General features: G+C 42.3%; 102 protein-coding genes, 2 tRNA genes and 1 riboswitch (1 of these 105 only partly in view). Of the genes, 49 read left to right on the top strand and 55 right to left on the bottom strand.

Going from position 1 to position 115,343, the window contains the following annotated elements:
* Positions 1 to 129 precede the first annotated feature (129 nt).
* A complete protein-coding gene (guaA, locus tag ACS8FC_RS06050) occupies positions 130 to 1,743 on the top strand; it encodes a glutamine-hydrolyzing GMP synthase (protein WP_439296165.1) in 1,614 nt (537 codons plus the stop codon).
* Positions 1,744 to 1,803: 60 nt separating this feature from the next.
* Here guaA and ACS8FC_RS06045 read toward each other — a convergent pair whose 3' ends face one another.
* From ACS8FC_RS06045 to ACS8FC_RS06020, 6 genes are all read right to left on the bottom strand, one after another.
* On the bottom strand, positions 1,804 to 2,610 hold the full coding sequence (locus tag ACS8FC_RS06045; RefSeq protein WP_439296164.1) for a hypothetical protein: 807 nt from the start codon (positions 2,608 to 2,610) through the stop codon (positions 1,804 to 1,806).
* A gap of 8 nt (positions 2,611 to 2,618) precedes the next feature.
* Positions 2,619 to 3,149 carry a hypothetical protein gene (locus tag ACS8FC_RS06040; RefSeq protein ID WP_439296163.1) on the bottom strand — a complete coding sequence of 177 codons (531 nt, stop codon included), beginning with the start codon at positions 3,147 to 3,149 and terminating at the stop codon, positions 2,619 to 2,621.
* A complete protein-coding gene (locus ACS8FC_RS06035; protein ID WP_439296162.1) occupies positions 3,146 to 3,937 on the bottom strand; it encodes a TIGR04255 family protein in 792 nt (263 codons plus the stop codon). The genes ACS8FC_RS06040 and ACS8FC_RS06035 overlap by 4 nt, the downstream gene beginning before the upstream one ends.
* 233 nt (positions 3,938 to 4,170) lie before the next feature.
* Entirely contained in the window at positions 4,171 to 5,190 is a 1,020-nt protein-coding gene (locus ACS8FC_RS06030; RefSeq protein WP_439296161.1) for an oxidoreductase, read from the bottom strand.
* Between the two features lie 53 nt (positions 5,191 to 5,243).
* Complete coding sequence (locus tag ACS8FC_RS06025; RefSeq protein ID WP_439296160.1) at positions 5,244 to 6,224, bottom strand: zinc-binding dehydrogenase; 981 nt, start codon at positions 6,222 to 6,224, stop codon at positions 5,244 to 5,246.
* 396 nt (positions 6,225 to 6,620) lie between these two features.
* Positions 6,621 to 7,598 (bottom strand): zinc-binding dehydrogenase, encoded by a 978-nt coding sequence (locus tag ACS8FC_RS06020; RefSeq protein ID WP_439296159.1) that lies wholly within the window; start codon positions 7,596 to 7,598, stop codon positions 6,621 to 6,623.
* Positions 7,599 to 8,209: 611 nt separating this feature from the next.
* On the opposite strand from ACS8FC_RS06020, the gene ACS8FC_RS06015 reads away from it, so the two are divergent.
* The 5 genes from ACS8FC_RS06015 (at position 8,210) to oppF (ending at position 14,160) form a co-directional block, all read left to right on the top strand.
* Positions 8,210 to 9,883 carry an ABC transporter substrate-binding protein gene (locus ACS8FC_RS06015; RefSeq protein WP_439296158.1) on the top strand — a complete coding sequence of 558 codons (1,674 nt, stop codon included), beginning with the start codon at positions 8,210 to 8,212 and terminating at the stop codon, positions 9,881 to 9,883.
* Positions 9,884 to 10,036: 153 nt separating this feature from the next.
* On the top strand, positions 10,037 to 10,957 hold the full coding sequence (oppB, locus tag ACS8FC_RS06010; protein WP_299185808.1) for an oligopeptide ABC transporter permease OppB: 921 nt from the start codon (positions 10,037 to 10,039) through the stop codon (positions 10,955 to 10,957).
* Positions 10,958 to 11,035: 78 nt separating this feature from the next.
* The gene (oppC, locus tag ACS8FC_RS06005; RefSeq protein WP_299185809.1) at positions 11,036 to 11,941 is read left to right on the top strand and encodes an oligopeptide ABC transporter permease OppC; all 906 of its coding nucleotides are present in this window, start codon (positions 11,036 to 11,038) and stop codon (positions 11,939 to 11,941) included.
* Between the two features lie 12 nt (positions 11,942 to 11,953).
* Positions 11,954 to 13,102 carry an oligopeptide ABC transporter ATP-binding protein OppD gene (gene oppD, locus ACS8FC_RS06000; protein WP_439262588.1) on the top strand — a complete coding sequence of 383 codons (1,149 nt, stop codon included), beginning with the start codon at positions 11,954 to 11,956 and terminating at the stop codon, positions 13,100 to 13,102.
* Positions 13,103 to 13,104: 2 nt separating this feature from the next.
* On the top strand, positions 13,105 to 14,160 hold the full coding sequence (gene oppF / locus ACS8FC_RS05995; RefSeq protein WP_439296157.1) for a murein tripeptide/oligopeptide ABC transporter ATP binding protein OppF: 1,056 nt from the start codon (positions 13,105 to 13,107) through the stop codon (positions 14,158 to 14,160).
* Here the strand turns inward: oppF and ACS8FC_RS05990 are convergent.
* The 8 genes from ACS8FC_RS05990 to ACS8FC_RS05955 form a co-directional block, all read right to left on the bottom strand.
* Positions 14,154 to 14,405, bottom strand: a complete 252-nt coding sequence (locus ACS8FC_RS05990; protein ID WP_439262586.1) for a DUF2798 domain-containing protein — start codon at positions 14,403 to 14,405, stop codon at positions 14,154 to 14,156. The genes oppF and ACS8FC_RS05990 overlap by 7 nt on opposite strands.
* Positions 14,406 to 14,524: 119 nt before the next feature.
* Positions 14,525 to 16,039, bottom strand: coding sequence for an MATE family efflux transporter (locus tag ACS8FC_RS05985; RefSeq protein WP_439262584.1), 1,515 nt, complete (start codon positions 16,037 to 16,039; stop codon positions 14,525 to 14,527).
* Between the two features lie 372 nt (positions 16,040 to 16,411).
* Positions 16,412 to 17,455, bottom strand: a complete 1,044-nt coding sequence (locus ACS8FC_RS05980; protein WP_439296156.1) for an NAD(P)H-dependent flavin oxidoreductase — start codon at positions 17,453 to 17,455, stop codon at positions 16,412 to 16,414.
* 251 nt (positions 17,456 to 17,706) lie between these two features.
* The gene (locus ACS8FC_RS05975) at positions 17,707 to 18,084 is read right to left on the bottom strand and encodes a DsrE family protein (RefSeq protein ID WP_439262580.1); all 378 of its coding nucleotides are present in this window, start codon (positions 18,082 to 18,084) and stop codon (positions 17,707 to 17,709) included.
* A 153-nt stretch (positions 18,085 to 18,237) separates the two neighbouring features.
* Positions 18,238 to 18,780 (bottom strand): acyl-CoA thioesterase, encoded by a 543-nt coding sequence (locus ACS8FC_RS05970; RefSeq protein ID WP_439296155.1) that lies wholly within the window; start codon positions 18,778 to 18,780, stop codon positions 18,238 to 18,240.
* A 48-nt stretch (positions 18,781 to 18,828) separates the two neighbouring features.
* Positions 18,829 to 19,989, bottom strand: coding sequence for a YheT family hydrolase (locus ACS8FC_RS05965; RefSeq protein WP_439296154.1), 1,161 nt, complete (start codon positions 19,987 to 19,989; stop codon positions 18,829 to 18,831).
* A 197-nt stretch (positions 19,990 to 20,186) separates the two neighbouring features.
* On the bottom strand, positions 20,187 to 21,218 hold the full coding sequence (locus tag ACS8FC_RS05960; protein WP_439296153.1) for a YheT family hydrolase: 1,032 nt from the start codon (positions 21,216 to 21,218) through the stop codon (positions 20,187 to 20,189).
* A gap of 60 nt (positions 21,219 to 21,278) precedes the next feature.
* On the bottom strand, positions 21,279 to 21,875 hold the full coding sequence (locus ACS8FC_RS05955) for a YigZ family protein (RefSeq protein ID WP_439296152.1): 597 nt from the start codon (positions 21,873 to 21,875) through the stop codon (positions 21,279 to 21,281).
* A gap of 223 nt (positions 21,876 to 22,098) precedes the next feature.
* On the opposite strand from ACS8FC_RS05955, the gene ACS8FC_RS05950 reads away from it, so the two are divergent.
* Both ACS8FC_RS05950 and ACS8FC_RS05945 read left to right on the top strand, forming a co-directional pair.
* Entirely contained in the window at positions 22,099 to 22,803 is a 705-nt protein-coding gene (locus tag ACS8FC_RS05950; protein WP_439296151.1) for a pseudouridine synthase, read from the top strand.
* 399 nt (positions 22,804 to 23,202) lie between these two features.
* Entirely contained in the window at positions 23,203 to 24,279 is a 1,077-nt protein-coding gene (locus tag ACS8FC_RS05945; protein ID WP_439296150.1) for a disulfide isomerase DsbC N-terminal domain-containing protein, read from the top strand.
* A 115-nt stretch (positions 24,280 to 24,394) separates the two neighbouring features.
* On the opposite strand, the gene ACS8FC_RS05940 is transcribed toward ACS8FC_RS05945, so the two are convergent.
* Positions 24,395 to 25,054, bottom strand: a complete 660-nt coding sequence (locus ACS8FC_RS05940; RefSeq protein ID WP_439262569.1) for a DUF2939 domain-containing protein — start codon at positions 25,052 to 25,054, stop codon at positions 24,395 to 24,397.
* Positions 25,055 to 25,441: 387 nt separating this feature from the next.
* Here ACS8FC_RS05940 and dnaJ point away from each other — a divergent pair, with 387 nt between their 5' ends.
* A complete protein-coding gene (dnaJ, locus tag ACS8FC_RS05935; RefSeq protein WP_439262567.1) occupies positions 25,442 to 26,578 on the top strand; it encodes a molecular chaperone DnaJ in 1,137 nt (378 codons plus the stop codon).
* 328 nt (positions 26,579 to 26,906) lie between these two features.
* Entirely contained in the window at positions 26,907 to 27,737 is an 831-nt protein-coding gene (dapB, locus tag ACS8FC_RS05930) for a 4-hydroxy-tetrahydrodipicolinate reductase (RefSeq protein ID WP_439262565.1), read from the top strand.
* A gap of 194 nt (positions 27,738 to 27,931) precedes the next feature.
* On the opposite strand, the gene ACS8FC_RS05925 is transcribed toward dapB, so the two are convergent.
* The 8 genes from ACS8FC_RS05925 to erpA all read right to left on the bottom strand — a co-directional run bounded on the left by ACS8FC_RS05925 (position 27,932) and on the right by erpA (position 36,518).
* Complete coding sequence (locus tag ACS8FC_RS05925; protein ID WP_439262628.1) at positions 27,932 to 29,107, bottom strand: type III PLP-dependent enzyme; 1,176 nt, start codon at positions 29,105 to 29,107, stop codon at positions 27,932 to 27,934.
* Between the two features lie 140 nt (positions 29,108 to 29,247).
* The gene (gene def, locus ACS8FC_RS05920; RefSeq protein WP_439262563.1) at positions 29,248 to 29,802 is read right to left on the bottom strand and encodes a peptide deformylase; all 555 of its coding nucleotides are present in this window, start codon (positions 29,800 to 29,802) and stop codon (positions 29,248 to 29,250) included.
* A gap of 228 nt (positions 29,803 to 30,030) precedes the next feature.
* The gene (locus tag ACS8FC_RS05915; RefSeq protein WP_439262561.1) at positions 30,031 to 30,285 is read right to left on the bottom strand and encodes a GlsB/YeaQ/YmgE family stress response membrane protein; all 255 of its coding nucleotides are present in this window, start codon (positions 30,283 to 30,285) and stop codon (positions 30,031 to 30,033) included.
* Between the two features lie 386 nt (positions 30,286 to 30,671).
* Complete coding sequence (gene mpl / locus ACS8FC_RS05910) at positions 30,672 to 32,213, bottom strand: UDP-N-acetylmuramate:L-alanyl-gamma-D-glutamyl-meso-diaminopimelate ligase (protein ID WP_439296149.1); 1,542 nt, start codon at positions 32,211 to 32,213, stop codon at positions 30,672 to 30,674.
* 263 nt (positions 32,214 to 32,476) lie between these two features.
* A complete protein-coding gene (locus ACS8FC_RS05905) occupies positions 32,477 to 33,139 on the bottom strand; it encodes a copper resistance protein NlpE (RefSeq protein WP_439296148.1) in 663 nt (220 codons plus the stop codon).
* 433 nt (positions 33,140 to 33,572) lie between these two features.
* Positions 33,573 to 34,094 (bottom strand): disulfide bond formation protein B, encoded by a 522-nt coding sequence (locus tag ACS8FC_RS05900; protein ID WP_439296147.1) that lies wholly within the window; start codon positions 34,092 to 34,094, stop codon positions 33,573 to 33,575.
* Between the two features lie 66 nt (positions 34,095 to 34,160).
* Positions 34,161 to 35,735, bottom strand: coding sequence for a glutamate--cysteine ligase (gene gshA, locus ACS8FC_RS05895; RefSeq protein WP_439262554.1), 1,575 nt, complete (start codon positions 35,733 to 35,735; stop codon positions 34,161 to 34,163).
* A gap of 402 nt (positions 35,736 to 36,137) precedes the next feature.
* Positions 36,138 to 36,518, bottom strand: a complete 381-nt coding sequence (erpA, locus tag ACS8FC_RS05890) for an iron-sulfur cluster insertion protein ErpA (protein WP_299218789.1) — start codon at positions 36,516 to 36,518, stop codon at positions 36,138 to 36,140.
* A 543-nt stretch (positions 36,519 to 37,061) separates the two neighbouring features.
* Between erpA and ACS8FC_RS05885 the strand changes: the two genes are divergently transcribed.
* Positions 37,062 to 39,083: an ATP-binding cassette domain-containing protein gene (locus ACS8FC_RS05885; protein ID WP_439296146.1), complete on the top strand. Its 2,022-nt coding sequence runs from the start codon at positions 37,062 to 37,064 to the stop codon at positions 39,081 to 39,083.
* A gap of 112 nt (positions 39,084 to 39,195) precedes the next feature.
* On the opposite strand, the gene ACS8FC_RS05880 is transcribed toward ACS8FC_RS05885, so the two are convergent.
* Positions 39,196 to 39,558: a septal ring lytic transglycosylase RlpA family protein gene (locus tag ACS8FC_RS05880; protein ID WP_439262550.1), complete on the bottom strand. Its 363-nt coding sequence runs from the start codon at positions 39,556 to 39,558 to the stop codon at positions 39,196 to 39,198.
* A 337-nt stretch (positions 39,559 to 39,895) separates the two neighbouring features.
* Between ACS8FC_RS05880 and ACS8FC_RS05875 the strand changes: the two genes are divergently transcribed.
* The gene (locus ACS8FC_RS05875) at positions 39,896 to 40,927 is read left to right on the top strand and encodes a DnaJ C-terminal domain-containing protein (protein ID WP_439296145.1); all 1,032 of its coding nucleotides are present in this window, start codon (positions 39,896 to 39,898) and stop codon (positions 40,925 to 40,927) included.
* 104 nt (positions 40,928 to 41,031) lie between these two features.
* Positions 41,032 to 41,355 (top strand): chaperone modulator CbpM, encoded by a 324-nt coding sequence (locus ACS8FC_RS05870; protein WP_439262546.1) that lies wholly within the window; start codon positions 41,032 to 41,034, stop codon positions 41,353 to 41,355.
* Positions 41,356 to 41,447: 92 nt separating this feature from the next.
* Here the strand turns inward: ACS8FC_RS05870 and sstT are convergent, their stop codons facing one another.
* From sstT to ACS8FC_RS05850, 4 genes are all read right to left on the bottom strand, one after another.
* A complete protein-coding gene (gene sstT, locus ACS8FC_RS05865) occupies positions 41,448 to 42,650 on the bottom strand; it encodes a serine/threonine transporter SstT (protein WP_299218779.1) in 1,203 nt (400 codons plus the stop codon).
* Between the two features lie 282 nt (positions 42,651 to 42,932).
* Entirely contained in the window at positions 42,933 to 43,403 is a 471-nt protein-coding gene (locus ACS8FC_RS05860) for a DNA polymerase III subunit chi (protein WP_439296144.1), read from the bottom strand.
* 21 nt (positions 43,404 to 43,424) lie between these two features.
* Positions 43,425 to 45,095 (bottom strand): leucyl aminopeptidase, encoded by a 1,671-nt coding sequence (locus ACS8FC_RS05855; RefSeq protein WP_439296143.1) that lies wholly within the window; start codon positions 45,093 to 45,095, stop codon positions 43,425 to 43,427.
* Between the two features lie 316 nt (positions 45,096 to 45,411).
* Positions 45,412 to 46,017: a cysteine hydrolase family protein gene (locus ACS8FC_RS05850; RefSeq protein WP_439296142.1), complete on the bottom strand. Its 606-nt coding sequence runs from the start codon at positions 46,015 to 46,017 to the stop codon at positions 45,412 to 45,414.
* A 518-nt stretch (positions 46,018 to 46,535) separates the two neighbouring features.
* Between ACS8FC_RS05850 and lptF the strand changes: the two genes are divergently transcribed.
* Both lptF and lptG read left to right on the top strand, forming a co-directional pair.
* Positions 46,536 to 47,738, top strand: a complete 1,203-nt coding sequence (gene lptF / locus ACS8FC_RS05845; RefSeq protein ID WP_439296141.1) for an LPS export ABC transporter permease LptF — start codon at positions 46,536 to 46,538, stop codon at positions 47,736 to 47,738.
* The gene (gene lptG / locus ACS8FC_RS05840) at positions 47,738 to 48,946 is read left to right on the top strand and encodes an LPS export ABC transporter permease LptG (RefSeq protein WP_439262537.1); all 1,209 of its coding nucleotides are present in this window, start codon (positions 47,738 to 47,740) and stop codon (positions 48,944 to 48,946) included. The genes lptF and lptG overlap by 1 nt, the downstream gene beginning before the upstream one ends.
* 77 nt (positions 48,947 to 49,023) lie before the next feature.
* On the opposite strand, the gene ACS8FC_RS05835 is transcribed toward lptG, so the two are convergent.
* The 8 genes from ACS8FC_RS05835 to recN all read right to left on the bottom strand — a co-directional run bounded on the left by ACS8FC_RS05835 (position 49,024) and on the right by recN (position 55,344).
* Complete coding sequence (locus tag ACS8FC_RS05835; protein WP_439296140.1) at positions 49,024 to 49,632, bottom strand: class I SAM-dependent methyltransferase; 609 nt, start codon at positions 49,630 to 49,632, stop codon at positions 49,024 to 49,026.
* Between the two features lie 321 nt (positions 49,633 to 49,953).
* Positions 49,954 to 50,292 carry a DUF3817 domain-containing protein gene (locus ACS8FC_RS05830; protein WP_439296139.1) on the bottom strand — a complete coding sequence of 113 codons (339 nt, stop codon included), beginning with the start codon at positions 50,290 to 50,292 and terminating at the stop codon, positions 49,954 to 49,956.
* 29 nt (positions 50,293 to 50,321) lie between these two features.
* The gene (gene xerD / locus ACS8FC_RS05825) at positions 50,322 to 51,260 is read right to left on the bottom strand and encodes a site-specific tyrosine recombinase XerD (protein ID WP_439296138.1); all 939 of its coding nucleotides are present in this window, start codon (positions 51,258 to 51,260) and stop codon (positions 50,322 to 50,324) included.
* A gap of 66 nt (positions 51,261 to 51,326) precedes the next feature.
* Complete coding sequence (gene tusA, locus ACS8FC_RS05820; RefSeq protein WP_439262525.1) at positions 51,327 to 51,653, bottom strand: sulfurtransferase TusA; 327 nt, start codon at positions 51,651 to 51,653, stop codon at positions 51,327 to 51,329.
* A 29-nt stretch (positions 51,654 to 51,682) separates the two neighbouring features.
* Positions 51,683 to 52,213: a hypothetical protein gene (locus ACS8FC_RS05815; RefSeq protein ID WP_439296137.1), complete on the bottom strand. Its 531-nt coding sequence runs from the start codon at positions 52,211 to 52,213 to the stop codon at positions 51,683 to 51,685.
* 129 nt (positions 52,214 to 52,342) lie between these two features.
* Positions 52,343 to 52,864 (bottom strand): Holliday junction resolvase RuvX, encoded by a 522-nt coding sequence (gene ruvX, locus ACS8FC_RS05810; protein WP_439296136.1) that lies wholly within the window; start codon positions 52,862 to 52,864, stop codon positions 52,343 to 52,345.
* Positions 52,865 to 52,932: 68 nt separating this feature from the next.
* On the bottom strand, positions 52,933 to 53,496 hold the full coding sequence (locus tag ACS8FC_RS05805) for a YqgE/AlgH family protein (protein ID WP_439296135.1): 564 nt from the start codon (positions 53,494 to 53,496) through the stop codon (positions 52,933 to 52,935).
* 168 nt (positions 53,497 to 53,664) lie between these two features.
* Positions 53,665 to 55,344 carry a DNA repair protein RecN gene (gene recN / locus ACS8FC_RS05800; protein WP_439262519.1) on the bottom strand — a complete coding sequence of 560 codons (1,680 nt, stop codon included), beginning with the start codon at positions 55,342 to 55,344 and terminating at the stop codon, positions 53,665 to 53,667.
* A gap of 510 nt (positions 55,345 to 55,854) precedes the next feature.
* On the opposite strand from recN, the gene ppnP reads away from it, so the two are divergent.
* Both ppnP and rlmB read left to right on the top strand, forming a co-directional pair.
* Positions 55,855 to 56,190 (top strand): pyrimidine/purine nucleoside phosphorylase, encoded by a 336-nt coding sequence (ppnP, locus tag ACS8FC_RS05795; RefSeq protein ID WP_299218752.1) that lies wholly within the window; start codon positions 55,855 to 55,857, stop codon positions 56,188 to 56,190.
* Between the two features lie 124 nt (positions 56,191 to 56,314).
* Entirely contained in the window at positions 56,315 to 57,085 is a 771-nt protein-coding gene (rlmB, locus tag ACS8FC_RS05790; protein ID WP_439296134.1) for a 23S rRNA (guanosine(2251)-2'-O)-methyltransferase RlmB, read from the top strand.
* On the opposite strand, the gene coaE is transcribed toward rlmB, so the two are convergent.
* From coaE to pilB, 4 genes are all read right to left on the bottom strand, one after another.
* Positions 57,048 to 57,731, bottom strand: a complete 684-nt coding sequence (gene coaE / locus ACS8FC_RS05785) for a dephospho-CoA kinase (RefSeq protein ID WP_439296133.1) — start codon at positions 57,729 to 57,731, stop codon at positions 57,048 to 57,050. The two genes, rlmB and coaE, sit on opposite strands and share 38 nt — an antisense overlap.
* Positions 57,732 to 57,891: 160 nt before the next feature.
* Positions 57,892 to 58,791 (bottom strand): prepilin peptidase, encoded by a 900-nt coding sequence (locus tag ACS8FC_RS05780; RefSeq protein WP_439296132.1) that lies wholly within the window; start codon positions 58,789 to 58,791, stop codon positions 57,892 to 57,894.
* Between the two features lie 7 nt (positions 58,792 to 58,798).
* A complete protein-coding gene (locus ACS8FC_RS05775; protein ID WP_439296131.1) occupies positions 58,799 to 60,022 on the bottom strand; it encodes a type II secretion system F family protein in 1,224 nt (407 codons plus the stop codon).
* Between the two features lie 120 nt (positions 60,023 to 60,142).
* Positions 60,143 to 61,846: a type IV-A pilus assembly ATPase PilB gene (pilB, locus tag ACS8FC_RS05770; protein WP_439262511.1), complete on the bottom strand. Its 1,704-nt coding sequence runs from the start codon at positions 61,844 to 61,846 to the stop codon at positions 60,143 to 60,145.
* Between the two features lie 319 nt (positions 61,847 to 62,165).
* Here pilB and tpiA point away from each other — a divergent pair, with 319 nt between their 5' ends.
* The 15 genes from tpiA (at position 62,166) to ACS8FC_RS05695 (ending at position 77,802) form a co-directional block, all read left to right on the top strand.
* On the top strand, positions 62,166 to 62,981 hold the full coding sequence (gene tpiA / locus ACS8FC_RS05765) for a triose-phosphate isomerase (protein ID WP_439296130.1): 816 nt from the start codon (positions 62,166 to 62,168) through the stop codon (positions 62,979 to 62,981).
* Positions 62,982 to 63,188: 207 nt separating this feature from the next.
* Positions 63,189 to 63,497, top strand: coding sequence for a preprotein translocase subunit SecG (gene secG / locus ACS8FC_RS05760; RefSeq protein WP_299218738.1), 309 nt, complete (start codon positions 63,189 to 63,191; stop codon positions 63,495 to 63,497).
* 208 nt (positions 63,498 to 63,705) lie between these two features.
* Positions 63,706 to 63,790, top strand: a tRNA-Leu gene (locus tag ACS8FC_RS05755).
* Between the two features lie 122 nt (positions 63,791 to 63,912).
* Positions 63,913 to 63,989 (top strand) — tRNA-Met (locus ACS8FC_RS05750).
* A gap of 443 nt (positions 63,990 to 64,432) precedes the next feature.
* Positions 64,433 to 64,933 carry a ribosome maturation factor RimP gene (gene rimP / locus ACS8FC_RS05745; RefSeq protein ID WP_439296129.1) on the top strand — a complete coding sequence of 167 codons (501 nt, stop codon included), beginning with the start codon at positions 64,433 to 64,435 and terminating at the stop codon, positions 64,931 to 64,933.
* 93 nt (positions 64,934 to 65,026) lie between these two features.
* Complete coding sequence (gene nusA / locus ACS8FC_RS05740) at positions 65,027 to 66,511, top strand: transcription termination factor NusA (protein ID WP_299218735.1); 1,485 nt, start codon at positions 65,027 to 65,029, stop codon at positions 66,509 to 66,511.
* 190 nt (positions 66,512 to 66,701) lie between these two features.
* The gene (infB, locus tag ACS8FC_RS05735) at positions 66,702 to 69,434 is read left to right on the top strand and encodes a translation initiation factor IF-2 (RefSeq protein ID WP_439296128.1); all 2,733 of its coding nucleotides are present in this window, start codon (positions 66,702 to 66,704) and stop codon (positions 69,432 to 69,434) included.
* A 149-nt stretch (positions 69,435 to 69,583) separates the two neighbouring features.
* A complete protein-coding gene (locus ACS8FC_RS05730) occupies positions 69,584 to 69,973 on the top strand; it encodes a ribosome-binding factor A (RefSeq protein ID WP_058367855.1) in 390 nt (129 codons plus the stop codon).
* A 9-nt stretch (positions 69,974 to 69,982) separates the two neighbouring features.
* On the top strand, positions 69,983 to 71,053 hold the full coding sequence (gene truB / locus ACS8FC_RS05725) for a tRNA pseudouridine(55) synthase TruB (protein WP_439262504.1): 1,071 nt from the start codon (positions 69,983 to 69,985) through the stop codon (positions 71,051 to 71,053).
* A 411-nt stretch (positions 71,054 to 71,464) separates the two neighbouring features.
* Positions 71,465 to 71,989: a type 1 glutamine amidotransferase domain-containing protein gene (locus ACS8FC_RS05720; protein WP_439296127.1), complete on the top strand. Its 525-nt coding sequence runs from the start codon at positions 71,465 to 71,467 to the stop codon at positions 71,987 to 71,989.
* Between the two features lie 93 nt (positions 71,990 to 72,082).
* Positions 72,083 to 72,247 carry a hypothetical protein gene (locus ACS8FC_RS05715; protein ID WP_439296126.1) on the top strand — a complete coding sequence of 55 codons (165 nt, stop codon included), beginning with the start codon at positions 72,083 to 72,085 and terminating at the stop codon, positions 72,245 to 72,247.
* 103 nt (positions 72,248 to 72,350) lie between these two features.
* Positions 72,351 to 72,527, top strand: coding sequence for a hypothetical protein (locus ACS8FC_RS05710; protein ID WP_439296125.1), 177 nt, complete (start codon positions 72,351 to 72,353; stop codon positions 72,525 to 72,527).
* Positions 72,528 to 72,897: 370 nt separating this feature from the next.
* Positions 72,898 to 73,164: a 30S ribosomal protein S15 gene (gene rpsO, locus ACS8FC_RS05705; protein ID WP_299218723.1), complete on the top strand. Its 267-nt coding sequence runs from the start codon at positions 72,898 to 72,900 to the stop codon at positions 73,162 to 73,164.
* Between the two features lie 641 nt (positions 73,165 to 73,805).
* Entirely contained in the window at positions 73,806 to 75,920 is a 2,115-nt protein-coding gene (gene pnp / locus ACS8FC_RS05700; RefSeq protein WP_439262624.1) for a polyribonucleotide nucleotidyltransferase, read from the top strand.
* Between the two features lie 856 nt (positions 75,921 to 76,776).
* Positions 76,777 to 77,802, top strand: a complete 1,026-nt coding sequence (locus ACS8FC_RS05695; RefSeq protein ID WP_439262497.1) for an ATP-grasp domain-containing protein — start codon at positions 76,777 to 76,779, stop codon at positions 77,800 to 77,802.
* A gap of 859 nt (positions 77,803 to 78,661) precedes the next feature.
* Here ACS8FC_RS05695 and ACS8FC_RS05690 read toward each other — a convergent pair.
* Entirely contained in the window at positions 78,662 to 79,540 is an 879-nt protein-coding gene (locus tag ACS8FC_RS05690; RefSeq protein WP_439296124.1) for a LysR family transcriptional regulator, read from the bottom strand.
* 90 nt (positions 79,541 to 79,630) lie between these two features.
* On the opposite strand from ACS8FC_RS05690, the gene ACS8FC_RS05685 reads away from it, so the two are divergent.
* Positions 79,631 to 80,077, top strand: a complete 447-nt coding sequence (locus ACS8FC_RS05685) for a PACE efflux transporter (protein WP_439296123.1) — start codon at positions 79,631 to 79,633, stop codon at positions 80,075 to 80,077.
* Between the two features lie 344 nt (positions 80,078 to 80,421).
* Complete coding sequence (locus ACS8FC_RS05680) at positions 80,422 to 81,342, top strand: glutaminase (protein WP_439296122.1); 921 nt, start codon at positions 80,422 to 80,424, stop codon at positions 81,340 to 81,342.
* Positions 81,343 to 81,491: 149 nt separating this feature from the next.
* Here the strand turns inward: ACS8FC_RS05680 and ACS8FC_RS05675 are convergent, their stop codons facing one another.
* The 5 genes from ACS8FC_RS05675 to ACS8FC_RS05655 all read right to left on the bottom strand — a co-directional run bounded on the left by ACS8FC_RS05675 (position 81,492) and on the right by ACS8FC_RS05655 (position 86,095).
* Positions 81,492 to 82,343 carry a hypothetical protein gene (locus ACS8FC_RS05675; protein ID WP_439262491.1) on the bottom strand — a complete coding sequence of 284 codons (852 nt, stop codon included), beginning with the start codon at positions 82,341 to 82,343 and terminating at the stop codon, positions 81,492 to 81,494.
* Between the two features lie 160 nt (positions 82,344 to 82,503).
* Positions 82,504 to 82,824, bottom strand: coding sequence for a hypothetical protein (locus ACS8FC_RS05670; protein WP_439262489.1), 321 nt, complete (start codon positions 82,822 to 82,824; stop codon positions 82,504 to 82,506).
* A gap of 118 nt (positions 82,825 to 82,942) precedes the next feature.
* A complete protein-coding gene (locus ACS8FC_RS05665; protein ID WP_439296121.1) occupies positions 82,943 to 83,464 on the bottom strand; it encodes a hypothetical protein in 522 nt (173 codons plus the stop codon).
* Between the two features lie 157 nt (positions 83,465 to 83,621).
* Complete coding sequence (locus ACS8FC_RS05660) at positions 83,622 to 83,879, bottom strand: YheV family putative zinc ribbon protein (RefSeq protein WP_439262485.1); 258 nt, start codon at positions 83,877 to 83,879, stop codon at positions 83,622 to 83,624.
* Complete coding sequence (locus ACS8FC_RS05655) at positions 83,879 to 86,095, bottom strand: M3 family metallopeptidase (protein WP_439296120.1); 2,217 nt, start codon at positions 86,093 to 86,095, stop codon at positions 83,879 to 83,881. Before ACS8FC_RS05655 ends, ACS8FC_RS05660 begins: the two co-directional genes overlap by 1 nt.
* A 554-nt stretch (positions 86,096 to 86,649) precedes the next feature.
* On the opposite strand from ACS8FC_RS05655, the gene ACS8FC_RS05650 reads away from it, so the two are divergent.
* The 3 genes from ACS8FC_RS05650 (at position 86,650) to ACS8FC_RS05640 (ending at position 90,769) form a co-directional block, all read left to right on the top strand.
* The gene (locus tag ACS8FC_RS05650; RefSeq protein ID WP_439296119.1) at positions 86,650 to 87,762 is read left to right on the top strand and encodes an AOC03_06830 family ribosome hibernation factor; all 1,113 of its coding nucleotides are present in this window, start codon (positions 86,650 to 86,652) and stop codon (positions 87,760 to 87,762) included.
* A 255-nt stretch (positions 87,763 to 88,017) separates the two neighbouring features.
* Positions 88,018 to 88,773: an endonuclease/exonuclease/phosphatase family protein gene (locus tag ACS8FC_RS05645; RefSeq protein ID WP_439262622.1), complete on the top strand. Its 756-nt coding sequence runs from the start codon at positions 88,018 to 88,020 to the stop codon at positions 88,771 to 88,773.
* 70 nt (positions 88,774 to 88,843) lie between these two features.
* Positions 88,844 to 90,769, top strand: a complete 1,926-nt coding sequence (locus ACS8FC_RS05640) for an EcsC family protein (RefSeq protein WP_439296118.1) — start codon at positions 88,844 to 88,846, stop codon at positions 90,767 to 90,769.
* A gap of 12 nt (positions 90,770 to 90,781) precedes the next feature.
* Here the strand turns inward: ACS8FC_RS05640 and ACS8FC_RS05635 are convergent, their stop codons facing one another.
* The 3 genes from ACS8FC_RS05635 to ACS8FC_RS05625 are packed head-to-tail and all read right to left on the bottom strand — an operon-like array spanning position 90,782 to position 94,242.
* A complete protein-coding gene (locus tag ACS8FC_RS05635) occupies positions 90,782 to 91,399 on the bottom strand; it encodes an alpha-ketoglutarate-dependent dioxygenase AlkB family protein (RefSeq protein WP_439296117.1) in 618 nt (205 codons plus the stop codon).
* 8 nt (positions 91,400 to 91,407) lie between these two features.
* Positions 91,408 to 92,298, bottom strand: coding sequence for an alpha/beta fold hydrolase (locus tag ACS8FC_RS05630; protein WP_439296116.1), 891 nt, complete (start codon positions 92,296 to 92,298; stop codon positions 91,408 to 91,410).
* Positions 92,299 to 92,334: 36 nt separating this feature from the next.
* Entirely contained in the window at positions 92,335 to 94,242 is a 1,908-nt protein-coding gene (locus tag ACS8FC_RS05625) for an ABC transporter ATP-binding protein (protein ID WP_439296215.1), read from the bottom strand.
* A gap of 336 nt (positions 94,243 to 94,578) precedes the next feature.
* Between ACS8FC_RS05625 and ACS8FC_RS05620 the strand changes: the two genes are divergently transcribed.
* Complete coding sequence (locus ACS8FC_RS05620; RefSeq protein ID WP_439296115.1) at positions 94,579 to 95,469, top strand: EamA/RhaT family transporter; 891 nt, start codon at positions 94,579 to 94,581, stop codon at positions 95,467 to 95,469.
* Positions 95,470 to 95,791: 322 nt separating this feature from the next.
* The gene (locus tag ACS8FC_RS05615) at positions 95,792 to 96,682 is read left to right on the top strand and encodes a fructose bisphosphate aldolase (protein ID WP_439296114.1); all 891 of its coding nucleotides are present in this window, start codon (positions 95,792 to 95,794) and stop codon (positions 96,680 to 96,682) included.
* An 87-nt stretch (positions 96,683 to 96,769) separates the two neighbouring features.
* Here the strand turns inward: ACS8FC_RS05615 and thiC are convergent, their stop codons facing one another.
* From thiC to argH, 3 genes are all read right to left on the bottom strand, one after another.
* Entirely contained in the window at positions 96,770 to 98,755 is a 1,986-nt protein-coding gene (gene thiC / locus ACS8FC_RS05610; RefSeq protein WP_439296113.1) for a phosphomethylpyrimidine synthase ThiC, read from the bottom strand.
* 232 nt (positions 98,756 to 98,987) lie between these two features.
* A riboswitch (TPP riboswitch) is annotated at positions 98,988 to 99,104 on the bottom strand.
* Between the two features lie 90 nt (positions 99,105 to 99,194).
* Positions 99,195 to 99,485: an oxidative damage protection protein gene (locus tag ACS8FC_RS05605; protein WP_439262469.1), complete on the bottom strand. Its 291-nt coding sequence runs from the start codon at positions 99,483 to 99,485 to the stop codon at positions 99,195 to 99,197.
* 234 nt (positions 99,486 to 99,719) lie between these two features.
* Positions 99,720 to 101,093 carry an argininosuccinate lyase gene (gene argH / locus ACS8FC_RS05600; protein ID WP_439296214.1) on the bottom strand — a complete coding sequence of 458 codons (1,374 nt, stop codon included), beginning with the start codon at positions 101,091 to 101,093 and terminating at the stop codon, positions 99,720 to 99,722.
* A 227-nt stretch (positions 101,094 to 101,320) separates the two neighbouring features.
* Here argH and ACS8FC_RS05595 point away from each other — a divergent pair, with 227 nt between their 5' ends.
* From ACS8FC_RS05595 to ACS8FC_RS05570, 6 genes are all read left to right on the top strand, one after another.
* Positions 101,321 to 102,367 carry a sensor histidine kinase gene (locus tag ACS8FC_RS05595; RefSeq protein WP_439296112.1) on the top strand — a complete coding sequence of 349 codons (1,047 nt, stop codon included), beginning with the start codon at positions 101,321 to 101,323 and terminating at the stop codon, positions 102,365 to 102,367.
* A gap of 458 nt (positions 102,368 to 102,825) precedes the next feature.
* Complete coding sequence (locus tag ACS8FC_RS05590) at positions 102,826 to 103,563, top strand: LytR/AlgR family response regulator transcription factor (RefSeq protein ID WP_299218690.1); 738 nt, start codon at positions 102,826 to 102,828, stop codon at positions 103,561 to 103,563.
* A gap of 264 nt (positions 103,564 to 103,827) precedes the next feature.
* Positions 103,828 to 104,853, top strand: a complete 1,026-nt coding sequence (gene hemC / locus ACS8FC_RS05585; RefSeq protein ID WP_439296111.1) for a hydroxymethylbilane synthase — start codon at positions 103,828 to 103,830, stop codon at positions 104,851 to 104,853.
* 173 nt (positions 104,854 to 105,026) lie between these two features.
* The gene (locus ACS8FC_RS05580; RefSeq protein ID WP_439296110.1) at positions 105,027 to 105,980 is read left to right on the top strand and encodes a uroporphyrinogen-III synthase; all 954 of its coding nucleotides are present in this window, start codon (positions 105,027 to 105,029) and stop codon (positions 105,978 to 105,980) included.
* A 77-nt stretch (positions 105,981 to 106,057) separates the two neighbouring features.
* On the top strand, positions 106,058 to 107,002 hold the full coding sequence (locus ACS8FC_RS05575) for a hypothetical protein (protein ID WP_439296109.1): 945 nt from the start codon (positions 106,058 to 106,060) through the stop codon (positions 107,000 to 107,002).
* A gap of 154 nt (positions 107,003 to 107,156) precedes the next feature.
* Positions 107,157 to 107,648, top strand: coding sequence for an acyl-CoA thioesterase (locus ACS8FC_RS05570; protein ID WP_439262458.1), 492 nt, complete (start codon positions 107,157 to 107,159; stop codon positions 107,646 to 107,648).
* 144 nt (positions 107,649 to 107,792) lie between these two features.
* On the opposite strand, the gene ribBA is transcribed toward ACS8FC_RS05570, so the two are convergent.
* Both ribBA and ACS8FC_RS05560 read right to left on the bottom strand, forming a co-directional pair.
* A complete protein-coding gene (gene ribBA, locus ACS8FC_RS05565) occupies positions 107,793 to 108,923 on the bottom strand; it encodes a bifunctional 3,4-dihydroxy-2-butanone-4-phosphate synthase/GTP cyclohydrolase II (protein WP_439296108.1) in 1,131 nt (376 codons plus the stop codon).
* Positions 108,924 to 109,015: 92 nt separating this feature from the next.
* Positions 109,016 to 110,305 (bottom strand): replication-associated recombination protein A, encoded by a 1,290-nt coding sequence (locus ACS8FC_RS05560; RefSeq protein WP_439296107.1) that lies wholly within the window; start codon positions 110,303 to 110,305, stop codon positions 109,016 to 109,018.
* A 312-nt stretch (positions 110,306 to 110,617) separates the two neighbouring features.
* Here ACS8FC_RS05560 and ACS8FC_RS05555 point away from each other — a divergent pair, with 312 nt between their 5' ends.
* Together ACS8FC_RS05555 and ACS8FC_RS05550 are read left to right on the top strand one after the other, a co-directional pair.
* Positions 110,618 to 111,142, top strand: a complete 525-nt coding sequence (locus tag ACS8FC_RS05555) for a type IV secretion protein Rhs (protein WP_439296106.1) — start codon at positions 110,618 to 110,620, stop codon at positions 111,140 to 111,142.
* Positions 111,143 to 111,266: 124 nt separating this feature from the next.
* Complete coding sequence (locus ACS8FC_RS05550; protein WP_439296105.1) at positions 111,267 to 112,217, top strand: hypothetical protein; 951 nt, start codon at positions 111,267 to 111,269, stop codon at positions 112,215 to 112,217.
* A gap of 94 nt (positions 112,218 to 112,311) precedes the next feature.
* Here ACS8FC_RS05550 and gltA read toward each other — a convergent pair whose 3' ends face one another.
* Positions 112,312 to 113,607, bottom strand: coding sequence for a citrate synthase (gltA, locus tag ACS8FC_RS05545; RefSeq protein WP_439262449.1), 1,296 nt, complete (start codon positions 113,605 to 113,607; stop codon positions 112,312 to 112,314).
* Positions 113,608 to 114,764: 1,157 nt separating this feature from the next.
* Here gltA and sdhC point away from each other — a divergent pair.
* Together sdhC and sdhD are read left to right on the top strand one after the other, a co-directional pair.
* Entirely contained in the window at positions 114,765 to 115,151 is a 387-nt protein-coding gene (sdhC, locus tag ACS8FC_RS05540) for a succinate dehydrogenase, cytochrome b556 subunit (protein WP_075103328.1), read from the top strand.
* Between the two features lie 20 nt (positions 115,152 to 115,171).
* On the top strand, positions 115,172 to 115,343 hold the start of the coding sequence (gene sdhD, locus ACS8FC_RS05535; protein ID WP_439262617.1) for a succinate dehydrogenase, hydrophobic membrane anchor protein. 215 nt of this gene lie beyond the right edge of the window; the window shows 172 of its 387 coding nt (coding positions 1-172); it begins with the start codon at positions 115,172 to 115,174; its stop codon lies beyond the right edge, outside the window.

The following is a 115,343-nucleotide window of genomic DNA, read 5'->3' as shown; positions in this document are numbered from 1 at the left end:
TAACTACGAATAAATGGCAAAACGGCTAATAATCGTCAATAACTGCGAATAATTCATCATCTAATAGCCATTAATGGGCGCAAACTTGTTAAAATAGGCCACTAATTTTTTCTTGATGGACATTGATTTATGACCACTGCCACTCCTGCATTACCTACTATCAAAGAAGACCGCATCCTCATTCTCGATTTTGGCTCACAGTACAGCCAGCTTATCGCTCGCCGTGTGCGCGACTCTGGGGTATTTTGTGAGATGTTCCCTTATGATATCGACGCTCAGCGTATCCATGACTTTGGTGCAAAAGGTGTCATCCTATCGGGCGGCCCTGAGAGCGTACATGCTGAGGACAGTCCGCGTATCAATGATGCGGTATTTGAGCTTGGTGTGCCAGTACTCGGCATTTGCTACGGTATGCAGGCGATGGCAGATCGTTTTGGCGGACAGGTTCACGCTAGTGATATCCATGAATTTGGCGCGGCGACGATTGACGTTAACGGACACTCGCAGCTAACTGAAGGCATCGAAGACAGCAGCACGGAAGGCAAGTCAGCCAAGCTGAATGTATGGATGAGTCATGGCGACAAGGTCATCGAAGCGCCACAAGGTTTTGATATCATTGCCAGCACACCAAGCTGTCCGATTGCGATTATGGCTGATGATGACAAGCAGTACTATGGTCTTCAGTTCCATCCTGAGGTGACGCACACCTTACAAGGTCAAGCGCTCCTCGGCCGATTTGTGCATCAGATTTGCGACTGTGCTGGTGAGTGGACGCCAGACAATATCGTCGATATGCGTGTGGCACAGCTCAAAGAGCAAATCGGTGATAAGCAAGTATTGCTTGGTTTATCAGGCGGCGTCGATAGCTCTGTGGTCGCTGCGCTATTGCATAAAGCCATTGGCGATCAGCTCACGTGTGTGTTTGTCGATAACGGTCTGCTTCGTCTACATGAAGGCGATCAGGTCATGCAAATCTTCGCGGAAAACATGGGCGTCAAAGTCATCCGTGTCGATGCCGAAGATTTATTCTTAGATGCATTAGCAGGCGAGTCTGATCCTGAAGCCAAGCGTAAAATCATCGGTAAAACTTTCATTGATGTATTCGCTAATAGCGCGCGTGAAGTGAGCGAGCAAAGCGATGGCAAAACCATTGAGTTCTTAGCACAGGGTACGATTTATCCTGACGTGATTGAATCAGCCAAATCGCATCAAGGCAAAGCGCACGTCATTAAGAGCCATCATAATGTGGGCGGTCTACCCGATGACTTGGCGTTTGAGTTGGTCGAGCCATTACGTGATCTATTTAAAGATGAAGTTCGTAAGCTTGGTATCACTCTTGGATTACCAGAGAAAATGATCTATCGTCATCCATTCCCAGGTCCAGGTCTTGGCGTGCGCATCTTGGGTGAGGTGAAAAAAGAATATGCTGATATCCTGCGTCTTGCCGATGCTATCTTTATGCAGGAGCTGGAGCGCTCAGGCTGGTATGACAAGACCGCACAAGCCTTTGCGGTATTCCAACCGATCAAGTCTGTTGGCGTGGTCGGTGATGGTCGCCGCTATGCGTGGGTGATTGCGCTACGTGCGGTTGAAACTGTCGACTTTATGACCGCGCGCTTTGCCCATCTGCCGTATGATTTGATTGAGACGGTAAGTAATCGCATCATGAATGAAATCGCTGACGTCTCACGCGTGACGTATGATGTGTCGAGCAAGCCACCGGCTACTATTGAGTGGGAATAATCTCTACTTAGTCTTTAGCTGACATAAAAAAACACTCAACTTGGTTGGGTGTTTTTTGTTTTAAATTTCTGTGTCAGGTGGTAAAGGGTTATTTTCTTCGTACGAAAGATAGTCAAAATTGATACGTTGATATTGACGTAGGGTTCCTACAGAAACTTGAAATTCAGTAACTACTTTAGGAACAGAAACGTCCATTCCAGCATCTTCCAATATATCAGCATAGTCATTAAGTGCATCAGTAGCAGAAGTAATAGACTGATCATTAGAAGCTATACCTAACAAATTCACTGAATAAGTTTCATCATCATTGATATCTCGATTTGGATAAATCTCAACATATATACCAGTTAGATAATCATTAGCTCGCTTAGCAATCTTTTTTCTCTTACCTTTCTTATCAGAAGACGCGATTAACTGATCAAATTTCGTAGGTAATGCAGGTCTCTTATAACGACCTGCTAACCAATCCACATACAGATTTAGATTATCTTCTAAAAAGTTAATTGAGTTATCAGGAGTGTGTTCTTCAAGAAGTTGTTTTTCTATTTGTATTTTTTCATGAGCTTTTAGCTCTAAAATAATCTTCTCATCAGAGCTGCTTGAGTTTGCTTCTATATGCAACATTCTAGGGTGGCGGTTGTGGCTATACTGTTTTTTAAACGCTTCAGCTGATAAAAGCCGGACAATAGAGAGCTCGATGTATTCTTCTTGCGAGGAGGCAACGTCGCATGATTGTGAGGCAACAACCAACAAGTTGTTAGCAGATATAGTGAACGTACTATCTATATCACCTATGAGCTTTGCAACTGATTCAGGTTTGACAAAGCTGCCTTGTCGCCATCCTAATGCTTCGAGTATACGCTGCATTTAAACCTCTAAATCAAACCTACTTCAGGCGCCAATGATTGATGAGCAAGACGTCGACCTGCAAAAATTATTTTTTCTCTATCAAGCTTTTTATCTGTCAACATTTGCATCACGCTAGTAGAACCTAGGATAGGGGTAAACAGCTTTTCTTTATCAGTAGGAAGCTTGTTATAACTCCAGTCTTCTGCGATAACGCTTAACTCAAACACTCTTTGTCTATCTTTTTCTTTACTAATCCCTTGCTTCTCCCAGTTGTACAGTGTTTTTCTTGAGACACCAACAAGGTTAGCAAGCTCTTCATCACTCAAATCAAAATACTCTTTTATTGTCGAAAGCTGAGACTGGCGAGTATTGTACTTAACATTAATACTTGATCCGCTTGCTTGGCTCATTTTGTCAATTATATAACGACTGTTATCGTAACTGGTTGATTTCTTAAAAGCATAGGCTGGAGTAGTGGCAAGAATAGAAGCGCCTATAAGAGCGGTAGTAATATTCTTATTTATCCAGCTATTTGCTCCATAACTATTTTGTCTCATTTCCATGCCTCCTTGGCTTGTTCTGTTGTTACATTCCAAAATGCTTTTCGACTGATCTTATGCATGTTTGATAGCTTATTAAGTATTAATCCTTTATCAAAATCTAGTGGACCATACTCTTCTTCCTGCGCATTCCATACATGATCAATATCCAATAGTAGTCTTTTAACAGGCTTATCAGAAGATTTTTGTATTGCAATAGGCAGGTTCTCTGCATCAGGCCAAACTAAAACTTTATCCTCACCATATATCGAACGGATAAAAATAGCCCCTTCTGTCGTTCTCCATAAGGTTTCATTAGTCTGTCTTAGTAAGCTCCCTGACAGTTTTAAATCATCGTTGTTGTATAGTCTAGACTGAACAAAGTCTTCTATTGAGCCTTTGCCTTCAATGTTAAAAATGGTATCGCTATAACGTAAACCAACACCTAAACAGAGGCTTGGGTTAATAATATCTATGATAGTTTGTAATAAGAAATCACAGTTTCCTTCAAATCCATTAAATCGTTCATATTCACTAGTCATAAACAACAGACGATTCTGGTTAATAGAAGCTGCGGTATGACTGTTTTTAGAGATAAACTCCCAGTTGGCTTGAGCCTCTAAGCTTATACCGTTAGGCGACACCGTAATTTCCTGGGTCTCAGTGTTTCTTAGAATTGGTAGCTTATTTCTCAAAGCGTCTTGAATCTTAGGTATATATTCCTTCATATCTAGTATAGGAGAAAATCTAAATTCTGCTAATACAAAGACTAAAGGCTGATTCGATAACTTTTTGTAGTCACACATAACGAACTCTCAGTAAGCTGATAAGTCTATTTAAATTTATTATATAATACACATTATGTGTAATTAGTTGTGTAATTTTTGGAAATTAATTAAGGAGTGAAAGAACTAATTACCAAGTAACATATTAGTATTACTTAGTTTGTATGATTTTAAGAGCTATTCAAGTCAAAAAAAAGACAGCACCTCAAAAGAGATGCTGCCATCATATAAAAACCTATTTTTTAAACCAAAACCTAACCCTGCACATTCACCACATAACGTCCTACCGTTTTACTCGCCATAAAGCGATCTAAGTACTCAGGCGTTTGCTCTAAGGTAATCTCTTCAGCATAACTCTCAAGATCAGGCAGTTTCATATCGGTTGAAACACGTTGCCAAATCGCTTTTTTATCAGCCAATGGAATATAGACCGAATCGATACCGAGTAGGGACACCGCACGAGTGATAAACGGTATGACCGTCATCGAAAATTCAGCACCGCCCGCTAGACCACAAGAAGTGACTGCGCCGCCCGCTTTGGTTTGCTTAAGTAAGTTGGCTAGGTAGTCGCCACCGATGGTATCAATAGCGTTGGCCCATAGCTCGCGCCCGACAGGTTTATTGCCGATCTCATTGATAGTATCGCGATGACGGACTTCGCTTGCGCCAAGATCTTTTAGATAATCGCTTTGTTCAGGCTTACCTGAGAAGGCGATAACCTCGTAGCCCAATTGACTCAAAATCGCGATACTGATACTACCGACACCGCCCGTTGCGCCCGTGACGGCGACTGGACCATCTTCAGGTTTTGCGCCCATTTTTTCCAGCTTTTGCACACTTAAGGCTGCGGTTAGACCGCCAGTACCATATATCATGGCTTCTTTTAGCGATAAAGATTCTGGACAGGCTACCGCCCAATCGGCAGGGATAGAAATCATTTGACTTAAGCCACCATCCGTATCCATGCCCAAATCATAGCCAAAGACTACGACTTCTTGACCCTCGGAAAACGTGCCAGACTTGTCACTGACTACGATACCAGCGGCATCGATACCAGGGGTATGCGGGTAGTTTCTAGTGATTCTCTTATTGCCCGATGCTGACATGGCATCTTTGAAATTTAATGATGAATAATGAACTTCGATCAATAAATCGTTCTCAGGCAAATCACTGACGTTGCGCTGCTCAATACTTTTTGTAAATTCACCGTCGTTCGTTTCTTCGACAACTAAGGCTTTAAAGGTTTTATTATCAGCGTTCGTTTGATTGGACATAATATTATTCCTTTTTTATTACTTTTGGATTAAATAGGTTTTAAACACATATATTAAGGCTTAATCAATATCTTACCTTTTTTGTCTGACTGTACTTTTTCAGAGACCGCTGTTTGAATATCATCTAAAGGATAAATGCCGCCAGTAGGGAGTTTTAATTGACCGCTTGCCGCGCGCTCAATCAGCTCACGGGTTAGGCGCTGCATATCATCGCTACTAATCTCTTGCATCATATCGCTCGCCCAAAAGCCTTTTACCTGCGCCAAATTAAAAATCAGGTCACTAGGGTTGAGTGTGAGCGGTTTGCCAGACATAGCACCTAAAGATGCTAGCACACCGTGTTTACCTAGTAGAGATACCAGCTCGCCACCAGACTTGCCGCCGACCGCATCGACAGCGCCACTAATTTTGTCGTCACCAACGATATTTTTGACTTGCTCTTTCCAGTCATCATTATCGGTGACAACGTTGTTTTCGGTAATACCTAAATCGATGAGTTCTTGCTCTGACTCTTTGCTGCGTACTAAATTAATGGTGTTGATATTACGCTCGGGAGCGAGCATTGCCATGGATTCACCGACCGCACCGTTAGCCGCGTTTTGGATGATCCACTGACCGGGTTCAATATTTAAGAATTCAATGAGTAGCAACGCGCTCATAGGCATAGCAATTAATTGAGATGCCATTTCATCGTCGATAGCATCTGGTATCGGGATTAAGCTTTGAGCAGGAGCGATAAAATACTCCGCCCACGTACCTTGTACGCCTGAGACTACCACGCGCTGACCTTTTTCAAAGCCTGTGACCGCGCTACCTAAAGCATCGATTTCTCCTACCGCCTCACTACCGCCCGTCGCAGGCAATTCAGGTTTATTACCGTACTCGCCTTTGATGGTAACCAAATCATGGTTATGGATAGAAGATAAGATGGTTTTGATACGGACTTGGTTATTATTAGGTTCTGGAGTAGGGCTTTCGGTTACACTAAGCACTTCTGAGGGTTTGCCAAATTCGTTGTAAGTTGCAGTGCGCATAGAAATATCCTTTTTATTATTTATAAGTTTGAGTACTTAAAGAGATATAAGCTTGATAACATAGTCAAATCACTTTAAAACCGATACAGTGCTGCTGGAATGGATTTTGCGAAGCCTCTGGAGTGCGAAGCACACAGCAAGCGAGGAAAATTTATACCAGTAGCACGTAGCTAATAATGTATTGATTTTATTTAGTACTGACTATAATTTGCTACTTATAGACGATAACAACTCAGACTAAGCGTTCTCAACTTGATTTTGGTTACCTAACGTTGTTACTTGCTTATCATTGTAAATTCGATGAATGGGTTACTATTGTTAAATAAAAACATAAAAAAATGGCAGCATTCTAAGAAGAACACTGCCATCACTGATAGTTTTAGTATTGACTAAAAACTAAGGCTTCAAAAGCACTTTGCCTGTTTTTTCAGACTGCAATTTACCATCGACTGCTTTGATGATATCCGCCAGATCAAAAGTTGCTTCAACGGGCAGCTTTAACTTGCCATCAACGGCGCGCTCGATCAGCTCATCAACCAAACGCTGCTTGTTTTCGACACTCATTTCTTGACTGATTTTGCTGCCCCAAAAGCCTTTTAACGTTGCTTGCTTAAATATCATATCAGTAGGATTGAGCGCCATTGGCTTGCCTGACATTGCGCCAAAGACAGCAAACGTACCATAGTGACCTAGCAATGACAGTAAATCACCACTGGCCTCACCGCCGACCGAGTCTACTGCGGCGCTGATGCTGTCATCGCTTATGATGTTACGGACTTGATCTTTCCAGTCGTCATCTGAGTTATTGATATTGTTTTTGATACCAAGCGCTTCTAACTCTTGTAATGCATCGCTACTGCGTACCACATTAATGGTATTCACCCCGCGCGCCGCAGCCAACATCGCAAGCGACTTACCGACTGCGCCATTGGCGGCATTATGAATAATCCATTGCCCACTCTCTACTTCTAAGAACTCAAGTAGCATAAGAGCGCTGAGCGGCATAGCGATCAATTGTGCCGCCATCTCGTCTTCTAAGCTGTCCGGTATAGGGAATATCATACTGGCAGGTGCGGTAAAGTATTCAGCCCACGTTGCTTGGACGCTTGCTGCCGCAATACGCTGACCGACTTTTAGGTCTTTGACGTCACTACCGACAGCATCGATGATCCCCAAGGCTTCAGAACCACCGATCGCTGGCAGTTCAGGTTTAAAGCCGTATTTGCCACGAATGGTAAGCAGATCATGGTTGTGAATCGAGGCGAGTACGGTTTTGACTCGCACCTCGGTAGCCTTTGGCTCTGGAATAGGGCTGTCACCAAGGCTCAATACCTCAGTCGGTTTGCCAAAAGTCTCATAAGTTGCGCTACGCATAATAAATCCTTTTTTGTTTTTGATTGGTGAAAAACTACCAGCCACAGTAGCAAGTCGCGCGTGTCTATCGCAACATCAGTTTGGTTAATGAACGTTGTCATCGACTTACAATCACAAGGTAACATCACTTCTATTAAGATTCAGACCAAACAGTCAAATAAACCCCTACTGAGCATTGTAGGCTATTGAAAAATTTTGACTACAATTCATAACAGAAGAGCAGTCTTTTGATGAAAGGTCGGTTTTAAGCGATAAAAGCGATAAATCTTGTGCAAAAATTCATAAACTGACAGGGTTTTTCATCATTTTGACCCAATAGCATCATCGTCTTAAGAGACTCTTTCTACCTCATATCCTCTCCAAATTCTTAAAAGCTGTTGACATTCATAACTTTTTTTATTATTAATGTTACCAATAGTTTTCTAATTTGTGTTATCAATAGGTAATAGTAACTGCTCATTTAGACCTAAAAGGGTTTGGTTGAAGCGTTGTAATTACAAGGTGAAAGGTCTAAATATGACCTTTAATGACATAAGTAAGAGATACTAAACTTAAATGGATTTACTAAAAGATTGGGCAAGCTGCTTGCCATCTGCCCGATAGGATATCATATGACTTTCAACCCTACCTCCCTGCGTACTACCGTCTTTTTACCCACTTCTCTTGTACTTGCTATGTTTATGACGGGCTGTAGCGACAATACTGCCAACACCAGCAATGCCGATGCTGCAGCTGACATTGACCCTAATGTCTTGGCTGAAACGCAAGAGCTGACCATCAACAACGGCACCGAGCCTGAGTCGCTAGATCCGCATAAAGTATCGGGCGTACCCGAATCTAATATTGGTCGTCAAATACTTGAGGGCCTGACCAATACCGATGCTGATGGCAAAACTATCCCAGCAATGGCAACCAGCTGGGAGAGCGACGATAACAAGGTATGGACGTTTAAACTGCGTGATGCCAACTGGTCAAATGGTGATCCGGTTACCGCAGAGGATTTCGCTTATAGTATGCGTCGTTTGGTCGATCCAAATACAGCGTCCCCTTATTCAAGCTATTTGGTCGATGCCAAAGTGAAAGGCGCCGATCAAATCGTTGAGGGCGCCGCCGGTACTGAGACGCTAGGCGTAGAAGCCATCGACGATAAGACGCTGCAGGTGACACTAACAGAACCAGTACCGTACTTCCCCGATATGCTGATTCATAATTCAGTTAAACCAGTACATCAAAAGACTGTCGAAGAATTTGGCGATAAGTGGACAGACCCTGCTAATATCGTAGTCAATGGCCCCTATACCGTCAGTAAATGGCAGATCAACGACGAGCTGGTGCTATCGCGCAACTCTGAGTATTACGATGACGCCAATACTACGCTTGATACGATTACCATGTTACCGATTCCTTCTAGCGTGACTGATGTATCGCGCTATCAGGCAGGTGAGGTTGATGTAACCTATAATGAGATTCCAACCGAGCAATTTAACTCTTTGCAAACAGATTATGGAAAAGAGCTGAGAGTATCGCCTTACCTTTGTACTTACTATTATGAATTTAATACCGTAAAACCGCCTTTTGATGATCCTAAAGTACGCCGCGCTTTGGCGCTAGCCTTAGATCGTGACACTATCGTTGATAAGGTAATCGGTCAAGGCCAAACGGCCGCTTATCAGCTGACGCCTACTGTGACCAATGGTGATGTGGCAAACACACCAGAGTGGTCCAGTTGGGATCAAGACAAGCGTATCGCTGAGGCCAAAAAACTACTCAATGAAGCAGGGTATGATGAGAATAACCCGCTTAGCTTTGAGCTACTCTACAATACCAATGACAATCATAAAAAGGTCGCGGTTGCTGCCACTTCATTATGGAAGCAAGCACTTGGGTTTGTCGATGTTAATTTAGTCAATAAAGAATGGAAAACCTACCTTGATACGCGCCGTAACGGTAATTATGAAATTGCGCGTGCTGGCTGGTGTGCGGATTACAATGAGCCTTCAGCCTTTTTAAATATCACAAAATCCGACAATAGCGGCAACTACGGTAAATACAATAGCCCCAAATTTGACAGTCTGATGGCGCAAACCCTAAAACCTGGGGTCACCGATGCGCAACGTGCAGATTTGTATCAGCAAGCAGAGGCTCAGTTGGATGACGATATGGGGCTGTTAAACATCTATCACTACGTCAGTCCGCGAATGGTTAAGCCTTATGTTATCGGATTTTCGGAGAATGATCCTTTGGGCAATTGGCAGGGCAAAAATATCTCTATTGCCAAACACTAGTCATTAAATCACATTTATGAGTGAGCGCTATAAAAAATATTTGTTCTGATTTATAGCGCTTGTCTGTTTGGACTTATAAATCTTGAAGGTCATTGTTTCAAGAAAAATTTTAGAGATAGGAACCTTTATACAAGGGTTCTATAAAGAGGTTCTATGCTAAAGCTCATCTTTCGGCGTATCTTAGAAGCCATTCCGACCATGTTCGTTTTGATTACCGTGTCCTTTTTTATGATGCGCCTAGCGCCTGGTAGTCCTTTTACAACAGAGCGCAACTTATCACCTGCGGTATTGGCAAATATTGAAGCCAAATATAATCTTAACGACCCAATGTGGCTACAATATGTCAACTACTTAAAGCAGTTGGCAGTAGGCGACTTTGGGCCGTCTTTTAAGTACAAAGACTATACGGTCAATGAGCTGTTGTCCCAGTCTCTACCCGTCTCGTTAGAGCTTGGATTTTATGCCTTTGTAGTAGCAGTGGTACTGGGTTTGGCACTTGGTATTATCGCTGCACTCAAGCAAAACTCATGGCTTGATTACGTGCTCATGGCTTTTGCGATGACCGGCGTTGTGATTCCAAGCTTTGTCAAAGCGCCGTTACTCGTGCTTATTTTTGCCATCATTTTGCAGTGGTTACCGGCAGGCGGCTGGAACGATGGCGCAGTGCAAAACCTTATCCTGCCCGTGACTGCGTTAGCGCTGGCTTATGTGGCAAGTATCGCGCGGATCATGCGTGGCTCGATGATCGAGGTGATGAACAGCCAATATATACGCACCGCCAAATCTAAAGGGTTACCGATGCGTCAGATTGTGTTAAAGCATGCTTTGCGTCCAGCGTCGCTACCTGTTATTTCTTATCTAGGCCCTGCTTTTGTGGGTATTATCACAGGCTCTATTGTTATTGAAACCATCTTTGGTCTACCGGGTATCGGTCAGTTATTTGTCAATGGAGCGCTTAATCGCGATTATGGTGTGGTGCTGAGTCTGACCATTTTGGTTGGCGTATTGACCATTGCTTTTAACGCTATTGTCGATATTTTATACGCCGTTATTGATCCCAAAGTTCAGTATTGATTGTGATCAAAAACGAGCCGTTATCTAGAGCGCACTGCCGCTTAACACTTTAAATGACAGATTATTAAAAGGACGACTATGAGCCTTATCGCAGACCAACCTACTGGCATGGCTGATTTGCCTACCAAAGAGATTAAAGGCCGTAGCCTTTGGCAAGATGCGTGGCGACGCTTTTATCAAAACAAAGCCGCAGTGGCCAGCTTTTTTATTTTATTGCTGGTCGGTGCTTTTGTGATATTTGTACCGATGCTAGCGCCTTATGGGTATGCTGAGACCGATTGGAGCTTTATGCAAGCGGCGCCATCGATTGAAAACCAGCATTATTTTGGTACCGACTCGCTCGGTCGCGACTTGCTCGTACGTACTGCAATGGGCGGACGGATATCTTTATTAGTCGGTATCGCAGGCGCAACGGTGGCGGTATTGGTTGGTACCGTGTATGGCGCAACGTCAGGCTATCTTGGTGGTAAAGTCGATATGATCATGATGCGCTTCTTGGAGATTTTAAGCGCCTTTCCATTTATGTTCTTTGTGATTTTGCTAGTGACTATATTTGGTCGTAATCTTATTTTAATTTTCGTCGCTATAGGCTTGGTTTCTTGGCTTGATGTGGCGCGTATTGTGCGTGGTCAGACGCTGAGTCTTAAAAGTAAAGAGTTTATCGAAGCGGCGCACGTCGGTGGGGTGTCAGGGTTTAATATTATCCTGCGTCATATCGTGCCAAACGTGCTCGGCGTGGTGGTGGTTTATGCTTCCTTACTGGTACCGACGATGATTTTATTTGAGTCGTTCTTAAGTTTCTTAGGACTGGGTGTACAAGAGCCGATGACCAGTTGGGGCGCGCTGCTACAAGAAGGCTCGCAGACTATGCAAGTAGCACCATGGCAGATTTTGATTCCGTCTGCATTTTTGGTCATTACTCTATTTTGCTTTAACTTTATCGGCGATGGTCTGCGTGATGCGTTTGATCCCAAAGATCGCTAGGAGGTCGACACTATGACAACTCAAAATATCAATACCGCCGCTCAAAACCATGCTAAAAATGATACTAAAAACAGTCCTCCTAAAAAAATAGTTTCGACCATTCGTGATGACAGTAGGGACGCGCCTGTAGATAGCCGCTCTGAGAAAAACAGCTTACTGACCGTCAAAGATTTATCTGTACAGTTTACGACAGAAGACGGTCTGGTGACCGCGGTAAATGGTCTAAATTTTAACCTCAATGAAGGGGAGACTTTAGGCATCGTTGGTGAATCCGGCTCTGGTAAATCGCAAACCGCCTTTGCCATTATGGGGCTGTTGGCTAAAAATGGCCGCACTCAAGGTTCGGTACGTTTTGAAGGTCAGGAGCTGCTAGGACTACCGCAAAAGGCATTGAATAAAATCCGCGCTGAGCAAGTCGCGATGATCTTTCAAGATCCGATGACCTCCCTGAACCCTTATATGAAAATAGGCGATCAGCTTGCCGAGGTTTTGATTTTACATAAAGGCATGAGTAAAAAGGCGGCTTGGGCTGAATCGATAAAAATGCTCGACGCAGTTAAGATTCCAGAAGCCAAAAAACGTATCGGTATGTATCCACATGAGTTCTCAGGTGGTATGCGTCAGCGCGTGATGATCGCTATGGCGCTCTTATGTCGCCCTAAACTCTTGATTGCTGATGAGCCAACGACAGCGCTTGATGTCACTGTACAAGCGCAGATTATGGTGCTACTCAACGAGCTTAAGCGCGACTTTGGTACGACCATTGTGATGATTACTCATGATTTGGGCGTGGTCGCGGGTATCTGCGATCGGGTATTGGTCATGTATGCAGGGCGAACCATGGCGTATGGCGAGACCGAGGAGATATTTTATACGCCGACGCATCCGTATACGATTGGCCTGCTCAAAGCCATTCCGCGTCTTGACGATAAAGGTGGTAAGCTTGCGACCATTCCAGGCAGTCCGCCGAACTTGCTAAACTTGCCGACTGGCTGTCCGTTTCATGAGCGTTGTCCGCACGCGATGGATATCTGTCGCGATGTGCCACCGCCGCTTGAGTTCTTACCGCATGAGCGTCAGCGCGCCTGTTATTGGCAGCCTGAGATGCAAGTGGATACGTCAGCAAAGAGCAATACCAATCTATTGAATTTGGAGGGTTAGGCATGACCACAGCGAATGTAGAGACCATTAACACGACCAGTCAAGCGCCTGATCTAACGCTGAACCAAACCCCACTATTACAAGTGCAAGATGTGCGCACAAGCTTCGCTATCAAGCGCAAAGGCTCGTACTTTTGGCAAAAGCCCGATACCTTAAAAGCAGTTGATGGCGTATCTTTTGAGTTGTTTGCCGGCGAGACCTTAGGCGTGGTTGGGGAGTCAGGCTGCGGTAAATCCACACTTGCTCGAACGATCATCGGACTGGTACGTGCCAATTCGGGTAGCATTAAGTTCAATGATGCTGAGATCGTGGGCGCCTCCAAAAAGACTATGAGAATAAAGCGCAAAGACATTCAGATGATCTTCCAAGACCCGCTGGCTTCCTTGAATCCGCGCATGACCGTCGGCGATATCATCGCTGAGCCATTGCGTACTTATTATCCAAAGATGAAAAAGGCGGAAGTGCAAGACGAAGTACGCGCCATTATGAAAAAGGTGGGCCTACTCTCCAATCAAATCAACCGCTATCCGCACGAGTTCTCAGGCGGTCAGTGTCAGCGTATTGGTATCGCGCGTGCACTGATATTGAAGCCCAAAATCATTATCTGCGATGAACCTGTCTCCGCCCTTGATGTCTCTATTCAAGCGCAGGTTATTAACTTATTGCAAGATATTCAAGAAGAGATGGGGCTGGCGCTCATTTTTATTGCTCATGATCTATCGGTGGTCAAACATATTGCCGATCGAGTGCTGGTGATGTATTTGGGTCACGCGGTTGAGCTTGGGGTGGACAAAGCAGTCTACGGCAATCCAACCCATCCTTATACTCAAGCGCTGATGTCAGCGGTGCCATTACCTGACCCTATCGCTGAGCGTAACAAAACCATTCAGCTGTTAGAAGGTGACTTGCCCAGTCCTATTCATCCGCCATCTGGCTGTGTGTTTCGCACCCGTTGTCCGCTCGCTGACGCAGAGTGCGCGCAGATCGAGCCAGTACTGGAGGGAACGATCAATCATAGGGTAGCTTGTTTAAAAAACAAGGTTGAGACTACTCAATAAAATTCAATCCGACTAAGTATATGCTCCTGCACCAGATACGCGCAAACATAAGCACTTGGCCAAGCGAATATAAATGCCAGCCCCCATGACCCCAGTAGATCAGCGAAGAAATGATCACTATAGCCTGTTTTGACCAGTATCAACGCAGTCGAGATAATAAGCGACATCATCAGTGCCATGAGTCCTGTAAAGACTAGGCGGTAGTACTTGCGACGCATGCGTATTCTAAGGGTGGGAAGAGCCATGATAATTTTAGTCCTTAATTTTTCATCATTTAATGAAAATTTTTGATGATACACTAGCGCAATTTTGGCTTAGTAAATACGTTACACCGGTAATCACAATTACCTGATTAACCTTGTAATCATGAACGCTGAGCAACCGCTCTTTTATCTTCAGATTGCTCCCATGACGTCGTCGGTGTCACATCACGGCACGCCGAACAAGTGCCTGCATGGGCGCGATAACCCTCGGTTGTTTGTGCCGCTTCCTCTTCAGGTAACAGCTTACCTTTACGCCAGCCGCCATACAGATACAATCCTGCTCCCATAAGCGCGGTCGCTACCATTCCCGCTGGAAACGATAGCCAAAGCGCGTCACTACCAAGGGTTGAATAAAATCCAAACGCGAAGCCAAGCCGCACAGGATACATTGAAATTACCATCACAATCAGTGGCCAGATTACATAGCCATTGGCACGCATGGTACCAAAAAATACCTGCGCTATGCCAAAAAACACAAAGCCCCATGTTGCCATCAGTTGAATATGACGCCCAATCGGTACCGCTGGACTATCACTACCGAGGAAAAGGCTTAAGACAGCTTCATCAAATATTGTCAGCGCTACGATGACAGCGCCTGTCAACACCACATTAAAGACAAGCCCCCAGTGAGTTATTTTTGCCACCCTATTCCATTGTCCTGCCCCGATGTTTTGCGCCACCATGGCGCTTGCTGCTGCACTGAGCGCCATTGCAGGCATCTGTACATAGGTCCAAAGCTGCTGCGTGGCACTATAAGCGGCTGTCGTCTGCACTCCCTCGCGGTTGATCAAAGAAAGCATCGTCAGTGCCGCTGACGAGATGACGATCATCTGAAGACCCATCGGCAGCCCTTTTGAAAACATTGATTTTAGAATTTCTCTATCTGCACGCAAAAACCGCAGCTCAGGCTTACTAAGCGCCAGCACAGAACCACGAAAATACATAGTGGTAAGAATGCCAATCAGCGCCAATGTATTGGCAACGGCAGTAGCAAATGCTGAACCAAAGATACCCCATTCAGGGAAGGGTCCGAGGCCCAAAATAAGCGTAGGGGTCAACACCAAATCAATAGCGACCGACATCGATATGAACCAAAGCGGCGTCGTAGAATCACCCGTACCACGTAACGCCATCATGATCAGCGTAAAGGTTAGGGTAACCGGCATAGCAACGAATATCATGCGCAGATAACTCAGAGCCAGATCCACAGCACTTGGCGGCGTCCCTAATAAATCAAGCAGCAGTGGCGCAAATATCCATCCTACAGCCGCGACCAACACACTTATTGGAATAATACTACCAAGCGCTGTACCCATGGTGCGTTTGACCACATCCTCATTGCGCTGACCCATGGCTTGACCGATTAAGATCGTTGACGCCATACCAAAGCCAAACACAAAGGATATCAGGATAAACATCAAGATATTGCCGTTTGCCGTCGCCGCCAGCGCTTCTTCACCCAAAAACCGTCCTACCCAAATAGCATTGATTGAGCCATTTAAGGATTGCAGCGCCGATGAGCCAAGCGTTGGCAAGGCAAACAGGAGCATCGTTTTGGCAATCGACCCTTGGGTAAGGTCACGTTGTTTACTGGAAGATATGTCTGTATTACTCAATGTTTATCCTTTGGCGCTATCTGGGGCTGACTAAACGAAACGCTTATCATAGACGAGAAAGCTTATGCCGTCTTTATTAGAGCTGTAAACCCGCGGCATGCTTTATGATCATTTGACTGTCATTTTTTATGAGATGGTCATACAGTTTACAGAGGAAGGTAAAAGTCAGTTATATGCCGATGAGCGAAGCGGTAAAAGAAACGCTGAAGAATTATAATTCGTTTCGGGAGGGGCCAAAGAGGTAGTTAAATAGTTATTTAAGTATAGATGGTAGGCTGGGTTTTTAACCCAGCATTTTCCTTGCAAAGCTAAAATTACAGTACAATTTTTTAACGCTTCTCAGGGTTAAAAACTGGGCCTACGCTAATTAAATTACAACTCTTTTACCAGTCGCTCTAGCAATTCAATCGTGCCTTCTTGTCTGACCAAAGCGACTCCTTGTCCTGCCCATAAAGACTGATGTTCTGCATCAAGAGTCTTTTTTGCATGGGCACGCAAGTCTTTGGTCATGGCATTTAATTGTGGGTAAGGCGGTAGCTCATGCGCGTTTTCAAATTGCGCAAAATCACGTAAATAATCATTTAATAAGCCGCGTGCCTGCTTACCTGAAAACAGCCGCGTTAAGCGTGTTTCGCTACTGCGATTATCTTGACTGGCATCGAGTAGCGCCTGTTTATAGGTAGCATTGATACCGCACTTATCTGTGGTCAAAAATGCCGTACCGATTTGTGCCAGCTCAGCCCCTGCTGTTTGAATTGCTTTGATGGCTTGCCCAGTCATAATCCCACCCGCAGCGATTAACGGAATATCGGTGCAAGCCCGCGTTTGACTAATCAGCGTCAATAATCCCATTGGATCGTTTGCGCTTTGTGGCAACCAACCACCGCGATGTCCACCAGCTTCTACCCCCTGCACGCATACTGCGTCAGCGCCAATCTCTGCCCATGCTTTTGCTTCCAATGGATGATTGGCGGTACCGATGACGCGTGTGCCTAGACTCTGTAAATGCTGCACTTGCTCGGCGCTGATAATACCAAAGGTAAAGCTGGCTACAGGGACGGGATTGTCATAGAGCACTTGTAGTTGATCTGCAAAGCTTAGCGCTGGTCGTTCAGGTAACGCCATTTCTATATTTTTTTCTTGATAGAAATTACTTAGCCAAGCAGGAATCTCGCTATCTAACGTACTGGAGTCATGCTCAGACAACACCATCAGATTGATCATAAAAGGGCGGTCGGTGAGCGATTTAATAGTGTCAATTTGCTTATCCAAAACATCTGGCGCCGTCGTGCTAGACCCCAATGATCCCAATCCGCCAAAGTTACTGACTGTCGCCGCCAGCTCGGGCGTGGTTGCTCCTGCCATCGGTGCTTGAATGATAGGGCAGGCTAAATTAAGAGTATTCATTAAGGTCATGATGGGCTTCCTTGTTATCTTATTATGAGATTTGCATGACTTACTTTAACAAAGCCAGACAGCTTGCATGTTAGATAATGTGTATTTAGTTGTTCAATAAAAGGAGCAAATTTTGGCTACAAGATTGTAGTTAAAATAGTTGACTACGGTTTTGTAGTTAAGTGATACGTCAAAAAATAAGCCAGTTCCCCAAACCATCAAAAAGACAGTTAAGAAAACCAGCCCATTTTCACAACTTCAATTCTTAAGTTTTAGTTCAACTGCAAAGACCCCTTCGCATTCATCAATAGCTCAACCACATCATCGCCGCTGATGACGGTAAAGCGCTTATCGATGTCTGACTCTTCCACACCGCCGTGTTTCATACAGGCACCGCAGACTAAGACGTTACCACCTTTCTCTACAAACGCTTCTAGCAAATCCTTAGCAGGGTCGAACGGATCGCCAATATCGACGTTATCCAAAGCGTTCGGCAATGCTAGGTGTACCGCGTCTACCATCAGTATCACTGATGCAGAGTGACCTTTTTTAAGCGCGACACCTGCCATCGTAAAGGCTAAAGTAATTTTGCCTGGGTTTGACTCACTATTATCAAATAGCGTTCCAACGTAATCCGTATTATTAACCATTTTATTTTCCTTATTAGACTATATTTAATGGAATGTTCTACTCACTAATATCCTAACAATTATTATACGTATTTGTATAATGTAATGTTGTGGAATAGTAGTCTTAAGGTTAACTGGCTGCGAAAGATTATCAAAAATAAATTTACAGTTAGCCTAACCTAAAGGCGGCCATGGACGGTCATCATCACTCTCAATCCATTCTGCTACATAGCCAGTCGGCGGCATACCCCAATCAGACTTACCCATCGCATCCAGCACTTCTTGAGTTTCAATCACGCGCCCTTTGCTAGTGACGCCTGTCCGTAGTAGGGCAGACGAGCAGGGCTTGCCTTTCACCCACATTGATTGTTCCACGTAAATCCAGCGCTCATCAATAGCAGCGACGTGCGTCTTAATCGTGACCTTATCAAAAGCGCGAATGCGTTTGCGATATTGTACGGTGCTGCCAGCTACGACCAGCCCCCAACGTTTATGTAGTAATTGTTTACCAAGGCCAGTACGAATGGCAAAGTCAGTACGTCCCAAATCGAACAACGTCAGCACGCGACCATTATTCATCTCTAAAAAATTATCAATGTCTGTCAAGCTACAGTGAATCTCAATCTCGCTGGTATCTGCTAAGTCTAGTTGATCGGCTTTTTTATTAGCGATGACAGCCCTAGTGATAGATTTAGCATAACGGAAAAATGGATACATGACAGACTCTCAATAGTTTAGGGCTTAGGGTTAAGGCTCATTAGATGGTTATTCATGGGATGAAGTGTTTTCAGATGAAACATTATCAAGTGAAATATCGTTAGACGGAATGCCAATTGAGTGAAAAAAAGCGCTAACGGTTTCAGGTATCCAATTGATATCGAATTTTGAGGTCTTGGTTTTTTTACCATTCTTTTTCGATTGCTTAGAGCTGGATTTCACCTTGTCGGCCTGTTTGCTAGCTGAGCGATAACGCAGGTAACCAATATGTCCACCATGCTCGGTATCAAGGATAGTGACGCTATCAGAGACATCGCCTTGAGTGGCGGTAAAGCCAATAAAGGGATCATCTTTGGCACTAATCAGCAGTAGCGGATGGGTAACATTTATTAAGTAGGGTAGAGCTGATGAGGAGTGGTAATAGTCGTTTTTGGAGCGATAGCCATGACGCGGCGCGGTAAAGATATTATCAAAGTCACTGATACGATTGACCGACTTGATAGAGGCAATTTCCTCTACGGTGATATCATTTGCCAGTGCTTTCTTGATAATTGGATTGAGTAAATACGGCGTATAAATACGATGACTCAAGAAACTATGCATACTTAGAGCAGCTGACGACATATCGACAGGAGCGGAGATGACCACGGCACCCTCGCATAGCGCTTCATCACCATATTCACCCATGTATTTTGCCAGCGCATTACCGCCTAGCGAGACGCCTACCGCATAGATATGGGCATATTGCTCACGTAAATTCTGCAGCATGTGATGCACCTCTTCAGTGTCTCCAGCATTATAAAAGACGCGCCCGTTGGCCGGAATACCGCCACAACTGCGAAAGTGTGCCACTACAAAGTGCCAGCCATCGTTATGCATTTGATAGGCCAATGCGCGCGCATAATGGCTATCGCTACTACCTTCCATTCCGTGAAATAGCACGACTAAAGGTGTTTGCTCAAGTGTACCGTCGTTCGCTGCTTCTATTGGATGCGCATCGTAGAAGTCATAAGCAATGTCAGTCTCACACAACGAGTCTTGCTTGACTGCCCGCCGATACTTTGGCACTTCTGGCGCAAAAAACTTGGGCAAGATACTTTGCAGATGAGGATTAGTCAGCCAAAATGGTGGCTTAAAAGGAGCAGGAGCGAATGGCTTTGCGGTATTTGAAGGTTTTGAAGTTTGCTTTGAAGGTTTTGAAGTTTGCATAGGTCAGTCTTATATAAGTTGTTATCAAAAACAGTGACTTATCATACCGACTGACAGGGTTAAAACCAATGGTTTTCAGTGAACGCTTGGTTACTTAAAGATGGTTACTAAAATGGTATTAACTAGTCTAATATTTATGACATGGTTAAGGTCTGAGTAAAATTAATAGGAAGAGGATTGCCGCAAAGGGCAGTTATTTAAGCAGACGCAGCAGCGTTAAAAAACTGTAGCGCTATTTCTGGCACCCAATTGGTATCTAACCCTTTGTCTTTCCAACGTACAAAGCCAATGTGGCCACCATGCACCGGCTCGTACAATATCACGCTGTTTGAGACATCACCTGCCGTAGCATTAATACCCAAAAAAGGGTCGTCTTTAGCCGTGATAATCAGGGTTGGTTTGCTAATTTTATGCAGGTGCGGCATCGCCGAGGCTTGGCGATAATAGTCATAAGGCGAGCGGTAACCTAGGCGCGGCGCGGTAAAGGCCTCGTCAAACTCCTGAATGCGCTCGCTGGCGGTAATTTTATTGAGCTCTGTAACATCTAACTGCTGACTCAAAACCTTGGTCAGCATAGGGTTTAGTAAATAGGGTGTATATAGCCTGCGACCTATGAGGTTTTCCATCGCCGTTGTGGCTGATGCCAAATCAAGGGGCGCTGATACCACTGCTGCGGCTGCACAAATGGCATCATCACCATAATCTGCCATATAACGTGCCAATAAGTTTCCCCCTAGTGAGACTCCCAAAGCATAAATAGTTTCGTAGCGCTCGGCCAATACTCCCAGCGTATGATGGGTCTCTTCGCTATCACCAGCATGGTAGACCACCTTATCGGACATTGGCACGCCGCCGCAGCCACGAAAATGTCCCACTACAAAGTGCCAGCCTTGCTGCTTGACATAAGTGGCTAACGTCCGAGCATAATGACTGGCACTACTGCCCTCCATCCCATGAAATAATACTATCAATGGCGTTTTGTAACGTTGATTGTGTTCTGGTTGTGGCTCACTATTATCGATGAAATCATAAGCCACTTCACTGATTTGATGAGAGTCTAGTATTAGCTCGCGACGATAGGCAGGATTATGTTTGACAAGGACAGTAGGCAGGATGGTTTGTAAGTGGGCATTGCTGAGCCAAAAAGGCGGCTCAAAGGGCTCAAAGTTAAAAGTATTACCATTGATAATAGGCGGGGTTTTCAATTCTGCTAGGTTAAGTACTGGCATGGCAACTCTCTTGGTTTGACTGATTATTTTATTGCTATTTATTTTGAAGACTAGCGGTGATTACTCATCCTCTAGCACCCGTCCATCCATTGCCAGACGCTCTTTTAAAGTCTCAATATCAGCTTCAGCAATAGTCACGGTTAACGTAACCTGCTTACTATAATTTACGTCATCAATACTGCCATTTAAGCTTTCTACTACGTAGCGACATTGCGCTTCAGTAGCGAACTCTGCCAGTATTTGTACTTGAGCCATTGGTACATAAGGGCGCAATATCATCTCATCCACTGCCGCTTGCGCAGAGCCTGAATAAGCACGAGTCAGGCCGCCAGCACCCAGTTTAATACCACCAAAATAACGCACGACGATAATAATAACGTTACCGATAGACTTGTGCTGTAGGACGTTTAAAATAGGCCGACCTGCTGTACCGTTGGGTTCGCCATCATCATCAAAGCCTGCGCTCGTTGTATTGTCAGGGTCACCAATGATATAAGCCCAGCACCAATGACGTGCATCAGCATATTGTTCACGTAGCTGTTCCACGTGAAACATGGCTTGTTCTCGCGTGGTGACCGGATAAGCGTAAGTAATGAATTCAGATTTCTTGATTTCAAGACGAGCAGTGATGGCTTTTTGCAGGGTGTGATAACTCATATAATTAATCCAATCTGAAATTAGACATAGTGCCACTAGAAATAAATTTTGCGTAGCCTCTGTCTGCGTAGGCACAGCACGCAAGAAAAAATATTTTCAGTAGCACGTTAGCCCATATCGCAGTTTTGTTTTTAGCGTCTATATTGTTTTGATGATACACCTAGGTTTAGATGGGATATGTTAAACTTGCCTCACTATAACAAAACTAATGGTAGCAAATAGCATGCGTTTAGATAAATTTATTAGTAAAGCCACGGAACTGTCGCGCAAAGAATCCAAAAAAATTCTGCACGCAGGCGAAGTCACCGTCAACGACGAAGTTATCAAAGATCCTGGTGTACATGTCGATATCATTAACGATGATGTCATGTGGGTAGGCGAACCACTGTCAGTGGCGACAGGCAATCGTTATATTCTATTGCATAAGCCAGAAGGCTTTGAATGTACGTTAAAGGCTAAAGAATACCCTGTCGTTACCGAGCTGATCGCAGTACCAGAATTAGGCAGTTTGCGTATCGCCGGACGCCTCGATGTGGATACTACTGGGGCGTTACTGATGAGTGATGATGGCGGTTGGCTACATCGGGTGACCAGTCCTAAACACGAGCACGCAAAAGTCTACGAGTTGACCTTAGCAGATCCGATGGACAGCGAGGCGCAAGAAAAAGCTATCAAAAAGGTCGCTGAAGGTATTTTGCTAGAAGGGGATTACGAGCCGACTAAACCTGCGACACTCGAGTTCATTGATGAGATTCATGCTCGTCTGACGTTAGAGCAAGGCAAGTATCATCAGGTCAAACGTATGATGGGTTATTTCGGTAATAAGGTCGTTGAACTACACCGCGCCAGTATTGGTCATATTACATTAGAAGGTTTGGATAAAGGGGATAGCCGCTTTTTGACAGAAGAAGAAGTCGCGAAATTCTAGACTTTATGTAGCAGAAAAGTTGCCTCATACTCTTTCCAACATCCACTCGTAAAAAGCCAGTTACCCAAAACAACTATCAGCAGCAGGCACCGTATCGGTCGTCTGTTTGTTGATGTTGCCTGTCTCTTAAAGCTGGGTAGCAGTTTTGCAAAATAAAGCACTCAGCGCTTATCAAGTGCTTATAAAAATCTGCCAATGTGCTACAGTCTCAGCAGCTTAATTAATCTACTTTTTTACATAGTGTTGCTGTTTTCAATATAATCTTCTAAATATAGTTTCTTGTTTTAAAATTAAGAAATAAAGAACATGAATTAAAGTTCTTAATTAAAAGACCTTAATTGAAGAAAATTTAGAAGTTTTGATTCAGTAATCTACTACGAACTTGATAGGACAACGCTTGTGAAACGACCTGTATTAAAATTTGCTAGTCTTATTAGTACCATGTTATTAGTGACGACTGCCTGCGCTGAGCCAACCGTTAAGAACTCCATAAGTAAAAGTACGAGTCAAAACACTAGCCAAAACGCAAAGAATACAACAGCAACTGGCGAAGTTAGTGCTGCTATCGATAGTCAGCTACGCCAAGTGCTGACCCAAGCTGGTATTAAGACGCAAATTACTTCTATTTCGCCATCTAATTTACCTAACATGTATCAAGTTGATCTTGCTGGTCAAACGCCATTACATATTACTGCTGATGGCAAATACGTTATCCAAGGCGAGCTACAAAAGAACCCAAGCAAGCGTGTCGTGACCAAAACCCCAGCGCGTAGCAATAGTGCGCAAATAGGTATGCCAGTAAGCGCTGCGGTCAAATCTGCGGTACTTGCTAATATGAATGAGCTCAAAAACATGAGCGCTAAAACACCGTTCTTTTATACCGCGGTACCGGGCGTGCTTTGGGGCGCGACTTTAGAGGGTGTACCATTTTTATTATCCGATGACGCGCAATATATTACAGATGGTGAAATATCCGTCATTGAGAATGGTCAGTTTACCGGACTGGATGAAGAGTTTGAAAAGCGTAAAAACCAGTCGGTGTTTAAAACCTTAGATGACAAACAACTAATAACCTATCCAGCGACTAGCGCTGAGAGAGCCGTTATCTATGTAGCCGACGATGTGAATTGTCCTTATTGCCGCAGATTGCATCAACAACTACCGATGCTGAATGCAAAGGGCGTAACCGTAAAAGTCATCGGCTATCCAATATATGAGCAGTCACCGGCGCAAATGCGTGGTATTTGGTGTCAGGCAGATGATAGCAGTCGTCGCAAGGCATTTGATAAAGCCATGCTAACGGGTGCGATGACACCTGCATCAGCTAGCTGTAGCGCAGATTATGTGACACCGAACCGTGAAAAGGCAGCTGGACTGGCCGTTATAGCCACGCCTGCAATCTACCGTGAAGATGGGGTGCTCTATCAAGCCAGTTTTGAGAGTCCTGAGTTCTTAGAGTTCTTGGGAGTCAAGTAGATACCTCTGTCATTCTTCTTAAAGAAGATCGTCAATAAAAACCGCCTTATAAACTATGTTTATAGGGCGGTTTTTTATTGTATTTTATTCAAGATTTACGGCAGGACTAAATAACTTATGGCAACACGACATCTACGATTTTCCAGTCGATAAGGCCTTCACGCTGCATCTTTATAGTAATCGGGTAGCCTTTGACTTGACCACTAATGGTAAAGCAATTAAGACCACAATAGTTTAAGGTCGGCTTATCGCTGTCTGTCCCTTGAGCTGCCTGCTGCTCTAATTGGGCGGCTTGCTGATTCATCATCTGCTGCACTTGTTGTTTGACTACGATATCAACATCACCGCGATGAATAATCAAGTCCTGGATAAGGTTTTTAAGATCAATTTGATTGCTAGAGATTGCCCAAGCGGCGGCAAGCTCTTTGGTCGCAGTATTGGCTTGTCCTTGAGTATTGATCAGCCTCTCGATATTTTGCGGAGTAACTGCGCTATCTACTGCCTGCACAATAAAGCTATTAGCCGCTTTTGCCAGAGGCTCACCGCCAAGCTCTGCAACTAATGGGTACTGATTCATTGTATTGGAAAATCTACTGGTCAGTTGGGTCTTTATATTGGGCCGTACTCGGTCGTAATTGATGGCAGCCGCAATAGTCGCACCATCTTTATCATCATAAGCATTTTTGAGCTGATAGGCGCTGTAATAAGGCGAACCTGCATAAATAGCGACTATAATGACGACCAATAATGTAAACAGTGTTATAAGCTTTTTCATTGATTGGGCTACCTTTTAGCGGACTTGATATTATCAATATGGCGATAAATACTAGCATGACTTTGGTCAATATAAGTGTGAAAATGTTACGTAGGTTTGCTGCCTGAGTAATGACTATATAAGCGTTGATACAGCAATCAATAATTTAATAATTTGGTAACTTGATAAATCAACTTAGGGTCTCCATTAATAGCGCAAACATATATTAATTGATTTGGTTAAAGCAGCACACCGCCATTTTAACTCGCAATTTTCATATACTTCCTACATTTTTATCATATAGCTAATGTTTCATGTGAAACATATGCAGATGCCTAATTGTAAGAATTAACATGGTGGTTGATGAATTTGCCCGTTGGCGTGACTGTAATGACGAGAGGAGAGCCCATGAGTAAGCGTGATTTTTATGAAGTATTAGGCGTCAGTAAGACTGCAGATAGCAAAGAGATCAAACGTTCATACCGCAAGCTGGCAATGAAGTATCATCCCGATCGTAATTCTGATGATCCTGAAGCTGAAGAAAAATTCAAAGAAGCGTCCATGGCATATGAAGTCTTGAGCGATGCAGACAAACGCTCAGCCTATGATCGTATGGGTCATGCTGCCTTTGAAAATGGTATGGGCGGTGGCGGCTTTGGCGGGGCAGGCGCAGGTAACTTCCAAGATATCTTTGGCGATATCTTTGGAAACTTCGGCGATATCTTTGGTCAGTCACGCGGTGGCGGCGGCGGGCGTTCACGCCGTGGTTCTGATCTGCGTTATGTAATCGAGCTGACACTAGAAGAAGCAGTACGTGGCTGCAAAAAAGAGATCAGCTTTACTGCACCAGCCCCTTGTGATACTTGTGATGGTAAAGGCGCAAAAGACGCCTCTGATGTGGTTACGTGTCAGACCTGTCATGGTCAAGGTCAGATTCGTATGCAGCAAGGTTTCTTTGCGGTACAGCAAGCTTGTCCACATTGCGGTGGCACGGGTAAACAGATTAAAAACCCATGTCCTGACTGTCATGGTGATGGCGTCAAAGAAAAGTCACGTACGCTAGAAGTTTCTATTCCAGCAGGGGTCGATGATGGTGATCGCGTACGTCTGGCTGGTGAAGGCGAAGCGGGCGGGGCAGGCGTGCAAAACGGCGACTTGTATGTTGAAGTACGCGTCAAACCGCACAACGTCTTTACTCGTCAGGGTGCGGATCTGTATATGGATGTGCCTGTTAGCATTACTGATGCAGCGCTTGGTAAAGAGGTCGAAATCCCCACTTTAGATGGTAAGGTAAAAATCAAAGTTGCTGAAGGGACACAAAGCGGTAAGCTATTACGCGTGCGCGGTAAAGGTGTCACACCTGTACGTACAACGATGCAGGGTGATTTGATTTGCCGAGTGGTCATCGAGACGCCGGTGAACCTAAATCGTGAGCAAAAGGACTTGCTACGCCAATTCCAAGATACGCTCGATGATGATAGCAAACATCAACAGTCGCCACATAAAAAATCATTCTTTAAGAAAATTGGCGAATTGTTCGACTGATAGATTGTGCAACTGATCGTTTGGCTTAATCAATCAATCTAAATATTTTAGCCCAATAGTTTCACGTGAAACTATTGGGCTTTTTAGTGGCTGTATAAAAAATAATTCATGCTATGATATTTGGTATAGGTTATCTATAGTCAGGTCAATATAAAAGAGATACAGTGAGACTGGGACAAATTTTGCGCAGCCTCTGTCAGCGTAGATACAGCATGCAAGAAAAATTTTCCCCAGTCTCGCGTCATAATCTAGTGTATCCATTTAATTTAGTATCAACTATATAACCTCAAAAATAACCATATAAAACAATAAGGCTTTAGGAAAGAATATGACTCAACAAGCGAAAGGACAATTTATCAATGTCGGCGTTATCGGGGCTGGCGGTCGTATGGGGCGTATGCTAATCGAAGCAGTGCAAGACAATCCGCAAACGTCATTAAGCGCAGCTATTGAGCGTCAAGGTTCCAGCTTAGTTGGCGCTGATGCAGGAGAGGTAGCCGCTATAGGACGTTTAGATATCAAAGTTGTCGATGACTTGAGTGCAGTAATTGATGACATAGATGTCTTAATCGACTTTAGCTTACCAGATGCCACCGAACAAAACATGCAAATTTGTGCTGAGCATCAGGTAGCGATGGTTATTGGTACGACGGGGTTTAGTACACAGCAAGAGCAAGTGTTGTTCGAGGCCAGCAAGCATACGGCCATTGTCTATGCTGGCAACTACTCTACTGGTGTTAATTTGTCATTGAAGCTATTGAACATGGCAGCAAAAGCATTTGGTACAGATGCTGATGTTGAAATCATTGAAGCACATCATAAGCATAAGATTGATGCTCCATCAGGCACCGCTTATATGATGGCGGAGGCTGTTGCAGAAGCACGTGGACAGAATCTAAAAGACGTCGCTATCTATGGCCGTGAAGGCCAAACAGGGGCACGTGAAATAGGTACGATCGGTATCCATGCTATTCGCGGCGGCGAAATAATTGGTGATCATACGGTCATGTTTATCGCGGATGGCGAAGTGGTTGAGATTACCCATCGAGCCCGCGCACGCATGACCTTTGCCGCTGGAGCCGTACGCGCAGCGACTTGGATTATTCAGCAGCAAGCTGGACAATACAATATGCAGGATGTATTGGGTTTAAATGAGTAGTTATCATCTATAACTTAAAAATGACTTAAAATATTAACCAGTCCTAAGCCTTAATGAATAGCCATTGCATATCTATCATCACTGCGTAGACCATAAGGGTCAGAGTTTTTCAGGTTAATAAACAAGCTATATAAAAAAGGGCGGTACTGCTCATCACAGTACCGCCCTTTTCTATCAATAATACCGACGAAATCTCAGTCAATATAGACCACTTCTAACGGCGGAAAGCCATTAAACTCAACAGACGAGTATGAGTTGGTATAAGCACCAGTCGTTAGCCAATAGATTTTATCACCAACTTCTAACTCTTCTGGCAATTGATAACCTGCTTCTTCATACATGATATCAGTCGAATCACATGTTGGGCCTGCCAGTACGACTGTGCCTTCACTGGTCGATGTTTCCATTTTTGGCGTATAGACCGGATATTTTATCGCTTCACCCAAGGTTTCGATCAAACCTTGAAACAAGCCGACATCAGTGTACACCCAGCGGGCTAAATCAGTATGCGACTTACGCGAGATGAGTACCACGTCACTGACTAAGACCCCTGAACCTCCAACCAATGAGCGTCCAGGCTCAAGGATAATCTCAGGCATGTCCTCAGCACTATAATCATCGCTTAAATAGCGTGTAATCTCTTCCGCATAGACCTTTACAGGATTGACTTCACTGATATAGTTGGCTGGAAAACCACCACCCAAATTGATCATTTGTAGCTTAATATCTTCTTCATTTTTCATCCAGTCAAACATATATTTGACCTTGGCAAGTGCATCATCCCATGCTGCTACGTCTTTTTGCTGACTACCTACATGGAATGAGATACCATAAGGTACCAAGCCCAAATCACGTGCCTGTACCAGTAGTTCAAGCGCCATATTAGGATGGCAACCGAACTTGCGCGATAATGGCCATTCAGCGGTATCTGAACCTTGTACCAAGATACGCACAAACACTTTAGAGCCAGGTGCCTGTTCGGCGATATTTTTTAAGTCAGCTTCTGAGTCGGTTGCATATAAATCAATACCTTTTTCAAAAGCATATTTGACATGTGCCGCTTTTTTAATTGTATTACCATAAGAGATACGGGACGCATCGACACCGCAGTCAAGAACGCGATCAAGCTCATAGATAGAAGCACAGTCGAAGTTTGAGCCAAGATCAGCCAGCAAGTTGATCACTTCCACAGCAGGACTGGCTTTCATTGCATAATGAATCTTAGCAGTCGGGAACAAATCTGCCATTTCAGCATATTTAGTTTTAATCCGACTCAAATCAACCACAAGCAAAGGCGTCTCACGACCTTCAGCAGCTTTAGTAAATTTTTTCCAGCCAGTAGGGTCAAAATATTGGTCAATTTTGATCATGGTCATGAGAAGAAGCCTTTAAGGTAAATAGAATAACGAGACAATAAATAGAGCTAATCTCTAGGAACAAAGATAGCTTTTGAAAACAGCCTTTAGAAAGAATCAAATAACAAAGAAAACAATAAACTAAGCGTCATAAGTTAAGCATTAGTTGTCTGCGTCTCTTTACTCACTTGTCTCTCGCCCTGTTTCTCACGTACTTTAAGTACTTTACGGACTTTGTCACGTGCGCGAGTCTGCTTTAATCTTGATAAATAATCGACAAAGATGACTCCATTTAAATGATCCATCTCGTGCTGAATACAGACAGCCAACAACCCTTCTACTTCTTTATCAATGACTTGACCATTTTCATCTATTGCCTCGATACGTACTTTATTGGGACGTTCAACCTTATCATAGACATCAGGCACAGAAAGACACCCTTCTTCATATGGTTGTTTTTCTTCTACTAGCGGTGTTACTTTTGGATTGATAAACACCATAGGTGAGTCTTTGTTTTCAGACAAATCCATAACGATCAGTTGAACATGCTGATCAACTTGTGACGCGGCTAGACCGATTCCTTCTGCGTCATACATAGTCTCGATCATATCAGTGATTAAAGTTTTGATCTCATCATCGACTTCTTTAACTGGCTTTGCGATAGTACGCAAACGTGGATCAGGATAACTTAAGATAGGGAGTAATGCCATGACGGAGCACCTCGATAATAGCGAATTGAATAGGCAATGTATTATAAGTTAAATAAGGGCAAAAGTGATAATAATCAACGGGTGAGCATATAAAAGGATGTACTAAGGTGTCACATAAGATACTAATAGCATCTAAAAAATAGCAATAGTATTTTGCATAAAAAAAGACCTTACATATGTAAAGTCTTTTATAGTGTCTGATAGATTATGCTATTTTATCTAAGCCTGTTATACACGGCGCTTGTTCACGATCATCTCATACAAAAATAGCAATATGATAGCACCGATGACTGAGAACAATAGACCAGTAAAGCCGCCATCAGCATCAATACCAATCAGTCCAGCGATAAAGCCACCTAGCATCGCACCAACGATACCTAATACGATAGTCATAATCCAACCCATGGGGTCACTGCCAGGTTTGATAGCTCGTGCCAATAGTCCTGCAACAAGACCTACGATGATCATCCAAATAAAGCTCATTATTGTTCTCCTAACGTATTACGAATAGTAAAATTTTATATGAATTTTTCTTAAGACTTTTCTAATGTTGATAGCAGCATTGTAAACATTTAATGTCAGTATAAATAAGCATAAAGTGTTACCAGTGTAGGTGCTATGTGAGAAAAGATAGCCATTTGCTATCTTGCAGATGAAATTAGTAAATGGAAGGTTACAAAAGTAATCTCAGTGATATGGATGTTACTAAGTAGAATCATACTTTTGTTCAAAAAATAAACAGAGAAAATGGAGCTTATAATAAGGTATAAAAAAGCGCTATCTTTAAACATAAAAATAGCGCATTTAAATACAAATCAATTCTATATGCTGTTAATTAGTTGCAATGAGTCACAACTCAACAAGAAGGGCTAAGTTTGAGCATTTAATTCATACAATGAAGCCAATAAACGCTGATGGATACCTTCAAAGCCTCCATTCGACATAATGACAATCGCATCACCCGCTTGTGCATGCGTCGTAACATGATTAATAATATCTTCTATACTGTTTATAACCTGCTGATTGCTGTTGTGTTTTGCTCGATCAATGACTTCTTGTAATCCCCATTCAAGACCAGCAGGCTCATACCAAAGTGTATGATCTGCTAGTGCTGCTGATTGGGCCAGGCTGTCCTGATGAATACCCATTTTCATGGTATTACTACGTGGTTCAATAATCGCCCATAGCCGTCTGTTGGTGAGTTTCTTTTTAGCACCATCTAAGGTGGTCGTAATCGCTGTCGGGTGATGAGCAAAGTCATCAAATACCAAAATGTCGTTAACATCTCCGATTAACTCCATTCGACGTTTAATACCTGCGAACGCTGATAGAGCGGCACATGCTGTCGTCACATCTACCCCGACGTCATAAGCTGCGGCTACTGCAACTAGCGCATTATTAACGTTATGCATACCGCTCATCGACCAATCAACAGTAGCACTCGCTGATGGATCAGCGTTAAAGCTTACTTTGAACTGACTACCATCTTCTGTCAACAGAGCTGCTTGCCAGTCACTTGCCCTAACTTCGTTCGTAGTGCTTTTTTTATCTACTGCTGCAATATTTGTAAGCCTCTCGTCCGTCACTGCGGTGCGCCAGACTGGTGTCCATACACCTTTAGCCAATGTATCTTCTAAACTGGCGGTCGCTGCTGGCATGATAATCTTGCCAGAACTTGGGATCATACGTACCATATGATGGAATTGAGTCTGGATAGCATTTAAATCAGCAAAAATATCGGCATGGTCGAATTCTAGGTTATTTAAAATAGCAGTCCGAGGTCGATAATGGACGAATTTTGAACGTTTATCAAAAAACGCAGAATCATATTCATCTGCTTCTATGACAAAATATCCCGATGTTGCAGATGTTGCAGATGTTGTACTATTACTTTCGATAGAGTTTGCAGCTTTATTGGACTCGCTATCTGCACCTAAGTAACTGCTGTGCGCAAATACGTTTTGCAGGCGCGCATCTGTCGTATCTACTAATGGCACACCGCCAATCAAAAACCCAGTATCGATGCCAGCATAGTGTAATATCCATGCCAGCATAGTAGTCGTGGTCGTCTTACCATGCGTACCCGCCACTGCCAATACATGCCGTGATTGCAATACTTGCTCAGAGAGGAACTGCGGGCCTGAAGTATATTTCATGCCTTGATCAAGCACATACTCAACGACATCCATACCGCGCTTCATTGCATTACCAATGACCACCAAATCAGGCGTTGGTTGCAAATGCTCTATAAGATAGCCTTCTTGGATAGTCACGCCAGCGTTTTGAAGCTGAGTCGACATAGGAGGATAGACACTAGCATCTGAACCTGTGACCTTGTGTCCAAGCTCTCGCGCCAATAAGGCCAATGAACCCATAAAAGTGCCACAAATACCAAGAATATGAATATGCATAGATGGTCCACGCTATGATGAGAAATTAAATGAAATCATACTGACAAGAATAAACAGTCAATAAATTAATTAAAAAAGATTTAGTATTTAACGGCTACTAACTTGTGCATGAATGTTAGCAGCGCTTATTGTAAAGTAAACACCAATAGATAACCAATAAAAAACGCCCAACAAGTAGGCGTAAATAGTCGTTGAGACAGTTTTAATAAAGTTGCGTCTATATTGATACGTATAGAGTTATATCCAACCCTATAAACGTCTGCTTATTTGAGTGACAAGGTGTAATCGGTGTTCAAAGTGTCATCATCATTTAACATAACAAGATGATTGTTTTCAATACGATAGCTCTCGATTTGATCGTTTTCATAAACAATAGTAATAGTGTCATTGTCTTGACGATAGATACCATATTCAGTAAGAGGTACTTTAGGGGTAGTTGGGTTTTCGTAGATGCTTGTCTTGGTGATTGAACCATCAGCGAACAAATTTAGGGTTACTGTAATACCAGAACAAAAAGAACATGGCAAAATACCTACATAATCACCAATCAAAGTCGCCTGTAACTCACTATCCATACTAGCATTTGAAATCATCGGAGTACGACGACTCTGTACATTGGTGTCAGGGCTATCAGGTTTGGCTGCTGCTAGTAAAGAGTCACCTTCATCAACGCTTACTACATCATCTGCTACAGCAACACTTTCACTATCACTATCTACCTGCACAGAATTATGCTTATTATCATGGCGGACTTTACTATCAGTTAAAGACTGTTTTATCGATGCATTGTGAGCAGCTGCAGTCGTAGATGACTGACTATCACAGCCAATCAAAATCATACAAAGCGGCAGTGGCAATAAAAGGCTACCAAAGCGTTTGATTAAGGAGACCACCATAAGCGGGGTAGGGATAAGTTGTTTCATCATATAAAAAAGAAAATAAAAGTTTATTTTATAATAAAAAAGCAAATTAGATATCTATCAGTGTTTATCTCAATAGTAGCGTCAATAAGTTACGGCAACGTTGTAAAAACGTCACTGGTTTCAATTAGTTAGATGTATCTCTTTTTGTATTTTAATACTTATTAAACGACCGCTTATCTGCCTTAAATACCACTTCTAAGATAAGTTAGGTTGAAAGTAGTCAAAGTTGACCGATAGACGACTGTATAAGAGGGATAAACGCTAGGTACCTTAACAAACCGATATTACTCTTATGTAGATGTTTTGTTAGGAGTAAGTAAAGTTAAACGAGATGAATTCTTGGTTGAACGCCTAAAGTGTTTTACCATGAATACGTTACAAGAAAGGATAAAAAACAAGACAAGAAAAAAGCACAACAATATTCGGGTTACTATTATTAAACTAGTGTCTTCACTGGGCGAAAAATACGCCACAATATCAATATATGTACCGACAACAGAATACTAAAAAATATTAATGATTGTTCAGGAATACTAAGTCCCATAAATGTCCAGTCGATAGTTGCGCACTCGCCTGAACCTGCGAACACTTCTTTTAGTACCTGCTGCATAGGCAAAGTATCGAGCCAGTAATCTAAACCTGGCCCACATGAAGGGACTTGGTCAGCGGGTAAGTGCTGTAGCCAAACATGACGTGCTGCTACGATTGTAGCCCAGCCAATACCCACCAAGCTACCAAGCCATAATAGCAAGCGTATCGCAATCGACTTTGGGTGAAACAAAGCGGCTACTAATGCAAAAGCGCCCATGACCATTAAGCCAATACGTTGAAAGATACAAAGTGGACAAGGAGATAACCCCATATAACGCTGTAAAAAAAACAACGCGTAACTCATACCAATCACAGTCATAAAGACCAAAAATACTTGTAAACTGCGATAATTGGTCAGTTTTTGCATGAGCGACATACTCTTATAAAATGGTTTATTTATCAGTAGGATGTATTAATAGTGGTCAATAATTTACTAACGATACTGCTGCAAAAAGTCTATAAAACTTTCAGTCTCAGCTGTTTCAACTTCTGCTTGCTGCAAAATAGATTTTTCTGCCAGCACCTCATATTTGGCTTGGGTGTTTGGACTAAGCGTCTGCTGTAACAATGAATCACGATGCTGCTGTGCCAAGGTAAAACCAAGCTGCCATAGACTGCCAAGTCTTTTGCTATCGGAGTTTACTTGTGCAGAAATGGTCGACTCAGGATGCCCTGCCTTTCCTTGCATCAACGCCACAGCTGCACGGTAATCATTACCGCCATAATGTGCATCGAGCAATGCTGCCAGTGGCTGCATACGTTCTAAATGTACCAGCATCCAGCTCTCAAGCAATTGCTCTTCACCATCATTGATAATGTGCAAGCCTTCACGACGGCCTTCATTTACCACGCGCTCAAGATTAATGGCCAGTGCTTCTTCTTCGTCAGGGAGCAGATCAGGGGAGTCGCTTAACAGACAGTACAGCGCCATCACTTCTAAGAAACAGGCGCTAGAAAGACGAATACCAATATCACTATAGGGGTCGAGATCGATGGCGCGGAACTCAACGTAGGCAATGCCGCGACGCTCAAGCGCTTCGGTTGGTGTCTCGCCACTCATGGCAATTTGTTTTGGGCGAATGGGGCTATAATACTCGTTTTCTATTTGCAAAATATGATCATTAATCTGAATAGGATTACCATTAGTATCATTTAAACCCAACGCCTTGAAACTCTCATGCGGCGTCTGAATAGCACGGCGTAACCCTTTGATATACTCAGGCAAGTTGTTATAGCGGATGTCTAGCTGCTCTTGCACACTATTGGTATAGCCAAGCTTGCCCATACGTAGGCTGGTGGCAGCAGGTCTATAATAAGTTGACTCATTTAGCAGCTCTAAGTCATGTTCACGTCCGGCCACAAAACAAGGACAAACGCTTGGGCTGGCGCCCAGTAGATATAGTACCAAACTGGTCAAGCGCTTAAAGTTACGGATAAGGCCCAGATATTTTTCATTCTTAAACTCTGTCAACGTTTGACTTTGTGCTGTTGGTATTTTAGCTTGCCAAGCTTCAAATAAATTATCACCGAAAGATAAGTTATAATGTAAGCCTGCAATAGCCTGCATACGGCGACCATAACGAATACCAAGGCCACTGCGGTATAAAGTTTTAAGCTTACCGGTATTAGAGCTACCATAATCAGCCAGCGGAATATCTTCATCTTTAGACGACAGCATGCATGGCATGGATAGCGGCCACATCAGCTCGCCTTCAGGGATACCTTGATAGACCAACACATGCAGCTGACGCAGCATATTTAACGTCTCTTTAGGAGAGGTCTTGGGATCAGTGATGAGCTCAAGCAGACTTTCTGAGTAATCCGTCGTAATAAACGGATGGGTGAGTTTTGAGCCAAGTTTGGTTGGGTGCGGTGTTTGCGCCAAAAAACCATCTGGCTTAACGCGCAAACCTTCTTTTTCGATACCGCGGAGCATACCCGCTAAATGCTGAGTGTCAAACCAATTTGGGATGTCAAAATTAACAAAGCTGCTTGCAAAATTACTCATAATAGTCATCTATTGTTATTTATTATGGCAGATCAAAACGCAACTGACGTTTGACCATAAAAGAGGTAAATATTAGGATGAAGAATTCCGTCAGTTTAGCTCAAAGCCGCTATGAAAACCACGGACAATTACAAATACAATAAGCTTTACCCAAGGCCAACTGACTGGATACCGACGAAAAAATAGGTTAAAAATAATAGCAAAAACCCAAACTCAATAGTTGTTTTTTATCTGTATTTTCTCATTAAATGTGCATTACTTTCTCAGAGGCTTCAGCCGACTCCAGCGTACTTATATGCTTAAGATAAAGTCTGAGACTAAAAAGCACCCAACAATAAGATAGGTGCTTGAAAAAATAATTTAAACAATAGCTAAATTGGCTGTCGATATAGAAGAAGCCATTTAGATAGAGAATGATGAACCGCAACCACAAGTCGTGGTCGCGTTCGGATTTGTCACGATAAAGCGTGCGCCTTCTAGGCCTTCAGTATAGTCCACAGTAGAGCCTTGTAGGTACTGATAGCTCATCGAATCGACAACCAATGTAACATCGCCATTATCAAAGTTAGCATCGTCTTCGTTTAGATCATTGGCAAAGTTAAAACCATAAGAAAACCCAGAACAGCCGCCACCAGTCACATAGACACGTAACATCAAGTTGCTGTCACCTTCCTCTTCACGTAGGCGACGTACTTTTTGGGCGGCACTATCCGTTAGACTTAAGATAGTGGGATCTACAGGCTGGCTTGAGCTTGGGCTAAATTGGTTGGCTGATTCGTTCATATCTACCTCAGTTGCTAGGATCAAATGCTGTTGTCGTCCTGTTTGGGTTTGCCACTAAAAGCTTGCAAAAAAAGATACACACGGCGTTTGATTTGATTGAGTGCTGTCATTATGGCAAAACTATTGGCGTATTATAAATATTATATTTGTATAATCACAGCACTTTGGTGGTTGCTGGCATCTGCCTTATTGCATTATATCATACTGGGGGTAGCGTTGGATTTGTCAAGAGTCATGCTGGATATCTTGACTTAATGACCCAAAGATAAGTAGTCATTATTGAAACTACTCCCAATACTGTACTGACGCTTTGATCATTATGAGATTGATACGACACTAAGAATACTAAAACCTGTGCATACGATTAAAAGCGTTATGTCGTTCTATAAGCTTTTTAGCATAAATTTGTTTGAATTTGAAATAGTTATTTAATCGTTTGCCTATCGGCTAGGCGTTTGAAATAATAGCCACCAATTAGCACGCCCTAAGTGTGTTTTTATTGCTGCTTTATATTTTATATTACTGTTGAGATGAAGAAGTCCTATGATCGAATTTAAAGACGTTGGTGTTCGCCGTGATGGTCGTGAGTTGTTTGCAGGCGCAAGCTTCCAGCTCCACCCGGGCCATAAAGTAGGCTTGACGGGCAACAACGGCACTGGCAAATCTACCTTGTTTGCCTTGTTACTCACGCAAATGGGCGCAGGCGATACCGAGGTTACCCTTGATAGGGGTGAGGTGAGTATTCCTGATAGCTGGCAGGTTGCCCATATGGCGCAAGAAGTCGGTGCCAGTACGCAGACAGCGATTGATTATGTCTTGAGCGGTGACGAGCAGTGGTATGAGATTAATGCTGCTTTGAATGACTTAAGCGCCGTCAGTGATGAGCAGATTGGCGTGTTGCATCAGCAGTTCGATGAAATCGATGGCTATCGTACGCCGACCAAAGCGGCGCAAATCATGGCAGGACTGGGCTTTAAGACAAGTCAGCATGAGCTGCCAGTAGAAGGGTTTTCGGGTGGGTGGCGTATGCGCTTAAACCTTGCCAAGACTCTGATGAGCCGTGCAGATTTAATGCTACTCGATGAGCCGACCAACCATTTGGACTTGGATGCTATTTTATGGCTTGAAACTTGGATCAATGCCTTTACTGGCCTAGTTATTGTCATCTCACATGATCAAGCATTTCTAGATGCGACCGTCGGTCATATTTTGCATGTTGAACAACAAAAAATCACTCTTTATACGGGTAATTATCAACAGTTTATTCGTACCCGTCATGAGCGTATGGCGCAGCAGCAGCAAGCGTTTGAGAAGCAGGAAGCTACCAAAGCTCATTTGGATGATTTTATTCGCCGCTTCCGTGCCAAAGCCAGTAAAGCCAAGCAAGCACAGAGCCGTATCAAGCAGCTTGAGCGTATGGCAGAGCTATCACCGATGATGGCGGACAACCCATTCTCGTTCCGTTTTTATGAGCCTGCTAATATGAGCTCACCGCTGATTGAGATGACGCAGGCTGATATTGGCTATAGCGATACGCCGCTTTTGTATAACGCAAGCGTACAAGTAACGCCTGATACTCGTCTAGGCCTGCTCGGTATGAATGGTGCGGGTAAATCAACGCTAATTAAGGCATTGGTGGGCGAGTTGGGTATTTTGACAGGCAGCTACCGTGTCTCAGATACATTAAAGCTTGGCTACTTTAACCAGCATCAGATGGATGCATTGGATGCAGCGGCCACCCCTCTACAAATGTTGCGCCGTCTAGCAGGCAAAACCTCTGACGCTGAGCTGCGCTCGTTCCTTGGTAGCTTCGACTTTCGCGGGGATCGTATTGACACCCCAAGTAAGCTTTTCTCTGGCGGGGAGCGTGCGCGCTTGACGCTGGCTTTGATTGTCTGGCAGCGCCCAAACGTTCTTGTCCTCGATGAGCCGACCAACCATTTAGACTTACAAATGCGTCAAGCGTTGACCATCGCGTTGCAAGGGTTTCAGGGGGCAGTGGTGTTGGTCTCGCATGATCGTGAGCTGATTGCGAATGTCTGTGATGAGTTATATTTGGTGCACGATGGCCAAATTGATGAGTTCAATGGCGATATCAGTGATTATGGTAAGTGGCTAGCAGAAAAACGTAAACAAGAGAATGCGCCAGATAAGAATACTGGCAAAAAGAAAAGTAAAAAAGAGAGTAAGAAGTTTGTTTCACGTGAAACAGATACTGGCTTAGTAAATAGTGAAACATCTACTGCACCAATAAAAGATAAAACTGCTCAACCTGCTCTTAGTAAAGATGAGCAGCGTAAGCTGGCGGCTGAACAACGTAAGCTAACAGCGCCTATTCGCCGTGACATCGAAGACACAGAAAAGGCTTTAGCTAAGATGGATAAGCAACTAATAACGTTGGAAGAAAAGCTGGCTGATACCGATCTTTATGAAGAGAGCCGAAAGTCAGACTTGTTACAATTGTTAGATGAGCAAAGTGCGCTACAGCAGCAGCATAGCGATAACGAAGAGAAGTTGCTGCTATCAATGACGACATTAGAGGAAATGGAAGCAAAATTTGACTAGGTGGCTTTAACGATTTAGCAAATGGTTGTTCGCTTATAATAATCATTATAGTAGCTATAAAATAGTAGTCGCCATAAAAAAGGGAGAGCGCCGGCTCTCCCTTTTTACTACATCATTGTCTACGGTATTTACCATCACCATAAGATAAGATCTTCATAGTGGTGGTACAAAGTTGACAGTTTATTTTACCAGCAGCGCCTTTAGATAAATCAAGGATTCGTCCCGGAGTAAAAGGTCCTCTGTCCGTAATTTTTACTATGACGCTTTGCTTCGTCTTTTTATTAGTCACTTCTACTTTTGTACCAAATGGTAACGTTTTATGAGCGGCAGTCATCGCATTCATATTAAAAATACTACCACTAGCGGTACGTTTGCCATGGAACTTACTACCATAATAACTGGTATTACCAGCAAATGCGGTAGTAGTCAGTAGTAGTGATAACGTGACTATCAAAGACTTGATCAAATAAGACATTTAATACCTATATGCAGTTTATAAAATAGACAGATACTTTTGCCTATGTTATTCATATTCCCTATGAGTATGAATAATATGAGTATTTTACATTAAAAAGCTTTCTTAGTCCTTACTGTACTGTAAAAAACGCTCGAGTTCACAATTTGTCCAGTTCATAAATGTTTATTTTTATAGTGAAAATATTAATAGCAATATTACTCTTAATATTTATATAACGGTCTTTGCTTCTTTTATTGTTATCATCATCGTTAAGTTACATCAAAATTTCATACCATATTATTTAAAATTGGCATACCAATATCATCAACATGCTTTTGTTTTAAGGAACTACCACATGGCAGAAAAAAACTACTATGATATTTTAGGGGTCAAAAAAGACGCCTCAGACGCTGATATCAAAAAAAAATACCGTAAGCTTGTACGTCAATTTCATCCCGATGTGAGTGATGATCCAGATGCTGATAATAAAATTGCTGAAATCAATAACGCCTATGAGACGCTTAGGGATAAAGACAAACGTAGCGAATATGACGCTATGTTAGACAATCCATTCGCTGGTCAAGGCGGTGCTGGAGGTTTCGGCGGTTTTGGTGGTCAATCGGCTAGCGGCGGGCAAGGCGGCTTTCGCTGGGAAGATATCAAAGATCAGTTTGGCGATGGTGAAGCTTTTGGTGGTGGCGGATTTCGCTTCGACGATATATTTTCAGCATTTGGTCGCGGGGCACGTGGCTCTGCTGGTGGACAGGCAGGCAGTCGCACGCAAAGTAGTGGCTTTGATCAATTTGGCGGCGGTTTTGGCGCACAAGATAACAAGGGTCAAGACCAACATGCAGAGATTACGGTGGATTTAGCCTCGGTATATAGCGGTGATGACTACAGTATTAAGTTAAATGTGCCGGTTCGTCAGCCTAATGGTAGCGTAGGTTATGAGAATAAAACGCTCAAAATTAAGATTCCTAAAGGCATCACAGATGGCAAGCAAATACGCCTAGCGGGACAAGGCGCGGCTGGCATGAGCGGCGGCAAAAACGGCGATTTGTTTTTAAAGGTTAAAATCAGCCACACATCTAATATCCGTATCGAAGGCGCAGATGTCTATCAGACGGTCAATATTGCGCCTTGGGAAGCAGCATTAGGAGATAAAATAAACGTCAGTACGCCAGCAGGTACGCTTGGTGTCACGATTCCTAAAAACAGCAAATCAGGTAGTAACTTGCGTCTAAAAGGTAAAGGTATCCCTGCTAAACAAGCGGGCGATTTATACTTAACCTTAAACATCGTTAATCCTGATATCAGTAGCGAGGCTGCCACTAAAGCTTATGAGCAACTAAAACACGCTTTTGCCGATACCGCTATTAATCGTTAAAAGTCGTTATTTATAGCTGCCAATCAATGTGACAAGCTATAGGTCATAAAGCGCAAAGATGAATACGATAACGACGACATAAAGAGCAAACGAGGATAATAATTATGAAACACTCGCCTGAATTTACCGATATTATTATGAGTTTAGATGAGCTAGTGACTGCCTGTGGTCAAGAGCGTCAATGGGTCATCAAGTTGATAGAAGAAAACATCATCGAATATGACGTACCGGAGCGTGAGCAGTTTACGGGTTACCAGCTAACAACTGTACGCCGTGCCTCACGTCTCAGTCGCGACTTTGACGCCAGTGTACCAGCGATTGGTTTAATACTTGAGCTATTAGATGAGGTCGAGCAATTACGTCAGCTTAAGCGCCAGATAGACAGGCAAGCGCCGATCATTGAAGTAGATATTGAGCAGCTAAAATAGCTACGTCAATCGTAAGTAACAGACCAAAAAAAAGGGCTTTTAGAAGCCCTTTTGTCATATTAGTGTTAGCGGTAATAATAAATGTGCATAAATTAACGTGAATACCTAGGATCAGCAGCAGCGGTAAATAAAACATCCGTTGAAGAGTTTAGTGCTGTTTCTGCTGAGTCTTGAATGACACCAATGATAAAGCCGATTGCAACCACTTGCATGGCAATGTCATTTGGAATGCTAAACAAACTGGCCGCCAATGGAATTAGCAGTAGCGAACCACCAGCGACCCCAGAGGCACCGCAAGCACTGACTGTGGCAACCAAACTCAATAAAAGGGCTGAAGCAAAGCTTACTTCGATACCTAAAGTATGCGCTGCTGCAAGTGTTAAGACGTTGATCGTAATCGCCGCGCCTGCCATATTAATGGTCGCACCTAGTGGAATGGTGACTGAATATGTATCTTCGTGCAGTCCCAGTTTGCCTGCAAGGTTCATGTTGACGGGAATATTGGCCGCCGAACTACGGGTAAAAAATGCCGTGATTCCTGATTCGCGTAGACAAGTGAATACGAGCGGATAAGGGTTTTTGCCAGTCTTGATAAGCACAATAAGAGGATTGGCAATCAACGCAATAAATAGCATACAACCGACTAGTACCATTAGGATACGAGCATAACCTACTAAAGAGGCAAAGCCGGTCTCAGCGACCGTATTGGCAACCAAACCTAAGATACCAAAAGGCGCTAGGGCGATGACCCACTTTACGACCTGTGAGATGGCATCAGCAAAATCGCCAACGATGGTACGAGCAGTGTCGCTGGCTTGACGCAGCGCAAAGCCAATAATAATTGCCCATGCCAAGATACCGATATAGTTGGCTTCAGCAATCGCACTGATAGGGTTTGCGACTAGATTCATGAGTAGGTTCGTCAATACCTCTTTGAGGTTAGCTGGCGGTACCTGCTCAATATCTGCATTCACGAGAACCAACTCAGTCGGAAATAAGAAGCTCGCTCCTACGGCAGTTAGTGCTGCCAGAAAAGTGCCGAAAATATACATGATAAGCACAGGTTTGACATAGACTTCGTTACCGCTACGATGTTGGCTAATTGCTGCCATGACCAAGACGAATACCAAAATCGGTGCCACAGCTTTTAGCGCACCGACAAATAGCGTTCCCAATAATCCCAAAGCAATACCGACACTTGGTGCCAGCCAACCAATTAATACCCCTAATATCAAACCAATAATAATGAGCGGTACCAGCCCTATACGCTTGTACATCGCAGTCAATGAACGCATCTATCTATCCTCAAATTCGTCAGTAAAAAATAAATTGTAGTAACAATAAAAAACGAGACGACAGATAGTAGCATTTTTTAACTTATTCACCTAATAGTGATTATTAGTTGACTATAAGAGCGACAATAACAATGATACAAAGTTAAAAATACAATGAATAAGAGAAAATAAGCAGGTAAGTATAGGCAAACTAATTTTTTCTCAATCAGTCTATTTAGAAGATTTATTACACAAGAATGAAGACAATAAGAGAGGGTGTTCTATAGCTTTAATATTGGTCAATTATACTTTGAAGTGTGTCAATTCATAGCCTAACTGTTTATAGTGCTTATATTTATGACGCCCTTCTTGCACACTGGTTGTATCAGGCTTGATCAACTCAAGGACCCGAGTGGGCTTGGCGTTGTTAGTCACTGCCATAAAGTCGTTGACTGGATGTAGCGTGGTATTAAGTACGATACCGTTAAAATCAGCAGGCATATAGCTACCTAATAAAACCGGTGCTGACATTTTATTAGTAGCATTATCGTCAGGAGTAGCGTTGGTTAAAGTTGCAAGGCATTGATGCGGGATAAAGCTTGTCTCATCCTGAGTCCATAGCGCCTCATCAAGCGTCGACAACAAGGTTTTATCTTGAGTAAGAATTAGTAGTGATTGATTACTTTTGTTGAGTGCTGTTTGAGTCAACTGACAAATAAAGCCCAAGAAATCTTGGGCTTTACTCTCACTTAATACATAAAAGCTAATTTTCATAAATTGGTTTTCGTCAATGAATTAGGCCATATTTGCGCTATTTTTCAAGTATTGCATAAATAATGGTACAGGGCGACCCGTTGCTGCTTTATCTTTACCTGAGCTCCACGCAGTGCCAGCAATATCTAAATGCGCCCATGCTTGACCTTCTTTCACAAAGCGTGACAAGAAACAAGCAGCGGTCACAGCGCCTGCACCTTTGCCACCGATATTTTGCATATCAGCGATAGGCGAGTCAAGCTGTGCTTGATAAGCATCATCCATTGGCATATGCCAGATAAGATCACCTGTTTGATTACTGGCGTTCTCTAATTCGAATAACACATCTTCATCATTACTAAAGACCGCTGAACGTACATGACCTAATGCGACCACGCAGGCACCAGTCAATGTCGCGACATCGATGATGGCTTTTGGCTGATAACGTTGTACGTAGCACAAGGTATCTGCCAATACTAAACGGCCTTCAGCATCGGTATTCAAGACTTCAACTGACTTACCGTTCATGGCTTTGACGATATCACCAGGGCGAGTGGCATCGCCTGATGGCATATTTTCAGCGCAGGCGAGGGCGCCCACAACGTTGATCGGTAGACGCGCTTCACATAAGGCTTTGAGCGTACCAAGCACAGACGCTGAACCGCCCATGTCAAATTTCATCTCATCCATGGCCGCACCAGGCTTGATTGAGATACCACCTGAGTCAAAGGTTATGCCTTTACCGACCAACACGATAGGAGCATCATCGTTTACAGCTTGTGCATTATCATCGCTACTGGTAACTGCATTTTTAGCCGTTTTCTTATTAGAGGTTTTGGTTGGTAATTTATCAGCCAATGCTTTTAAACTGCCAGAAACTTTCGCACTACTAGTGGCCTCTTTGCTAGCGTCAGCATCGGCACTGAAATTAGATTTGCCGCGATACTCCATAAGTACCAGCTTACCTTCTTTGGTAGAGCCCTTAGCCACTGCTAAAAAGCACTCCATACCTAGCGCTGACATCTCATCTTCACCAAGTACGCTCACTTTTAATAGGTCAGGATAAGTCTTGGCAAGCGCTTCGGCTTGTTCTGCCATATACGCCGGGAAGCAAATATTGCCAGGCTCATTGGCCACATCACGGGTCAGACTTTGACCTGCAAAGACTGATTGGGCAAAATCTAGCGCAGGCTGTAGTGACTCATCAGCCACCAAATAGATATCGGTCAATATGGGCGTAGTTTGCTCTGACTTGTATTTGTCAAAACGATAGCTTGCTGCCAATAGATTGAGGGCAAATTGACCAAAATGGTTTTCTTCTAGAGTATCACCCAATGCGACAGTAATCGATGCCACACGTTTTTGGGTGCTGCTATAGATGGTTTTAGCAATCTTCTGTAAAACAGTTTCGTTCAGTTTATCAACATTACCAGCGCCAACTAATAAGAGTTGTACAGGGTTTTGCTTGGTGGTTTTTTTGTCCCCTGCCAACGCATAATCTGCCACTGTCTCACAAGCTTTACCGTTAAAGTGTGAGACCTCAATCAACTGCTCGATACGCGCGGTATAGTCAGTTAAAGCCGATTTGGCAAGGATGTTCTTTTCATCGTCCACCAAAACCACAAGGCAAGCTTCATCTTTACTCTTTGCTTCTTTTTTGAGCATTTTTTGCGTATGAGTCTTTGGCAAATGCTGAGATAGTTTGATATTCATATAGTTATCCTTATTAGAGTAGTAATATAAGAAGTGTTGATAAATGATGCAGATACTCACATCAAAATTGTAAAACAAAAAGTTAAATAAGACAGATTATTGATCATTCATTTATTGATAAACTCTGAACCTAAAATGAGTAAATCATGACTTCTACACTTTGAAAGCGACTGCATTAACAGCGATACATTTTTAGTATATTTGATTATGGCTGTAGTGTAGCATATTGAATAATTCGTGCGCAGAGGGCAAGGGTTAGTGAATGTTTCCATATGTTTTTCTACCCTATTCCCCCGCACTCACCATCTGCAACTGATTAGTCATTGGCCAGCTCGTCAGTCGATACTAACGCAGCAAACCTATCTTGCAACGCTGCCATAGCCGTGTCGTGCATAGTGTTAGCACTTATCGTCTCTCTTTTAGCGTTGGGAAGGTCGCGAGTGGCACAAGCATCATGACAGACAAAATTAGTAAAGCCTAAGTCAAAGGCAGCTCTGACACTTGAGCTGACACACATATGACTCATAAAACCTGCAAAGATAATTTGCTGCTTTTGCGCAGCAGAGATAAGTGTACTAAGCTCAGTATTATAAAACGCATTAGGATGCTTTTTGGTAATGGTTTTTTCGCCATTCATCGGTTTTAAATCGTCAACAATAGCAACATTAGAAGATAATGGATCAAAAACGTTGCCATTGTCTTCACCATGATGGGCGATATGAAAGATAGGAATGTCTTTTTTGCGAGCTTTATCAAGCAGTAGGCGTGCATTGTCAATCGCCTTACTACCCGATTGACCTAGTGGCATAACACCGTCCACATATTCGTTTTGATAATCGATAAAGACGATAGCACAATTTGACCAATCAAGCGTATCAAATTCGCCACCAGCTAATTCAAGCAAGGTAGAGGGATTAGACATATTGTTCTCCATTAGGCTGCATAAGTAAAAAGTGGGCTATTGGTATAGTAAATGTTGATCGTGATTTTTGACAATACATGAGTTTAGCAATGAATAGCGCCAATATTCGATCAGTGATACGAATGACAAACAAACCTTTCTATCTTTCCAAACCGAATTAATCAAAGCCTTTGTATGATTAAACCAGTCTACCTATCGTTTTTATTAAGCTATATGACTTTATCGTATCGGACTACTTTATGTTATGAAAAATATGCCATTGGCAAGGGTTAGGTAATGTTTCCAAACACATTTCACCGCTATTTTTTGCCAAAACGTGCTAGCATTAGCGGTTGTCTCGATCACTAGTAGTCGCTAATTTTCATACGATGTCGCTAACCAGCGGTTCAATGATGTTTATATTTATTTAAGTATTTACCTGAGCAATGCTATCTCTATAATACCCAATCGACACCTTAAAAACCGTCATTAAGTTTGCGAAGAAACGCACCAATACCAACTGTTTAAGAGTACCTATTGTGATATTACGCCGCTACATGACCCGTCAGGTTGCCTCAACCACTGCTTTGGTATTGGGCTTTTTGGTAGTGATGATGCTTGGTGGTCGCCTAATACGTTACTTCGGAATTGCTGCTGAAGGGAATCTCGATATTGGCTTATTGTTTGTCATTATTGGTTATAACTTGCCGTATTTTTTAGAGCTTATTTTACCGTTAGCGTTTTTTATTGCTTTGATGCTGGTGTTTGGACGTCTGTATGTCGATCAAGAAATGGCGGTTATCAATGCCAGCGGTGTCTCTCGCGGTAAGCTTGCGCGTTTGATGACCCCATTAATTTTGGCATTGTTTGTAGGGGAGGCGGCATTATCGATTGTCGGTAAGCCGTGGGGGGTGCGCTCATCTGAGGCGGTTTGGCAGCAACAAGCATTGACAAGTGCTTTTGACTTAATTCGTCCCAATGAGTTTATTAGTAGCGGTAATTATCATTTGTATGTAGGCAGTCTTAGCGATGACAAAACGCAGCTACAAGATGTGGTACTTATCCAATCTGAGCCATCCAAAAAGTCAGCTGACAATGCGGATCATTCTATTAATAAAGACACCATTACCTTGGCTAAGCGCGCTGAGCAAGTAGAGAATGCTGGTAGCGGTGTGACGCAGTTAGATCTATTCCAAGGTCGACGTTATGAAGTGGGCGCAGGTAGCCTGAAGTACAATCAAGTAGGCTTTGATCGTTATCGTATTACGTTAACTGAATCCTCAAAAGAGGTGGTGACTGAAAACAATATTGAAACCCAAGAAATCGGACCTTTATGGCAGGCCGCTACAGGCAGTGTGCAAGTTGGTAGTGCTGATGCGCTACGAGCAGCACAAGGTGAGCTTGGCTACCGCTTTACGCTACCTTGGCTGATGATTATCGCTCCTATGCTTGCTGTACCGCTTGCACAAGTACGTCCGCGTCAAGGTCGCTGGTTGCGACTGTTTCCCTCTATTTTATTGTTTGTCAGTTGTGCGCTTGGCATCATATCTTTGAAGAATGCTGTGGGTAAAGGTAGCGTGAGCGTTTGGGCGTACGCATGGCTGGTACTAGGATTTATGGCATTGGCGCTTTATATGAATTGGGGCAGTCGCTTTCAGCACCGATTGCGTGTGCGTTTTGAAGATAAGTCATTGGGGTCTGTCGATAATTCAATAAAAGACTCTAATGGAGGTCAGCTCTAATGCGCGCCTTGTTATCTAAAGCTCAGATCCCTCAAAGCCGTTCCTCCAATTTAAAGGTGCTTGGACGTTATGTCAAAACCAATGCGCTTTTAGCGATTATCGCGGCGGTAGTTGGGTTATGGGCACTACAAGTCTTGTTTACCTACTTGTCTGAGCTTGAAGATTTGTCTGATAGTTATACCATGTCTGATGCGCTCAGATATATTTTTTACCGCTCGCCTTACTTTTTAGAGCAATTTATGCCAACAGGTGCACTACTTGGCGCAGTAGTGGGCTTAGGGTTGCTGGCTAGTAAAAGTGAGCTTGTCGTTATGCGTGCCGCTGGCGTCAGTATCTATCGCATCGTCGGCTGGGTATTGCAACCAGCGTTATTGTTTGTACTATTGGCACTAATGCTGAATCAGTTTGTACTGCCCAACTCTAACCAACTGGCTCGTGAAATAAACAACGAAGACAGCAGCTCACTAGTCACTTCAGTACGTGGCTACTGGACGATGCAGCCGCGCTTTCAAAGTACAACTGAAAGCAATACGGATGGTAACGTACAGCCTGATGGCAGTGATATTTTATATATCGATTATGCGGATGTACAAGGTAACATTGGTGAAGTCAAACGTTGGCATCTGGACAATAATGGTGACTTACAAACAGCCACTCATGCGATGGGTGGGCAGTACATTGGTCGTCAATCTTTGGGCACTACTGGCAAGCTAAGCGAGCAATATCGGTACGAGTGGCAGCTAAATAATATGACTAAGCTGTCCATCAATCAAGGCTTTGAGAGTAGCCAATCTAAGGCCTCATTAGATACTCTAAGTCTGCCCTTTGCACCTGAGTCCGTCTATTTACTGACTCGCAAAGCAGAGGATTTGTCTCTGACGCAGCTTTATGAACATCGTCAATTTATGCAACAACAAGGCAAGCGCTCGTTGCCACATGAGCTTGCATTTTGGCAAAAGCTGTTATCACCGCTGTCCATCTTATCGCTGGTGATTGTTGCTTGTTCATTCGTTTTTGGCTCATTGCGCACGCATAGCTTAGGTCTGCGTATTGTGGTCGCGTTACTTTTTGGTTTGCTATTTAGCTATGTGCAAGATTTGGTCGGCTTTGTCTCATTGGCGACGGGGTTTTCGCCCATGCTCATGGTACTGTTACCGATTATCGGTAGTGCTGCCTTAGGTTTTTATCTGATAAAACGGCAGATGTAGCCTAGGGAGCATCCTAAAGCATGCATAAAAAAACACGCTAACGTTAGCGTGTTTTTTTATGGCAGATATAAATCGTTTTAGTCTTTGGTTGCCATGGTAATGGTATAGGTCTTGCCTTGTTTGACCTTTTCACTATTGCCAAATACTTCGGTAAACGAGCGCTTCATAAACTGGCGCAAGCCATTGATAGTGACCACATAAAATCGTCCACCTTCACGCATGCGCGCATAGGCATCAAGGAAGTATAGATAATGCTGCTCCTTACCGACCTTGGCTGGCAAGTTTGACATCACAAGGCTAAAATCTTTGTCTTTTGCCACATGATTAAAGCCGTTTGATAAATGCACGTCGACATTGTTTAGACCATTTTGCACGCAGTTATGGCGTGCATATTCTACCGCCATAAAGTCTTTATCAATTAATGTATGCTGACCGTTTGGACATTCGCGTGCTGCTGTCATACCGAGCACGCCATAACCGCAGCCCAAATCTATCGAATCATCATCCGCTTGAAAGTCCACATAATCAAGCAGCATGAGGCTACCGTCATCGAGCTTTTGCGGTGAAAAAATACCCCACGTGGTAGTAAAGTCAAACGGTTTACCCAGTACATCTTGGCTAAAATTGATATCTTCGCGCCAGTGTTCGGCGTTTTTTAATAGGTCAGCAGGTGGTCTATGGCTCATGGGGTTCTCAGATAATAGATAGGAAAAGGTTAATAAGCTATGGCAGGTATTGTAACGAGAAAAAGGCAGGTTTGCAGCTAGGGATTGATAGAATTGTATTTCACATAGTGGTCGGTAATTCAGAAGAATAAAATGGTGTTTTAGTTACTGAGTTAAAAGCGTATTTAATAAAGATCAAGATTTAAAGTTGATAAATGGAAAAACCACATAGTTTTTAATCGAAGTTCATTTTGAAACCTTCATAGTTAGCGATTTTTTATCTCAATATTATAAGTCGTATTCATCTGTAACATCGTTACTGATACTCAATTTTTTTCAAAACTACTTTTCCAAACGCTTCTTCAACAAAGAATCAAACACAAACGGACCAAAGGGTAAAAACGAGCCGAGCACACCAGCGGGTAGCGCCCACAGTGGCATTTTTATTTTGCTCGCGGCATACACAAGTGTCAAAATGTAGCCGATAAATAGTACCCCGTGCGCCATACCGATATATCTTACCGCTTCAGGAATGCCCAACATATATTTGAGTGGCATCGCGATACCAAGTAACAATAGAAAAGACGTACCTTCTAAGTAACCAATAATGGTAAGGTTTTTGAGTGCAGAGTTTTGCCCTTTTGTCAGGGTAGGCTGAAGAGACGACTGAGCTTGCAACACGATATATTCCTTAATGTTAGATTTTAATTCTAGCCACGCGGATGGTGCTCTGCATGCAATTTTTGCAATCTTGCCGTCGCCACATGGGTATAAATTTGCGTGGTCGATAAGTCACTATGGCCTAATAATAACTGTACGCTGCGAAGGTCCGCGCCATGATTGAGCAAGTGAGTCGCAAAGGCGTGACGTAGCGTATGCGGCGATAGCTCTTTATCAATACTGGTGACTTTGGCGTATTTCTTTAATAAGTACCAAAAGTTCTGCCGCGTCATATAACCACCTTGTGCGGTCAGAAATACCGCTTGGCAATTGCCCGATTTCAAATGCGCAATCAAGTCTCCACGCCCATGAGACAGATAATCGTCCAGCGCGTCCGCTGCATATTCACCTAGCGGTACCAGTCGCGTTTTATTACCTTTCCCCGTAATCTGTAACCAGCCAGCATTAAGATTGACTTGTTCAAGCGCCAGATTAATCAGCTCACTGACCCGTAGGCCGCAAGCATACAACACTTCTAACATAGCTTTATCACGTAGACCCAGCGCGGTGCTAGTATCAGGTGCAGCAAGTAGGTTATCGACATCTGCTTCCGCTAAATCTTTTGGTAAAGGACGTCCAAGTTTAGGGCTTTTAATACGCTCACAAGGATTGTCTTCACGCAGGTTGCTGGCGATCATCCACAAGTAGAATTGACGCAGGCTTGAGAGCATTCGCGCTTGGGTACGCGGGGTTTTGCTTTCGGTGGCGAGGCAAGAGAGACACTGCAATACATCCTCGGCTTGCCACTTTGTCAATGCTGTAGGGCTGGTCAGCTCACAAGTACGCAAGTCACGAACATAAGCATTACGCGTACGAGTTGCCAAACCGCGGGCCAGCATCGCTTGACGAAACTCAGTCATATAACTGGGCTCGTCGTCTACTGCCAGTGCTTTAGGTTGGCGTTGTTGCACGGCGCGATCACGACTCATAAAATAGTGCTCAAGTAAGAATGAAAACAGCGATGAAAAATGCTCACAAAAACACGCTTAGAAATGCTATGCCGTTTTTTTCTTAACCAAATATCGATAGAGTGTCATATTTGTAGGCGTAGCATCATCGCTATCAATGGTGATTTCGTCAGGATCGGCATTTAAGTGTACGTTCTCAGCCAGTGTTTCTTGATGTACAAGCTCATGACCAAGATGACGACAAAAATTAGGAATATCGCGCGTCGTCGCAGGATCGGTTGCAAGAATTTCAATGATATCGCCGCCATCGGCTTTACGAATGGTTCGATGCAGCATCATAACCGGCTCCGGACATATAAGTCCTTGGGTATCCAAATGATGATGGATCGCAATGTCAGATATTGAAGTAGTCATAGTTGTTATATTAAAAATAAGTAGTAAATTTAGAAATTGCTGTCGATTGAAGATTCTTTAGGAGTTTGTGGCAACTTTTCATCAGTTACATGTTCGTTTCCAAGCTCTTCTTCAGTTACTGCTTCGGCTTCCAAAAAGTTAAAAAAGCGCTTAAAGTTTGCTTTAAATAAAAACGCCACTCCAAGCCACGATGCCAGTCCCAACCATGCAGTATCAGCGAATAACAGCCCACCGACCAGTACGATCGTAGATACACCAATGCTTAAAGCAATCATTGAAGGTTGATTTAAGCGGTAACGGTAAATGACAAAACCATCATAAATAGTGATAGGTATGGTCAATGCTATCAGCGCATAAGGCAAATTAAAAAACAGTCGATAAAGTAGCTGATTGTCATGGAATGCTTTAATACTAGCAATGGTGCCAAAGACCATAAAAGCGATAATAGCAGCGTAAATAAGATAAATCGCTATTTGATTGGCAAGCTGTGCACCTTTAATACGTGCGATAGCAAGCGGGGCAAAACCGTATTGCGTTGGTTGGTCTGAAACATTGGTCATAACGATCAGTCATCTGTTCGTAAAGGTTTATAATACTTTATTTAACGGCGGTATGCTTAGACAAAGCATAGAATTGGGTCAGAACATCGTCTTTGAATGAGCGCAACATTCGACTGTCTAATGATTCAACTAATCAGGTTTTATCGCACTGATGGCCATGCTGCTATTTGGATCGGTAAAGTAAGTTGATAATAAAATACAGGCAGAGATGTCGTCGATTGGGTCACGCTCATTTCGAATCCAGCCATTTTCCCAAGCGATCTCTCTTGCAGCCATAGAAGTTAGACGCTCATCACATAATGTCACTTTTGCAGGCAGGCGCTGCTCCATTAATCTATGAGTCAAGCGACGCGCAAATTTGTGCGCCCGTTTTGAGAGCATAGAGCTACTACCGTCCATATTTAAAGGGAGCCCGACGAGCACTTGGGTAACCCCCCAAACCTTAATAATGCCCAATAGATTGTCCCAGTCTGGCTGTCCATTATTCATGGCCAAGATATCAAATGCGCGTGCAGTCTCGGTCACAGTATTGCCAAGTGCCATTCCCATTTTTTTGACACCATAATCTAGTGCCAAGATAAGATGCGGCTTAATCTCAGGTTCCGATATAGCCGTGTCAACAGCTTCAAGAGAAAGATTAGAATCTACCATCGTTCTATGCATCTCCTATTTCTATGAGGCCCAATTTAATAGGACAAGACTCTACCATTACAAATACCTTATGCATGACCAATATCACTACTGAGATAATCAAAGTTAATCCCGATTTTCTCAGCGGCGAGCTGCCAGCGCTCTTCAAACGGCGTATCAAATAATAATGTTAAGTCGGCAGGGCATACTAACCAGTCGCCGTCTTTAAGCTCACGCTCGAGCTGTTTTTTGTTCCAGCTGGCATGTCCTAAGCATAAGTGGTAGTGCCCAATACCTTGCCCTGCCGCGATACGCTGTAAGATATCTTGACTGGTAGTGATACAGACGTTCTCTGAGATGGCAAACGACGATGCCCACTCCGGTTGACCCGTATGTAATACAAATCCTACCTCAGGATACATCGGGCCGCCTTCTAGTGCTAAGTCTTCCATAATTTGAGGATTGGTCACATCGATGTTCAAATCTTCTAGCAGTTTACCCACACGTGCCTGCTCAAGGGGACGGTTCACCATCAACCCTAAAGCGCCTTGTTTATCATGACGACAAATATAAATAAGCGCCCGCTCAAACCTTGGGTCTGACAAGTCAGGAGCGGCAATTAAGAAGTGATGGGTCAAATTAGCTTTGGACATAAAGACAAATATAATATAAGTAATATAAAAGGTGAGACACTACTATATGGTGATACTAAACAAAAAAGCAATATAGGAATGGCATCGTTATCATAAGCAATAGACGTAAAGTATGAACTATTTTGCTATCCCACTTTTAAAATAAGGATGCATACTAGCAATAGCTCTTTACTTGATACCAGTTAGCAAACTACGGGCATGGTCACGAGTGACATCAGTAATAGTAACCCCGCCTGACATACGTGCCAGCTCATTTACCTGCGCATCTTTAGTCAAAATAATAAGCTCACTTTGCGTCTGCTCATTGTGATGCTTTTGCACTAAAATATGCTGATGTGCTTGGGCAGCGACTTGAGCCTGATGAGTAATTGCTAGCAGCTGCTGTGTCTGTCCAAGGCTACGCAGTAATTCGCCTACTACCTGGGCAGTACCGCCACTGATACCGACATCCACCTCGTCAAAGACTAGCATCGGTTTGGCAGCATTGTTATCCGCACTTGTCGCTTGCAATACTTGCATGACCAGCGCCATGCGCGACAGCTCACCACCTGAGGCAATTTTGTGTAGCGGCTGCATCGGCATACCAACGTTGGCGCTAAACAATAGGTCAATATCGTAACAACCTTGCGCATTATAAAGACTGGGATTCGCCTTTTTAGTAAAGACAAACTCACAGCGAGCGTTAGGCAAAGCAAGGGGCTGTAGTTGCTGAATAAGTTGCTCACTGATCACGGGTGCCGCTTTTGAACGCTGCTCATTTAACTTGGTAGCGAGCTGCAGATACACTTGCCAAGCATCTTCGATTTGTGCAGCCAACACATCACTACTAGGCTCGTTTTCTAACTGTTCTAACTGCTGCTGCCACACATGGGCTTCAGAAATTAAGTCATTTGCCGGTAAGTTATGTTTGCGCGATAGACGATGGCCAAGACTTATCAGGCTGTCCAAGGTTTGCAAGCGTTCAGGATCAGGAAGTTGTTGTTCGGCATAATCTGAAAGTAGAGCAGTCACTTCAGTGATCTGCTGCTGCGCAAGATGTAGTTGCTCTGAGGCTTGCCCAAAGGTTTGGCTAACCCCTATTTGATGGTCACACAGTTTAATCGCTTGACCAAGTAAGGTCATGACATCAGGCTCATCGCTATCATTATCGAGCAAGTGCAAACCCTGACTGGCCTCTGTCATTAAGGCCTCTATATTAGACAGCTCTTCATGCTCAGCTTCGACATCATGATAGTCGACAGCCAATAACGGTGCAATATCTGCCAATTGGTTTTGTAGCAGTTGAATACGGTCTTGACGCTGGGCTTCGCGGCTAGCAATTTCATCCGCTTGACGTTTTAGCTGTTGATAGTGCTGGTAACTGCTCGCCGTCTGCGCTGCTAAAGGAGTTAACTGAGCCATCTCATCAAGCCACTGCACTACAAATTGCGGCTTTAGTAGCGCTTGCTGCGCATGCTGACTATGAATGTTGACAAGCAATGCACCCAAACTTTTCAATTCAGCTAGGCTCACAGGCGTTCCGTTCAACCAAGCTTTTGAGCGCCCGCTGTTACTTAGCTGACGACGAATCAATATCTCAGGCTCATCTAAAGAGCGCTCATGCTCAGTAAACCAGTCGGACACAACAGCATTATTTGTCACATCAAACTGCGCGTAGATATCGGCGTGAGCCGCACCATGTCTGACCATGGCACTGTCTGCTCGTTCACCGATACAAAGCGATAATGCATCCAGTAGCAACGATTTTCCTGCGCCTGTTTCACCAGTAATGACATTAAAGCCTTCAGCCATGCTCAGCTCATGTTCAGCAATCAGCGCAAACTGATATAAGGTTAACGATAAAAGCATTAAAGTCTCTCATGGTAGGCAATTGGCATTGGTAATCTTAGTTAGACTAACGATAAGGTCTGTGAAAAGCAACTGTGTTTGGTGTCTTATTCTAAACTAAATGAGGATTTAATTAATGGTCATAACCCTAGCAAATTATATCAATATTGGTATACATAGCAATTATTTAAGGGTACTAGAAGATGGTCAGTTTGGTGAATAGATAATATTTTCAGCATCGCTGTAACAAACTTTTTAGAGATAATGTGGTAGCATAAACTCACTCAATCATAAACTTATGCCACAGTATGTACACATAATAGTCTGTCAAAGATGGGACGTGCCTAGGTAAAACTTGAGTCTATAAGCGGTTAGGTTATCAAACCAGTAATATAATCTGCTTATTTAATAATAACTATATTAAAAGCAGTTATTTTAAAATAAGCTATGTTCAGTATGAAGATGTAAACTGTAATGTCATAAGACACTTATTTTTTAGTTTAGCTATAATTATTTGATAAGGAAGCCACTATGTCAGCGGCACAATATACTAACGTAACGGTCAATGCTCAGGCTACAGTAACGTATGATGGGCGCTGCTCAAGTCATACTATTATGTTCGAAGATGGCCGGCATAAAACATTGGGTGTCATTTTACCTTGTGACAATACCGTTGAACGATACCACTTTAGTACCAATACTTCAGAGCGTATTGAGATTATTAGCGGCGAATGTGAAGTCAAAATAGAGGGCGATGAGGAGTTTAGCTACTACCGCGCTGGTCAATCGTTCGTGGTTGAAGGCAATAGCAGCTTCAATCTGCGTACTGAAGAGATTGTACAGTATGTCTGCCATTTAGAAGGGTAGTATTCACAAGGTAGGTACCGCTTTACTGTAATCATATTCGATAAATTTCTGTAGAGACAGATAGACATCGTGTTATCCCAACTTATATCATATTAGCGATATTCAATTTTTTAGTAGGCCTATTATGGCAAAACCCAGTTATTTCTATGGTATTCACGCCATCGAAGCTTTGCTTGAGCTTCGTCCACTTGATGCATTGAGCTTATTTGTACAACAAGGGCGCGAAAACGACAGTCATGTAAGAGACATTATCGCGCAAGCACAGGCAAATGGCATTAGCATGCAGCCAACGCAAAAAGATAAGCTGACGCAACTATGCGGTAGTCCTCAGCATCAAGGGGTTGTATTACATGCTCGTCCATTAGGATTTGCAGATGAAGGATTATTAGATAACGTTATTGGGCGCAATCAATGCTTATTATTGGTACTTGATCAGATTACGGATGCGCACAACTTTGGTGCCTGCTTACGTACAGCAGTCGCTATGGGTGTGGATGCAGTGATATGTCCAAAGCATCATGCAGCAAGTTTGACTCCGACAGTCGCTAAAGTATCAGTAGGCGCAGCTGAGATGATGCCTATTGTTAGTGTAACCAATCTAGCGCGTACGCTGACGCGTATCAAGGATGCAGGCGTTTTTGTATTCGGTACGGCATTAAATGAGACAGCTAAGCCTATACATGCTGCTGATTTGACAGGAAAAACAGCTTTAATTATGGGGTCAGAAGGTGAGGGCATGCGTCGGTTGACCACAGAAAGCTGTGATGAGCTGGTATACATACCTATGTCAGGAAATGAGCACGGTAACTTACAAAGCCTTAATGTGAGTGTGGCTACTGGTATGGCGCTTTACGAAATCAATCGCCAGCGTACTTTAGCTGCTGGGCAAGCTTGAGGTATGTTTGGTGCAGTGGCTCTAGCTGTTGATGTAAGCTTGCTAAGTCTTCTTCGTTTACCACCAAATCATCAGCATGGTGATTACGTTCAGTACGGTGAAGTTGGTTTGCCATGATGGCTTTTATTTTCACTATACTTTGTTCATCACGCAGACTGGCACGCGCAAGTTGCGTCTCTTCATCTACATCAATGACTAAAATACGTTGGCATAAGTTAGCAAGACCTGCTTCTGCGGCCTCAATGAGTAGTGGGGCTGACAATATAACATAGGGTGAAGTGCTTGCTGCTAGTTGTTGTTTTGCAGCCTCGCGAATAGCAGGATGGGTAATGGCTTCAAGGTCAATAAGCGCGGCAGGATTTGCAAACACGTGTGTGCGTACTGCTGCACGGTCCATGTGACCCTCTGCATCAATTACCCACTCTCCAAGCTTTTTTTGAATCTTACGCAAAGTAGGGCTGCCTTTTTTTACTACTTCATGAGCAATCACATCGGCATCAATGATGTCAATTCCCTGTGCTGCAAACCAATCGCTGGCGGCAGACTTACCACTACCGATACCGCCTGTTAGCCCAACCACTAAGGTCTTGTTCTGTATTTTAGCTTGTTGGCTTTTATGTACAGGCGTTTCAGAATATATTGACATAGCGGTGACTTATTGGCTCGTAAGTTAGTAGAAAAGACAATTATAAATATTAGTACTAATGAATTGCTTGTTCTTATCAAACAATCGTCATTAATCAACTAGCTTAACGCGTACCGCCGATAAAGATATAAGCATTCGTTTGTTATATTGTAATTCTATATTAAACATACATATTTAAATACCAATGAACAATATCAGAGCCATAAAGGAGAGCTACGATACCAGCGATCGCAATATAAGGTCCAAAGGCAAAAGGCTGGCTCTCTCCGTGCCTTTTCATCAAAACAATACCGACAATTGAGCCTAGTAAAGAAGATAGAAGAATGATCAACGGCAACATCATAGGTCCAAGCCAAGCCCCCAATACTGCTAGTAGCTTAAAATCACCTTGTCCCATACCATGTTTTTTGGTTATGAGATAAAACACTTTTACGACGATCCATAACGATAAAAATCCTAGCAATAACCCCCAAACCGATTGGGTAGGGGAGACAAACCAGCCTTGAGAATTGACCGCCAAGCCAAGCCCTGCTAATGGAAAAGTCAGTCGATCAGGTAATAGCTGCGTATCAAAATCGATACCAGTTAAGGCAATCAATGTCCATACCAAGATAAGAGCAGACAAGCCAGCAGCTGTAACGCCAAATTGATAGATAACCAATGCTGATAGTAGCGCAGTGACTAGCTCTACAATAGGATAACGTATACCAATCGCTGCGCTGCAATCAGAGCAACGACCACGTAGTACAAGCCAACTTACTAAGGGTATATTCTCATACCATTTTATTTGATGCGCACAGTGAGGACAGCGCGATGCTGGTCTACTTAAAGTAATGGGCGTATCTGTCGCCGTAATGTCCGTTAAGGCCTTAGTATGCTCATGCGGCATATCTACTTGCTGAGACATAAACTGGCTGCATTCTTGTCGCCAGCTATAAATCATCATCAGCGGTATGCGATGAATCACGACATTCAAAAAACTGCCTATACATAGCCCTAATATTGCAAATACAACGAGCGCCAAGGTCATATTACTTTGTAATAATTCTAACAATTGCATCAATTTGCTACCCTACTACTGAACCCATCTGGAAAATTGGTAAGTACATGGCAATGACCAAACCACCTACTAAAACCCCTAGTACCGCCATGATCAATGGCTCCATCAAGCTGGTCAAACCATCAACGGCATTATCGACTTCGTTTTCATAATATACGGCTACCTTGTCAAGCATCTCTTCTAAGCTGCCTGATTCTTCACCAATACCGACCATTTGGATCGCTAAGCTTGGGAACAGGTTAGTCGTGCGTATCGAAAACTGCAATTGTTGACCGGTTGATACATCGTTTTTGATCTGTTGAATAGCATCGTAAAATACCACATTATTGGCGGCACCTGCAGTAGAGTCTAAAGCATCAATCAATGGTACACCAGCAGCAAAGGTAGTAGACAGCGTGCGCGCGAAACGGGCGATGACAGCCTGGTAAGCAATATTGCCAAATATAGGTGCTTTTAAAGTAGCACGATCAAGAAAATCACGAAACTTTTTAGAGCGTTTTTTGGCTTCTGTAAAGCTAACAATACTACCACCAATGGCAATGATAAGAATAAACCACCATGCCTGCATCCAGTCTGACATACCGACAACCATTTGTGTGAAAGCGGGTAGTTCTGCACCAAAAGATTCAAATAGACCCGAGAAAACAGGAACTACCTTAATCAGTAGGATGATGGTGACGATTATAGCTACTACAATTACAGCGATAGGGTATTTCATGGCTTTTTTGATTTTAGCTTTAAGAAGCTCGCTTTTTTCTTTGTAGGTAGCGACACGCTCAAGCATAGTCTCAAGCGCGCCTGATTGCTCACCAGAGTCTACAAGAGAGCAAAACAGATCGTCAAAATAGCGCGGATGCTTGCGTAGCGCTGAGGCAAAGGTACCGCCAGCTTCAATATCGGTTTTGATTTGCAGTACCAACTCTTTCATACTCGGATTGTCTAGCGAATCCGCGACAATCTCAAACGACTGAGTCAAGGGAACACCAGCCTTCATCATAGTAGCTAATTGACGCGCAAAGATGGCAATATCAATGGGTTTGATGGCTTTTTTTACAGTGAACAGGGGCTTAGGTTTTTTCTTGATTGTTTTGACTGTGATACCTTGTTTACGCAGCGTCGCTTTTGCAATCTCTAAACTGCGACCTGTGGTTTCACCTTTGATCTTTTGTCCACGCCGATTGACTCCATCATAGACAAAGTCTAATAGCATATCAGTCTTAGCTTGTGCCATGTCTTTACCCTCAAGTTTTTCGTAATCTATATGCTCTAATCAGCGTTATTTAATAAGTGTTTTTTAGATGGTTATTTAGTCGCTCTTAAGTCTTAAACAATGGCCAGCATTAACTTACTATCATTCAGAAGTTACTCGCATCATCTCTTGTATACTAGTGACACCTTGAAGTACTTTTAAAATGCCCGAACGTCGCAAATCACGAAAACCGTTTTTGAGTGCGGCATCTTTAATATCGATTGCATTACCGTCCTCCATAATGATACGTGAGATATTTGGGTCGACTTTCATAACTTCATAAATACCAACACGGCCTTTATAGCCTTCGCGGCATTCGTTACAACCAACAGGCTCATAAATACTGTGGTTTGGATCATCTAAGTCAGCATCAGTAAAGCCAAGCTCAAGTAAGCTTTGTCTTGGTACGTTAAGAGCGGTCTTACAGTTTTTGCATAAGCGTCGCGCCAGTCGCTGAGCAATGACTAGGTTGACAGAGGTGGCAATATTAAATGAGGCAACGCCCATATTGCGTAAACGCGTTAAGGTTTCAGGCGCTGAATTGGTGTGTAGTGTTGAGAGAACCATATGCCCTGTCTGAGCCGCCTTAATAGCAATTTCAGCCGTTTCAAGATCACGAATCTCACCAACCATGACAATATCTGGATCTTGACGCAAAAATGATTTTAGAGCATTAGAGAATGTTAGACCTACTTTCGAATTCACATTGACCTGATTGATACCCTCAAGGTTAATCTCAACAGGATCTTCAGCGGTAGAGATGTTGGTCGCTCCGGTATTCAAAATATTGATACCGGTGTATAACGATACCGTTTTACCAGAGCCTGTCGGTCCAGTAATCAATAGCATACCTTGCGGCTTATGAAGCGCTTCTAAAAACATCTCTTTTTGGTCAGGCTCATAACCCAAAGCATCGATACCAAGCTTTGCAGCAGAAGGATCTAAAATACGGAGTACCACCTTTTCACCAAATAAGGTTGGCAACGAGTTCACACGAAAATCAATCGCTTTATTTTTGGACAGTTTAAGCTTAATACGGCCGTCTTGTGGTATGCGCCGCTCTGAGATATCCATTTGTGACATCACTTTGAGGCGAGCTGCAATTTTACCCGCCAGCTGTACGGGCGGATTTGCTATTTTTTCCATCACACCATCGACTCGAAAGCGCACGCGATAAGATTTCTCATAGGGCTCGAAATGCAAATCGGACGCTCCCATACGAATCGCATCGACCAGCATTTTATTTACAAACTTCACAACAGGGGCTTCATCGACACCGTCAGCAAGTGTGGTTTCACCGCTGTCACCTTCTTCTGTATCTTCAAAGTCGACACTCAAGTCGCCATCAGCGAAACTGTCAAAACTTTGCATGGTGTCTGCATAAATACTATCGATACGTTTTTTAAGCTTGTCTTCTTCGACTACTACTGTCTCAACTGACAGCCGAGAATTAAAGGCAATGGCATCAATAGCATCAATACGAGTAGGATCACTTAAGGCCACAAATAATCGCTGTCCGCGATTAAAGATAGGCAGCGCATTAAACTTACGTACAATTTTCTCGTCTACCAGATCTTTTGGAATAACATCATTACTAAGGACATTAAGATCAAACAGCGGATCGCCAAAAGACTGCGCCATCAACTGAGCAAGCTGATAGGCATTGGCCATATTGTGCTCTACTAAATATGATACGAGACTGAGTTGCTGCTGCTTTGATTCAGTCTGAGCAGTCTGCATGTTTGCTTCACTCACAATCCCTGCATGAGTTAGCTGCTGTGCTAATCCACCAAATGTAGTAGACATGACCCTTTCTCCTTAATACTGCATATATGGCAAATCTATGAGTGCTAGTCTTAGAATTATTTTTTATTTCGATATCGATAAGCAAATCAAGCTTATAAATCGTGACTTATACTCTGGTTTAATAGAACGATAGTGAATATATGCAAGAAACATGACAATTTACATTTCAGCTTTAAAAGTATATAAAGTTTTATGACAGTAAAAAGTCAAAGCTTATAGAACAATAACGACACTTATAACAGTAGCAGATGAATTTTTGCTATACTTACGCGCGTATCAGCCACATCGACAACGACGAATGATAGAAGGTAGATAAACCATGCAAGCTTGGGTAATTGGCAATTGGAAACAAAATCCAGCAACGACTAAAGACGTTAATGCACTGTTAGACACGTTATTAACGACTGCTGATGATACTGTCAGTAATGGTTGTCAGTTAATGGTAGCGCCTAGCTGTATCCACTTAGCAAATGTGAGCGCACGCTTGCAAAACACCGCTATACTCACTGCTGCTCAAGATATCAGTGCGCTTAGTGATAGTAGCGGGGCATATACTGGTGATTGTTCAGCACAGCAAATCGCTGATGCAGGCGCGACATGGACGATACTCGGGCACTCTGAGCGTCGCCAATATTACCAAGAGTCTCATGAGAGTCTGTTAGAAAAACTGAGTCATGCTTTTACACAAGGCTTAGGCGTGGTGTACTGTATCGGTGAAACGCAAACTCAATACGATAATCAGCAAACCTTTAGTGTATTAGATGATCAACTAGCTGTAATAAAGGACTTACTTATTAAAAGTAAAGAGCAAGCGCCTGAACTTGTTCAAAGACTAGCGGAGCGTTTGATTATCGCTTATGAACCTGTTTGGGCGATTGGTACAGGCAAGGTCCCAACAGTGATGGAAGTAGACGCGACTCATCAGCATATTAAAGAAACAGTCGCAAGCTTTGAGACAACGCTACCTGCAACGACGGTTTTATATGGCGGCAGCGTTAACAAAGATAATGCTGATAGCTTTGCGGCCAGCCCTATGATAGATGGAGCACTGGTTGGCGGTGCATCACTAAAAGCAGAGAGTTTTTTGGCGATTGCTCACGCTTTTAACCAAGCTAAAAACAAACAGACTTTATAATAATTAACTACTAAGTTTACTTATTAAAAATAAGTATTGAGCAAAAAGCGTTTATGAGTCATAAAAAGTGGGTTTAACAGTGCCCTTGCAATCGTGTACAATGCGCCTTATTTATTCTTATTATAGTTGAATCTTCCTATAGTTCTATGATCATAGTGCTAAATATTAAGAGTTGACTTTCGTTATTTGTCGGCAAAAGAGGCCACCATGTTTACGTTTATATTAGCCCTGCATATCATCGTGGCGATTGCCATGATTGGCTTGATTTTGATACAGCATGGCAAAGGAGCAGATGCTGGAGCCTCTTTTGGTGCTGGCTCTTCTGGTACCGTGTTTGGTGCAGCAGGCACGGCAAACTTTTTGACACGTGCTACTGCAGTATTGACTGTTATTTTCTTTATAACCAGTATGGTTCTTGCGGTAAACGCGCGTGAGCAGGCTGAAGATCAGTTTCGTTTAGATGCTCCAGTTTCAGCGCCGCAAACGCCGCGTCCTTTGACGCAAAATCCTGAGTAATGAGCTGACTTATAACAACCTAGCCTGCAAAGAGTAATAGTAGGCAAGTTTTTTATAGTCATCCTTGCTATTTCGTTGGGTTAGTTTTACAATGCTCGTCTGTTTTTGTACGGCTACATGTATTACTCCTCATTGTTATCCTCATGACTTTGAAAAAAGCTGCTTAAAAACAGAGAAGTAAAAAAGTTATAGTTATAAACGACTATAAGCGATTGTGGTGGAATTGGTAGACACGCCATCTTGAGGGGGTGGTAGCGCAAGCTGTGGGGGTTCAAGTCCCCCCAATCGCACCAACTTTTTTGCAGCACGTAGTGCTGAGTGGATTGTTATAGAGTTAAGATTTTTAGTTTAAATTTATTTTAAATAAAGATTGACAAGTCTATAAAACTCGCCTACAATGTGCATTCTAAATTGATGCGGGGTGGAGCAGTCTGGTAGCTCGTCGGGCTCATAACCCGAAGGTCGTTGGTTCAAATCCAGCCCCCGCTACCACTTTCAATACTGATTTTTGTACACTAAATTGTCAGTTGCAATAAGCCCACCATTATGTTTGTGGGTTTTTTTGTATCTGAGAGTCTGTGTTATCACGGTATTTATCCTACTTATGCTAAGCTCTATTTTTATAGAGTGAAGTAATATCGGTTAATTGTGCAGCGCTTCATAAGCGGCAATACCTTTTATTTCATACTCTCTCAGTGATATTTTGGCTTTGTGTATTCTATTAGAATGTACAGCCTTAATCCAACGTCTATAATTTGTATTATTCTATAAGTATAAGACGATACGAGGCTTGGACTTAATATGCAAAGTCATACACTTTAGTTTAGCTGCAAAAAGATACAACGATTACAGTGTTATTCTTAAACGTTGCTCATAAAATATAAAAAAACGCTTTAAGTTCTGTACACCAGTAAATAGGAAACTATAAACAAATTATGAAACTTTCTACCAAAGTTGAAGAATTGACCAATATTATTGCTCCTGCAGTAGCGGCATGTGATGTAGCTTTGTGGGGCGTAGAGTTCGTACCACAGGGACGTCGTTCTTTATTGCGTATTTATATTGAGTCGCTACCAGAAGAGCAAGCGCAAGACAAACAGGTAACTATTGAGGACTGTGCCGCAGTCAACCATCAAGTGAGTGGTATTCTTGAAGTACATGATCCTATTGCGGGTGAGTATATTTTAGAAGTATCATCGCCAGGGTTTGATCGTGCGTTCTTCTCAGAAGAGCAAATGCGAGACTATATCGGACAAACGGTTAGTTTGCGTCTGATCCAAGCAATAGGACAAGGGGACAAAAAACGACGAAAAGTAACGGGTAACCTAGATAGTATGGGTGCTACCTCGTTGATTCTTACTGCTACTGACAATGAGCAGTTCGAGATTACTTTTAGTAATATCGACAAGGCCAATCTCGTTTTTGAAGACACTTGATGTTGTAAAACTTAGATAACGTACGGTTTACTTTAGCAACATAACGTCAATACACAAATTATGAAATTTAAGTAAGTATAGGACTGGTATAGCATGAGTCGTGAAATCTTAACGGTAGTTGAAACCGTCAGTAATGAAAAAGGCCTAAACCCTGAAGATATATTTGAAGCCATAGAAGACGCTTTAGTAGTATCGACTAAGAAAAAAGTATATACCGAACAGCCAGAAGTGGCAGTACGAGTGGCTATCGATCGTACTACTGGCGATTATGATACTTATCGTTATTGGACAGTGGTTGCTGATGAAGATCATGAAATGCCAGCTTGTCAGCTTGCTATTACTGACCTTGATCAAGAAGAATGGTCGATCGGGGATGTAAAGGAAGAGCAGATTGAGTCGATCGAATTTGGGCGTATCGCAGCGACTCAAGCAAAGCAGGTAATCATCCAAAAAATCCGTGAAGCTGAGCGTGCCTTAGTAGCAGATGCTTTTGAGCCACGTATTGGTGAGATGATGTATGGCGAAGTTAAAAAGCAGACGCGTGATGGTTATATTATCGATCTAGGTGACAATGCAGAAGGCTATTTAGCACGAGATCATATGTTGCCACGTGAGCAGCTACGCGTTAAATCACGTATTAATGCTATCTTGTATCATGTGAATCGTGAAAATCGCGGTGCACAGCTACTATTATCGCGTACGCATCCTGAAATGCTTTCAGCGTTAATGCAAAAGGAAGTACCCGAAATCGCAGAGCAAATTATTGAGATTCGTAATGTCGCTCGCCTACCAGGTACTCGTGCTAAAATATCCGTTAAGACTAATGATCATCGTATTGATCCGGTGGGTGCATGTATTGGTATGCGTGGTACACGTATTCAAGCAGTACAGCAAGAGCTTGATGGAGAACGTATCGATGTCGTAGTATGGTCAGACGATCCTGCACAATATATTATCAGTGCACTTGAACCTGCAGACGTCAGCAGTATCATCTTAGATGAAGATACCCAGACAGCAGATATTATCTTTAGTACCAATGATCAGCTTGCGCGTGCCATTGGTTCGCAAGGACAAAACGTACGTTTGGCTTCAGAGTTGACTGGTTATAAGTTGAACATGATGCTAGAAGAAGAGTATCAACAGCGTCAAGAAAACGAAAGCAAGGCATTTATTGAATTGTTCTATGAGCGTTTAGAAGTAGATCAGGACCTTGCCCAAGCTTTGGTTGATATAGGCTTTACGAGTATTGAAGAAGTAGCATATGTACCTGTCGAGACCTTCTACGATATTGAAGGGTTAGACGATGAAGCAATTGACATGATTCAAGAACGTGCTAAAGAAGTAGTCATTGCAGATGAATTATTTAAACAGCAAAACATGAAAGAGCCGAGTCAAGAATTGCAGGATCTTGAGGGTATGACAGTCAGTTGGGCCTATAAAATGGCTCAAAAAGACATTATTACCGTTGACGATCTGGCTGAACAAGCAGTTTTTGATTTAGAAGATATTGAAGGTTTAGATGCTGAAACAGCAGGCAAGCTTATCATGAAGGCTCGGGAATCTTGGTTCGATGAATAGGTGTTAACTGCATATCGCTGTCTTTTGGTGGTATGCTATTAATAATGAAAGGCTAATAAAAGATTAATATTTAATATACTTATATAACATCCAATTATATTAAATAATCTCTGTTTTGGTCAAACGCAATCATTTGTAGCCAACAACTGAATTGAACAAATAGCAAATAATAGACAGTAGGTGATAATAAATGGCAGATAAGACCGTCAAAGAACTGGCAGAAATGGTAGGCAAAACCGTCGGTGCTGTACAGCAGCAACTCCAGGATGCTGGGCTACCTGCTCGCGGGGAGGATGACTCAGTCACCGAACTTGAGCAAGAAAAATTGGTAACGTATTTAAAACAAAGTCACGGACAGCAAGAAAAACGTCGTATTAGTCTTAAATCTAAAACGACCAGTACTGCGCGCGTGACGGGCTCTTCAGGTAAATCTAAGAGCGTCAATGTTGAAGTACGTAAAAAGAAAGTGTTTGATAAGCCGAATCCAGAAAAAATGGCAGAAGAATTGGCTGCCCGTGAACAGGCGATGATTGAGGCACAAGCACGTGCGGCTAAAGAAGCTGAAGAGCGTGATGCCACTAAGAAAAAATCAGAAGAGCGTCAAGCGGCTACCTTAGCTGCTATGCGGGCAAGTCTTGGTTCAAGTAAAAGCTCAGAAGGCAAAGGTGAGGAAGTATCTACCTCAGTCGTAGTCAAAAAAGGCGGCAAAGCTACCGTTGAAGTTAAACCTAAAGAAAAAGAGAAAGAAAAGAAAAAAGTTGCTGCTACTAAGCCAAAGACTGAAACAGCTGCTGAACGTAAAGTTCGTGAAGCACGTGAGAAAGAAGAAGAGCGTTTACGTCAAATTGAGAGCGAAACACGTCGCGTACAAGCTGAAGAAGCGCAAAAGCGTACCCTTGAGCAGATGCGTAAGATGGCTGGTAAATATACTGACCGTGAACCTGCGACTGAAGTTCGTAAGGATGAGCCATTGGCCGAAGGGTTGGTTGGGGACGCATTAGAAGAATCGTTTGAAAAAGAGCGCCGTGAGATCAAACGAGGAGCGAATAGTACAGGTACTCGTGGACGTCGCCGTAAAAATCAAAGCGAACGTGAAATCAAAAATACCAAAAATGGTCTACGTTCCTCTCAAGCGTCGCAGCATAAGTTTGAAAAGCCGCTCGAAAAGATTGTCTATGATGTAGAGATTAGTGAACATATTACTGTCGCAGACTTGGCCCAGCGTATGGCGGTCAAAGCACGCGAAGTCACTAAACTGCTGATGAAAATGGGTGAAATGGCTCGAGAATCAGATACGATTGACCAAGCAACAGCCAGCTTAATCGTTGAAGAAATGGGACATAATCCAGTGCCTGTTAGTGATACTAAAGTTGAAGATGATCTTCACGATGCCGTTGATGAGCGCAGCAGTAATGTACAAACGCGGCCACCAGTGGTTACTATTATGGGTCATGTTGACCATGGTAAAACCTCATTACTTGATAAGATTCGTGAAACGAAGGTCGCCACAGGTGAAGCAGGTGGTATTACTCAACATATTGGTGCTTATCATGTAGAGACGGAACGCGGCGTTATTACTTTCCTTGATACTCCAGGTCACGCAGCCTTTAGCGCTATGCGATCACGTGGTGCGCAAGCTACTGATATTGTAGTATTGGTTGTGGCAGCGGATGATGGCATGATGCCGCAGACAGAAGAAGCAATTGATCATGCGCGCGCTGCTGGTACACCTTTAATCGTAGCTATCAATAAAATGGATAAGCCAGGTGCTGATCCTGATCGCGTCCTTAATGAGTTAACTACAAAAGAAGTGGTCTCAGAAGATTGGGGCGGTGATACACCAATGGCTCGTATTTCAGCCAAGACCGGTGAAGGCATTGATGATCTTTTAGAATATATTAGCTTACAGGCTGAACTAATGGAACTAGAAGCGCCATTAGATGGTGCTGCACAAGGTGTGGTCATTGAGTCAAAACTTGAAAAAGGTCGTGGTCCTGTTGTTAGTGTATTGGTCAAGAAAGGCACACTTAAACAGGGTGATCTAGTGCTAGCTGGTGAGCATTACGGTAAAGTGCGTGCAATAACGGATGAACATGGTAAACGTGTACAGTCAGCAGGTCCTTCTATACCGGTCGAAATCCTAGGCTTACCTGAAACGCCAGCAGCTGGTAGTGAATTCTTAGTCGTAACAGACGAGAAAAAAGCACGTGAAGTTGCAGATTTTAGAACCAACCGTGAGCGTGAGCGTCAACTTGAACGTCAAAATGCCATGCGTTTAGAAAGCATGTTTGATCAGATGGAACAAGGCGATGTGTCATTCTTAAATATCGTACTAAAAACTGACGTACGTGGTTCACTCGAAGCCTTACTAGCTGCACTAAATGAGCTGTCCACCGATGAAGTTAAAGTACGAGTGATTAGCTCAGGTGTTGGTCCAATTTCTGAGTCTGATGTCACGCTTGCAGAATCAAGTGAAGCTGTATTATTGGGCTTCAATGTTCGCGCAGATGCAACTGCACGCCGTAAAGCAGATACTGCCAACATGGATATTCGTTATTACAGCGTAATCTATGGCTTGATTGACGATGTAAAAGCTGCGATGAGTGGCTTGCTTGCGCCTGAACATCGTGAGAAGATTCTTGGTATTGCAGAAGTTCGTGAAGTATTCCGTTCTAGCAAATTCGGTGCTGCTGCTGGTTGTATGGTGGTTGAAGGGACTATTTATCGTAATAAGCCAATTCGTGTATTACGTGATGATAAAGTTATCTTCACTGGACAGTTACAGTCGCTACGCCGTTACAAAGAAGACGTTAATGAAGTGCGTACTGGCATGGAATGTGGTCTTGCCGTTCGTGGTTATGATGTCGAAGCTGGTGATAAGATTGAAGTCTTTGAGATTCAACAGTTTGAACGTACAATTTAACCATATTGTATTTTTATTCGTTAGAACTTAGAGTATTAATATAACGACATATTAAGGTCTAACAGGATCATCCTGGTAGGCCTTTTTTATCGTATATTTCCGCTATTAAAAGCTATTTTTAAAATATTATTGAAAAGTAGGATAATAAAATGAATCAACGTTTACAACGCTTATCAGATCAGATACAGCGTGAGCTTGCAGTGCTAATTCGTGACGAGGTCAATGATCCGCGTTTGACGGGCTTTGTAACTATCTCTAGTGTGAAGGTCAGTCCAGATTTGGGTTATGCTGATGTATACGTCACTATTATGGAGCCTGAGCTCAATGATGCCATGACTAAAACCAATCATGAACAAAGCATAGAAGTTCTTAATAAAGCGGCAGGGTTTTTGCGTACTGAGCTTAGCCATAGTTTAAAAACGCGTACTACGCCACGTTTGCGTTTTCATTATGATGAAGTCACTGCGCGCGGCAATTATATGATGGATTTAATCAATCAAGCCGTCAGTAAAACTGAACAAAACGAGAATGACGAGTAAATTACTATTATGTCTATAGCGCCTGAGCAAACTGATAAAAAAGCTAAAATAGTACCTGATAAAATAAAAGTCTCAGGGGTTATTTTAATAGATAAGCCTTACGGTATGACATCACAGCAAGTGGTATCGAAAGTGAAATATCTTTTTAAATCGCCAAACCATAATAGTAAAAAAGCGGGTCATACTGGTACGCTTGATCCCATGGCCACTGGCTTGTTACCTATCTGTCTGGGTGAGGCTACCAAATTTAGCCACTATCAATTGGATGCCGATAAAACTTATCAAGCGACTATCTTGCTTGGTAGTCAGACTGATACTGGTGATGCGGAGGGTCAGATTGTTAAAACTATGTCTGTGCCAAAGTTTGATGAGGTAGAGTTAGAAAAAATCGCCCAGCAGTTTTTGGGCGCTCAGCAGCAAATACCACCCATGTATTCGGCGCTAAAAAAGGACGGCAAAAAACTTTATGAGTATGCACGGGCTGGTATTGAAGTAGAGCGTTTACCAAGAAATATCGTCATCAAGTCAATTGATTTAAAAGCACTTGATAACGAACAAATACAGTTGACGGTTACTTGCACCAAAGGCACCTATGTACGCGTGCTTGGTGAAGACATCGCTAAAACGATAGGTACATTAGGGCATCTGACAGCACTGCGGCGCTTGCAAGTCGGTAAATTCGATATTGATAATGCGCTTAGCTTGACCGCATTAGAAGAACAAGCATTGGATAATCGTCAAGCACAGTTAATGCCAGTGGATGCATGTATCGATATCGATATGAAGCTGACATTGACGACTGAGCAGTGTAAGCGTATCCATATGGGTCAACGCTTAAACGTATCTGAACAATTGACAGACCAGATTAAGAGCTATATTTTAGATAGGATAGATAACCAGTCGTCTATCCATACCGACAAAAGTAACTTTGCTACCTCTAAGGACACTGCTAGCGCACAACTGTTAACGTACGAGACACCAATAGATATTCGTTTAATAAATGAGCAAGGTCAGTTTTTGGGTTTAGGTGCCGTTAGTCTCAATGGACGGTTGCAACCAAAGAAGTTGATTCAACGTTAAGGTTATTTTTCTAAACTATCTTATAGACAATTCCTGAGCAGCTTACTAACAGTTTACATTAATCACATATCGTCACATTTTATTGCAGGTTTCGCCTATGGTGAAACCTGTTTTTTTTGTACATTAGTTAAGTCAGCTAAGGAAAGTGACAGGGAAGGACAAATAAAATAACAAAGCTCAATGGTAAAATTAATCTATAAAAACAAAAACTTAATTTGATAATAAAAACATCTTATGGGAAGGGCTTCATATAAGAAATATAACAGGTAATAGCTTTAGCAGGGCACGGACGACTAATAGATCACTGAGGATGAATAATAGAAAATACTTAATAATAATAAAAAATTATGATAAATAGAGTTATTAGTTAATTTATTCACATAAATTCCCAATCGTTAAATAAGGAATAATATGAAAACCGTCGCTTTTTTATTACACAATAATTTTGAGCAAGCAGAATATGAAGACGTAAATAACCAGTTGAAAGACAAAGGTTATAAAACTATATTGATTACAACTAATAAAGATAAAGACGTTCAAGCAATGAAACAGGACGTCAACAAAGGTGATACTTTTACCGCTGATATCTTTGCAAGTGATGCAAATGCAGCTGACTACGATGCGTTGGTACTGCCAGGCGGAACTGTCAATGCTGACACTATCCGTGGCAATGCAGAGGCACACAGTATCATCAATACTGTTTATAAAGCAGGTAAACCACTGGCAGTTATTTGTCATGCGCCTTGGGTGCTTATCAATACAGGTATCGCAAAGGGTAAGAAGTTGACCGCTTATCACTCATTGCAAACAGATTTAGAAAATGCTGGTGCAGATTTTATCGATACAACAGTACAGATCGACGGTAATTTAATTACCTCTCGCAACCCGGATGACATTGATAACTTTGTTGAAGCTATTGATAAAGCATTGTCTTAACTAGTTCAAATACTCTACAAAACGTAAAACAACTCATTATATTTTTATTCTAAACTAGAACAATATTAACTGATATTAACTAAGGAAATTATTATGGCTAACCCTAATCCAAACGATACTAAAGTTGAGCAACAACGTTCTGAGTCTGCAACTGCAGCGCTCAAGAGCCAAACTGAAGACAACCATACCAAAGATACTGAAGCTGCAGCCGAGCGTATCGCTGATAATTTAGAAAATGCTAAAGACGACGATAAGTAGTGCTTTGAGTCCAAGAAGCTTTTGTTAAACGAATTTTTACCGTGAGTACTAATCAAGTGATGGTTAGTATTTCACAGTTATTAAATAGTTTTAAGGAAATATTATGGATAAATCAAAACAAAATATGGATAAACAAGAACAAGAAATTGAAAAGCTTGCAGAAGACATCAATCCTAGCAAAGACGCTATTCCAGATAGCATAGCAGAAGCGACGACAGTGCCTTTAGATGGTGATGAGCTTGGTGGCAAGGCTACTGAAGCTGATATAAAAAACAAATAGTCTAAGACGATCAGTTATTTTATTGCTTCTAAAAAACCTTGATTAAACAAGAAAACTAATATGAAAAACTGCTGCGAGTTCAGCAGTTTTTTGTTATAATTGCCACCACATTTAAATATGATTTTAGATAAGTCAAAATATTTTGTTTACTATTTCGATTATAAGGTCGATTTATGCATTATTTTGTCGCTATCTAATCTATTTTTAAATAATTGTTATTATTCATTGAGCTTGTCGTACACTAGGTCAACTCTAGTAATGCAGGGTTGTCCTGAATGACGATAAAGTTACTTTAATTATTATTCTAATGCTCAAAAGATGGCTTAAATCTGAGTACATCTTTGAGATTTTAGCATTGCCGGAGATATTTATGCTAACTAATACCGATCGCGAACAAATCATCGCTCAATACCAGCGCGGCGAAAATGACACAGGTTCACCAGAAGTTCAAATCGCTTTGTTAAGTGCTCGTATCAATGATTTACAGAATCATTTTAAAGAGCATAAAGCCGATCACCATAGCCGTCGTGGCCTTATCCGTATGGTTAATACGCGCCGTAAATTGCTTGATTACCTAAAAGGTAAAGATCTTGGTCGCTATACAACTGTTATCAAGCAGTTGGGTCTACGTCGTTAATTTGACGTCTGCAATATTAATAATAGTTAAGTAAAAAGGTAGTGCTTATTTGTCATATGACTCTAAAGACTCTCTTTTAAGTGTTGAAAAAATAATTGACTGTTATCAATATAATATGTAAGTAATGAAAGAGCGGTGTGGAATAGTTTCACGCCGCTTTTTTATGGATATCTGGTAAGTATTAGGTAGTCTGGTTGCCGTTTAGCCCAACTTTTGACCATAAAAACACTCAGTTTTGTATTTAATTGGTCAACACCTATAAATCACTGTAAAATGGTGCATTGGGTAATTTTATAGCGCGTTAAAACACAGTATCTATCTCGTAGTTTGTCTCTATATATTGTTATGTTATATAAATAATTTACATAATAAAAAAAGTGTGGAAACGGTGTAGAACACTATTAAAATCCATGATGATAGAAAGTTTATGATGGTAGATGGCTATAAAAACTGAATCTGAATAATAAAGAAAATACAGTAGTACCATTGGTAAATATATGACCTGGCAATAAGGCCACTAAATACGATTTATCAGTACATCAAAGTACGATAGAACACTTAATGACCGATATTAGATTGCGCAAGCAATTGAAATTGTTTTCGTCATTCAACATTAGGAAAAATATATGACAAATCCGACAATGTTTAATACTATTAAACGTGAATTCCAATATGGCGACCAAAAGGTCGTCCTTGAAACTGGCCGTGTTGCCCGCCAAGCCAACTCTATTATGGTTCATATGGGCGGTGTATCAGTACTGGTTGCAGCAGTAGTAAAGTCTGAAGCTAAAGAAGGTCAAAACTTCTTTCCATTAACTGTAAACTATCAAGAAAAAATGTATGCAGCGGGTAAAATTCCAGGTGCATACGGCAAACGTGAAGGCCGCGCGAGCGAGTTTGAGACTCTAACCTCGCGTCTTATTGATCGTCCAATTCGTCCACTGTTCCCTGAAGGCTATGTCAACGAGATTCAGATTACAGCAACAGTTGTATCCTCAGATAAAACCCAGTCTGCAGACATTGCAGCATTAATCGGTGCTTCAGCAGCATTAGCAATCTCTGATGCGCCATTTAATGGTCCTGTCGCTGCGGCACGTGTTGGCTTTATCGGTGGTGAGTACGTACTAAACCCAACGACTGAGCAGCTTAAAGAGAGTGATCTTGACCTAGTCGTAGCTGGTACCAAGTCTGCAGTATTAATGGTTGAATCTGAAGCAGCAGAGCTGTCAGAAGATCAGATGTTAGGCGCGGTATTATATGGTCATCAGCAACAGCAAATCGTGATTGATAACATTGCTTCAATGGCAGAAGAGATCGGTACCGCTAAGCAGCAGTATGTTGCCCCTGAGCGTGACCAAGCGCTTACCAGCAGCATGAAAGAGCAGTTCGGTGAGCAAGTTGCAGATGCTTATACCATTACTGATAAGCAAGCGCGTTACACCAAGCTCGATGAAATTAAGCAATCAATCATTGATGCGCTTGCTGGTGATGCTGAGTCAGAAACTTATGCTGATACGGTATCTGAGCTAAAAGAAATCTACAACGACCTTAAATATCGTACGGTTCGTGACAATATCTTGTCAGGTAAGCCGCGTATCGATGGCCGTGATCCTGAAACAGTCCGTGCGCTTGACGTGCAGGTTGGTGTATTGCCATATACGCATGGTTCAGCATTATTTACTCGCGGTGAGACGCAAGCCTTAGTCACCACTACGCTAGGCAATAGCCGTGATGTTAACATGATTGATTCATTAGGTGGCACTATCCGTGACCATTTCATGCTGCACTATAACTTCCCGCATTTCTCAGTGGGTGAGACTGGCCGTGAAGGTATCCCTAAACGTCGCGAAATCGGTCATGGTCGTCTAGCGCGCCGTGGTGTACAAGCGATGCTACCGGACAGCGAACGCTTCCCGTATGTCATCCGTGTGGTATCAGAAATCACTGAATCAAATGGTTCTTCTTCTATGGCGTCTGTTTGCGGTGCAAGCTTGGCATTAATGGATGCTGGTGTACCATTAAAAGCGCCAGTCGCTGGTATTGCAATGGGTCTGGTTAAAGAAGGCGAGCGCTTTGCTGTATTGTCAGACATCTTAGGTGATGAAGATCATTTAGGCGATATGGACTTTAAGGTCGCTGGTTCTAAAGACGGTATCACTGCGCTACAGATGGACATCAAAATCGAAGGCATCACGCCTGACATCATGGAGCAAGCGCTAAAGCAAGCTCATGCTGGTCGTATCCATATCTTGGATGCCATGAACCAAGTATTGCCAGAGAGCCGTACTGAAATCAACGCCCATGCACCGAACTACGCGGTTATCGAAATCAATCCTGATAAGATTCGTGATGTCATCGGTAAAGGCGGCGCGATGATTCGTCAGCTCACAGAAGAGACTGGCGCGGTTATCGATATTGATGATGCTGGTACGATTCGTATTTTTGGTGAGAATAAAGCGGCAACTAAAGCTGCTATTGGTAAAATCGAAGCATTGACGGCTGAAGTTGAAGTTGGTAAAACTTACGAAGGTACGGTCGCTCGTATCGTTGACTTCGGCGCGTTCGTTAACGTCTTGCCAAACACAGATGGTCTCGTGCATATCTCACAAATTGCAGAAGAGCGTGTAGAGAATGTATCAGATTATCTAAAAGAAGGTCAGACGGTTAGTGTCTTGGTTCAAGACGTTGATAACCGTGGTCGCATTAAGTTGACTATGAAAGGTATTGAGCAAGGTACAGCAACAACTGCTGAATAAGTAGCTTAATTTGATATAAAAAACCGCTCTGAACTGTTAGTAATAGCAGTCGGGGCGGTTTTTTTGTCTGTCTCTTTAATGTTACTAAATAGTTAAATATTACTTTTATCAAATGCATTTAGTTTCCTAGTAAGGATATTAATCTCTGGCTGTGCGCTATATGTAACAATAGATCTAGCTATTGACATAATGACAATATACCTTGTAGTCCACATGTAGTAATATTTTCTAAAGTAGATTGAGTCTTCTTTAATTTGCCATCAGCACCGTTATAATAGTGATTATGGACTTTTTGGTTGAATCATAAGTTTTGATTTCAATATTTTATTGGTTTTATCTAAGTAATAAATAAGTGTTTTTCTAGATTTTTGTCTTATATTCGGATTGCAACATATTGTTTGATTCTATCTATATAGTGTTTTATAGTTAGATAGATTACTCGTAATATTAGAATGTGTGTTAATTATCAATTTTTTTGTAGCAGTTTTCGCTATTCTTTTAAAATATTTTTAATAACATCAAGGTGTTGCTATCTTTATTTTTGAGTACGGGCTTCATAATGGCCGTTAAACTGCTAGCTAATAAAGCTATTGAACTTTAGTATTCGAAATGTACCGCATTGTGTTAAAGCAACTTACATTTTGGTGTCTATTTAAGATGTATTTAATTTTACGATATACAATTAATTCGGTTATCACATCAACCATGTCATACCAAAAATTTTGCTCTATTGATGTGGTATCGATTGTGCTATTAATTTAATTTTGTGTTTTAATGATCTCTCTTTTAAGAAAAACAGAATCTATTGACTCCGTTTTTTTAAAATATTCAATGATTTTTTTTGAGGAAAATATAAATGAAAGTAGCTATTCATCATAGACCAGGGAGCTTTTCCGATCGTTGGATTGAATATTGCGAAAATAAAAATATTGATTATAAGTTAGTTAATGCTTTTGATACTGATATTATAGAACAACTAAAAGGTTATGATGTTTTCATGTGGCATCATCATCATTCACAAATCAAGGATGTTCTCGCTGCCAAAAATATCCTTTTTGCTATAGAACATGCAGGATTAAGAGTTTTTCCTGATTTTAAAACAAGCTGGCATTTTGATAACAAGGTCGCTCAAAAGTATCTTCTTGAAGCTGCTGGTATACCAGTAGTTCCTAGCTATATTTTTTATGATAAGAAACAAGCGAAGAAATGGGCAAAGAATACTAGCTATCCCAAAGTTTTCAAACTAACTCGAGGTGCAGGGTCTAGTAATGTTAAGCTGGCTAGATCAAAGTCAGACGCAATTAAGTTTATAGATAAGTCTTTTGGAAAGGGATTCCCTCAGCTAGATAGGGTTGGGTATTTAAAAGAAGCGCTTAGAAAGAGTGGAAAAGATACAGTAAGTATAGATTCGTTAACAAATGTTTTAAAAGGTGTTACAAGACTTGTTTTTAATAGCGAGTTTGCTAAAAAACAAAGTCCTGAACGTGATTACGCTTATTTTCAAGACTTTATAGAAAACAAAGGTTTTGACGTTAGAGTTGTCGTGATTGATAATAAAGCAGTAGCTTTAAAGAGAATGGTTAGAGAGAATGATTTTAGAGCATCAGGAAGCGGAAATTTGGTTTTTGATAATGATAAAATTGATAGAAGGTACATAGAGTTAGCTTTTAATGTTTCTGATAAACTTGAAACTCAGTCATTAGCCATTGACCTGATTCACGGTATAGACGATGAAATTAAAGTTGTAGAGATAAGTTATGGCTTTCCTATGTTGAATTTTCTTGAACGCTCTGAAGGGTATTGGGATAAAAATATAAATTGGCATGAGAGCGATTTAAACCTCCAAAATTGGATAATTGAAGGGCTTTTAAGAGATAAATAAACGTATTTTTTACTCAGATATCAATTTAGATGAGTTCTTCATATTGAAGTCATTATAGAGTAATTTGTAGTTGGCTTTTGTGTTAAGCGTTAATTACTAAGTTATAGCCCAAGTATCTTATAGGTTCACTTGTCTAAACGTATATCCGTATGATTAGGATGTGCATAAATGAAACCAGTAATACGTAACGCGTAATACTATTTATAGACCATTAATGAAAAGATAGGAAGGAGGGAGTTGGTTGAGCCTAACTTATCAGTTGATGATCTACGAGTAGTATTTATTGGATTCAAAAATTTATCCATTGAAGTGATGAAATAGCTACAATTCAACTTTGTAGAGTACAATAAGCTATACTTAAATTTGATTTGAGCTTAATGGGACTGGTTAAAGAAGATAAGCACTGGAGTAATCTCATGTTGGTCGCATTAAGTTGACTATGAAAGGTATTGAGCAGGGTACAATGACAACTGCTGAATAAGTAGCTTAGTTTGATATAAAAAACCGCTCTGAACTGTTAGTAATAGCAGTCAGGGCGGTTTTTTTGTTTTTGAATAATTGGAAAGTTGTTTTAAGCTGTAGTGTTAGTTATTATAATTTCTACCTAGATTATAAGGTCTTTAATACGACCTCTCTTGTGAGAACAAAGACGGTTCTCTATTGAGAATTGAAACCTTAGACTGTAGCTCAAATGACTCCAATGGGTATAGACTTTTATATCGAATCAGTATACATCTGAGTGTACTTAATGAGCTTGGCTTGATGGTTTTTGACTAGATTATTATGTAAAAAAGACACGAAACCTCAATTAGGTTAAGTTGAACACTACGATTAGATGATATGCCTTAAAAATAAGATATTATCTATCTTGAACAATCGCAGCCGATTTTAGCCAAGTCGCCGCTTTACCTAAAGCGCGCTCTTTATGCCAAATAAGAACTAAAGCTACTGGCCAGTCGTGATCATCATAGCCCAATGTTGGTGCAACTATAAGACCACTGTCTAAGGCGCTAGCAACCACATGTTCAGGCACAAAAGCCCAACCTAAGTTGCGCTGTACTAGCTCAACGATGACCCACTGACTCTCAACCCACCAAACATCCGACGCTATCCGTAATCGTGCTTTATCTTCACTATGATTACGAGTAGCTACTAGTAGTTGTCGATAGCGTTTTAACTCTTCCCATCCTATTTTTGGGCTATTCAACTCATGCTCTGGGGCGCAAACCACTTTAAGCCGCTCCCAACCCAGAATATGAAAATTTAGCGCGGAAGGTGGTACATCTTGGTGCCACATAATGCCTAAATCAGCACGTTTCTCTATTACCAGCTGACTCACGTCTTCCATTAAAGGAAACAGTAGCTCTAGCTCCACGCTAGGGAATCGACATGAAAACTCATCTAGCAAAGCCCCCAAGCGTTCTAAAGGGTATAGCTCATCGACCGCTAACACCAATCTACTCTCTACGCCTTCGCCCAAACTTTTGGCAACCCCGCGAAAGTGTTCACAGCGCCCGAGTATAAATCGTGCTTCTACCAATAGCCGCTCTCCAGCTGGCGTCAAAATTGGATAGCGACCGTCACGCACAAATAGTAAGTTATCTAAATCAATTTCTAAATTGGAAACAGCCGTGCTGATGACAGACTGCGCCTTACCCAGTTGACGTGCTGCTGCTGAGAAAGAGCCTGTTTCTACAGTCGCGACAAAGGCTTTTAGTTGCTCTAAGGAAAAGCTCATCTATCTGTATATCCTATAGGTCCTAACTTGGTTATCCCATTTTAACAGATACAATAGCCGGATAAATCATTAATTTAATTGGACAACTCGATGCGTACTACTAAAGATCGTATTCGCCATACGCTAGGTTTTGAGGTCATCGGCTTAATGATATTTGTGCCCTTAACGAGCTTGTTATCTGGCTTTGACAGTCATTTATTAGGTAGCATGGCTATTGTTGGCTCAATTATCGCTATGCTATGGAACTATTTTTACAATTGGGTATTTGATCAAGTCTTGTTGAAAATGCGAGGAAAAGTAGACAAGACTGTTGCCCTAAGGCTATTACATGCGTTTTTATTTGAAGGTGGTCTGCTATCATTGTACCTGCCATTGATTGCGTGGTACTTACATATTAGCTTGTGGAGCGCGTTTATGATGGGAGTCTCTATGGCTACTTTCTATTTGGTGTATGCCTTTTTCTATAACTGGGTTTATGACAAGATGTTTCCTGTTTTGAAAGTAGATTTTTCATCCTACTACAAAAGCAGAGCATAACAATATGATACGAGTGTCTAGTCACATATTAGTTGAGAAACGATTTTTTTGATCTTAAGAAGTTTAGATTTGATAGCATAGGCCATACCCCAGCGGAACCTGCTATTTCGCCCTTCAAACCTATTAAGAGACCACCTAAAATAGACTGATATAATAGAACCATTTATATCAGTCTATTTAAGTAGTTGTGACTAATAATAGTCATATAGCCCATAAAAGCATTGAGGCTAGATAAAGCTTGTGACACTCAACCAATAAATCTCTAAGTATATTTCCCCTATCATCATCCGATTATATTCAGTTAAAATTATCATTACTTGATAACGAAAAAGAACACCACTCCTATGCAAAAGATTCTAGATGATATCACCGCCCAAATGGCACTTGAGACCGACCGCGGAAAGGTAGCAGATTATATTCCGCAGCTTGCACATGTCGATCCCAACCAGTTTGGCATCAGTGTTGCTACCCCTGATGGGCAAGTATACTCAGCAGGAGATGCCAATACCCTATTCTCCATACAAAGTATTTCCAAAGTATTTACGCTAACTATTGGGCTTAGTAAGCTTGGCAGTACGCTCTGGAATCATGTGGGCCGTGAGCCCTCGGGTGACCCTTTTAACTCCATTACCATATTGGAATACGAATCGGGCCGACCGCGTAATCCTTTTATCAATGCAGGCGCGATTGCGGTAGTGGATGCTATCACGATGGGACGCGAGCCAAAAGAGATATTGGATGAGATTATACAGTTTGTGCATTTTATAGCAGATGATGCGTCAATCTGCTTTGATTATAAGGTGGCAAGGTCTGAGATTGACCACGAAGATAGAAACGCTGCACTCGCTCACTTTATGAAGTCTTTTGGACATCTACAACATGATGTCGATAAGATATTGAATACTTACTTTCATCAATGCTCGATTGCGATGAGTTGTGAGCAGTTAGCCCGTGCAGGTCTGTTTTTGGTCTCCAACGGTATCAATCAACCCACAAGGGCAAAGGTGATCAGCCCGCAGCAATCCAAGCGGATCAATTCGTTAATGATGATGTGTGGTCACTACGATGGCTCTGGGGAGTTTGCCTATCAGGTAGGTCTGCCAGGCAAAAGCGGCGTCGGTGGCGGTATTCTAGCGATAGCGCCAGGCAAGGGTGCCATCGCAGTATGGTCACCTGGCCTAAATTCGGTCGGTAACTCAAAACTTGGGACGAAAGCATTAGAGCTACTGGGAGAAAGGACAGGCTGGTCGGTGTTTTCAAAGTAAACAAGCTTATAGCAAGATTAGAAGGACAAATATGTCTGTATAAGCATTTGCTAAGACAGTTTATTTAGCCAAAAAAATCCAATGTTAAACGCTTAAATTAAACATTTAACATTGGATTAATCAAACTCTAAATTAACAATTTAAAATGCTTACTCTTGATTTAAATCATCAATCATACTTTGGTACTTCTCTTTTCTACTAGCAATTTTGCTGCGCTCTTCTTCTACATTTGCGATGAGTTTTTTGGCAACGTCAACGCTTTTATCAAAAGCGGCAAGCTCCATATCTACCACAGCGATTAATCGCTCTAGCGTCATAGCAGTAGCTCTTCCGGTAACGCCATTAGTCATGCCCATCGCTTCAGACATAAAGTCTTCTCTGAGCTTATTTGCCCATTGGAATAAACCTGCCATCGACATGCTAGAGTCGCTGTTCTCATTGGACTGCTCTGTTGCATCAGCGTCATTTTGTTCAGTGTCGTCTTGCTGCTTGGCATTATTTTCTTTAGCATCGTTGGACTTGTCACTTTTGCGAGTCTTGTCTTCTTTGCTAGTTTTACTTTCTTTATTAGTATCGCCAGCTTTGTCAGACTGATCATCTTTTTCAGCTTTAGTGTCTTTCTTAGATGCTTCTTTTTTATCAGATTTCTGATTTTTTTCAACATTTTCATTTTTGCTAGCGCTTTCAGCTTTGCCTTGGTTGTCTGACTTAGCATTAGCGTCTTTGGCTTTACTAGAGCTTTGAGATTTATCTTGGCTTTCAGACTTGTTATCTGCTGATTTATCATTTTTAGCAGTATTATCAGTTTTCTTGTCTTTAGTTTTATCGTCTTGAGCCTTGTTGTCCTGATCTTTATCTTCTTGATAGTCGTGCTCAGCGTTGTATTCTTCAAAGTTGCCATTTTCAAATACTACGGTATCGTCTTTTACAACCTCTACAGCCGTTACCGCGTTATTGTTCTCGTCTTTGGTATTGTTTTTGCTAGAATTATTATTTGACATAATTAATTCTCCTGTTTAGGTATATTAAATAAAAAATATTTATGCTCAAAGGCATGCACAGTTGATATTATGCTGGAGTGATCTTTTAATCAATATCACGACATAAATATACTTATTAAGACCTACAGGAAAAAACATTTTACTAGAGAATTTAACATGTTTAGATAGTTATACTTTTATGCAGATGAATATCTACACGAGCTTTTGGTATATCTTGTAAATGTTGAGCGAGTAGGGATAAAGTTACCGTATCCCAATCTAAAGAGGTCACATTTGAGGTATGAGACTTTTTGGTTGGGTTATTCTTTGGAGAGTTAGAAAGGAGTGGCCGTGTCAATAAGGCCATTGTGCGCAGGCCTTTATAACGTATTAACGGCATGAGTATAGGATCTAAGAATATCCCCGTACTATTAACTGGTAAAATAAGTACCTGCGCGCTGCTATTTAAAATTGGGTCATGGGTCAAACGCAAAGTGGTCATAACGAATACCCCATAAGCAAATGATTTGATAAGTAGTATGTACTCAAGCTATTGTCTAATGATAAGCAGTATATATTGACGTACGGTTAGCCACTTATAATTTTAATAGTTTTTTTTATTATTCAGCCGTTTGTGCAGCTTCTAGCTGTGCGACTTGCTGTTCAAGCAGTTTAATTTGCTCAGCTTTCATGTCGGTTAATTTTTTATTCATTTGTACTTGTTCAGCCGCCAATTTTTCTTGGTCTATTAAGCGTTGATGCTCATCTTCTAAACGATCAACTTCTTCTTTGGCTAAACTATCGGTCTCTGGCAATGAGGCGTTTAAAATAGTTTCAGAATCAGATGCTTGCGTCTCAATTGGCACAGCCTTTTTATCAGATAAAGGCACGTTGTTATTCATCGTATCTACTGGGTCTGCTAGATCGCTGTCTGCATTGTCTGACAGTGTCTCAGCTTGAGAAGATACAGTTTTTGTTGTTGTCTCTTTTATGGGGGTCGATGTATTCGATAGTGGACGTGACCATACAAAATAGGCAATAACAACAGCGAGTAATAATAAGACGATTATTATGAATTTCTTTGAACGAACGCCAGTAGTAGATGTTTTAGAGAGAGTAGGTGACGATTTTTTAGAAGTCATACTAAAGCCAGTGCATATCGATAACAGTGTTTTCATACTATAGCAAACTAAAAAACAAAAGCCTATCAATAGATAGGCTAGTGGTAAGTACAATTGTCAGGTATGAGCCCAAATATTTAAAAATTTGCGATAACCATTAAGTCTTAAGACGCTAAGCCTAGTTTTTAAACTTGACTGTGCCGCTGGTCCCTGTGACGGTTGCATCACGGATCAGCTGATCCTCAAGATGATTTTTAGCGCTAATCTCATCAGAGTCAGGGCGATGCTCACTATGCCCACACAGAGTACATTCAATATATTCGTCAAGTATTGGCGTCACGACGTTTATCTGCACTACTGCATCCAACGCCTGACACTTGGGGCAACGCACCCCTGCTAAAAATTGTCTTTTTGGACGGCTTGATTGATAGCGCATTAGCCTACCTCGCGTGTAGTTTGAGCGTTTGCCGCAGTATTAATACCTCTATCGTCAAAGCCATTGTGGCGCAATAACGCATCGATACTGGCACTACGACCACGGAAATTCTCAAAGTTGGTTTTTGCCGGCAAGCTGCCGCCCACAGATAAGATGGTCTCACGGAAGGCTTTACCAGTGATTGGGTTAAAGATACCGTCTTCTTCAAACTTACTAAAGGCATCAGCAGATAATAGCTCAGCCCATTTATAAGAGTAATAGCCGGCTGCATAACCGCCAGCAAAGATATGACTAAAGCCGTTGGCAAAGCGGTTGTAGTTAGGCGTTTCCATAATGGCAATGTCATTGCGAACGTCATCAAGGGTTGCAAGAATACCTACATAATCAAGCGCTGGGGTATGTGCATGAATCAGTAAATCAAACAATGCAAACTCAATTTGACGCAAGGTCTGCATACCACTTTGGAAATTTTTGGCGGCCAACAAAGCATCTAGCTTGTCTTTTGGTAATGGCTCACCAGTCTCGACATGACTGCTAATAAGTGTAATGCCATCGCTCTCCCATGCCCAGTTTTCCATAAACTGGCTGGGCAGCTCGACTGCGTCCCACTCAACTCCATTTACGCCCGCGACATCACCAACCGTTACTTGCGTCAACAAATGATGTAGACCATGGCCAAACTCATGGAACAAGGTCAATACTTCATCATGAGTGAGCAGACTTGGTTTACCATCTAGCGCTGGGGTAAAGTTGCCGACCATAAAGCAAACTGGTAGCTGCTGATATGCTTGCTCATCATTACTGTAGCGCGATTGAAAACCACTCATCCAGGCCCCGCCGCGCTTACCATTACGAGCAAATAAATCAAAGTAAAAGCCGCCAAGTAAGTTGTTATCGGCATCGAATAATTGATAAAAACGTACGTCATCGTGCCAGCGCGAAACTGCGTTGCTGTCAGCTTTAGTAGACTCATTCGCACTATTTTGTTCTTGTACTTTGATGCCGTATAAGCGCTCAACGATAGCAAAGAGGCCGTCAATAACTTTCGGTAAGGGGAAGTACGGACGAATCTCTTCTTGCGATAAACTAAATTTGTTTTGTTTTACCTTTTCAGCAATATAGGCACTATCCCATGGTTGTAGCTCAGCAATGTCATAGTCACGGGCACATTCTTGCAGCTGGGCCAAGTCTTGTTCAGCAGTAGGCTTAGCCTTGGTAGCCAAATTCCGTAAAAAAGTTTCAACTTCTGCAACGCTTTCCGCCATCTTAGTCGATAGAGAAACTTCAGCATAGTTATCAAAGCCTAGTAGCTGAGCTTTTTGTTCACGCAGTTGTAGGATTTGGCCCATGATATCCGCGTTGTTTAGTGACTCGCCTTTAGCATTGGTATGAGTGTCATATTCAGAGGCACGTGTCACATAAGCGCGATACAAAGTCTCACGCAGTTCGCGATTGTCTGCATGGGTCATGACCGCAAGATATACGGGAATATTCAAAGTCGCCACATAGTAGGGTGTTGGTAACGCATCAATATCAGCTTGCGTGAGCGTACCACTGGCAAGTTCACGGGCTTTATGCTGCTCACCGGCATCTGCAAGTAAAGCCAAGCCACTTTCCGTTAAGCCTGCTAATTGTTCTTGTTGTAAAGGCAATGCAAAGGCTTGGGTGGCATCCAAAATATGGTCAGAAAAAGTTGCCGATAAGGTAGATAATTTACTTTGAATGTCAGCAAATTCATCCTGCTTGTCTTTAGGTAGCGCCACACCCGATAGCTCAAAGCTTTGCAGGGCGAGCTCAATAGCGCGTGCACGAGCAGGCTCAAGCGTTGCAAAAAACTCTTTGTCGTTAGCGATGGCCTGATAACGGCCAAATAATGGTTGATGTTGACCAACGCGAGTACCGTAGGCGGAGAGTTTAGGTAATAGCTCATGATGAATATGACGAATCTTGTCGTTACTCATCACACTATTAAGGTGCGACAAAACACCCCAGCTGCGATCCAACGCTAAGTTGATATGGTCAAACATCATGACATCAGTCAATGCTTGTTTGGCACTTATATCGTTAGAGTCTTTATCTGTAGATGCTGCAATGTTATCTAAAAAGTCATTACCTTGTTGAATCGCATCCGTGACTTTTACCTGTAAGTCAACAGGGTCGGTTGCATCAAAGTCAACAAGGTGTAGATTTGGGTCGATCGTAGTTGTAGTAGTCATAGAGGTATCCAAGAGCAATAAGGGTCAAGTCAGTAAAGAAAACGCGCGTTAATATTTAATGATTTGGGTTTTCATGCGCATATTTAGTAGAGCAACTGACCGGCTACTTAAATGATGGGTCTATTTTGCTTAGAATACAAGTTCACCGTGAAAGGTAATAAGTAAATACTCTGTATTGGCGATTCTATTATGTGCTGATAAAGAATATTAGGAGTTGTAATATTAAATTTTTCTTACTTATGCTTACAAAGCGCTATCATTTGCTTGCAAACTAACCCTATAGCTCATCATATTAACTTGATAGCATCATAGTAGTTCCAATATAAAAATTATGGTCTTATGTACGGGTTATCGTTTATGCCGCACATAAGGAGACGTATTAAACAAGGTTTTACCGATTAAAAACTATAAAACGATTATGAATATTAGGTAACTGTAATACGCTAATGAGACTGAGCTAAATCAGACAGCTATATAAACTAAGCAAAGTAATTTGACCTATATAAACAGTTTATTGGTTGGAATTTATAACAACAACATAAGGAAAAGTATTTATGAAAGCGACCCTTAAGAGTTTACGTGAAACAAAAACTGATCCTGCAGTAAGTATATTTGTAAAGACCCACCGTGAGCATCCAGGAAATGAACAAGATCCTATTGCGTTAAAGAATCAACTAAAAGTAGTCGAGGAGCGCTTGACTAATGAGTACGACAAGCAAACAGCGACCACTATTTTAGAAAATATTCATGCCAAAACTGACGAGCTCAATCATAACTATAACCTTGATACGTTAGCGATTTTTGCCAGTACTGACGATGTGCAAATTATCCGTATGCCACTTGATACCAAAGAGCGCGTTGTAATATCAGATCGTTTTGCAACTCGTGACCTTGTCCGCGATATGGCAAGCGCTGTACATTACTATACGGTGGTCCTCACACGCGATGTGGCTCGTTTAATTGAAGCTTCTAATGATCGCGTTATCAAAGAATTCGATAATGATTCTGATCGCCAGAATAATATGGAAAACATCCCGTTTCCTATAGAAAATAATGGTTTGTATACTACTGGTGATGCAGGCTCTGACCGCTCAGCTAACAAAGAAGATAACTATTTAAAAGAGTTCTTTAATCAAGTTGATAAAAGTGTACAAGAGCTATGGGGCGAACACAAAATGCCACTGGTTGTGGTCGGTGATGCACGTAATATCAGCTACTATAATGACGTCTGTGATCGTCCAGATAATATTATTGCCAAAGTCTCGAACGTTACCAATTTAGAAGATGGCAGTGCTCAGCATATTATCGATGGTGTCCAAGAAGCGGTAGAGGGCTATCGTACATCGTTGCACGAAGCCGCGCTTGGTGAGATTGACAAAGCACGCGGTGCAGAGATGTTGCGTACCGATTTACAAGAAGTCTATCGCGGCGCCTTCCAAGGAGCAGGCGAGACACTTTATGTACGTCGCGGCTATATGCAGTCAGCCAAGATCGATGAAAAGGCTCAGACCCTTATGTTAGCAGATGATGCTGCTGCAAATGACGTAACAGATGACGCAGTTGGTGAGATTATAGAACATGTCATGCATAATGGTGGTGAAGTGGTATTTATGCCGCAAGACATCATGAGCGAAGATCAGCCAATTGCTTTGGTTACACGCTACTGATTTTATACGGCCAATTGACTGAGTAATGATAATTTATTATCAGTAAACAAGAGCATTGGTTCAATCAGAGCCAATGCTCTTTTATGTTTACAACCATTAAAACGTGTTGTGCATTCACAAATAACCTTTATCCGTTAAGTACTTAATACGCTTTAATGCCATAACGATAAAGCTAAAACTATCGTCAATGTTGTTATAGTATAGATAACGCCTATAATTACTTATAACAATTATGCTATGAATACTGAATTTATGATGAATAAAAACTCTTTTGTTGTGACCAGCTATAATATCCATAAAGGTATGTCGCCACTTAATCGCCGAGTCAAAATGCAAGGAATTGCTCAAGCGCTTGAAGAGGTAGGGTCTGATGTCTTATGTTTACAAGAGGTGCAAGGTCAACACTTAAGGCGCAACATGCACTATAACGAATACCCTGATCAATCTCAGCACGAATGGTTTGGTGAGTATCTGCAGCTGCAAAATAGCTATGGCAAAAACTCAGAATACGAGGACGGCCATCATGGAAATGCAGTACTGAGTCGATTCCCCTTGGACCCTAAACATAACGTCAATATCACTGTAAATAAGCTAGAGCAACGCGGGGTGTTGCATTGTGAAGTACAGCCAGCTGGCTGGAAAAAACCTGTAGTGGTGCTATGTGCTCATCTCAATTTGTTCGAGCGCGACCGTATTAAACAATATCAGGCAATTAGCGATTACGTACGTAATGAGATTGCCTCAGATCAACCGCTGATTTTGGCAGGTGACTTTAACGACTGGAAAAAACTATCTTGTGACACACTCGCCAGTGACCTTGGGATGACTGAGGCCTTTAAACACTGTCATGGCAAGCTGTTACCGACCTTCCCAGCGAAGCTACCAGTGCTCAGTTTAGATCGTATTTATGTTCGCAATCTTTCTATAAAAAGTGCTTGGGTGCATAATGGCAAACCATGGTCTAAGCTTTCAGATCATCTACCTATCAGTGCTGAACTGGCTCTGATATAGTGTGGGTTTTCAATCTATATACTAATGAGACAAACAACCATAACTACATAAAATATAAGGATATATAATTATGTCTACCGTTTCTAATAATTCGTTACCAACCACTCAACATGCCGCCCTTATTCGTGAGTTTGGCGAGCCTGAGGTCATGCACTACCAAGATGGTGTCGCTATTCCTGACTTGAACGATGACCAAGTGTTGGTCAAAGTAGCGTATGCAGGTATTAATCCTGTCGACTATAAAACTCGTCAAGGCAAAGGTTGGGGTGCGGAAAATATCCGTAACGACAAATTTAATCACGACAAACCTGCTATTTTAGGTTTTGATGTGGCTGGCGTTGTGGCCAAAAGTAATAACGATCGATTTACAGTCGGTGAACAAGTGGCGGCATTGACCTTTGATGGTGGCTGTTATGCTGAGTACGTTGCAGTTGATGCTAATCTGCTTGCCAAAGTCCCAGAGTCAGTAACGCTAGAGCAAGCAGGAGCACTGCCTTGTATCGGACAAACAGCGCTACAATTTGTTAAGTTTGCTGATATCAAAAAAGGCGAGCATGTCGTCATCAATGCCCCAGCAGGCGGTGTTGGTCATCTACTTATTCAGTTATTGATGGAAAAGGTCAATCAAGATGACATTAAAGTCACTGTTATCTGCTCACCAGAAAAATATAGCAAGCTTGATACTCTCGTAGATAAGAGCAAGCTTGCAGGCTGGATTGACTATACTAAAGAAGATGCATTCCCTAATTTGCAAGCCGATGTGCTACTGGACTTAGTCGGTGATGATGCTGGCGTACGCGCGCTTGATGTGCTTAAATCTGGCGGACGCGTCAATGTATTACCTACTATTTGGGTCGATAAACTTAAAGAGGCGGGTAGCCAGGACAACCTAAATGTGGCAGGTTTTAAGGCTCAGCGTAGTGGAGAGGTTATGGGTCAGGTCTTACAGAAAGTAGGAGATGGAAAGTTGAAGTTACAAATTCAGCAGACTTATCCGCTATCTGAAGTCGTTGCCGCGCACAGTGAACTACAAAAAGGTGATACCTTTGGTAAAATTGTCTTAGCAGTTTCTGATGACGAAGAGACAAGTATTCACGAAACAGCTACTACTGATAATAAAACAATCGCTGATGAAAAAGCGAGTCAAGGTAGTGCTACTAATACCAGTACTACCGATAATAAAGCCTACGAAGATCAAGTTCGTCAAGAAATAGAAGCTTGGAGGAATCCTGATAAAAGCTTGCTAGATAAAGCCTTTGCTACCTTAAGTATGCCTATTGATAAAGCAGGGGAGACGCTTATGGCGGCACCGCAATTCGGTGAAACCCTAAAAAAAGCTACTGAAAAGATGATAATCACGTTAAGTGATACTGCAAATTGGACATTAGATGTGCAAGATACTATTGAAGCTTATCAGAATGAAGCAGATATCGATGGCTCAGCGGTCAAAAAGCTCAAAGACATTGAAAACCTACCTATTGCCATCGTTGATAAGCGGGTTAAACTTTTTAAAAGTAAATATGTGGCGTTAACTAGTGCTCAGGGAGTAGCAACAGGCATAACAGGTTGGGCAGGTATTCCTGCAGATATAATAGGTCTTATCATCGCTAATCTGCGTGCTATTGGTGAATATGCGACTTACTACGGTTTTGACATGAGTGACAAAAATGAGCAGTTATTTGCTATGTCATTATTGGCGGTAGCCACCTCTGCTTCTGCTGAGGAGCGCAAAGCGGCGCTTGATGATACTTTTAGCACGGTAAAAGACCCAGAAGTTCTGGCCTTTAATAAAGTTAACGAAAAAGTAGCTTCACGAGTCTTGCGGCAAACGGCAACTAAGGTGGCGACTAATATGGTCAAGACCAAGGCTGCGCAAGTCATTCCAGCAGTAGGGGCTATGGTAGCAGGTGGGGTTAACGCCAGCTACACATCAAACGTATGTGAAGCTGCTTATCAGTGCTATCGCGAACGTTTTTTAAACCGTAAAGAGATATAGAGTTTAGAACCATCAAGCGGTCAGCATACGTCGAAAGGTCAAACTAATACGACCTTCATTTGCCTTAGTTGTTTTGGTGATACTGTGTTTCCAGAACGTTTGGGTATCACCATGCATTACGATAAGCTGGCCTGACTCAAGATAAAGCTCGACTTTATCTTGAGTTTTTTTATGCTTTAAGACAAATTTGCGCGTGGCACCCAGTGATAAAGACGCGATAACTGGCTGCACACCCAGCTCTTTTTCATCGTCTGCATGATAGCCCATACCCTCAGCACCTGATGGGTAATAGTTAAGCAAGCAGGAATTGAAATCAGCTTCAATTCCTGTCTTTGCCAGCTGTTTTTCGATGCAGTGTTTCACATGAAACACGGAATTTGACCATGGTACACTTTGGCGCGTATGTCCTGAATAGTGATAGCTGGTATTGTTATTACCCATCCAAACAATCTGACGCGCAGTGACATGAGTTTTACCAAACAAAGTCACGACGTCCGAATGCCAAGGAAGCTCAGCTAAGAGAATGTCGTAGAGGTTATTGGGATTATCAATAATAACCCCTAAATCGTTTACTTTGCCATCATAAGGCAATAGGTTATCAGTAGGCATGGGCGCAAAAAGATCAGTCATCGTTTGGTTTATCTTTCGCCTTTATAATGCTCATTTATGATCTGCGCACATAGTTCAGGCGCTTCCATCGGTAACAAATGCCCATAATCAGACAGCGATATCAAGCTGTCATCAGGTACAAATTTCTGCCATTGCTTACGGACTTTATGATTGATAAATAGAGTCGGCTTGCCTGTGACCAGTGTATAAGGACAACGCAGTTTTTTAAGGGCACTATCAATATGCGGCGTACCAAAATAGTTGGCAAGTTCTTGTTCTGGATCGAAGATTAAAGAGTAGCTGCCGTCAGTATTGGCAACGAGGCTTTGCTCAGCGAACACTAGTAAATGCTCATCATTGATACGTCTGTAGGCACGTTGTTTGCGCAGATGCTCGTAGTAGTCATTGATACTTGACCATTGGGTTTGCTTGGTCAAGGTGCTTTTAAACGGTTCACGGCTGAGCATAAAAGCACGTGGCAATAGGTTATATAACGCTGTTTGTTTTTTAGTAAAGGTGACCGGCTCAATAAGATACAACTGCGAGAATAGATCAGGACGCTCAGCGGCTGCCATCGCCGTTGCAGTCGCTCCTTGTGAGTGCCCAATACCAATAATGGGCTTATCTTGAGTCTTATCTAAAAACTCGATAAGCATATCGGCATCTTGCTCACGAGTTAGGCATTGAGCTTTGGGCTTATCATACCAATAGCCACGCAGCGCCAGAGAGGTGAGATCAAAGTTATCTGCAAGATCATTCAGTAGCGGAGAGTAGGTACCAACCGTAAAGCTGTTGCCACCATAAAAATGGGCAGGTGGACGTTTTTGGGTCGTAGTATTTATCGATCTACTAAGTTGATGCAGGTCATAATAACGTGCTTGTTTGCCGCTGATATCGATACTATTTGTAAATGCTTCCATGTTAAGGCTTCCTCCTTTATTGTTTTTGAATGAAGATCAATTGTCTTCACCCAAAAAACCACCGCTTTGACGCTGCCACAAACCAGCATAAACACCTTTTAATGCCAATAATTCATCATGGCTACCTTGTTCGATAATCTGCCCCTTATCCATAACGACCAATCTATCTAGGGCGGCAATCGTTGATAAACGATGCGCGATCGCAATAACGGTTTTACCAGTCATAATGTCATTTAAGCTTTCGGTAATGGCAAATTCAATCTCAGAATCAAGCGCACTGGTTGCCTCATCTAAAAGCAGAATAGGAGCATTTTTTAACATGACACGTGATATGGCAATACGCTGACGCTGACCACCAGAGAGTTTGACACCGCGCTCACCAACTTGGGTATCGAGACCGGTGTTGCCTTTGTCATCATATAAGTCTTTGATAAAGTCCCAAGCTTGGGCTTGCTTGGTCGCAAAAATAATCTCTTCATCAGTGGCATCAGGTCGACCGTAAGCGATGTTTTCACGAACAGTACGATGCAGGAGTGAGGTATCCTGAGTGACCATGCCAATCTGCTGACGCAATGACTCTTGCGTGACCTCGTCAATCGCTTGACCATCGATGTAGATTTTGCCGCTATCGACATCAAAAAAGCGTAAGAGTAAATTAACCAAGGTTGACTTACCAGCACCTGAGCGTCCCACCAAACCAATCTTCTCACCGGGTTTGATATCTAAATAAAAGCTATCAAGTAGCTTTATTGGTGCAGATGTCAGAGTAGGGCTAGTAGCATCAGACTCACTAGCCGCTGCATTTACAGTATTCTCATCTTCATAACTAAAGTCAACGTTGTCGAATACGATATGTCCATCAGTAACTTTTAACGCAGAAGCATTGGGCACATCAATGATGGTTTGAGGCGCAGATAAAGTTCGCATACCATCTTGCACAGTACCGATACTCTCAAACAAGCTGGCTGTCTGCCACATAATCCAGCGAGTGAGACCATTAAGGCGTAGCGCCATGGCAGTTGCTGCCGCAATAGCGCCCACACCTACAGCACCTTGTTGCCATAAATATAATCCAATTCCAGCAGTACTGCTCACTAAGATCACGCTAATTAAATGCGTTGATACCTCAAGATAGCTGACCCAGCGCATTTGAGCATGCACCGTTCCCAAAAACTGCCCCATCGCATTTTTGGCATAACCCAGCTCACGGCGTGAGTGACTAAACAGCTTGACTGTCATAATATTGGCATAAGCATCAGTAATACGCCCAACCATCAAAGCGCGAGCATCCGCTTGCACAATAGCAGTGCGTTTTAACCGTGGAATAAAAAACCAAATAGTAAAGCCGACTAAGACAAACCAGATGATAAAAGGGGTTAGTAATAAGCTGTCAAGATTGAATAAGATAATACCAGAAGTAATAAAGTATACTGTCACGTAGGTAAACATGTCAGTAACAGTCATAACGGTATCACGTACTGCTAGAGCCGTTTGCATCACTTTTGCTGAGACGCGACCAGAGAACTCGTCTTGATAAAACTGCATGGATTGGCCTAGCATGCGCTGATGAAAACGCCAGCGCATTTGCATGGGAAATACACCTTGCAGAGTCTGAAAATGTATAAAAGATGACAAGGCAATCCATAACGGACTTAATATCATCACTGCAAGCATAAGGAGTAATAGATCGCCTTTTTCTGCCCATAGGTTTTGCGGGGTATAAACACCAAGCCAATCGACTATGTTACCAATCCATGCAAACAGCATGGCCTCATAAACACCGATACCAGCAGACAAAATCATAAAGAGCAGCAGCCACCCGCGCAGACCTTTAGTGCATGCCCACAAAAACTTTAACAGCCCATCAGTCGGTGATGGCAGCGGCATAGGCGTATCAGGAAAGGCAGAAAGACGATTTTCAAAAAAACGGAATAGAGCATTCATAGGCAATGACGATACGCCAAGATAAGTGGTATTAGACACTATCTTGGACAATTACTTGTGTTGTTAGGATTGTGCGCTATTTTAGCAAAACTTCGCAATCACCCCTGCATGCTAATTGTAATTTGAACGCGGCAGGTCGTATTTAATATCAGGTATTAAAAACTACTATAAATAAATTGCTGTACAAAAGGTATTTTGTTACCTTTCATTGTTTCGCGTTATTCAGTAACTTAATTTATCGAAGACTGAAGTATGTAAAGATAACTGTGCCAAATTTTTAGTACTGGTATACGAATGGAAAATACGCAAAATTGCGACTCAATAAGGTAGAAGTCAATGATGTATTTAACGATTGCGGTGCTTTGTAGTGTCGCTGTTTCGGTGCTACTCAAAGTATTACGACAAAAAAATATAGATATACGTCAGACGATCGTCGCCGGTTATCCAGTTGCTTTTTTGCTTACTTGGCTATTATTGAAGCCAGAAGTGAGTGGTATTAGTAAACTTGGCAGTGCATGGGGCATCATTGTTGCGCTTGGAGTGCTACTGCCTGCCGTATTCGTGATTCTTGGACGTGCCATTGAAGCCGTCGGGATGGTGGCAACCGATGCCGCTCAGCGCTTATCATTGATTATTCCTATCGGCGCCGCGTTTCTATTATTTGGGGAGGTGTTGACTGGCACTCGTATATTCGGGCTGGCTTTAGGGTTTTTAGCACTTGGCGCACTGATTTATCGCCCAAAACAAACCGGCAACTCTCATGTAAGTAGCAACAATAAAACGGGTAAGCGGTCTAATAATCCTTCTACACTACGAACACCGTTATGGCTATTTGGCGTGTGGGCAGGCTATGGCGTTATTGATATTTTATTCAAGCAAGTTGCTAAACAAGGAGCCGCATTCCCGCTGACTTTATTTATCAGTTTTGGTCTGGCAGGGATATTGTTATTTATGTATTTGCTCGTTACTCGCGTGCGCTGGCAAAGGAACGCACTTAGCGCAGGACTTTTACTGGGCGCGCTTAATATGGGTAATATTTATGCTTACGTACGTGCGCATCAAATGTTGTCTGAATCACCAAGCATCGTATTTACTGGTATGAATGTTGGAGTCATTGCAGTGGCGACTATCATTGGGGTAGGCGTGTTCAAAGAGTCACTCAATCGTATCAATATGCTAGGTTTGTTATTAGCAGTAAGCTGCGTCGCCATCCTATTCTTAGCTTAAAGAAATTACATTTGTATATTAAATTATACAACCAAAAATAAAAAACCAGCTAATAATTTTTACGATGACAGAATTTTGTAGGTAAACAGTAGGTTAAGTTTGTATATTCTTATTTCAATATATATAATAAAAAATAATGTCGTCATATATAAGTCCAACAACTGTTCTTAAAATACGTTGATTCTTAACGTATCGAATATAGGCACATCTTATGTCCTATGCTAAGGTAGACTATAGTTAAATCATACTCAACTTATCGTATAACGCATCATTTACTACAGTAAAATTTGACCCTTATCAACGTTTAGAGGATATATAATTAATGGAATATCAAAAGCAACTTCAACGAATAAAAGAAGGTTCAGGATTCATCGCGGCGCTTGATCAAAGCGGTGGTAGTACTCCTAAGGCTCTTGAAAACTATGGCGTCACTGGTGATGCGTATGACAACGACGAGGCTATGTTTGACCTTGTGCATGAAATGCGTGCTCGAATCATGACCTGTGACTGCTTTGATAATGAGCGGGTACTTGGGGCAATTTTATTCGAAGATACAATGGATCGTGAAGTTAACGGTAAGCCAACAGCTAACTATCTATGGGAAGACAAAAATATCGTACCGTTTTTAAAGGTCGATAAAGGCTTGGCAGAACAAATGAACGGTGTACAAGTGATGCGTCCGATTCCTAATTTGGAGGCGTTATTAGATAAAGCCCAAAACTATCCAGTCTTTGGTACCAAAATGCGTTCAGTTATTTATGAGCCAAGTGCTGATGGTATTGAACTGGTTGTCCAGCAGCAGTTTGATGTTGCAAAGCAAATTATTTCTAAAGGCTTTATGCCAATTGTTGAGCCAGAAGTAAATATCGATAGTGCTAATAAGCATGATTGCGAGTTACTATTGAAAGCTGATATCTTGCGTAATCTTGAGCGTTTAAACGATGATCACCAAGTGATGCTCAAACTGACATTGCCAGAGGAAGAAGGTTTTTATCAAGAGCTAATCGATCATCCAAAAGTGTTAAGAGTCGTTGCCTTGTCTGGTGGTTATAGCCGTAGCGACGCTTGTGAAAAGCTTAAGAAAAATCCAGGTATGATTGCCAGTTTTTCACGTGCCTTTACTGAAGGACTGAGTAAGCAGCAAAGCGATAAAGAGTTTGCCGATACCATTAATGCCTCTATTGACGAGATTTATAAAGCGTCGAAAGTGTAACCAAGACTCTTACTAAGATACTCGCGATCAAAAAAAGCGCTACTGATTAGTAGCGCTTTTTTATGGGACAAAAGTTAATTCTGACTATCATATTTCTTTATACAGCTGGCAACCCTCACTATGATATTTTTCAGTCATTTCCGCCATGCCTTGCTCAATCTCAGCCGCGCTCATAGCGTCTGCGCCTAGATTTTCTTTAGCATCCAAACCCTTAGCATACTCGCGCACGTTTTGAGTGATTTTCATTGAGCAAAACTTCGGTCCACACATCGAGCAAAAGTGGGCGGATTTGTGCGCGTCTTTAGGCAGCGTTTCATCATGATATTCACGGGCGGTATCAGGGTCAAGCGCTAGATTAAATTGATCATCCCAGCGGAACTCAAAACGCGCTTTGGACAAGGCATTATCACGTGCTTGTGCACCTGGATGCCCTTTGGCCAGATCAGCAGCGTGAGCAGCAATTTTATAAGTGATGATACCGTCTTTAACGTCTTTTTTATTGGGCAGACCGAGATGTTCTTTGGGCGTGACATAACAAAGCATGGCGGTACCAAACCAGCCAATCATCGCAGCACCAATGGCACTAGTGATATGGTCATAACCGGGAGCAATATCAGTCGTTAACGGTCCTAACGTATAAAAAGGCGCATCGGCACATAGCTCAAGCTGCAAGTCCATATTTTCTTTAATACGGTTCATCGCTACATGTCCAGGACCTTCAATCATTACTTGTACATCGTGCTGCCATGCCACTTGCGTTAGCTCACCAAGGGTCCGCAATTCACCGAACTGCGCCGCATCATTAGCATCTTGCAGACAGCCGGGACGCAGACCATCGCCTAAGCTAAAGGCAACATCATACTGCTTCATAATCTCGCAAATATCTTCAAAATGGGTGTATAAAAAGCTCTCCTTATGATGGGCAAGGCACCACTGCGCCATGATAGAGCCCCCGCGTGAGACGATACCTGTCAAACGGTTGGCAGTCAGTGGCACATAACGCAGCAGCACGCCTGCGTGAATGGTAAAGTAATCAACACCTTGTTCGGCTTGCTCAATGAGCGTATCGCGGAATATCTCCCATGTTAGGTCTTCTGCCACACCGTCAACTTTTTCTAGTGCTTGATAAATCGGCACCGTACCGATGGGTACAGGCGAGTTACGAATCAGCCACTCACGGGTCTCATGAATATGGTTACCAGTCGACAAATCCATGATGGTGTCTGCGCCCCAGCGCGTTGCCCATGTCATTTTTGAGACTTCTTCATCGATAGAGGAGCCAAGTGCTGAATTACCGATATTGGCGTTAATTTTCACTAAGAAATTGCGTCCGATAATCATCGGCTCAGATTCAGGGTGATTGATGTTGTTAGGAATAATCGCACGACCTGCCGCGACCTCGCTACGGACAAATTCAGGCGTGATAATTTTTGGAGTGTTGGCACCGAAGCTCTCGCCGTCATGTTGGCGCATATCGGTCAGTTCATGCTGCTTTTGCGTCTCGCGAATGGCGATATATTCCATTTCAGGGGTGATGATACCGCGACGCGCGTAATGCATCTGGGTGACATTACCTGATTTGCCATCAATATTTTTAGCACGGCGCGGCTTATCGATATGGGCGAAACGCAAATTTGCCGTGGTGATATCGCGTGCGCGCGCTTGGCCGTATGAGCTAGATAGACCGCTTAATTGTTCGGTATCACCTCGTTCGTCTATCCAGCCCTCGCGCAGTTTTGGCAAGCCACGGGTTAGGTCAATTTGGGCATCGGGGTCGGTATAGACGCCTGAGGTATCATAAACATAAAAGGGCGGGTTTTGCTCCCAGTCAGACTCATCAACACCCTGAATAGGGGTGGGGTCAAGCGTAATCTCGCGCATGGGCACTTGGATATCGGGTCTTGAGCCTTCGATGTAGACTTTTTTGGAGGCAGGGAGGATACGGTGTAGATCGCGCGCGTCTTCTTCAAAACGAACATCTTTTTGGTTGCGATGCGCAGGCGTTTTTAACGCGTCGGCTTTTTTATTAGAGGCGTTTTGCTGGGTTTTGGGGGGTACGGTTGAGGTTGTCATATGCTGTCCTAGCGTGTTGGTTTTTGAACAAAAGCAACACCGCCAGTAGCTGCGGGGATAGCATTACTTATTCCTATAATGTTGATCTTATAAAAACTATCTACTACTAAACCTAGATAAAGATAGTTTTAAAAATCAGTGAACGCAACTTAATATTGACCGTCATACTAAAATTGAACAAGTAAGAACAATGACAGTAATAAAAAGGCATTTCTGCGCGCCCTTTAGGTATAACTAAAGCTTAAGACTTCCCTGCGTCGGTACTAACCGCATCAGGTTCGGCGGGTGATCTCTCAGCGAATGTACAAAGGCAGTTAGCCTTTCATACACCGCACCCCGAGTCTGTCAGTGTTGTAAATCAACTTTATATTAGCAAAGTTTTATAGAAAATTATAGCTATTTACCAAGCTTGCCGATATTAGTTTTATTGGTTTGAGTTTTAAGTCTCTGGTGTCCAGCCTTGTGCACGCTCATAATCTTCATTGTCTAAAAATTTCTCACGTTGCTCAGTTAAAAACTTTTTAGCTTGTGGGTCTATCATACTTAGGTGGTTCTCATTAATCAGCATCGTCTGCTGCTCAAGCCACTCTTGCCATGCTTTGTCAGAGACCGTTTCTTGTAGCTCTTGACCTTTTTTATTAGGAAAAGGCGGATGCGGCATTTTTGGCAGTTCTTGCTGATATTTACGGCAAAAAACGGTATTGGCTTGCGGATTAAAACTCTCAGTCACAGGGCGCTCCTTATTCAGTAAGTTATTTATTTATTAAGTCGAATATTAATATCTATCTATGATAGCGGTCTTAGACCGTTTAGCCAAGGGTATCAAGTGTATAGAAGGTAACAGTCAACCCGCTTAATATAAATGTTGGCAATGGTATGACAACTAAAAACACTCGCCCTAACTTATGCGTATTAGAAGTGAGTGTTAAATATACAAAGTTAAAGCGGTTTTTAGATTAGGCGTTTAAGCAAACGCTTTTAAGCGCGCACGACCATTAATGACCGCTTGCTTAACTTGATTGGGTGCAGTGCCGCCTAAATGGTCACGAGCTGCCAATGAACCTTCTAAGGTTAAGAAATCAAAGACATCATCACCTATTGCATCACTAAACTGCTGTAACTGCGTCAGCGACAAATCACTTAAATCAACGCCTTCTTTAATACCTAGTGCAACGGCATTGCCAACGACTTCGTGCGCATCACGGAATGCTACACCGCGGCGCACCAGATAGTCTGCTAGGTCAGTTGCAGTAGCATAACCCTTCATAGCGGCAGCGCGCATATTTTCTTTATTCGGGGTAATGTTCGGTAGCATATCGGCAAAGGCAAGGAGCGAGCCGGTCAAGGTATCGACACAGTCAAATAGTGGCTCTTTGTCCTCTTGATTGTCTTTATTATAGGCAAGTGGCTGGTTCTTCATCAGACTAAGTAGCGTCATCAATTGTCCATAAACACGTGCTGTTTTACCGCGTACCAATTCTGGTACATCAGGATTTTTCTTTTGCGGCATAATAGATGAACCAGTACAGAAACGATCCGGTATCTGCACAAAGTTAAACTGCGCTGACATCCATAAGATAATCTCTTCGCTCATACGTGACAGATGCATCATTAAAATAGAAGCGTTTGCGGTAAACTCAATCGCAAAATCACGGTCTGACACTGCATCTAATGAGTTTTGACAAATACCTTCAAAACCTAGCAGCTCAGCAGTAATAGTACGATCAATTGGGAAGGTGGTACCAGCAAGAGCAGCACTACCAAGTGGCATCTGGTTGATACGGCGGCGCGTATCGACAAGACGTTCCGTATCGCGGTAGAGCATCTCAAACCACGCCAGCACATGATGACCGAAGCTTACTGGCTGTGCAGTTTGCAAATGAGTAAAGCCTGGCATGATCGTATCAGTATGTTGTTCAGCTAGGCTAAGTAGGCCACTTTGCAAACGTACTAACAGCGCGATAATATTGTCAGTCTCTTCGCGTAGCCATAAGCGTATATCGGTTGCAACCTGGTCATTACGGCTACGTCCTGTATGTAGTTTTTTGCCGACCGCTCCAACGATATTCGTCAAGCGTGATTCAACATTCATGTGTACGTCTTCGAGCGTGATTGACCAGTTAAACGTTCCTGCTTCAATTTCGCGTAAGACCTGCTGTAGACCTTCAATGATGGTTGCAACTTCATCAGCTGTCAAAATGTCACATTTTTTGAGCATGGTTGCATGAGCAATCGAGCCTTCGATATCATGACGTGCAAAGCGCTGATCAAAACCGACTGACGCTGTGAATGCTGCAACGAAGCTATCAGTCGCTTCACTAAAGCGCCCACCCCACATTTGTTGTCCTGGTGCGCTGTTTTCAGGTTGGCTACTTGGCATATGGTTGTCCTGATAAGAGGCATCTGTGTTAGAATCAGCAGAGGCACGTGAATTATTATCTTGCTTGGGATTACTAAAATTTGAAGAATTGGCGTTCATATTGGTCTAAGACAAGTCAGGAAAATAAGAGCTCAAGTATAGCAAAGGATGAGGTTGCCTTACTAGCTGAGCGCTTAGAGTTTTTTATGCCCAAGCTCATAGAGATGATGAAGCCTTGGCAATGGATGCTCTACATCTTTTTTTGGGCGTTATTTGTGACGTCGATTGACCGTCATGATCTAGCCACTTGGCCTCAGTTTTTCGTTAAATTCCTAAGTAGAATTGTTCAATATACTTTGAGTATTATCCCATCTTTATATCTTATAGATTACCTACGACCCATCTTTAAACGCGACAATCCTATCAATGTCAGTATGAAAATACTGCTCTTGTTTGCGATTACATCTGCTGTGTCTGCAACTCTAGTTATGCTGGTCAAGATTAATACAGGCTGGTTAGTTTATGAGCGCAAAGCGTTTGTTTTAAATGTATTATTCAATATCGTAATCACGGTTGGCTTCACTTTGGTGTTTATGTTGTACTTTATCAGACGTTATCGTGAGCTGATTGCCCTAAAACAGTCATTTGAGCATAAACTGACTGCTCAAAACGATTTAATAAAAGCCCGTATTGCCCCGCACTTTTTTTTCAATACCGTCAACAGTCTAGTATCTCTTATTGAATCCAACCCTCCAAAGGCCGCTGATCTTCTGCAACATGTATCAGCTCTATTTCGTGCCACTTTTGACGGTGCGCGTGAGATTAGCTTTGAAGAAGAAGTGGCACTTTGCGAGCACTATTTAGCCATCGAATCGAGTCGTTTGGGCGATAAGCTGGTCGTCAATTGGAACCTTCCTGACGACGACGTCATGTATGATATGGTAATTACGGCGTTAACTTTGCAAAGTGTGCTTGAAAAAATGCTGCTCAATGTCGTTGAAATGACGACTGAAACGATCTTTATTGATATCACAATAGAGTGGCACCAGCACCGAGTTACTATTACCGTTACTGTCCAATTGCCCAGTAAAACCTTGATGATTGTCCACGACCTACGTCGACATGTAAATTTTTATATTCAAGCTGAGCGTCTTCGTGCTTATTTTGATCAAAGTGCTGACATACAAAGTGATGTCACCAACGAGCAAATAGTGACTGTTATCAACTACCCTTTATATGATGTGAGTATTTAGTGGGCGCCTGACCAAGCAAAAAGATATCTGAACCAGTCTCTATTACATGATATAAATCGACCACCTTTCTACCTTTTATTTAAATACTACTACCGTTAGTATAAACATGGCATATTTATTGCTCTTTATCTTATATGACCTGACTTTGAAAACTAAATCAGTAAAAGATATTTTGACTCGTCAATTATCTGATAATGAAGAATTTTAGGTTCAAGGCTGCGTAAGCACTATGTCACCTTGCCTGTGCGAATAACATATAAATGACAAACGCTCTCTAAAAATCATGCAAATTTTATCGCCTGAGTAGAGTATGATAAAGGTCAGTTCTCAGTCTCTAACTAATTAATTGTAGAGTCATTAAATAATCGTTTTATATGCTGAGCTACTACGAGTTTGTACAAATATAATCTTAAAAGTAGTTAATAGTATAATTATTATGCTGTAAGAGAGGAGTCTACATGCGGATTGTAGTTTGTGATGACGAACCACTTGCTCGTGAGCGCTTGGTTAGGATTGTGCAAGAAACAGGATATGAAGTTGTTGCCCAAGCAACTACAGGCGCTGAGGCCATAACGGCAGTGAAAGTACAGCAGCCTGATATAATATTGCTCGATATACGTATGCCAGAAATGGATGGAGTACGCTGTGCACAAGCGTTAAATGAGCTTGAACATCCGCCAGCTATCATTTTCGTTACTGCCTATGATCATTATGCCATCGCCGCATTTAAAGCAAATGCTATTGGCTATTTATTAAAGCCGGCCAATAAAGACGAATTAATAGAAGCCTTGAGTCAAGCAAAAAACTTAAATGCCGCCCAGCTAAATGAGATTCGTAAGCTTGAAGATCCCACTGCTCGTCCTGTACGCGAGCATATCGCAGCGCGTACGCATCGCGGCGTTGAGTTGATTAAGCTTAAAGATATCTATTATTTTACGGCAGATCAAAAATATGTCAAAGTCCGTCATAAAGAGGGAACTGTACTCATCGATGAGACGCTAAAAGAGCTTGAACAAGAGTTTGAAAGCCGACTTTTTCGAGTCCATCGTAATGCGATCATTAATCTAGGATTTTTGGATTATTTAGAAACAATAGATTCGGGTCAATATCAAGTACGCTTCAAAGGGCTGGATGAGACACTCTCAGTTAGCCGCCGACATCTGCCAGCGCTACGAGAAAAAATCCAAAGTATGTGATCGCTGGCGCTAATCATAAAACGATTAGGATGTATGCATTATCGATTGCTAAAGGCCCATTACGTTATAATGAGCACGTCCTAAATAGTTAGTAACAACCAAAATATCTCAGTCATATCTTCATGCCCTTATTTATGCTTAAATAGGGGTATTTTTTTTGCGTCAGATAAAAATACTTACCTATTAAAGGCTTGCAAGCATCAGACCTACTGACGCATCAGACCTAGTATCAACAATCTAGTACTAACAATTTTGAGGCTTATCATGAGTACCACACCGCTATCTGATTTACCTACCTTGAATATTGCTACCCGCCAAAGCCCTCTTGCCCTCTGGCAAGCAGAGCATATACGCGATCGATTGCTGAAGCTTTATCCAGAGTTGACTATTAATCTACTAAAAATCGTCACTAAAGGTGACAAGATTTTAGACACACCACTGGCAAAAATAGGCGGTAAAGGCTTATTTGTCAAAGAGTTAGAACAAGCCCTATACGATGGGCAGGCAGATATTGCGGTACATTCATTAAAAGATGTTCCTATGCAGTTACCTGAAGGGCTTACCTTGGGCGTTTATTGCAAACGTGAAGCCCCAACCGATGCCTTTGTTTCCAATACTTATGATAGTATTGACGAGCTACCACAAGGCGCGATTGTCGGTACTGCAAGTTTGCGTCGTCAATGTCAGATCAAAGCCTATCGTCCAGATTTACAAATCAAAACGTTGCGCGGTAACGTCGGCACGCGGTTAGGTAAGCTTGATGCAGGCGATTATGATGCCATTATCTTGGCTACCAGTGGCCTACAACGCATTGAGCTTGATGAGCGCATTCGCGGTGAATTGGCTATTGATACTTGTCTACCAGCTGTCGGTCAAGGGGCATTAGCGATTGAATGTCGTCAAGATGATACAAACGTATTAGAGCTACTTGCTCCCCTAAACGACGACAAGGCGCGTATTCGTCTCATCGCTGAGCGTGCTCTAAATCGTCATTTGGAAGGGGGTTGCCAAGTTCCAATTGCCGCTTATGCTGTATTGCAAACGGATGAGGCTACAGAAGCTACTACGGTTTATGACAACAATGATAACGGTAGCCATTTGTGGTTGCGCGGCCGTGTTGGACAAGCAGATGGTAGTGAATTACTGAAAGCTGAAAAATGCATCGTATTGACGGGCTCACAAGCGGAAAAAGAAGCACAGGCCAATCAGTTAGGTATCGATGTTGCCAAAAAATTACTCGCTGATGGTGCAGGCGCTATCTTGTCAGCGATTTATCATCCTGAGTCATAAATACATACTGGTAAATACTGTTATTGCTATAAATAACAGTAAGCTGTGCTATATACCGTTGATGTATGTAGCGCATAGCTGTAAAGATCTTAACAGTCATTTTTTAATATCTACTTTTTAATATCTATGTTGGCTGTAGCTAACTACATGATACTTTAAGCAGTGGTAGGCCTATGTCACACGCATTTTTGTCCGAATCAACTCACGATTCATCACCAACAGTCATCATTAATACCCGCCCGCTAGAACGTGCAGCACCATTGTCAACGCATTTAAAAGAGGCAGGATTTAGTGTTGTCGATATGCCAATGCTCACACTAAAGCCGAGAGTAGTAAGTGAGGCAGATATTGGATTGATGCAAGACTGGCTGTCAGGTAGTTATGACGCACTCGTTATCGTCAGTCCTACTGCAGCAGCGTCAGGACTAGCAGTCTGGCAAGCCCTTAAAAAGACCACAGAAAAGTCTACTGATGCTCTATTGTCAGAATCAAGGACACTTTACCCTAGTCAGCCACCAAGTCATCTGATTGCAGTAGGAGAGGCGACAGCGTCTGTGTTACAAGATTCCAAATTGCCATTTAGTTATCAAGTCTTACAGCCGATGGTCGCCAATAATGAAGGTATGTTGGCCATGCCTGAGATTAAGCGTTTGCAAGCTGGCAATAAACTACTGATCTGGCGCGGTTTAGGAGGGCGACGGTTACTGGTCGATACATTAAAGGCGCGCGGTGTACATATTGACAGTATTGCATGGTACGAGCGTATTCAGCCTACTGATGCACAGGCAAATTATCAACAATGGGCTGAGCAGTTCATCAAGCAAAATATCAGTCAATCGCCGCGATTTTCACAGTCACAAGCACCCAAGCCTATTGTCGTCATCAGTAGTGGCACAGCGTTTGAGCATTGGACAGATATTGTTGAGCAAGCGCAGTCGAATTCAGCTATGGCCTCGAAAAGTAACATATTACCGACCCTGACAGATTTTAACTATGTGGTTTTGGGCGCGCGCCTAGCCAATATAGTGGCAGAAAAACAGTTGCACTACTGGCAAGTAGAAGACTTATCCCCTACGACTATTTTGGCTGCTATTAAGCAGGGCCGGTTGATAAAAATAAAACCGTAAACTTGTCTTATTCCTTTGTTTTGAAATGTTCTTAAAACTATAAATGCCATAAAAACTATTGATAACGGTACCGCTTTATGTCAACCAAGTTTAAAAAGTCTACAGCAAATGACTTGTCGGTAAATCAACAGCGGCGGCAGGCAAGTATGTTGCTATTACGGTTGCAATGGTTGTTTATTCTATTATTGGTTATCGCTTTGGTTTGGCTATATATTGCTCAGCAGCGTTTTCAAAATCAAATCAATGAACGTCTACAAAGTAACGAGCATATGGTCAGTCGTTTAAATGAGATAGATGACCGTCTGTTTGCCATCAGTCAGCAAACTTTACCAGAGCCGAGTACAACAACAAACAGCCAAGCACAAAATCAACTTGATCTATTACGTATTCAAATCAAGGCAGTCGATAAATTAATAGCAGATAACAATTATAAAGGCTCAATTGATTTGTTACAGGGTCTACTGTGGCAGTTATCGCAAGATAATAATGAGATATCACCAGCACTAACTATGGTTATCAAACAAAGTTTGTCCAAAGATATCGAGCGTCTACAAGCACAAAGCTCGCAGCCTAATCCTTGGCAGCTACAGAATCTCGCCATTCAAACTATTCAGGAATTTTTGCGCAGTTATGCGCGTAACAGTAATCAGAACAACAGCGCAGCACTTACTGGTCAACAGTTAACTGGTTATGAAGTCATTATGACTTTAAATTTGGCCATTCAAGCCGGTAATATGCGTGAGCAAAACCAGCTGACTGGTTATTTAAACCAAGCACGGGCACAGTTACAGACTTTAGTTAAAGATACGTCTCGTAGACAAAAAGCTGCTCTTAGTAAGTCACCATCATCTTCATCGATAGATAACAAGTCAACGATTGAACATCAACAGACCCCAACGACGAAGCAGTCGCCAGATGACATTACAGAAGCCATTATATGGCTTGATAGGCTCATCGCTGACGTGCCAAAGCCACAGACATTATTAACTAGTCAAATGTTGGACAAGTCTGAGCGTAAGTAAGCTTTGAGTAGCAGCCTGTCAGAGTGTTCAAGCTTGTTAAGCATTGTTACTTTTAGACACTAATGTTCTTAAACACTAGTGCTCTTAAACACTGATACTTTGATGCACTTCTATCCCGTAAACGAAAAATAGTAAACGAAAATTAAGGCAAATTATGGATCTCGTTAATCACTCTACACGCCTAACAGCAGATATACCAAACGATAGCTATCCTGTCGATCTGGCCCATTATCCAGTCATACATACTCAGCCAATACATTGGGGGGAGATGGATGCTTTCAATCATTTAAATAACGTGGTGTTTTATCGTTATGCTGAGTCAGCGCGCATTGCTTATTTGCAGACTTTAGGGATGTTTGATGGCAATATGGTCACTGTACTCGCTCAGTCAAGCTGTCAGTATTTACGTCCAGTTTTTTATCCGGACACTTTATTGTTAGGGGTACGCTGTCAACGTTTGGGCACAACCAGTATCGTAATAGAATATAGTTATTATAGCGGCGCGCAACAAACCATAGTCGCGACTGCTGAAGCAGTGATAGTCCGATTGGACAGTGATGGCAAGACCAAACTGCCATGGACGGAAGAGGAGCGCACGCGTTTATTAGCGCTCGAAAAAAAGGTTGGTCACACCCCTCAATTGTAATCTTTGCTTTTTTTAACTTATAAGTTGATAAGACAACCAGAAAAAAAGCACCCCAATAAACTTTATTAGGGTGCCTGTTTAGGATGGTGTTTATAAAAGCTTATCCTAGTCTCAGTGAAAGACTATTACAAAAGTAGCTCTATATTATTGACCATCTTTATTTAGTTCTTGCGTGGGAGCTTGAATAAAATCGATAACATTCAATTCAAACCCTGATAACGCATAGAACTTCATCGGCGATGATAAGAGGTGCATATCGCGTACACCTAAATGGCGCAAAATCTGTGCACCAACACCGATACTGCGATAAGGCTGCTGAGCGATGGTTGAGAGCGATTGATTTTCAGATGCTTTGTCTAGTGCATCTCCTAAGTCGACAGGTTGATGACTGCCAATCCAAACCAACACCCCACGCTCTGAAGCACTGATTTCTTCTAAAGCGGATTGGACACTCCAGCCGCCGCGTCCTGTAGTGTCATTTTTGGCGGCAAATAAATCACGTAGCGGGTGAAAGCCATGTACACGTACCGTACTGACGCCTTCGCTAACATCGCCTTTTACTAAGGCCAGATGGGTCTCATCAGCACCAAATTCACGAAAACGATGCAGAGTGAACGTACCATATTCAGTCTCAAATGGATGCGACTCAATCTCTTCTACCGTCTGCTCATTAGCGATGCGATAGTTGATAAGATCAGCGATGGTGCCGATTTTTATATCATGTTCTTTGGCAAATACCTCAAGATCATCACGGCGTGCCATCGTACCATCAGCGTTGATAATCTCTACAATAACGGCGGCAGGTTCAAGTCCTGCGAGGCGAGCCAAATCACAGCCAGCTTCGGTGTGGCCAGCGCGGTGTAATACGCCGCCATTTTGTGCCATGATTGGGAAAATATGTCCAGGCTGGACGATGTCTTCTGGCTTTGCCGCTGATGACACTGCTGCTTGAATAGTACGCGCACGATCCGCTGCAGAAATACCAGTAGTCACGCCTTCCGCCGCTTCGATAGAAACGGTAAAGTTGGTACTAAATTTTGCTTCGTTACGATCTGACATAAGCGGTAATGCAAGCTGTTGACAACGCGCTTGTGACAAGGTTAGGCATACCAAGCCGCGGGCATGAGTAATCATAAAGTTAACATCTTCAGGACGGACATGCGTGGCCGCCATGATAATATCACCTTCGTTTTCGCGGTCTTCATCATCCATCAAGATGACCATTTTTCCAGCACGGATGTCTTCAATAATTTCAGGAATCGTATTTAAACTCATAAGATGTCTCAATGCTTCAATATTTATAGATATGTGGAGGGATAAGATTTATCTGCCTATTGTAGCAGATAGGCCAAAAACTGTGACTATCGTTACTTACTCGTTGGTGCTTGGCTTTTAAGCCAATCCATAAACTGCTTACTGTGTTGTTCACGCTGATTGTCTGCATACTCATAAAAACGTGTGCCCACCAAATTATCAGGCAAGTAAGTCTGCGGATAGTAATGATTGGAGTAGTTATGCGGATAAGTATAACCTTTACCATAACCTTGTTCGCGCATAAGTTTGCTCACCCCATTACGTAGATGGAGCGGTACAGGAGAGGCGTCTTTTTCTGCCAGCGCCATCGCCGCATTGATGGCATTGTAGGTACTATTGCTTTTGGCACTGGTCGCCAGATAGACCACGACCTGTCCTAGGATAATGCGCGCTTCTGGCATGCCGATAGATTGCACACTACGCAGCGCAGCATCAGCAAGTAATAACGCATTAGGATTGGCATTGCCAATATCCTCACTGGCCAAAATGACCAAACGCCGGGCAATAAAGTCAGCAGGCTCGCCGCCAACTAGCATCCGCGCCATCCAGTATAACGCAGCATCAGGGTCCGAGCCGCGTACGGATTTTATCATCGCTGAGACAATATCATAATGCTGCTCGCCATCTTTGTCGTAGCGTACTAACGCCGTTTGCGCCACACGGCTGACCAGCTTATCATTAACAATAATAGGCGACTGCTGTGGGTCAGCAGTTTGTACCGCAAGCTCCAACAAGTTCAATGCTTTACGTGCATCGCCATGCGCTAATTGGCTAATAAAATCCTGGGCTTGCAAATCAATAGCTAGGTTTTTTAATACCGTATCTTCTTTGATAGCACGTGTTAGTACGGTCGCGATTTGCTCTGTATCAAGTGGTTCTAAGCGATATACTTGGCAACGTGAAAGTAGGGCATTATTGACGCTAAATGATGGATTCTCTGTCGTTGCGCCAATTAAGGTGATATCACCAGACTCGACAGCGCCTAACAACGCATCTTGCTGAGCTTTATTAAAACGATGAATCTCATCAATAAACACCACTGGCGACTCAAAACTCAAGGAGTCCTTGCTGTCTAATACTTCACGTAATTGCTTGACGCCAGTATTAAGCGCTGAGAGAGCGTGAAAAGGACGCCCAACCGTATCCGCTAGTAGCATGGCAATCGTCGTCTTACCTATACCTGCCTCTCCATGCAATATAATCGAAGGCAGATGATTTTGCTCGACCAAACGCCGTAGCGGTGCGCCTTTTGCCAACAAGTGTGCTTGACCGATGATTGCATTAAGGGAGGCGGGACGCATACGCTGGGCAAGTGGCGTATCAGCATGAAAATTAAGGGCCATAAGACTCTCTATATTTTTATAAGTAACTGCCTATAAATTCGCTACAGTGACAAGCATTTGCTATCTCATATTTACTGTTTGTGTAATACTCGTTTTACATCATATAAGTAGCAGCCAAGTTATAATACTGTCATTATTTAAAGTCAGTTAAATAACAGTTTGCAACGGGTTTTAATAGTTCTTGTGTCATAAAAGCATATAGATTATGTTGTGTACGCTTTTATTTTAGAGTCATAGGCTCTATGTATGACTTATACATGCATCTATTGGTTAATTGGCCAAAGATGCTAGATTTTAATCATGGAGATAATCATGACCTACTCCATAAAACAGTTATTGAGTCGCAGGCGACGTTTATCAAGTCGGTTTGCCAAGCGATCTCGCAAACTTAGCAGCGGAGAGGTCAAGCTTGCGCGTTCAGTCTTTGGTGACAGTATCGACCTTGATTCAGTCCAATTAAAGACAGCATGGTGGGTACTCAAAAATTATGCAGTCAGTCCCAACGGAAATATATACTTTCACCCTGAGGACTGGGTAGCAGATTTTAGTAATACAAGCATCAGCAAACAAAGCTGGCTTATTCATGAGCTGACTCACGTCTGGCAGCTACAACAAGGTTTAAAAGTAGTACGCGGCGCTATTATAAACCGTCGTTATAAGTACGACTTAAAGCTTGGCAAACCCTTCTTCAAATATGGTATCGAACAACAAGCACGTATGGTACAGGACTATTTTGTCCGTCGTCAGCTGGGCAAAGACTGTCAAGATTTACAAGCTTGTATTCCTTTTTTGACAATAGATCCAGTTATTAAAGACGATAAATCGTTCACAGTTTAATCTACCACTCAGATCTTATAATGGTTATTATAAAATATGATGGTCTTGGCAATGAGTATTAGCAACATAGAAATAAACAATAAGTTGTATCTGCTATATTTGTTTTTAACAAAGGAGCTGTACCTTGATATTTAAGTCTTGGAATTCAAAGCCTAAAGCGGTTGATAAAGTTGGTCAAAAAACTACCAAATATAAGAATGCTAGGGTAGATTCGTTGCAACCAACCAGTATAGCAGCAGCAATGCTGGCAGGCGCGCTATTACTGACTGGCTGTCAACAGCAGTCAGAACCCACCATAACGGATGACGACAGTCAAACAAACGCTCAAACCGATACTGAAAATACCAAGCCTGCGCCATTAAGCGATTCTGCTAAAGCACGTATAGAGCAGTTTCAGCCATTGTATGTTACCCAAATGCAAGGGTTGCAGCGACGCTTGCAAGCAGAGTTTGAGGCGCTAAAAGCTGCTGATGCATCCGACAGTATCAGCCCATCATTACTCGATGGCGCGTCTGAACCAGTAGAAAATACAACGGCTCAAAACGACACTAACGCTAGTGCCAACACTACTGCTAGTACTGCCTCTGACACAGCAATTGATGAATCTAATAACGATGTTGAAAATGAAATAAACGTTAGTACGGAAGTAGGAGAGCGTGATTTAGAGGTACTAAAGCGTATCAGTCTTGAGCCGCGTAAGCCTGAAGTACTGACAGAAGAACAAATCATCGAACGTTATCAGCAAGCCATGCAAGCATTGTATCAGCCAGCAGCTACTGCACTTAGTGCGCAAAACTCAGATACCTTACTTAATATCGTCACTTTAGTGCCGCAGTTGTTTGAGCATGCAGAAATCGCTGAACGCGTCAATGTAAAGAGCCCTGCACTGGCGCGCTTGATTATCCAGCATCAAGTATGGCAGCAAATAGAAGCTCAGCAAGCTCAAGATATGCAACAAATGAAACTAACGCAGCAGCAAGAGTTTGAAAGTTTGATGACAAAGTTTAATGAGACCATTGAAGACTACGATAAGCAAATCGCCAAATACGAACAAACTTTGCAAGAGTTTCAGTAATTGTCCTTATCATTTATATGACCATAGAAAATCCCGCACGATGGCGGGATTTTTTATGGCTGTAACCGCTACTATTTATAGCAGCGCTTAGAGATTACTTACGATCTTCAACTTTGACAAAATCGCGCTTAGTCTCGCCAGTATATAACTGACGTGGGCGACCGATTTTGAACGGTGCACTATGCATCTCTAACCAATGGCTGATCCAACCAGAAGTACGAGCCAATGAGAAAATCACGGTAAACATTGACGTTGGAATACCAATGGCTTTTAAAATAATGCCAGAGTAGAAGTCAACGTTTGGATACAAGTTACGCTCGATGAAGAACGGATCTTCTAGAGCAATTCTTTCAAGTTCCATCGCCAATTCAAGCTTAGGATCATTGATACCTAGAGCTTCTAATACTTCATCAGAGGCTTTTTTAAGTACTTGAGCGCGTGGGTCGAAGTTTTTATAGACACGGTGACCAAAGCCCATTAGCTTCACTTCACGGCTTTTTACTTTTTCCATAAATGCAGGTACGTTTTCAACGGTACCGATCTCATCTAGCATCTCAAGGACAGCTTCGTTGGCGCCGCCATGTGATGGGCCCCATAACGCTGCGATACCAGCAGCGATACAAGCGTAGGGGTTAGCACCAGTAGAACCTGCTAAGCGTACTGTAGACGTTGAAGCGTTTTGCTCGTGATCAGCATGTAAGGTAAAGATCTTGTCCATTGCTTCGGCAATAACAGGGTTTACTTTATAGTCAACGTCACCAGGGGTGGCAAACATCATGTATAAAAAGTTTTCAGCATAGCTAAAGTCATTGCGTGGATACATGAATGGTTCGCCCTGCGAGTACTTATAACTCATCGCAGCAAGCGCTGGCATTTTGGCAATCAGACGAATAGCAGTAATTTCACGATGTTCTTCGTTACTGACATCCAAGCTTTCATGATAAAACGCTGATAGCGCACCCACGACCCCAACCATGATTGCCATTGGGTGAGCATCACGGCGAAAGCCTTCAAAGAATTTACGCAGCTGGTCATGAACACCTGAATGCTTGCGAATTTTCCCAAAAAAGTCTGCTTTTTGTTCTTTATTAGGTAGGTCGCCATGAATAAGAGCATAAGCAACTTCTAGATACTCAGCGTTGTTCGCCAATTCATCAATAGGGTAGCCACGATGTAGTAACTCACCTTTGCCGCCGTCAATAAAAGTGATTTTTGATTCAACAGGAGCTGTGACTTTAAACCCTGGATCATAAGACCAGTAACCGGCTTCTTGTAAAGCAGCAACATCGACAACTGGGCGACCTAAAGTACCGTGAATAATAGGAAGTTGGTATTCCTTACCATCTACTACTAGTGTGGCTTCATTATTTGACTTAATGTTATCAGCCATAATTTCCTCTCCATTGGTTTTAGCTTGTTAGAGTAAAAATACAAACGACACATAATTTTGTGACGTTACATGAACAAATATGAATTTAACTGATTTAAGATTGAGGCTATGTTACCAGTAATTTGACATAATTAGAAAAGAGTTTTAGCAGCTATATCCCTAATTCACGTGGTTTCAGGGTAGTTATATAAGGTAATTTTTGTATCAAAATATGTCTGTTAGCATATTTAGCGCATATTTAAGGTTTTTATAAAAGTATCAAGGGGTCTGTTAATTTGATAAAAATTGACTCTTTTTATTTGTTTTACCGTTTTAGGTTTTTTATTAATACGATGAAGAACATCTAGTGCATGACCAGTAGTCAAATCTGAGCTTGCTTGTGGTAGGTTCTAAAATAGTAAGGTTGCGACAATTTTATTACCATTGATAGGTTTTATGTCAACATAACCACTATATTCACTATTTAAGGGATAAATTTGTAATTGTCGGCTAGCCATTTTATAATGGCGTGATTTGACTGATGCTGATTATATATTAATGAATGTTAAGTAAGATACATGCGTTTGTTAAATCGTGAATCGAAAGGTGCTTTTTTTGATTGAATACGTAAATTTATAGTTATAACAATAGTTTATAGTGTCAATATTGGCGTTGTTTGTTCTATTTTTATATTGATTCTAAGACCGTTTGTGTCTTAGCAGGCAGTCAAATGACAATGTCTGTTTTTATTAAGGAATCAATTAAAAATAGACCAGTTAACTGAACCTCTTAAAAGACAGTCAACTATAAAATATGAATAAAAATACGTAGGGTTAAAGAATCTAGTATCTTAAATTTAGACAGACAGAATAGTTGATTCAAGCAAAACAATCGACTTAATTAAAACATAGCCATGTGTTCAACTTGCAAATTGTGATCGTCATATAAGTATCGTGTATGAGTGCTATGACTACTGACGATGAGCAAGCATTGTATTAATAATATAGACAGTTAATCGTGAATGTTTTATCTGTTGAATGCATATGAATGCCTAGCGTAAACTAGCACAGTCAGCTAGCTCTTCCTTACTTTATTCGTCTCATGTGTTGCTAAATGTTTGGTAGGATAGATTCCTGCTTAGCGTTGATAGTAGATACAGGAGTATAACCGCAAAAAGGATGCCCGCTGTGAAAAGCAACCGACCTATTGATCTGCCTTTGAGCCAAGTGATGGCCGTTAATCGCTCACCGATTGCGATAGCTTCAATTCTACATCGTATATCTGGCATTGTTCTATTCTTATTAATCCCTGTCATGCTTTGGTTGTTACAGACCTCTCTTGCGTCACCTGAAAGCTTTGCAACCGTATTTGATAATGTTTTTGTTCGCTTTTTAGCATGGATATTCGTTGCATCGATTGCATATCATTTTGTAATGGGTATCAAGCATTTATTTGCTGATAACGGTAACAACGAAGAGCTGAAATCAGCACGTATGGTGTCTGTTGTCAGTTTAGTGATTGCAGCGATTCTAATTGTCGCGTCATTTGTATGGGTGATGTTCTAATGATAAAAAATGATTCAGGAATCAAAAGCGCCACTGGTCTGACAGGCTCAGGCACACGTGATTGGGTAGTCCAGCGTATTAGTGCCGTTGTCCTAGCAGTCTATAGCGTCGTGTTACTTGGCTTCTTTTTGATGCATGGTGATGTGACTTTTATCGAATGGTCTGACTTTATGACCAGTTTGCCTATGCGTC

It is taken from the genome of Psychrobacter sp. 1Y4 (assembly GCF_051847555.1).
Note: the sequence above shows the minus strand (reverse complement) of the source record. Positions and strands in the feature narration are given on the sequence as shown.

Excerpts from the sequence above, each read along its gene's own strand:
- guaA (WP_439296165.1), top strand. The coding sequence starts at position 130 with ATGACCACTGCCACTCCTGCATTACCTACTATCAAAGAAGACCGCATC.
- ACS8FC_RS06045 (WP_439296164.1), bottom strand. The coding sequence starts at position 2,610 with ATGCAGCGTATACTCGAAGCATTAGGATGGCGACAAGGCAGCTTTGTC.
- ACS8FC_RS06040 (WP_439296163.1), bottom strand. The coding sequence starts at position 3,149 with ATGAGACAAAATAGTTATGGAGCAAATAGCTGGATAAATAAGAATATT.
- ACS8FC_RS06035 (WP_439296162.1), bottom strand. The coding sequence starts at position 3,937 with ATGTGTGACTACAAAAAGTTATCGAATCAGCCTTTAGTCTTTGTATTA.
- ACS8FC_RS06030 (WP_439296161.1), bottom strand. The coding sequence starts at position 5,190 with ATGTCCAATCAAACGAACGCTGATAATAAAACCTTTAAAGCCTTAGTT.
- ACS8FC_RS06025 (WP_439296160.1), bottom strand. The coding sequence starts at position 6,224 with ATGCGCACTGCAACTTACAACGAATTTGGCAAACCCTCAGAAGTGCTT.
- ACS8FC_RS06020 (WP_439296159.1), bottom strand. The coding sequence starts at position 7,598 with ATGCGTAGCGCAACTTATGAGACTTTTGGCAAACCGACTGAGGTATTG.
- ACS8FC_RS06015 (WP_439296158.1), top strand. The coding sequence starts at position 8,210 with ATGACTTTCAACCCTACCTCCCTGCGTACTACCGTCTTTTTACCCACT.
- oppB (WP_299185808.1), top strand. The coding sequence starts at position 10,037 with ATGCTAAAGCTCATCTTTCGGCGTATCTTAGAAGCCATTCCGACCATG.
- oppC (WP_299185809.1), top strand. The coding sequence starts at position 11,036 with ATGAGCCTTATCGCAGACCAACCTACTGGCATGGCTGATTTGCCTACC.
- oppD (WP_439262588.1), top strand. The coding sequence starts at position 11,954 with ATGACAACTCAAAATATCAATACCGCCGCTCAAAACCATGCTAAAAAT.
- oppF (WP_439296157.1), top strand. The coding sequence starts at position 13,105 with ATGACCACAGCGAATGTAGAGACCATTAACACGACCAGTCAAGCGCCT.
- ACS8FC_RS05990 (WP_439262586.1), bottom strand. The coding sequence starts at position 14,405 with ATGGCTCTTCCCACCCTTAGAATACGCATGCGTCGCAAGTACTACCGC.
- ACS8FC_RS05980 (WP_439296156.1), bottom strand. The coding sequence starts at position 17,455 with ATGACCTTAATGAATACTCTTAATTTAGCCTGCCCTATCATTCAAGCA.
- ACS8FC_RS05975 (WP_439262580.1), bottom strand. The coding sequence starts at position 18,084 with ATGGTTAATAATACGGATTACGTTGGAACGCTATTTGATAATAGTGAG.
- ACS8FC_RS05970 (WP_439296155.1), bottom strand. The coding sequence starts at position 18,780 with ATGTATCCATTTTTCCGTTATGCTAAATCTATCACTAGGGCTGTCATC.
- ACS8FC_RS05965 (WP_439296154.1), bottom strand. The coding sequence starts at position 19,989 with ATGCAAACTTCAAAACCTTCAAAGCAAACTTCAAAACCTTCAAATACC.
- ACS8FC_RS05960 (WP_439296153.1), bottom strand. The coding sequence starts at position 21,218 with ATGCCAGTACTTAACCTAGCAGAATTGAAAACCCCGCCTATTATCAAT.
- ACS8FC_RS05955 (WP_439296152.1), bottom strand. The coding sequence starts at position 21,875 with ATGAGTTATCACACCCTGCAAAAAGCCATCACTGCTCGTCTTGAAATC.
- ACS8FC_RS05950 (WP_439296151.1), top strand. The coding sequence starts at position 22,099 with ATGCGTTTAGATAAATTTATTAGTAAAGCCACGGAACTGTCGCGCAAA.
- ACS8FC_RS05940 (WP_439262569.1), bottom strand. The coding sequence starts at position 25,054 with ATGAAAAAGCTTATAACACTGTTTACATTATTGGTCGTCATTATAGTC.
- dnaJ (WP_439262567.1), top strand. The coding sequence starts at position 25,442 with ATGAGTAAGCGTGATTTTTATGAAGTATTAGGCGTCAGTAAGACTGCA.
- dapB (WP_439262565.1), top strand. The coding sequence starts at position 26,907 with ATGACTCAACAAGCGAAAGGACAATTTATCAATGTCGGCGTTATCGGG.
- ACS8FC_RS05925 (WP_439262628.1), bottom strand. The coding sequence starts at position 29,107 with ATGATCAAAATTGACCAATATTTTGACCCTACTGGCTGGAAAAAATTT.
- def (WP_439262563.1), bottom strand. The coding sequence starts at position 29,802 with ATGGCATTACTCCCTATCTTAAGTTATCCTGATCCACGTTTGCGTACT.
- ACS8FC_RS05915 (WP_439262561.1), bottom strand. The coding sequence starts at position 30,285 with ATGAGCTTTATTTGGATGATCATCGTAGGTCTTGTTGCAGGACTATTG.
- mpl (WP_439296149.1), bottom strand. The coding sequence starts at position 32,213 with ATGCATATTCATATTCTTGGTATTTGTGGCACTTTTATGGGTTCATTG.
- ACS8FC_RS05905 (WP_439296148.1), bottom strand. The coding sequence starts at position 33,139 with ATGATGAAACAACTTATCCCTACCCCGCTTATGGTGGTCTCCTTAATC.
- ACS8FC_RS05900 (WP_439296147.1), bottom strand. The coding sequence starts at position 34,094 with ATGCAAAAACTGACCAATTATCGCAGTTTACAAGTATTTTTGGTCTTT.
- gshA (WP_439262554.1), bottom strand. The coding sequence starts at position 35,735 with ATGAGTAATTTTGCAAGCAGCTTTGTTAATTTTGACATCCCAAATTGG.
- erpA (WP_299218789.1), bottom strand. The coding sequence starts at position 36,518 with ATGAACGAATCAGCCAACCAATTTAGCCCAAGCTCAAGCCAGCCTGTA.
- ACS8FC_RS05885 (WP_439296146.1), top strand. The coding sequence starts at position 37,062 with ATGATCGAATTTAAAGACGTTGGTGTTCGCCGTGATGGTCGTGAGTTG.
- ACS8FC_RS05880 (WP_439262550.1), bottom strand. The coding sequence starts at position 39,558 with ATGTCTTATTTGATCAAGTCTTTGATAGTCACGTTATCACTACTACTG.
- ACS8FC_RS05875 (WP_439296145.1), top strand. The coding sequence starts at position 39,896 with ATGGCAGAAAAAAACTACTATGATATTTTAGGGGTCAAAAAAGACGCC.
- ACS8FC_RS05870 (WP_439262546.1), top strand. The coding sequence starts at position 41,032 with ATGAAACACTCGCCTGAATTTACCGATATTATTATGAGTTTAGATGAG.
- sstT (WP_299218779.1), bottom strand. The coding sequence starts at position 42,650 with ATGCGTTCATTGACTGCGATGTACAAGCGTATAGGGCTGGTACCGCTC.
- ACS8FC_RS05860 (WP_439296144.1), bottom strand. The coding sequence starts at position 43,403 with ATGAAAATTAGCTTTTATGTATTAAGTGAGAGTAAAGCCCAAGATTTC.
- ACS8FC_RS05855 (WP_439296143.1), bottom strand. The coding sequence starts at position 45,095 with ATGAATATCAAACTATCTCAGCATTTGCCAAAGACTCATACGCAAAAA.
- ACS8FC_RS05850 (WP_439296142.1), bottom strand. The coding sequence starts at position 46,017 with ATGTCTAATCCCTCTACCTTGCTTGAATTAGCTGGTGGCGAATTTGAT.
- lptG (WP_439262537.1), top strand. The coding sequence starts at position 47,738 with ATGCGCGCCTTGTTATCTAAAGCTCAGATCCCTCAAAGCCGTTCCTCC.
- ACS8FC_RS05835 (WP_439296140.1), bottom strand. The coding sequence starts at position 49,632 with ATGAGCCATAGACCACCTGCTGACCTATTAAAAAACGCCGAACACTGG.
- xerD (WP_439296138.1), bottom strand. The coding sequence starts at position 51,260 with ATGAGTCGTGATCGCGCCGTGCAACAACGCCAACCTAAAGCACTGGCA.
- tusA (WP_439262525.1), bottom strand. The coding sequence starts at position 51,653 with ATGACTACTTCAATATCTGACATTGCGATCCATCATCATTTGGATACC.
- ACS8FC_RS05815 (WP_439296137.1), bottom strand. The coding sequence starts at position 52,213 with ATGACCAATGTTTCAGACCAACCAACGCAATACGGTTTTGCCCCGCTT.
- ruvX (WP_439296136.1), bottom strand. The coding sequence starts at position 52,864 with ATGGTAGATTCTAATCTTTCTCTTGAAGCTGTTGACACGGCTATATCG.
- ACS8FC_RS05805 (WP_439296135.1), bottom strand. The coding sequence starts at position 53,496 with ATGTCCAAAGCTAATTTGACCCATCACTTCTTAATTGCCGCTCCTGAC.
- recN (WP_439262519.1), bottom strand. The coding sequence starts at position 55,344 with ATGCTTTTATCGTTAACCTTATATCAGTTTGCGCTGATTGCTGAACAT.
- ppnP (WP_299218752.1), top strand. The coding sequence starts at position 55,855 with ATGTCAGCGGCACAATATACTAACGTAACGGTCAATGCTCAGGCTACA.
- rlmB (WP_439296134.1), top strand. The coding sequence starts at position 56,315 with ATGGCAAAACCCAGTTATTTCTATGGTATTCACGCCATCGAAGCTTTG.
- coaE (WP_439296133.1), bottom strand. The coding sequence starts at position 57,731 with ATGTCAATATATTCTGAAACGCCTGTACATAAAAGCCAACAAGCTAAA.
- ACS8FC_RS05780 (WP_439296132.1), bottom strand. The coding sequence starts at position 58,791 with ATGCAATTGTTAGAATTATTACAAAGTAATATGACCTTGGCGCTCGTT.
- ACS8FC_RS05775 (WP_439296131.1), bottom strand. The coding sequence starts at position 60,022 with ATGGCACAAGCTAAGACTGATATGCTATTAGACTTTGTCTATGATGGA.
- pilB (WP_439262511.1), bottom strand. The coding sequence starts at position 61,846 with ATGTCTACTACATTTGGTGGATTAGCACAGCAGCTAACTCATGCAGGG.
- tpiA (WP_439296130.1), top strand. The coding sequence starts at position 62,166 with ATGCAAGCTTGGGTAATTGGCAATTGGAAACAAAATCCAGCAACGACT.
- secG (WP_299218738.1), top strand. The coding sequence starts at position 63,189 with ATGTTTACGTTTATATTAGCCCTGCATATCATCGTGGCGATTGCCATG.
- rimP (WP_439296129.1), top strand. The coding sequence starts at position 64,433 with ATGAAACTTTCTACCAAAGTTGAAGAATTGACCAATATTATTGCTCCT.
- nusA (WP_299218735.1), top strand. The coding sequence starts at position 65,027 with ATGAGTCGTGAAATCTTAACGGTAGTTGAAACCGTCAGTAATGAAAAA.
- infB (WP_439296128.1), top strand. The coding sequence starts at position 66,702 with ATGGCAGATAAGACCGTCAAAGAACTGGCAGAAATGGTAGGCAAAACC.
- ACS8FC_RS05730 (WP_058367855.1), top strand. The coding sequence starts at position 69,584 with ATGAATCAACGTTTACAACGCTTATCAGATCAGATACAGCGTGAGCTT.
- truB (WP_439262504.1), top strand. The coding sequence starts at position 69,983 with ATGTCTATAGCGCCTGAGCAAACTGATAAAAAAGCTAAAATAGTACCT.
- ACS8FC_RS05720 (WP_439296127.1), top strand. The coding sequence starts at position 71,465 with ATGAAAACCGTCGCTTTTTTATTACACAATAATTTTGAGCAAGCAGAA.
- ACS8FC_RS05715 (WP_439296126.1), top strand. The coding sequence starts at position 72,083 with ATGGCTAACCCTAATCCAAACGATACTAAAGTTGAGCAACAACGTTCT.
- ACS8FC_RS05710 (WP_439296125.1), top strand. The coding sequence starts at position 72,351 with ATGGATAAATCAAAACAAAATATGGATAAACAAGAACAAGAAATTGAA.
- rpsO (WP_299218723.1), top strand. The coding sequence starts at position 72,898 with ATGCTAACTAATACCGATCGCGAACAAATCATCGCTCAATACCAGCGC.
- pnp (WP_439262624.1), top strand. The coding sequence starts at position 73,806 with ATGTTTAATACTATTAAACGTGAATTCCAATATGGCGACCAAAAGGTC.
- ACS8FC_RS05695 (WP_439262497.1), top strand. The coding sequence starts at position 76,777 with ATGAAAGTAGCTATTCATCATAGACCAGGGAGCTTTTCCGATCGTTGG.
- ACS8FC_RS05690 (WP_439296124.1), bottom strand. The coding sequence starts at position 79,540 with ATGAGCTTTTCCTTAGAGCAACTAAAAGCCTTTGTCGCGACTGTAGAA.
- ACS8FC_RS05685 (WP_439296123.1), top strand. The coding sequence starts at position 79,631 with ATGCGTACTACTAAAGATCGTATTCGCCATACGCTAGGTTTTGAGGTC.
- ACS8FC_RS05680 (WP_439296122.1), top strand. The coding sequence starts at position 80,422 with ATGCAAAAGATTCTAGATGATATCACCGCCCAAATGGCACTTGAGACC.
- ACS8FC_RS05675 (WP_439262491.1), bottom strand. The coding sequence starts at position 82,343 with ATGTCAAATAATAATTCTAGCAAAAACAATACCAAAGACGAGAACAAT.
- ACS8FC_RS05670 (WP_439262489.1), bottom strand. The coding sequence starts at position 82,824 with ATGACCACTTTGCGTTTGACCCATGACCCAATTTTAAATAGCAGCGCG.
- ACS8FC_RS05665 (WP_439296121.1), bottom strand. The coding sequence starts at position 83,464 with ATGACTTCTAAAAAATCGTCACCTACTCTCTCTAAAACATCTACTACT.
- ACS8FC_RS05660 (WP_439262485.1), bottom strand. The coding sequence starts at position 83,879 with ATGCGCTATCAATCAAGCCGTCCAAAAAGACAATTTTTAGCAGGGGTG.
- ACS8FC_RS05655 (WP_439296120.1), bottom strand. The coding sequence starts at position 86,095 with ATGACTACTACAACTACGATCGACCCAAATCTACACCTTGTTGACTTT.
- ACS8FC_RS05650 (WP_439296119.1), top strand. The coding sequence starts at position 86,650 with ATGAAAGCGACCCTTAAGAGTTTACGTGAAACAAAAACTGATCCTGCA.
- ACS8FC_RS05645 (WP_439262622.1), top strand. The coding sequence starts at position 88,018 with ATGAATAAAAACTCTTTTGTTGTGACCAGCTATAATATCCATAAAGGT.
- ACS8FC_RS05640 (WP_439296118.1), top strand. The coding sequence starts at position 88,844 with ATGTCTACCGTTTCTAATAATTCGTTACCAACCACTCAACATGCCGCC.
- ACS8FC_RS05635 (WP_439296117.1), bottom strand. The coding sequence starts at position 91,399 with ATGACTGATCTTTTTGCGCCCATGCCTACTGATAACCTATTGCCTTAT.
- ACS8FC_RS05630 (WP_439296116.1), bottom strand. The coding sequence starts at position 92,298 with ATGGAAGCATTTACAAATAGTATCGATATCAGCGGCAAACAAGCACGT.
- ACS8FC_RS05625 (WP_439296215.1), bottom strand. The coding sequence starts at position 94,242 with ATGAATGCTCTATTCCGTTTTTTTGAAAATCGTCTTTCTGCCTTTCCT.
- ACS8FC_RS05620 (WP_439296115.1), top strand. The coding sequence starts at position 94,579 with ATGATGTATTTAACGATTGCGGTGCTTTGTAGTGTCGCTGTTTCGGTG.
- ACS8FC_RS05615 (WP_439296114.1), top strand. The coding sequence starts at position 95,792 with ATGGAATATCAAAAGCAACTTCAACGAATAAAAGAAGGTTCAGGATTC.
- thiC (WP_439296113.1), bottom strand. The coding sequence starts at position 98,755 with ATGACAACCTCAACCGTACCCCCCAAAACCCAGCAAAACGCCTCTAAT.
- argH (WP_439296214.1), bottom strand. The coding sequence starts at position 101,093 with ATGTGGGGTGGGCGCTTTAGTGAAGCGACTGATAGCTTCGTTGCAGCA.
- ACS8FC_RS05595 (WP_439296112.1), top strand. The coding sequence starts at position 101,321 with ATGCCCAAGCTCATAGAGATGATGAAGCCTTGGCAATGGATGCTCTAC.
- ACS8FC_RS05590 (WP_299218690.1), top strand. The coding sequence starts at position 102,826 with ATGCGGATTGTAGTTTGTGATGACGAACCACTTGCTCGTGAGCGCTTG.
- hemC (WP_439296111.1), top strand. The coding sequence starts at position 103,828 with ATGAGTACCACACCGCTATCTGATTTACCTACCTTGAATATTGCTACC.
- ACS8FC_RS05580 (WP_439296110.1), top strand. The coding sequence starts at position 105,027 with ATGTCACACGCATTTTTGTCCGAATCAACTCACGATTCATCACCAACA.
- ACS8FC_RS05575 (WP_439296109.1), top strand. The coding sequence starts at position 106,058 with ATGTCAACCAAGTTTAAAAAGTCTACAGCAAATGACTTGTCGGTAAAT.
- ACS8FC_RS05570 (WP_439262458.1), top strand. The coding sequence starts at position 107,157 with ATGGATCTCGTTAATCACTCTACACGCCTAACAGCAGATATACCAAAC.
- ribBA (WP_439296108.1), bottom strand. The coding sequence starts at position 108,923 with ATGAGTTTAAATACGATTCCTGAAATTATTGAAGACATCCGTGCTGGA.
- ACS8FC_RS05560 (WP_439296107.1), bottom strand. The coding sequence starts at position 110,305 with ATGGCCCTTAATTTTCATGCTGATACGCCACTTGCCCAGCGTATGCGT.
- ACS8FC_RS05555 (WP_439296106.1), top strand. The coding sequence starts at position 110,618 with ATGACCTACTCCATAAAACAGTTATTGAGTCGCAGGCGACGTTTATCA.
- gltA (WP_439262449.1), bottom strand. The coding sequence starts at position 113,607 with ATGGCTGATAACATTAAGTCAAATAATGAAGCCACACTAGTAGTAGAT.
- sdhC (WP_075103328.1), top strand. The coding sequence starts at position 114,765 with ATGCCCGCTGTGAAAAGCAACCGACCTATTGATCTGCCTTTGAGCCAA.